Origin of the sequence: Pseudoalteromonas sp. SG44-17, from assembly GCF_014164235.1 — a bacterium.
GTDB classification, from domain to species: domain Bacteria; phylum Pseudomonadota; class Gammaproteobacteria; order Enterobacterales; family Alteromonadaceae; genus Pseudoalteromonas; species Pseudoalteromonas rhizosphaerae.
In genome coordinates, this window is record NZ_JACJEV010000004.1 from 115,344 (window position 1) to 230,686 (window position 115,343).

At 40.6% G+C, this 115,343-nt stretch carries 97 protein-coding genes and 1 pseudogene (2 of these 98 cut by a window edge); 52 read left to right on the top strand and 46 right to left on the bottom strand.

Features of this window, described 5'->3' with window-relative positions; translation table 11 throughout:
- Positions 1 to 616 carry the 5' portion of an NUDIX domain-containing protein gene (locus H5182_RS04650; RefSeq protein ID WP_182759607.1) on the bottom strand. It extends 14 nt beyond the left edge of the window, so the window shows 616 of its 630 coding nt (coding positions 1–616); it begins with the start codon at positions 614 to 616; its stop codon lies off the left edge, out of view.
- Between the two features lie 178 nt (positions 617 to 794).
- Here H5182_RS04650 and tolC point away from each other — a divergent pair, with 178 nt between their 5' ends.
- From tolC to H5182_RS04665, 3 genes are all read left to right on the top strand, one after another.
- Complete coding sequence (gene tolC / locus H5182_RS04655) at positions 795 to 2,138, top strand: outer membrane channel protein TolC (RefSeq protein WP_182731346.1); 1,344 nt, start codon at positions 795 to 797, stop codon at positions 2,136 to 2,138.
- A 106-nt stretch (positions 2,139 to 2,244) separates the two neighbouring features.
- A complete protein-coding gene (lpxL, locus tag H5182_RS04660) occupies positions 2,245 to 3,171 on the top strand; it encodes an LpxL/LpxP family Kdo(2)-lipid IV(A) lauroyl/palmitoleoyl acyltransferase (protein WP_145234954.1) in 927 nt (308 codons plus the stop codon).
- Positions 3,172 to 3,225: 54 nt separating this feature from the next.
- Complete coding sequence (locus tag H5182_RS04665) at positions 3,226 to 3,798, top strand: TcpQ domain-containing protein (protein WP_145234952.1); 573 nt, start codon at positions 3,226 to 3,228, stop codon at positions 3,796 to 3,798.
- On the opposite strand, the gene glnE is transcribed toward H5182_RS04665, so the two are convergent.
- Positions 3,795 to 6,593, bottom strand: coding sequence for a bifunctional [glutamate--ammonia ligase]-adenylyl-L-tyrosine phosphorylase/[glutamate--ammonia-ligase] adenylyltransferase (glnE, locus tag H5182_RS04670; RefSeq protein ID WP_145234950.1), 2,799 nt, complete (start codon positions 6,591 to 6,593; stop codon positions 3,795 to 3,797). The two genes, H5182_RS04665 and glnE, sit on opposite strands and share 4 nt — an antisense overlap.
- 73 nt (positions 6,594 to 6,666) lie before the next feature.
- Between glnE and H5182_RS04675 the strand changes: the two genes are divergently transcribed.
- From H5182_RS04675 to ruvX, 6 genes are all read left to right on the top strand, one after another.
- On the top strand, positions 6,667 to 7,560 hold the full coding sequence (locus H5182_RS04675) for a hypothetical protein (RefSeq protein ID WP_145234948.1): 894 nt from the start codon (positions 6,667 to 6,669) through the stop codon (positions 7,558 to 7,560).
- 30 nt (positions 7,561 to 7,590) lie between these two features.
- Positions 7,591 to 8,064, top strand: coding sequence for a hypothetical protein (locus tag H5182_RS04680; RefSeq protein ID WP_145234946.1), 474 nt, complete (start codon positions 7,591 to 7,593; stop codon positions 8,062 to 8,064).
- Between the two features lie 105 nt (positions 8,065 to 8,169).
- Positions 8,170 to 8,904 carry a 16S rRNA (uracil(1498)-N(3))-methyltransferase gene (rsmE, locus tag H5182_RS04685; protein WP_145234944.1) on the top strand — a complete coding sequence of 245 codons (735 nt, stop codon included), beginning with the start codon at positions 8,170 to 8,172 and terminating at the stop codon, positions 8,902 to 8,904.
- Positions 8,905 to 8,958: 54 nt separating this feature from the next.
- The gene (gene gshB, locus H5182_RS04690) at positions 8,959 to 9,912 is read left to right on the top strand and encodes a glutathione synthase (RefSeq protein WP_145234942.1); all 954 of its coding nucleotides are present in this window, start codon (positions 8,959 to 8,961) and stop codon (positions 9,910 to 9,912) included.
- 27 nt (positions 9,913 to 9,939) lie between these two features.
- The gene (locus H5182_RS04695; protein ID WP_145234940.1) at positions 9,940 to 10,497 is read left to right on the top strand and encodes a YqgE/AlgH family protein; all 558 of its coding nucleotides are present in this window, start codon (positions 9,940 to 9,942) and stop codon (positions 10,495 to 10,497) included.
- Positions 10,498 to 10,533: 36 nt separating this feature from the next.
- A complete protein-coding gene (gene ruvX, locus H5182_RS04700; RefSeq protein ID WP_145234938.1) occupies positions 10,534 to 10,980 on the top strand; it encodes a Holliday junction resolvase RuvX in 447 nt (148 codons plus the stop codon).
- Here the strand turns inward: ruvX and H5182_RS04705 are convergent.
- Genes H5182_RS04705 through H5182_RS04715 form a run of 3 tightly spaced genes read right to left on the bottom strand, consistent with a single transcriptional unit; the run spans position 10,943 to position 14,046 of the window.
- On the bottom strand, positions 10,943 to 11,854 hold the full coding sequence (locus tag H5182_RS04705) for a hypothetical protein (RefSeq protein ID WP_145234935.1): 912 nt from the start codon (positions 11,852 to 11,854) through the stop codon (positions 10,943 to 10,945). The two genes, ruvX and H5182_RS04705, sit on opposite strands and share 38 nt — an antisense overlap.
- A 1-nt stretch (position 11,855) precedes the next feature.
- Entirely contained in the window at positions 11,856 to 12,986 is a 1,131-nt protein-coding gene (locus tag H5182_RS04710; RefSeq protein ID WP_145234933.1) for a PilT/PilU family type 4a pilus ATPase, read from the bottom strand.
- Positions 12,987 to 13,005: 19 nt separating this feature from the next.
- Positions 13,006 to 14,046: a type IV pilus twitching motility protein PilT gene (locus H5182_RS04715; RefSeq protein WP_145234931.1), complete on the bottom strand. Its 1,041-nt coding sequence runs from the start codon at positions 14,044 to 14,046 to the stop codon at positions 13,006 to 13,008.
- A 2-nt stretch (positions 14,047 to 14,048) separates the two neighbouring features.
- Here H5182_RS04715 and H5182_RS04720 point away from each other — a divergent pair, with 2 nt between their 5' ends.
- The 8 genes from H5182_RS04720 (at position 14,049) to H5182_RS04755 (ending at position 21,172) form a co-directional block, all read left to right on the top strand.
- Entirely contained in the window at positions 14,049 to 14,762 is a 714-nt protein-coding gene (locus H5182_RS04720; protein WP_145234929.1) for a YggS family pyridoxal phosphate-dependent enzyme, read from the top strand.
- A 15-nt stretch (positions 14,763 to 14,777) separates the two neighbouring features.
- The gene (gene proC / locus H5182_RS04725; protein WP_182731342.1) at positions 14,778 to 15,599 is read left to right on the top strand and encodes a pyrroline-5-carboxylate reductase; all 822 of its coding nucleotides are present in this window, start codon (positions 14,778 to 14,780) and stop codon (positions 15,597 to 15,599) included.
- Between the two features lie 57 nt (positions 15,600 to 15,656).
- Positions 15,657 to 16,190, top strand: a complete 534-nt coding sequence (locus H5182_RS04730; protein ID WP_145234925.1) for a YggT family protein — start codon at positions 15,657 to 15,659, stop codon at positions 16,188 to 16,190.
- 51 nt (positions 16,191 to 16,241) lie between these two features.
- Positions 16,242 to 16,685 (top strand): DUF4426 domain-containing protein, encoded by a 444-nt coding sequence (locus H5182_RS04735; protein WP_145234922.1) that lies wholly within the window; start codon positions 16,242 to 16,244, stop codon positions 16,683 to 16,685.
- Between the two features lie 3 nt (positions 16,686 to 16,688).
- Positions 16,689 to 17,288 carry an XTP/dITP diphosphatase gene (locus H5182_RS04740; RefSeq protein WP_145234920.1) on the top strand — a complete coding sequence of 200 codons (600 nt, stop codon included), beginning with the start codon at positions 16,689 to 16,691 and terminating at the stop codon, positions 17,286 to 17,288.
- Positions 17,285 to 18,421, top strand: coding sequence for a radical SAM family heme chaperone HemW (gene hemW / locus H5182_RS04745; protein ID WP_182731341.1), 1,137 nt, complete (start codon positions 17,285 to 17,287; stop codon positions 18,419 to 18,421). The genes H5182_RS04740 and hemW overlap by 4 nt, the downstream gene beginning before the upstream one ends.
- An 81-nt stretch (positions 18,422 to 18,502) precedes the next feature.
- Positions 18,503 to 20,335, top strand: a complete 1,833-nt coding sequence (locus H5182_RS04750; RefSeq protein WP_182731340.1) for a DUF885 family protein — start codon at positions 18,503 to 18,505, stop codon at positions 20,333 to 20,335.
- A 138-nt stretch (positions 20,336 to 20,473) separates the two neighbouring features.
- On the top strand, positions 20,474 to 21,172 hold the full coding sequence (locus tag H5182_RS04755) for a hypothetical protein (RefSeq protein WP_182759608.1): 699 nt from the start codon (positions 20,474 to 20,476) through the stop codon (positions 21,170 to 21,172).
- 2 nt (positions 21,173 to 21,174) lie between these two features.
- On the opposite strand, the gene H5182_RS04760 is transcribed toward H5182_RS04755, so the two are convergent.
- The gene (locus H5182_RS04760) at positions 21,175 to 21,891 is read right to left on the bottom strand and encodes an SIMPL domain-containing protein (RefSeq protein WP_182731338.1); all 717 of its coding nucleotides are present in this window, start codon (positions 21,889 to 21,891) and stop codon (positions 21,175 to 21,177) included.
- Between the two features lie 170 nt (positions 21,892 to 22,061).
- Here H5182_RS04760 and H5182_RS04765 point away from each other — a divergent pair, with 170 nt between their 5' ends.
- From H5182_RS04765 to H5182_RS04785, 5 genes are all read left to right on the top strand, one after another.
- On the top strand, positions 22,062 to 24,716 hold the full coding sequence (locus H5182_RS04765; protein ID WP_182731337.1) for a bifunctional acetate--CoA ligase family protein/GNAT family N-acetyltransferase: 2,655 nt from the start codon (positions 22,062 to 22,064) through the stop codon (positions 24,714 to 24,716).
- A gap of 10 nt (positions 24,717 to 24,726) precedes the next feature.
- Positions 24,727 to 25,659: a uroporphyrinogen decarboxylase family protein gene (locus H5182_RS04770; protein WP_182758124.1), complete on the top strand. Its 933-nt coding sequence runs from the start codon at positions 24,727 to 24,729 to the stop codon at positions 25,657 to 25,659.
- A gap of 30 nt (positions 25,660 to 25,689) precedes the next feature.
- A complete protein-coding gene (locus H5182_RS04775; protein ID WP_145234906.1) occupies positions 25,690 to 26,730 on the top strand; it encodes a M48 family metallopeptidase in 1,041 nt (346 codons plus the stop codon).
- Positions 26,727 to 27,221 carry an adenylyltransferase/cytidyltransferase family protein gene (locus H5182_RS04780; RefSeq protein ID WP_182734555.1) on the top strand — a complete coding sequence of 165 codons (495 nt, stop codon included), beginning with the start codon at positions 26,727 to 26,729 and terminating at the stop codon, positions 27,219 to 27,221. The genes H5182_RS04775 and H5182_RS04780 overlap by 4 nt, the downstream gene beginning before the upstream one ends.
- 155 nt (positions 27,222 to 27,376) lie before the next feature.
- Positions 27,377 to 28,336, top strand: coding sequence for an ion transporter (locus H5182_RS04785; RefSeq protein ID WP_145234904.1), 960 nt, complete (start codon positions 27,377 to 27,379; stop codon positions 28,334 to 28,336).
- Between the two features lie 451 nt (positions 28,337 to 28,787).
- Here the strand turns inward: H5182_RS04785 and H5182_RS04790 are convergent, their stop codons facing one another.
- Genes H5182_RS04790 through H5182_RS04800 form a run of 3 tightly spaced genes read right to left on the bottom strand, consistent with a single transcriptional unit; the run spans position 28,788 to position 33,942 of the window.
- Positions 28,788 to 33,296: an EAL domain-containing protein gene (locus H5182_RS04790; protein ID WP_182759609.1), complete on the bottom strand. Its 4,509-nt coding sequence runs from the start codon at positions 33,294 to 33,296 to the stop codon at positions 28,788 to 28,790.
- Positions 33,297 to 33,334: 38 nt separating this feature from the next.
- The gene (locus H5182_RS04795; RefSeq protein WP_145234902.1) at positions 33,335 to 33,739 is read right to left on the bottom strand and encodes a GNAT family N-acetyltransferase; all 405 of its coding nucleotides are present in this window, start codon (positions 33,737 to 33,739) and stop codon (positions 33,335 to 33,337) included.
- Positions 33,739 to 33,942 (bottom strand): DUF3283 family protein, encoded by a 204-nt coding sequence (locus H5182_RS04800; RefSeq protein WP_064667173.1) that lies wholly within the window; start codon positions 33,940 to 33,942, stop codon positions 33,739 to 33,741. Before H5182_RS04800 ends, H5182_RS04795 begins: the two co-directional genes overlap by 1 nt.
- A 214-nt stretch (positions 33,943 to 34,156) precedes the next feature.
- Between H5182_RS04800 and H5182_RS04805 the strand changes: the two genes are divergently transcribed.
- Positions 34,157 to 34,774 (top strand): transporter substrate-binding domain-containing protein, encoded by a 618-nt coding sequence (locus H5182_RS04805; RefSeq protein ID WP_145234901.1) that lies wholly within the window; start codon positions 34,157 to 34,159, stop codon positions 34,772 to 34,774.
- Here H5182_RS04805 and H5182_RS04810 read toward each other — a convergent pair.
- From H5182_RS04810 to zntR, 4 genes are all read right to left on the bottom strand, one after another.
- Complete coding sequence (locus H5182_RS04810; RefSeq protein WP_145234900.1) at positions 34,771 to 35,016, bottom strand: DUF1289 domain-containing protein; 246 nt, start codon at positions 35,014 to 35,016, stop codon at positions 34,771 to 34,773. The two genes, H5182_RS04805 and H5182_RS04810, sit on opposite strands and share 4 nt — an antisense overlap.
- A 101-nt stretch (positions 35,017 to 35,117) precedes the next feature.
- Positions 35,118 to 36,251: a 1-acyl-sn-glycerol-3-phosphate acyltransferase gene (locus tag H5182_RS04815; protein ID WP_145234899.1), complete on the bottom strand. Its 1,134-nt coding sequence runs from the start codon at positions 36,249 to 36,251 to the stop codon at positions 35,118 to 35,120.
- Positions 36,252 to 36,409: 158 nt separating this feature from the next.
- Entirely contained in the window at positions 36,410 to 37,732 is a 1,323-nt protein-coding gene (locus H5182_RS04820) for an SO_0444 family Cu/Zn efflux transporter (RefSeq protein ID WP_182759610.1), read from the bottom strand.
- On the bottom strand, positions 37,716 to 38,129 hold the full coding sequence (gene zntR / locus H5182_RS04825; protein WP_145234897.1) for a Zn(2+)-responsive transcriptional regulator: 414 nt from the start codon (positions 38,127 to 38,129) through the stop codon (positions 37,716 to 37,718). The genes H5182_RS04820 and zntR overlap by 17 nt, the downstream gene beginning before the upstream one ends.
- Before the next feature lie 101 nt (positions 38,130 to 38,230).
- On the opposite strand from zntR, the gene H5182_RS04830 reads away from it, so the two are divergent.
- Positions 38,231 to 39,175: a D-2-hydroxyacid dehydrogenase gene (locus tag H5182_RS04830; protein ID WP_182759611.1), complete on the top strand. Its 945-nt coding sequence runs from the start codon at positions 38,231 to 38,233 to the stop codon at positions 39,173 to 39,175.
- Positions 39,176 to 39,338: 163 nt separating this feature from the next.
- The gene (locus tag H5182_RS04835) at positions 39,339 to 39,719 is read left to right on the top strand and encodes a DUF3192 domain-containing protein (protein WP_145234895.1); all 381 of its coding nucleotides are present in this window, start codon (positions 39,339 to 39,341) and stop codon (positions 39,717 to 39,719) included.
- A gap of 66 nt (positions 39,720 to 39,785) precedes the next feature.
- On the opposite strand, the gene H5182_RS04840 is transcribed toward H5182_RS04835, so the two are convergent.
- From H5182_RS04840 to H5182_RS04850, 3 genes are all read right to left on the bottom strand, one after another.
- Complete coding sequence (locus tag H5182_RS04840; protein WP_182759612.1) at positions 39,786 to 40,700, bottom strand: diguanylate cyclase; 915 nt, start codon at positions 40,698 to 40,700, stop codon at positions 39,786 to 39,788.
- On the bottom strand, positions 40,669 to 44,451 hold the full coding sequence (locus H5182_RS04845) for a PAS domain-containing hybrid sensor histidine kinase/response regulator (protein WP_182759613.1): 3,783 nt from the start codon (positions 44,449 to 44,451) through the stop codon (positions 40,669 to 40,671). Before H5182_RS04845 ends, H5182_RS04840 begins: the two co-directional genes overlap by 32 nt.
- 66 nt (positions 44,452 to 44,517) lie before the next feature.
- Complete coding sequence (locus H5182_RS04850; protein WP_182731327.1) at positions 44,518 to 45,915, bottom strand: PhoH family protein; 1,398 nt, start codon at positions 45,913 to 45,915, stop codon at positions 44,518 to 44,520.
- Positions 45,916 to 46,209: 294 nt separating this feature from the next.
- Between H5182_RS04850 and rapA the strand changes: the two genes are divergently transcribed.
- The gene (gene rapA, locus H5182_RS04855) at positions 46,210 to 49,104 is read left to right on the top strand and encodes an RNA polymerase-associated protein RapA (protein WP_182759614.1); all 2,895 of its coding nucleotides are present in this window, start codon (positions 46,210 to 46,212) and stop codon (positions 49,102 to 49,104) included.
- A 705-nt stretch (positions 49,105 to 49,809) separates the two neighbouring features.
- Here the strand turns inward: rapA and H5182_RS04860 are convergent.
- Both H5182_RS04860 and H5182_RS04865 read right to left on the bottom strand, forming a co-directional pair.
- Positions 49,810 to 50,499: a tRNA-uridine aminocarboxypropyltransferase gene (locus tag H5182_RS04860; protein ID WP_182759615.1), complete on the bottom strand. Its 690-nt coding sequence runs from the start codon at positions 50,497 to 50,499 to the stop codon at positions 49,810 to 49,812.
- Between the two features lie 177 nt (positions 50,500 to 50,676).
- Positions 50,677 to 51,246 carry a TetR/AcrR family transcriptional regulator gene (locus H5182_RS04865; RefSeq protein ID WP_145234818.1) on the bottom strand — a complete coding sequence of 190 codons (570 nt, stop codon included), beginning with the start codon at positions 51,244 to 51,246 and terminating at the stop codon, positions 50,677 to 50,679.
- A gap of 87 nt (positions 51,247 to 51,333) precedes the next feature.
- Between H5182_RS04865 and H5182_RS04870 the strand changes: the two genes are divergently transcribed.
- Positions 51,334 to 51,870: a dihydrofolate reductase family protein gene (locus H5182_RS04870; protein WP_182731324.1), complete on the top strand. Its 537-nt coding sequence runs from the start codon at positions 51,334 to 51,336 to the stop codon at positions 51,868 to 51,870.
- Between the two features lie 147 nt (positions 51,871 to 52,017).
- Here H5182_RS04870 and H5182_RS04875 read toward each other — a convergent pair whose 3' ends face one another.
- The 6 genes from H5182_RS04875 to ftsY all read right to left on the bottom strand — a co-directional run bounded on the left by H5182_RS04875 (position 52,018) and on the right by ftsY (position 59,545).
- Positions 52,018 to 53,889: a methyl-accepting chemotaxis protein gene (locus H5182_RS04875; protein WP_182759616.1), complete on the bottom strand. Its 1,872-nt coding sequence runs from the start codon at positions 53,887 to 53,889 to the stop codon at positions 52,018 to 52,020.
- Between the two features lie 294 nt (positions 53,890 to 54,183).
- On the bottom strand, positions 54,184 to 54,456 hold the full coding sequence (locus H5182_RS22165; RefSeq protein WP_220497072.1) for a hypothetical protein: 273 nt from the start codon (positions 54,454 to 54,456) through the stop codon (positions 54,184 to 54,186).
- Between the two features lie 32 nt (positions 54,457 to 54,488).
- Positions 54,489 to 55,352 carry an RNA polymerase sigma factor RpoH gene (rpoH, locus tag H5182_RS04880; protein WP_145234811.1) on the bottom strand — a complete coding sequence of 288 codons (864 nt, stop codon included), beginning with the start codon at positions 55,350 to 55,352 and terminating at the stop codon, positions 54,489 to 54,491.
- Positions 55,353 to 55,576: 224 nt separating this feature from the next.
- Entirely contained in the window at positions 55,577 to 56,563 is a 987-nt protein-coding gene (gene ftsX / locus H5182_RS04885; RefSeq protein WP_145234809.1) for a permease-like cell division protein FtsX, read from the bottom strand.
- Positions 56,560 to 57,237: a cell division ATP-binding protein FtsE gene (ftsE, locus tag H5182_RS04890; RefSeq protein ID WP_064665448.1), complete on the bottom strand. Its 678-nt coding sequence runs from the start codon at positions 57,235 to 57,237 to the stop codon at positions 56,560 to 56,562. The genes ftsX and ftsE overlap by 4 nt, the downstream gene beginning before the upstream one ends.
- A gap of 52 nt (positions 57,238 to 57,289) precedes the next feature.
- The gene (gene ftsY, locus H5182_RS04895; protein ID WP_182759617.1) at positions 57,290 to 59,545 is read right to left on the bottom strand and encodes a signal recognition particle-docking protein FtsY; all 2,256 of its coding nucleotides are present in this window, start codon (positions 59,543 to 59,545) and stop codon (positions 57,290 to 57,292) included.
- 212 nt (positions 59,546 to 59,757) lie between these two features.
- Between ftsY and rsmD the strand changes: the two genes are divergently transcribed.
- From rsmD to H5182_RS04960, 13 genes are all read left to right on the top strand, one after another.
- On the top strand, positions 59,758 to 60,357 hold the full coding sequence (gene rsmD / locus H5182_RS04900) for a 16S rRNA (guanine(966)-N(2))-methyltransferase RsmD (RefSeq protein ID WP_182759618.1): 600 nt from the start codon (positions 59,758 to 59,760) through the stop codon (positions 60,355 to 60,357).
- 163 nt (positions 60,358 to 60,520) lie between these two features.
- Complete coding sequence (rpsU, locus tag H5182_RS04905) at positions 60,521 to 60,736, top strand: 30S ribosomal protein S21 (protein WP_002957797.1); 216 nt, start codon at positions 60,521 to 60,523, stop codon at positions 60,734 to 60,736.
- Positions 60,737 to 60,756: 20 nt separating this feature from the next.
- Positions 60,757 to 61,203, top strand: coding sequence for a GatB/YqeY domain-containing protein (locus H5182_RS04910; protein WP_145234803.1), 447 nt, complete (start codon positions 60,757 to 60,759; stop codon positions 61,201 to 61,203).
- Positions 61,204 to 61,372: 169 nt separating this feature from the next.
- Positions 61,373 to 63,127, top strand: coding sequence for a DNA primase (gene dnaG, locus H5182_RS04915; RefSeq protein ID WP_145234801.1), 1,755 nt, complete (start codon positions 61,373 to 61,375; stop codon positions 63,125 to 63,127).
- 131 nt (positions 63,128 to 63,258) lie between these two features.
- Positions 63,259 to 65,100 (top strand): RNA polymerase sigma factor RpoD, encoded by a 1,842-nt coding sequence (gene rpoD, locus H5182_RS04920; RefSeq protein ID WP_145234798.1) that lies wholly within the window; start codon positions 63,259 to 63,261, stop codon positions 65,098 to 65,100.
- A 68-nt stretch (positions 65,101 to 65,168) separates the two neighbouring features.
- Positions 65,169 to 66,050, top strand: a complete 882-nt coding sequence (gene prmA / locus H5182_RS04925; RefSeq protein WP_145234796.1) for a 50S ribosomal protein L11 methyltransferase — start codon at positions 65,169 to 65,171, stop codon at positions 66,048 to 66,050.
- A gap of 281 nt (positions 66,051 to 66,331) precedes the next feature.
- Entirely contained in the window at positions 66,332 to 67,303 is a 972-nt protein-coding gene (gene dusB / locus H5182_RS04930) for a tRNA dihydrouridine synthase DusB (protein WP_182731350.1), read from the top strand.
- A gap of 20 nt (positions 67,304 to 67,323) precedes the next feature.
- On the top strand, positions 67,324 to 67,614 hold the full coding sequence (gene fis, locus H5182_RS04935; protein WP_002957804.1) for a DNA-binding transcriptional regulator Fis: 291 nt from the start codon (positions 67,324 to 67,326) through the stop codon (positions 67,612 to 67,614).
- A gap of 211 nt (positions 67,615 to 67,825) precedes the next feature.
- Positions 67,826 to 69,412 carry a bifunctional phosphoribosylaminoimidazolecarboxamide formyltransferase/IMP cyclohydrolase gene (gene purH / locus H5182_RS04940; RefSeq protein ID WP_182717208.1) on the top strand — a complete coding sequence of 529 codons (1,587 nt, stop codon included), beginning with the start codon at positions 67,826 to 67,828 and terminating at the stop codon, positions 69,410 to 69,412.
- 108 nt (positions 69,413 to 69,520) lie between these two features.
- Positions 69,521 to 70,339, top strand: a complete 819-nt coding sequence (locus H5182_RS04945; protein WP_145234789.1) for a class I SAM-dependent methyltransferase — start codon at positions 69,521 to 69,523, stop codon at positions 70,337 to 70,339.
- Positions 70,340 to 70,353: 14 nt separating this feature from the next.
- Positions 70,354 to 71,637, top strand: a complete 1,284-nt coding sequence (gene purD / locus H5182_RS04950) for a phosphoribosylamine--glycine ligase (RefSeq protein ID WP_182734541.1) — start codon at positions 70,354 to 70,356, stop codon at positions 71,635 to 71,637.
- A gap of 98 nt (positions 71,638 to 71,735) precedes the next feature.
- On the top strand, positions 71,736 to 74,255 hold the full coding sequence (locus H5182_RS04955) for an EAL domain-containing protein (RefSeq protein ID WP_145234785.1): 2,520 nt from the start codon (positions 71,736 to 71,738) through the stop codon (positions 74,253 to 74,255).
- Positions 74,256 to 74,322: 67 nt separating this feature from the next.
- Positions 74,323 to 75,132, top strand: coding sequence for a DUF2797 domain-containing protein (locus tag H5182_RS04960; protein WP_145234783.1), 810 nt, complete (start codon positions 74,323 to 74,325; stop codon positions 75,130 to 75,132).
- Here the strand turns inward: H5182_RS04960 and H5182_RS04965 are convergent.
- Entirely contained in the window at positions 75,111 to 77,627 is a 2,517-nt protein-coding gene (locus tag H5182_RS04965) for an EAL domain-containing protein (RefSeq protein WP_182759619.1), read from the bottom strand. The genes H5182_RS04960 and H5182_RS04965 overlap by 22 nt on opposite strands.
- 79 nt (positions 77,628 to 77,706) lie before the next feature.
- Between H5182_RS04965 and H5182_RS04970 the strand changes: the two genes are divergently transcribed.
- A complete protein-coding gene (locus H5182_RS04970) occupies positions 77,707 to 78,003 on the top strand; it encodes a DUF4144 family protein (RefSeq protein WP_145234779.1) in 297 nt (98 codons plus the stop codon).
- A 254-nt stretch (positions 78,004 to 78,257) separates the two neighbouring features.
- Complete coding sequence (hemB, locus tag H5182_RS04975; RefSeq protein ID WP_182759620.1) at positions 78,258 to 79,235, top strand: porphobilinogen synthase; 978 nt, start codon at positions 78,258 to 78,260, stop codon at positions 79,233 to 79,235.
- Between the two features lie 430 nt (positions 79,236 to 79,665).
- On the opposite strand, the gene H5182_RS04985 is transcribed toward hemB, so the two are convergent.
- From H5182_RS04985 to H5182_RS05015, 7 genes are all read right to left on the bottom strand, one after another.
- Positions 79,666 to 80,745, bottom strand: coding sequence for a DKNYY domain-containing protein (locus tag H5182_RS04985; RefSeq protein ID WP_182759621.1), 1,080 nt, complete (start codon positions 80,743 to 80,745; stop codon positions 79,666 to 79,668).
- 83 nt (positions 80,746 to 80,828) lie between these two features.
- The gene (locus H5182_RS04990) at positions 80,829 to 81,752 is read right to left on the bottom strand and encodes a histone deacetylase family protein (protein ID WP_182759622.1); all 924 of its coding nucleotides are present in this window, start codon (positions 81,750 to 81,752) and stop codon (positions 80,829 to 80,831) included.
- Between the two features lie 72 nt (positions 81,753 to 81,824).
- The gene (locus H5182_RS04995) at positions 81,825 to 83,369 is read right to left on the bottom strand and encodes a serine hydrolase (RefSeq protein ID WP_182759623.1); all 1,545 of its coding nucleotides are present in this window, start codon (positions 83,367 to 83,369) and stop codon (positions 81,825 to 81,827) included.
- Positions 83,370 to 83,398: 29 nt separating this feature from the next.
- On the bottom strand, positions 83,399 to 83,893 hold the full coding sequence (locus H5182_RS05000) for a gamma-glutamylcyclotransferase family protein (RefSeq protein WP_182759624.1): 495 nt from the start codon (positions 83,891 to 83,893) through the stop codon (positions 83,399 to 83,401).
- Positions 83,894 to 83,927: 34 nt separating this feature from the next.
- Positions 83,928 to 84,551, bottom strand: a complete 624-nt coding sequence (locus H5182_RS05005; protein WP_145234766.1) for a LysE family translocator — start codon at positions 84,549 to 84,551, stop codon at positions 83,928 to 83,930.
- Positions 84,552 to 84,553: 2 nt separating this feature from the next.
- Positions 84,554 to 85,336: a hypothetical protein gene (locus H5182_RS05010; RefSeq protein ID WP_145234763.1), complete on the bottom strand. Its 783-nt coding sequence runs from the start codon at positions 85,334 to 85,336 to the stop codon at positions 84,554 to 84,556.
- Positions 85,337 to 85,351: 15 nt separating this feature from the next.
- Entirely contained in the window at positions 85,352 to 85,822 is a 471-nt protein-coding gene (locus H5182_RS05015) for a CreA family protein (RefSeq protein WP_182717226.1), read from the bottom strand.
- A gap of 104 nt (positions 85,823 to 85,926) precedes the next feature.
- Between H5182_RS05015 and H5182_RS05020 the strand changes: the two genes are divergently transcribed.
- Both H5182_RS05020 and H5182_RS05025 read left to right on the top strand, forming a co-directional pair.
- Positions 85,927 to 86,514: an outer membrane beta-barrel protein gene (locus H5182_RS05020; protein WP_182731317.1), complete on the top strand. Its 588-nt coding sequence runs from the start codon at positions 85,927 to 85,929 to the stop codon at positions 86,512 to 86,514.
- A 17-nt stretch (positions 86,515 to 86,531) separates the two neighbouring features.
- Positions 86,532 to 86,861, top strand: coding sequence for a 5-carboxymethyl-2-hydroxymuconate Delta-isomerase (locus H5182_RS05025; RefSeq protein ID WP_145234757.1), 330 nt, complete (start codon positions 86,532 to 86,534; stop codon positions 86,859 to 86,861).
- A gap of 7 nt (positions 86,862 to 86,868) precedes the next feature.
- Here the strand turns inward: H5182_RS05025 and H5182_RS05030 are convergent, their stop codons facing one another.
- Positions 86,869 to 89,010 (bottom strand): winged helix-turn-helix domain-containing protein, encoded by a 2,142-nt coding sequence (locus tag H5182_RS05030; RefSeq protein ID WP_182759625.1) that lies wholly within the window; start codon positions 89,008 to 89,010, stop codon positions 86,869 to 86,871.
- Between the two features lie 571 nt (positions 89,011 to 89,581).
- Between H5182_RS05030 and H5182_RS05035 the strand changes: the two genes are divergently transcribed.
- Complete coding sequence (locus H5182_RS05035) at positions 89,582 to 92,608, top strand: TonB-dependent receptor domain-containing protein (protein ID WP_145234753.1); 3,027 nt, start codon at positions 89,582 to 89,584, stop codon at positions 92,606 to 92,608.
- Between the two features lie 113 nt (positions 92,609 to 92,721).
- Here the strand turns inward: H5182_RS05035 and zapE are convergent, their stop codons facing one another.
- Positions 92,722 to 93,834 carry a cell division protein ZapE gene (gene zapE, locus H5182_RS05040; RefSeq protein WP_182759626.1) on the bottom strand — a complete coding sequence of 371 codons (1,113 nt, stop codon included), beginning with the start codon at positions 93,832 to 93,834 and terminating at the stop codon, positions 92,722 to 92,724.
- 58 nt (positions 93,835 to 93,892) lie between these two features.
- Between zapE and rsuA the strand changes: the two genes are divergently transcribed.
- Positions 93,893 to 94,591 carry a 16S rRNA pseudouridine(516) synthase RsuA gene (gene rsuA, locus H5182_RS05045; RefSeq protein ID WP_145234749.1) on the top strand — a complete coding sequence of 233 codons (699 nt, stop codon included), beginning with the start codon at positions 93,893 to 93,895 and terminating at the stop codon, positions 94,589 to 94,591.
- An 83-nt stretch (positions 94,592 to 94,674) separates the two neighbouring features.
- Positions 94,675 to 96,345, top strand: coding sequence for a methyl-accepting chemotaxis protein (locus H5182_RS05050; protein ID WP_182731312.1), 1,671 nt, complete (start codon positions 94,675 to 94,677; stop codon positions 96,343 to 96,345).
- Positions 96,346 to 96,411: 66 nt separating this feature from the next.
- Here H5182_RS05050 and H5182_RS05055 read toward each other — a convergent pair whose 3' ends face one another.
- Both H5182_RS05055 and H5182_RS05060 read right to left on the bottom strand, forming a co-directional pair.
- Complete coding sequence (locus tag H5182_RS05055; RefSeq protein WP_149983146.1) at positions 96,412 to 97,185, bottom strand: YggN family protein; 774 nt, start codon at positions 97,183 to 97,185, stop codon at positions 96,412 to 96,414.
- A 104-nt stretch (positions 97,186 to 97,289) separates the two neighbouring features.
- Entirely contained in the window at positions 97,290 to 99,719 is a 2,430-nt protein-coding gene (locus H5182_RS05060; RefSeq protein ID WP_182759627.1) for a zinc-dependent metalloprotease, read from the bottom strand.
- A gap of 161 nt (positions 99,720 to 99,880) precedes the next feature.
- On the opposite strand from H5182_RS05060, the gene H5182_RS05065 reads away from it, so the two are divergent.
- Complete coding sequence (locus H5182_RS05065) at positions 99,881 to 100,849, top strand: class 1 fructose-bisphosphatase (RefSeq protein ID WP_182759628.1); 969 nt, start codon at positions 99,881 to 99,883, stop codon at positions 100,847 to 100,849.
- A 153-nt stretch (positions 100,850 to 101,002) separates the two neighbouring features.
- On the opposite strand, the gene H5182_RS05070 is transcribed toward H5182_RS05065, so the two are convergent.
- Positions 101,003 to 101,329 carry a hypothetical protein gene (locus H5182_RS05070; protein ID WP_145234738.1) on the bottom strand — a complete coding sequence of 109 codons (327 nt, stop codon included), beginning with the start codon at positions 101,327 to 101,329 and terminating at the stop codon, positions 101,003 to 101,005.
- A gap of 57 nt (positions 101,330 to 101,386) precedes the next feature.
- Here H5182_RS05070 and H5182_RS05075 point away from each other — a divergent pair, with 57 nt between their 5' ends.
- From H5182_RS05075 to H5182_RS05085, 3 genes are all read left to right on the top strand, one after another.
- Positions 101,387 to 101,764 (top strand): DUF5522 domain-containing protein, encoded by a 378-nt coding sequence (locus tag H5182_RS05075; RefSeq protein WP_145234736.1) that lies wholly within the window; start codon positions 101,387 to 101,389, stop codon positions 101,762 to 101,764.
- 208 nt (positions 101,765 to 101,972) lie between these two features.
- The gene (locus H5182_RS05080; RefSeq protein ID WP_145234734.1) at positions 101,973 to 104,405 is read left to right on the top strand and encodes a TonB-dependent receptor; all 2,433 of its coding nucleotides are present in this window, start codon (positions 101,973 to 101,975) and stop codon (positions 104,403 to 104,405) included.
- A gap of 64 nt (positions 104,406 to 104,469) precedes the next feature.
- A complete protein-coding gene (locus H5182_RS05085) occupies positions 104,470 to 106,014 on the top strand; it encodes a tetratricopeptide repeat-containing sulfotransferase family protein (RefSeq protein ID WP_259398200.1) in 1,545 nt (514 codons plus the stop codon).
- On the opposite strand, the gene H5182_RS05090 is transcribed toward H5182_RS05085, so the two are convergent.
- Both H5182_RS05090 and H5182_RS05095 read right to left on the bottom strand, forming a co-directional pair.
- Positions 105,983 to 106,837, bottom strand: coding sequence for a sulfurtransferase (locus tag H5182_RS05090; RefSeq protein ID WP_182759630.1), 855 nt, complete (start codon positions 106,835 to 106,837; stop codon positions 105,983 to 105,985). The genes H5182_RS05085 and H5182_RS05090 overlap by 32 nt on opposite strands.
- On the bottom strand, positions 106,770 to 108,005 hold the full coding sequence (locus H5182_RS05095) for a capsular biosynthesis protein (RefSeq protein WP_182759631.1): 1,236 nt from the start codon (positions 108,003 to 108,005) through the stop codon (positions 106,770 to 106,772). The genes H5182_RS05090 and H5182_RS05095 overlap by 68 nt, the downstream gene beginning before the upstream one ends.
- Positions 108,006 to 108,240: 235 nt before the next feature.
- Between H5182_RS05095 and H5182_RS05100 the strand changes: the two genes are divergently transcribed.
- Positions 108,241 to 109,257, top strand: coding sequence for a CDP-glycerol glycerophosphotransferase family protein (locus H5182_RS05100; RefSeq protein ID WP_182759632.1), 1,017 nt, complete (start codon positions 108,241 to 108,243; stop codon positions 109,255 to 109,257).
- A gap of 36 nt (positions 109,258 to 109,293) precedes the next feature.
- Here H5182_RS05100 and H5182_RS05105 read toward each other — a convergent pair.
- From H5182_RS05105 to H5182_RS05135, 7 genes and pseudogenes are all read right to left on the bottom strand, one after another.
- Positions 109,294 to 109,689: pseudogene (locus H5182_RS05105) on the bottom strand (adenylyltransferase/cytidyltransferase family protein).
- Positions 109,686 to 110,660, bottom strand: coding sequence for a CDP-glycerol glycerophosphotransferase family protein (locus H5182_RS05110; RefSeq protein ID WP_310736422.1), 975 nt, complete (start codon positions 110,658 to 110,660; stop codon positions 109,686 to 109,688). Before H5182_RS05110 ends, H5182_RS05105 begins: the two are co-directional and overlap by 4 nt.
- 185 nt (positions 110,661 to 110,845) lie before the next feature.
- Entirely contained in the window at positions 110,846 to 111,265 is a 420-nt protein-coding gene (locus tag H5182_RS05115) for a group 1 truncated hemoglobin (RefSeq protein WP_145234724.1), read from the bottom strand.
- Complete coding sequence (locus H5182_RS05120) at positions 111,265 to 112,098, bottom strand: DUF3034 family protein (protein WP_182759633.1); 834 nt, start codon at positions 112,096 to 112,098, stop codon at positions 111,265 to 111,267. The genes H5182_RS05115 and H5182_RS05120 overlap by 1 nt, the downstream gene beginning before the upstream one ends.
- Positions 112,085 to 114,397, bottom strand: a complete 2,313-nt coding sequence (locus tag H5182_RS05125; protein ID WP_182759634.1) for an EAL domain-containing protein — start codon at positions 114,395 to 114,397, stop codon at positions 112,085 to 112,087. The genes H5182_RS05120 and H5182_RS05125 overlap by 14 nt, the downstream gene beginning before the upstream one ends.
- Entirely contained in the window at positions 114,390 to 115,049 is a 660-nt protein-coding gene (locus H5182_RS05130) for a methylamine utilization protein (RefSeq protein WP_145234718.1), read from the bottom strand. The genes H5182_RS05125 and H5182_RS05130 overlap by 8 nt, the downstream gene beginning before the upstream one ends.
- A 163-nt stretch (positions 115,050 to 115,212) precedes the next feature.
- Positions 115,213 to 115,343: the 3' end of a phosphoribosylaminoimidazolesuccinocarboxamide synthase gene (locus tag H5182_RS05135; protein WP_182759635.1), read on the bottom strand. The gene runs 976 nt beyond the window's last position; only the last 131 of its 1,107 coding nucleotides appear in the window; its start codon lies off the right edge, out of view; the stop codon is at positions 115,213 to 115,215.

A 115,343-nucleotide genomic window follows, 5' to 3' on the forward strand; every position in this document is an offset into this window, starting at 1 on the left:
TATTAATTATACGTTCGCGATTAAGGGCTAACCACTGCAATGAAATTACCGAGGCAGCATTATCTATCTCACCGGTTGCTAAACGCGCCATTGCATCATCAAAACTGAGAATATGCGTTTTAATATCTTCACCTTCAGTTGCAAGTCCATACACGCCACTTTGCAGCTGGCTTAAATCAGTTTTTGCAAAGTAAAGATATAACCGCTCAGTAGTCCCACCAGGGCTTGACAGATACGATAGCATAAATTCTAATTCACTCAGTACTAAGCCCGCTTCTTCAAATGCTTCGCGCCTAACGACATCTTCATAATTAGTGCTGCCATCGGTCATGCCTGCTATACATTCTAATAACCAAGGTGACTGTTTACTTTTTATCGCGCCAATACGTATTTGTTCGATCAGCAAAATACAGTCTGTTACGGGATCATACGGTAAAACCGCAACAGCGTCACCGCGTTCAAGTATTTCACGGCGGATCGTCGCTGATTGGCCCCCCGCAAATAATGCATGTTCAAACTGATATAAGTTAATCTTAAAAAAACCGTTATAAAGTACCTTTATAGGAGCTATTATAACGTCTTGCTTGGTAAATTTTGTGAGTATTTCATCAGCCATGAAGTTTCCTATTACACATATTATTACTTGAGTTTCAACCTAGATACTTACTATCATGTCCGGGATATTATATTCTGTTACACTTGTTTACGCTGTTTTACGCAAATTTTTTTTTGTTCTTATGTAAAACAGGTTACCATGCTTTTAGAACGTAAATTGTCTAAGGACTGAACGAATAATGAAAAAGAACATTCTTGCTGCGCTGATTGGTATATCTTGCGCATTAACAGCTACAGCGTCAAATGCTGAAGACTTATTACAAGTTTATGAAATTGCCACTGCTAACGATCCTACAGTTTTAAAAGCAAAAGCCCAAGCAAATGCACAAGCTTATAACAGTGACCGTGCGATGAGCGCATTATTGCCACAAATCGGTTTTTCTATGGGGTATGAGAAAACCGATAGCACATCATTTAACGGAACTGATGCGGCAGGATATACCAAGATCGATAGCGATTCAGATACTTTCAGCCGTGGTCTTAGACTAAGCCAAACTCTGTTTGATTTAGGTGCATGGAATTCACTCGGTATTGCAGACAAACAAGCGTTGCAAGCAGCTGCTCAATATGATTTTGCCAAGCAAGACCTAATTGTTCGTGTTGCAGATGGCTATTTCAGCGTATTAAGTTCAATTGATAACTTAGAATTTGTACAATCTGAAAAACGCGCTATTGAACGTCAACTTGAGCAAACCAAACAGCGTTATGCTGTAGGCTTGACGGCAATTACCGATGTGCATGAAGCGCAAGCACAATTTGATAACTCGGTTGCCCGCGAAATCGTTGCCAGAAACGGCGTTGAAACTGCCCGTGAGCAGCTTCGTGAAATTACCGGTAAATATCATGCTAAGCTTGATGTATTAAATACCGAAACATTCTCTACGGTACAACCGACAAAAAAATCACCCGATTACATTAAGCTTGCAGAACAAAATAATTTAAACCTGCAGGTCTCCAAGGTAACGGTTGATATCGCTAAAGATCAAATTGATTTAGCACAAGCAGGCCATTATCCTAAGCTGACTTTAGATGCCAGCTACGGTGATACACTAACTGATAGCAATAGCAACACTGCCCGCCCACGTGGTGATAGTACAAATATTGGCATTAACTTTAGTGTGCCAATATATTCAGGCGGTGCTACTACTGCAGCGACTGAGCAGGCACGTGCTTTTTATGTTGCTGCAAGTGAAGATCTAGAAGCTAGTCTGCGTGGCGTAACCCGCTCGGTGATCACCTCTTATAATCAAGTAGTATCAGATATTGCGACCTTTAAAGCGCTTGAACAAGCCGTAGTTTCTGCTGAAAGTGCATTAAAAGCCACTGAAGCTGGTTTTGAAGTGGGTACTCGTACTATTGTTGACGTACTGGTCAGTACACAAAACTTATTTAACGCCAAACGTAACCTCGCTGATGTACGTTATCGCTACGTTGTATCAACGCTACGCTTAAAACAAGCAGCGGGCACGTTAACAAGTAATGATTTACAAGCCATCAACCAAGGTTTAAAAGAAATCCAATAAAGATAAGCTTAACATTACTCATTTAAAAGCCAGCAACTTGCTGGCTTTTTTGTATTTTTTTATTCATCCAGTTAAACTAGCTACTTTTCGTATGTGAGATATTTCCGTGGTCAACTCTTCTGAATTTAAATGGTCCTTTCTGGGGCCTCGCTATTGGCTTACTTGGCTTGGTGTGTTCATTTTATATACAATATCTTGGTTGCCTTCGAAACTACAACTTTGGCTAGGAAGGCAACTTGGCCGTTTGGTGTATCGCACTATGAAAAAACGCCGCCATATTGCCGAAGTAAATATTAAATTGTGCTTTCCTGAAATGCCCGCTGAGCAGCAACGCGCACTGGTCAAACAGAATATGGAAAACACCGGTATTGCGACTCTTGAAACCGGAATGGCATGGTGGTGGCCAAACTGGCGGATAAAACGCGTTTATGGCTCAGTGAAAGGACTTGAGCACTTTGACAGGATCCAACAATCAGGTAAAGGTGTACTGTTACTCGTGCCACACATTCTTCATCTTGAAATGACAAGCCGCATTATGGGGCTCAATCACCAAGGTATTGGCTTCTATCGTCCACATAACAACCCGCTAATGGAATTTTTTATGACTCGTGGCCGCTTACGTTCCAATGAGTATTTAATTGGCAAGCGCGATGTCAAAGGGTTACTAAAAGCACTTAAGGCTAAAAAGGTTTGTTACTATTTACCAGATCAGGACTACGGTCGTAAACGTTGTGAATTTGCACCATTTTTTGCAGTCAAAGATACAGCAAGTACCACTGGTACATTACTTTTTGCAGCCAGCAAAAATTGCGAAACAGTTAGTTTAACCAGCCGTCGCGATGAACATGGCAAGTATCATTTAGAAATACTGCCAACACTAGATAATTTTCCAAGTGGTGATGATCATGCTGATGTAACACGCGTCAACCAACGTATCGAACAAGCTGTAAACGTTGCACCAACGCAATATATGTGGCTTCATAGACGTTTTAAAACACGCCCTGATATTGATGCACCTTCTTATTACAAGTGACAACAGCATTGTAATATGCTTTTATTAGTAAATACAAATACAAGAGTATGAGCCATGTGGTTTTGGGTTAAGCATTTATCATTAGCTGCTATTTTAATTGCCGCAGCAATTTATTTTTTATTAGGCCATGGTCCAGTCATGGACATGAAAGATACCAAAAATGCGGCTGCGCAAGGTTTATCACGTTTTTATTCATCATTACGCAACCAAGTAAATAAAAGCAATGAACGCGATAAATACGTACTTAAATTAGCTAATCCGGATATAAATATAGATGCGGCGCTGACCGAGCGCGCTAAAGTTGTTGAACCATCCTCACCAAATTGGACTGGTGAATTAATGCCGAGACGCTTTGAAAATGGCTCGACTTTAAAAAAAGTGTTAACTGATTACGCACGCGATGAAGATATCGTTCTGTATTGGTATTTAAGTAAAGACTATGTGATCAAAGAACACTTTAGAGTGGATAGCAATTTTAATTCAACACTTTATCAAGTTGGCCGGGCGATCAATGATGACTTTGAAAACGAAGTTTATACCTTCTTTTGTTTTAAACAGCGAGCAGCCGTGATAACCGAGCTGCCCTCTGAATATGTGCGCGAAAACTGTAAGCGCCTAAGAAGTTAAGCGCTTAACTCAAATATCTGCTGCCATGCTTGTGTAACAAATGCGATGTCTTTCGCAAATTCAGCTTTTGTTACACAACGTCCCTGCTGATCTAGGCTCAACACATGATAACGCGAGCGATAATCAATATAGGCTGTAATAAGCCCTTGCTTGATCTCATCACTAATACAACCAAGCCTTGCTGCATCGGTTAAAATCCTTACGTTGTCTGAGTAAGTAGTTAGTTGCTCTAAGCTATAAGCGTTATCAAGCACTAAATATTGAGTCAGAAACTCAATATCAGCAATGCCGCCAGTATCTTGTTTTAAATCAAACTCAATATCGTTGCCTTTCGCTAAATGTGTGCGCATTTTTTCACGCATGATGATCACATCTTCTTTAAGCTTTTGCGGGTCGCGCTGCTGGCACAAAATGCCTAAGCGAATTTGCGCAAAGCGCTGCTGTAATTCGGGTTGCCCAAAAATCATCCGAGAACGCACTAGCGCTTGATGTTCCCATGTCCAAGCTTGCGTTTGCTGATAGTGGTTAAAGCTCTCAAGATTGATTGCCATTAACCCTGAGGCACCTTCTGGGCGTAACCGCGTATCTAGTTCATATAAAATGCCCGACGCCGTACGAGTATTAAATAAATGCATTAGTCGCTGTGCTAATTTTAAATAAAACTGCCGTGAATCAATCGCTTTAGTGCCATTAGTTTGCTCTGAGCCATCACTATTATGTACAAAGACTAAATCGAGATCAGAATCATAACCCACTTCAAAACCACCGGTTTTACCATAAGCTATTACGGCAAAGCCCTTGTGCTCTTCATCAGTATTGGGCGGAATACCAAAACGCTGCGCCATTTGCTGCCAAGCAAGGTTCACCGCTTGCTCAACTATCGCTTCGGCTAATGCTGTTAAATGATCGCTTACTTTCATTACATCTAACACACCGGTTGCATCAGCGGCAGCAATACGTAGTTGATGGGTTTGTTTAAACTGACGCAGTGCTTCCATTTGCTGTTCTAAGTCTGCGCTATCAATTCGTAAAAAATACTGTCGTATTTCGTCTTTATATGCAGTCAGTGGTGTAGGCTTATACAGCACCGCAGGATCGATAAGCTCATCAAGTAAAATCGGGTAACGCGAAATATGCTCACCAATCCATTTACTATGGCAACACAACGAAACAAGCTGTTTTAACGCGCCTTGGTTTTCAAACAGCAACTCTAAATAGGCTGTTCGTGAAATAACCTTGCTTAATACTTGGCAGATCATACTAAATACGTCACCACTTGCTTGACTGTCTGATAGTTGCTTTAGCATTAATGGCATGAGTTTATCGAGAATATCACGGCCACGATGACCAATTTTAGTTTTCGTTAAGCGGGCTTTAAAATCTTCTAATGGTATTTGCCATGCATCATTTGGGTCGGTTAAAACACTAATATCGGTGTGTTCCCAAGCACTTATAAAAGCACTTTCGCAAGGATCAACAGGCTCACTTTCATAACCAATAACTTGTTCAAATTCACTGTGTATGCCAGCCATAATATCATTTATTTGCGCTAAAGATGCGCTGAAGTCACTCTGCTCTAACAGGTAATTTAATCGTTGTTGGCTCAAGGCATCATCTGGCAATGTTTGCGTTTGTTGATCTGCAAAAATCTGTAAATATTGCTCAACTCGCCTTAAAAACAAATAATTGTGGCGTAATAATTTTGCTTCATCTGCGCCAATAACTTGAATATTTACTAATTCAGCTAACGCTTTTTGTAATGATTGTGTTTGTAAATTGGCTTCACGCCCACCTCGTACCATTTGCAATGCTTGCACCACAAACTCGACCTCACGAATTCCACCAGCGCCTAGTTTTATATTGTTGGTTAAGCGCTTACGGCGTACTTCTTGAGCTATCATTTGCTTCATTTTACGCAGCGATTCAATCACTGAAAAATCGATATAGCGACGATACACAAAAGGCTTTAATAACTGATAAAATTCATCACAATAGCCCGTTTGAGGGCCAATTAAACGTCCTTTGAGCATGGCATAGCGTTCCCACTCACGGCCTTGATCTTGGTAGTAATCTTCCATGGCATTAAAACTCATCACCAAGGGGCCACTTTCACCAAAAGGTCGCAGCCGCATATCGACCCTAAATACTTGTCCATCAACCGTTGTTTGATTAAGTGCGGCAATCAGCTTTTGTGCCACTTTAGTGTAAAACACTTGCGCTTCTAAAGAGCGCCGCCCACCTTGAGTTTTTACACTACGTGGATAAGAAAAAATTAAATCGATATCTGACGAATAGTTAAGTTCTTGGCCACCTAACTTACCCATTCCTAATACCAACATCGCCAGAGGCTGTTGTTGCTCATCGAATGGTTGCCCATTAATCTGAGCAACCTGAGCAAATGCCCAGTTATTGGCACTATCAATTAGCTGATCGGCTAAAGCCGAGATATAGCCAATACTATCGGCTATATCATTGCTGTAACATAAATCTAAACACGCTACTTTTAGCCAATAGCGTTCCCGGTAACGGCGTAAAATTTTATGGCACTGCGCTTCATCAACCTCGGTAAGATTTAAGTCTTGAAATGGGTTAGGACTATCTCGCAAACTCATTTGAGTATCACTGAGCAACATCTCAATTAACTGCGGCTGAGATTGCAGGCAACGCCAGGCGAAGTCACTCAAACCTAACAAATTAATAATTAATTCATTAGCAGGAAGCTCTGGATATAGCTGAAAAAAACGTTCGCTGCCTAAGCCATGCAGTGCTGTTGGGAGTTGTTCGCCTGGTGTCATCAAATACTCTCTTTTATATCAGTCGTAACCGTACTAGAATAGTTAACATAATAATAACCACCCTAGGTTCTCAATGTCATATTTATCTTTATCTAACACTAGTTTACTCGCGATTGCTATCTGTTTTATGGTTATTTGTTTAGCTGTTATTTGTTTGCGGGTAGTGAGTCAACTCAAGGCTAAACAAGCATTAAAAGAAGAACTTGCTCAACATGACAATTTTGCTCTAGGAATTAGTTTTGCGTCAGAAATTAGTGTAGTGATCGCGACTGTAGCATTTTTATTTGATGAAATTAGTATCAGTGCAGCCCAATCAAACCCGCTTAAGATGATTGTACTGATAGTTCTGTTGTTTACTTTTATTAAAGTAGGCCACTTGATCCACCGCAAGTGGATCTTGCACCGCTTTAATGAAGAAGCCGCCATACTAAAACAAAATGTCTGTGCCGCTTTGGTAGATTCAGGCATGTTGATCGCTAACTGTATTATTACATTAGGGCTATACAGCTGGTCTCATACCCAAGGGTTTAGCAGCTTACTAATTGCCTTTGTCAGCTTCTTTTTACTGCAAACTATTTTTGCCTTAGACAGTAAATTCCGTGAATATCGCTTTGCTCGCGCCAATCAAGGGGCGTCATTACAAAGTAACTTTAATTTAGAAAACACCTCTATTGGCATTCGTTATGCCGGTAAATCCATTGGCCTTGCATTAGCTATCTATGCGGGTCTTGCCAGTGCCACTTTTCACAGTGGTAAAATGGTTGAGAATTTATTCACATTAGCTTTACATTGCGGAACTATGTGGTTATTACTGTATCTATTAACGACTATAATCAAGTTCATCTCTCTGCCAAACATTGATACTGAGCTTGAAATTGATCATCAGGATAATATTGGAATAGCTTGCATTGAATTTGCTGTTTTCAGCGCTATAGGCTATTTACTAATAAGTATGTTTTCAATTTAATATTGAAAATGACGTAATACGTGGGGCCTTATGCCGTTTGAAGTAAATAACTATCTACTGATCGATAACGACAGTGAATTCAGCCGGCAATTCACTGAACATTATTTTGCTCAGCCACACGGCACCAGTCCAAGTACCCTTGTTGTTGCTGGTGCAAATACCCGTCACTTGGTTAAATTAATGTTTGACCAGTTGATCAAAGATTATTGCTACTGCGACTTTAGTAATGAAATTAGCGTGTCAGAACTGGCGAGTTATTTACATGAACACCATGATATTGCCGGTGTACTATACAATCAAACGGATTATTTATTAGCTGATGATAAACAACGATTTATATTCAATTCTTTACATTCTGTACGGTTTTTAATTAAAGAGATTGATGATGGATACCTGTTTGAACCAGTCACAGACTTAGCACAAAACAATCACTTATCATGTCAAACCGAAATAGCCGAAACACCGCAAAATTTAGACGCATTATGTGAAAAGCTTAATAATTAGTTAAAATAAAACTTAACTAATTATCACTGACTCACAATAAGTATTTGCACCGAAGAGATGACTTACATACCATAACGATATTAGCTATTTTTGTTGAAGGTCATCATGAGAGTTCCTCATATTTATCAAGCAAGTCCTATTGTAATTGCCACTGCACTTCAGTTAGAAGATGATGCAGCAGGCCACATAGGTCGCGTATTACGGATGAAAGTCGGTGAGCATATCTCGTTGTTTAATGGCCAAGGCGGCGAATATCTTTGCGAACTCATTGAAGTAGGAAAAAAATCAGTCGTTGCAATGCCGCTTGAATTTAATGAAAAAGATGTTGAATCACCGCTGAGCATTCACCTAGGCCAAGGGATTTCTCGCGGTGACAAAATGGACTTTACCATTCAAAAGTCTGTTGAATTAGGGATCACTGAAATCACCCCTATTTTCAGTCAACGCTGTGGCGTTAAATTAAGCGCCGAGCGACTTGCAAAAAAACACCAGCAATGGCAAAAAATAGCGATTGCTGCAGCAGAGCAATCTGGTCGTAACCGAATCACCACGATTCATCCACCGATAGACATCAGCCAGTGGCTTGCACAAAGCAGTGATGAAATTAAGCTTACCCTACACCCTCGTGCAGAGCACAGTATTAAAACAATCGAAGTACCTAGCGCTGGCGTGCGGTTTTTAGTTGGTCCTGAAGGTGGCTTCACTGATGATGAAATTGCCCAGACCAAACAACAAAATTTTGTTGATATCCGTATCGGTCCACGCGTGCTGCGCACTGAAACTGCCGCTTTGACAGTCTTAAGTGCACTACAGCTACAATTTGGCGATTTAGCTAATTGAAATTAGTAAAACCACCCTCATATCAATAGCAACAGATTCAGTAAGGCAACGAACATGGCAATTAAGTTAGGTATAATTTCAGATCCGATCAGCGGATTCAACATCAAAAAAGACACCGGTTTTGCAATGATGATGCAAGCCCAAAGCCGTGGCTATGAAATTTACTACATGGAAATGAATGATCTTTCATTGCGTAAAGGCAAAGCGTATGCCACAGCCGCAAAAGCAACCGTGTTCGACGATACAAACCATTGGTATGAGCTGGAAGAAAAAGCCAGTATCGCACTTGCTGATTTAGATGTTATTTTAATGCGTAAAGATCCACCGTTTGATACTGAGTACATTTACGCAACCTATATTTTAGAACGCGCCGAACTTGAAGGCACGCTTATTATTAATAAGCCACAAAGCCTGCGTGATGCGAACGAAAAGTTATTCACCGCATGGTTTAGTGAGCATACACCTGACACTTTAGTAACCCGTTGTAAGCACCAGATCCGCGCATTTTTGGCTGAACATAAAGACATCATTCTAAAACCTTTAGATGGTATGGGTGGCGCCTCTATTTTCCGTGTGACTGAAAATGATGCCAACATTGGGGTTATTTGCGAAACACTCACCGAACACGGTAGCCGTTTTGCCATGGCACAAAACTATATCCCAGAGATCAAACAAGGTGATAAACGCGTATTGGTGGTCGATGGCGAAGTGATCCCATATTGCCTAGCCCGCATTCCACAAAATGGTGAAACACGTGGTAATTTAGCTGTTGGCGGTCGTGGTGAAGCACGCCCAATCAGTGATTCAGATCGCAGAATTGCCGAAGCCGTTGCACCAACATTAAAAGCTAAAGGGCTTATTTTTGTAGGTCTTGATATCATTGGTGATAAGCTAACAGAAATTAATGTTACAGCACCTACTTGCGTAAAAGAAATCGAAGCTGCCTATGATATTTCAATTACTGGGCGCTTATTTGATGCCATAGAAAGAAAACTGAGCCATACTTAAATTTACTAACAATAAAGGGGTATCGTTATGCAATCATTAGAAAATCATTTTTTAATCGCAATGCCATCAATGCAAGACCCTTTTTTTAAACGTGCTGTCGCGTATATTTGTGAGCACAATGAAGACGGGGCTATGGGGCTGGTGATCAACCAGCCGATCAATATTACAGTCGGCGACTTGCTCGACAAAATAGAGATTGATAACGACAAATCCACCCACGCAGCAAGTGTTGCAGTATTTGCTGGAGGACCTGTAAAAACCGATCGTGGTTTTGTACTGCATTCTCCAAAAGCAGGTTATAGCGCAAGCCAAGAACTTAGCAGCGAAATCATGATAACCACATCCAAAGATGTGTTGGCAAGTTTAACCACAGCCCAAGCACCAGAACAGTTTATTATTACACTGGGCTATGCGGGTTGGGAGCAAGGCCAGCTCGAACAAGAGCTACTCGAAAATTCATGGCTAATTATAAAAGCCGATCCTGAGATTATTTTTAACACACCGATAGAGCAACGCTGGGAAAAAGCAGTCGCGACGCTCGGTTTTGATATTAGCCAACTAAGTTCGGAAGCTGGCCACGCATAAGCGTGGTCAACCACAATTTTAAAGCACAGAGATAGCATGACTAAAAAACAACTAAAGCCCAAAGGTGAACGCACCGTGATGGGCTTTGATTTTGGCACCACCAGCATTGGTGTTGCTATCGGCCAAGAACTAACAGGAACCGCATCGAGCCTAAGCGCTATCAAAGCCAAAGATGGTATTCCAAATTGGGATTTTATTAAAAAGCATGTCGATGAGTGGCAACCTGATTTACTGGTGGTTGGATTACCGCTTAATATGGATGGCACAAATCAAGAAGTCACCTTTAAAGCTAAAAAGTTTGCCAACCGCTTACATAATCACTATGGACTGCCTGTAGAGACCCAAGACGAACGTTTAACCACAGCAGATGCAAAAGCACGATTATTTGAGCAAGGCGGTTACCGTAGCTTAGGTAAAGGAAATGTGGATAATATGTCGGCTGTTATTATTTTGGAAAGCTTCTTTGAACAAGCTTACGGGTAAGCGGTAGGTTTATAATAAGCTGCTCACTCAGTTCAGGAATAAATCCAGCTTGGCGATAGGCTTTTTCTATCGCACCTTGTTCTCGTAATATCTTTAAGCCTTTTTGCAACGCTTTAAAAGCCTGAGCGCCATCAGGATGGCGTTTTGATATTACAAAATGACGACTATCATCTAATAATATCAGCACATTAGGTACCGCTTGCAAAACAATATCTTCAAGTACATATTGGTTACCCATCTGTGGCATCAGTGGCATTAACATAAAATCAATCCATTGCATCGATACCATACGCACTTGACTGAGCCATTCATCCTCTGCAACTAGATCTTTTAATGGTAATTGCGATAAAGTTTTCCAATCTGTACGCCAACGCGGCGTAGACACACTAGTTAGTTGATTAAAATCTGACAGGTGCTGCAGCTGAAATACTTTTTTATTGTTTGGAGAAGTAAAAATCCCCGCAAAATACTCGCCTTTACGGATCAGCTCATCGCTGATATACACTTTATCTGCTAGTGATTTGGCATCTTCATACCAATAACTATCAAAGCTGATCAGTAGCTCACCTTTTTCTAACAGTTTGGTATTACGAAAATTAATTTTACCAATTTGATAACTGAAAGTTTTATTAAAGCCCCCCAAGTACAAGGCTTGTTGGGCAATGATCATATCAACTACATCGCGACGTATAAATCGACCACTAAAATCAGTAATATCCTGCGGTGCTCTACCGGCTAAAAAATGTGTGTAATCATAATGCACGTCATCTCGGATAAAAATAGCAATCGATTGATCTGTCGCCATCGCAAAAAATGAGTTACTAACAACATAAAAACTAACTGTTACAAGTAACCATTTTATGCGTTTTTTCATACTACTGACCTTTAGGTTCTAACCCGTCAATTGTTACTCCCTGTAAAAAACCAGCCCCTTGCTGTTCATTATTTCGAAGCTTAATCATCAAACGTAAATCGTTAGGTGAGTCAGCGTGATGCAAAGCATCTGCATAGTTGATACGTTGCTGTTTATAGAGCTCAAATAACGCTTGATCAAAGGTTTGCATACCCATATCTTTCGCTTTAGCCATGGCTTCTTTAATGCCGCCAATGTCGCCTTTTTTGATAAGCTCGCCGATAATCGGGGTATTCAATAAAATTTCGATAGCAGCTACTCGACCATTGCCATCGGCTGTAGGCACTAGTTGTTGTGCTATGATAGCTCGTAAGTTTAAGGATAGATCATATTTTAGCTTATCGTGCTTTTCTTTAGGCACTAAATGCATAATACGGTCAATTGCTTGGTTAGCGTTATTGGCATGTAATGTAGCAACACATAAATGACCGGTTTCAGCAAAACTAAGTGCGTATTCCATGGTCTCTTGCGAACGTATTTCACCAATTAAAATGACATCGGGGGCTTGGCGTAATGAGCTTTTTAACGCCGCCTCAAAACTTTCCGTATCTAAGCCAACTTCACGCTGAGTAATAATACTTTTGCGATGTTCATGGACAAACTCAATCGGGTCTTCAATGGTCAAGATATGCCCACGTTGATTACGATTACGGTAACCTAATAATGCAGCCAACGACGTTGATTTACCGGTGCCAGTACCACCAACAAACAGCACTAAACCACGTTTAGCCATGATCACATCAGTCAATGTCGACGGTAGACCAAGCTCAGCAACATCAGGAATTTGCGTAACAATACGGCGAATAACCATACCCGCGCAATCTCGTTGCCAAAATGCCGAGATCCTAAAGCGCCCTTCATCGGTAGCTATGGCAAAGTTGCACTCTTTAGTATTATGAAACTCTGCTTTTTGTTTTTCACTCATCGCTGATTCAACTAATTGCAGCGACTCTTCGTCTGATATTTTTTCGTCGCCAAGTGCAATTAGCTCACCATTAATCTTTGCGCTGACTGGCAATTGGCTCGATACGAATAAATCCGAACCTTGCTTTTCAATCATCAAATGTAAAAAGTAATCAAGAGAATGTGTCATTACTGCTCCTTACTCGGGCCTAGCCGCCGAAATTATTTTTATCTTGTGCTTTAGCACGCGCTTCAGCATTGGTAACAACACCGTGATTCACTAAATTGATTAAACACTGATCCATGGTTTGCATACCATGCGATGCGCCAGTTTGAATGGACGAATACATTTGCGCAATTTTATCTTCGCGGATAAGGTTACGGATCGCAGGCACTGCAATCATGATTTCATGTGCTGCGACTCGCCCGCCACCAATTTTTTTCAACAGGGTTTGTGAAATAACTGCGCGTAATGACTCTGAAAGCATTGAGCGGATCATACTTTTTTCTTCACCAGGAAACACATCGATAATACGGTCAATGGTTTTCGGGGCTGACGTAGTATGCAATGTACCAAATACTAAATGGCCGGTTTCAGCAGCAGTCATGGCAAGGCGAATAGTTTCTAAATCACGTAGCTCACCAACCAAAATTACGTCTGGATCTTCACGTAAAGCACTGCGCAATGCATTAGAAAAACTATGCGTATCGCGATGCACTTCACGTTGATTAATCAACGACAGTTTATTGTCGTGCACAAACTCGATGGGATCTTCGATGGTTAAAATATGATGATGCTTGTGTTGATTTATATGATCCACCATCGCAGCCAATGTGGTCGATTTACCAGAGCCTGTAGGTCCTGTTACCAACACTAAACCACGCGGCGTATCTGAGATTGTTTTAAATATATCTGGCGCACCTAAATCATCAAGCGTCAGCACTTCACTGGGAATGGTACGAAATACAGCTGCGGGGCCTCGATTTGAGTTGAAGGCATTAACACGAAAACGTGCTAAGTTTGGCACTTCAAACGAAAAATCCACTTCAAGGTTTTGTTCATAGTCCTTGCGTTGATTATCGTTCATAATATCGTAAACTAGGCTGTTAACATCTTTGTTTTCCAGCGCTGGTATATTAATACGTCGCACATCACCATCAACACGGATCATTGGCGCAACCCCTGATGATAAGTGTAAATCTGATGCTTTGTGCTGCACACTAAAGGCCAACAATTCGGTAATATCCATTTATGACTCCACAACTAACTGATAATTATATGGTTACAATAGCAGAACGACTTAAGTCCGCCTATGCTAGAATTGCCTTAGCGGCAAAAAAATATCATCGTAATGAGCACGATGTCTGCTTGTTGGCAGTATCAAAAACCAAACCTGCTGATTTCATTCTAGCGGCTTATCAACAAGGTCACCGAGAATTTGGTGAATCATACGTTCAAGAAGCTGTTGATAAAATAACCCAATTAGCAAATTATAGCGATATTGTTTGGCATTTCATTGGCCCTATTCAATCAAATAAAACCGCCCTTGTTGCCAGCCACTTTGATTGGGTGCAAAGTATTGAACGTGAAAAAATAGCGCAACGTTTAAACGATCAAAGGCCCGCAGATAAAGCCCCTTTAAAAGTACTGATCCAAGTAAATATCAGCTTAGAGGACTCAAAATCAGGCTGCCACCCCGATAAACTTGCAAGCCTCGCTGAATTTATTCACCATTGCCCGCATTTAGAATTGCGTGGTGTCATGGCAATCCCAGCAAAAACTGACGATCCACAGCAACAAATACAATATTTTGAGCAATTACGTGCTTGCTTTGATAGACTTAAAGCCCAATATCCTCAAATAGACACCCTGTCGATGGGGATGAGTGGTGATGTCGAAGCTGCGATTGCAGCAGGCTCAACCATGGTACGCATCGGCACGGATATTTTTGGCCAACGAAGCTAAGGTGATAACTAAGATATGTCAGATAAAACAATTGCATTCATAGGCACAGGTAATATGAGCTACGCCATTATTGGCGGCATGGTAAAAAAAGGATTTGCTGCATCGAGTATTATTGCAACAAATCGTAACCAAGAAAAACTCGCTAAGGTAGCAGCGGATTTCGGGGTTAAAACCACCGCAGATAATAACCAAGCACTGCGCGATGCCGATGTTATTGTGTTGTCTGTAAAGCCGCAAATGATGGGTGATTTATGTCAATCATTTCAAGATTCGGGTATCGACTTTAGCGATAAGCTATTTATTTCTGTCGCCGCAGGCTTAACGGTTAAGCGGTTACGTGAAATGCTCGGACAAGACGTTAAGATGGTACGTTGTATGCCAAATACCCCGTCTTTATTAGGGCGCGGTGTATCAGGTTTATTTGGTGCTGGCGAAACCGAGCAAGAACACACTTTTGTGCAACAAGTATTTGAATGTACAGGTATTGCGGTATGGGTTGAGCAAGAGTCACAAATTAACGATGTTATTGCTGTTACGGGGTCATCACCGGCTTACTTTTTCTTATTTATGGAAGCCATAGAAGAAAAAGCCAAAGCACTTGGCTTTAGCGGTGAAGACGCACGTCGCTTAGTACAGCAAACAGCATTAGGTGCAGCTGAAATGGCACTATCTCAGCCTGAGATTAGTATTTCACAATTGCGTGCTAATGTGACATCAAAAGGTGGCACCACGCATGCAGCCGTTGAACATTTAAAAGCACACGGTCTGACTAACACTGTCGCCGATGCAATGGATGCCTGTATTGCTCGCGCAGAGCAAATGGAACAAGAACTTTAAAAGCACTTTGCTGCTTTTAGCCCTATTTATGTTTAAGGTTTTTAATTAAGGTACGTTATGAACGCCATGCAATTTTTAATAAGCACACTATTCGATCTATTTTTAATGGTCGTATTAATGCGCTTTTGGCTACAAGCCGCCAAGGCTGATTTTTACAATCCGTTGAGTCAGTTTGTGGTCAAAGCTACTTCATTTGCTGTTAATCCACTGCGTAAAATTATTCCAGGGTTAGGTGGTCTAGACTTAGCTTCGTTATTACTGGCGTTCATTGTCGCTGCTGCAAAAACTACTGCGCTGATATTTTTAGTAGGCGCGACATGGGAAGTTGGATTTGTACTGTTAGATGCGCTAGAAACGGTGATTAAAGAAGGCTTAAACTTGTTGTTTTGGGTATTAGTTATTCGCGCGTTATTAAGCTGGGTAAGCCAAGGCAACAATCCAGTAGAAGCGGTATTTCAGCAGCTAACTGAACCAATGTTAAGACCTATTCGTAAAGTGTTACCGCCACTGGGCGGCTTAGATCTATCAATTTTAGTGTTGATTATCGCGCTGCAATTTGCCCAGTTTCTGTTTATGGATTTAGTCGGCTAACCTTATCATTAACACAGAGGCCTACTAGGCCTCTTTTTTTAAGAGTCATTTATGAAAAAGCTCGCAAGTATTTTATTTTTTGCACTGGCAGGCATTACCTTTAGTGCTCACAGTGAACAAATGCAAGGCGCACAATACAAAGAACTCGGTCCATGGCAAGTACATTACATTGCATTTCCGTCAACCTTTATTCAACCACAAATAGCTAAAACCTATGGCCTAGAACGTAGTGGTTATAAGGGCATTGTAAATATTTCAATCCTTAAAAAAGATACCGATGCCACAGCGCAAACCGCCATTCTTAAAGGCACTGCTAAAAACCTACTTGGTAATAAACAAACCTTAGATTTCAAAGAAGTCATCGAAGGCGATGCAATTTATTACCTCGCGCAAGTTGATTTTACTAACGAAGAAATTCTGCGCTTTGAAATTGAAATACAACAAGGTAATCAATTTCAAAAGCTGCAGTTCCAGCAAAAATTTTACGTAGATTAATTCATGAAAAAAACTTTAGTGTTAGCCACTGGCAATCCGGGTAAGGTCAACGAGTTGGCGCAAATGCTAAACCCGCTTGAAATAAACGTTGTGCCACAAAGCGATTTTAATGTGCCAGAAGTAGCAGAAACAGGCACCACCTTTGTTGAAAACGCTATTATCAAAGCTCGCCATGCTGCAAAAATAACTGGGCTACCAGCTATTGCTGACGACTCAGGATTGGAGGTTGATGGCCTTAACGGCGCCCCTGGCGTTTACTCAGCTCGCTATGCAGGAGAAGGCGCTAGCGATCAAGATAATATTGATAAATTATTAAGCGAACTTGCTGACAACCCAAACCGCAGTGCGCGCTTTTGGTGTGTGCTGGTATTAATGCGTCATGCTGATGACCCTACCCCACTGATTTGCAGTGCGAGCTGGGAAGGTCAAATTACCTTAGCCCAAAACGGCCAAGGTGGTTTTGGTTACGACCCTATTTTTTATGTGCCAGAACTTGAATGCACCAGTGCGCAACTGACTAAACAGCAAAAAAATGCAGTTAGCCATCGTGGTCAGGCGTTACAACGTTTATTGTCTGAGCTTAAGCTCAAAGGCGGCCTGTGAATTTACCACCATTAAGTTTATATGTGCACGTCCCTTGGTGTGTGCAAAAGTGCCCGTATTGTGATTTTAATAGTCACGGTCAAAAAGGTGAGCTCCCTGAAAAGGAATATGTGCAGCATTTAATTGATGATTTAAAAACCGATCTGCACTTAGTGCAAGGACGTAAAATTCATTCAATCTTTATCGGTGGTGGCACGCCTAGCTTATTAACCGGTGAGGCCTACGTTAATTTATTAACGGCGGTGGATTCATTAATTGGCCTAAGTGAAAACTGCGAGATCACCTTAGAAGCCAACCCCGGTACGGTTGAAACAGGCCGCTTTAAAGACTATGTGGCAGCTGGCATTAATCGTATTTCGATTGGTGTGCAAAGCATGCAAGACGACAAGCTCAAAGCGTTGGGGCGTATTCACGGTGCCGATGAAGCCATATATGCCGCAGAGCAAGCTCATGAAGCAGGTTTAAATAGCTTTAATCTTGATTTAATGCATGGCTTACCGGGGCAATCTGTTGCTGATGCGCTGAGCGACTTGAAAAAAGTCATCGCCCTTAATCCGCCACATATTTCGTGGTATCAGTTAACGATTGAGGCCAATACCCAATTTGCCTCTAAACCGCCAACGTTACCGGCCGATGACACCTTATGGGATATTCAAGAGCAAGGCCAAGCCTTACTTACTGAGGCAGGTTATCAGCAATATGAAATTTCCGGCTATGCAAAACCTGGCTACCAATGTCAACACAACCTAAATTATTGGCGCTTTGGCGATTATTTAGGCATTGGTTGTGGTGCCCATGGTAAGGTAACCGATGCTAAAACAGGCATCATTACCCGCACTGAGAAAGTAAAACATCCTCGCGGTTATATGGATTTAGCTAAGCCCTATTTATTTAAACAGTGGCCAGTTGAACAGCACGACTTACCGTTTGAATTCTTTATGAATCGCTTACGGTTATTTGAAGCCTGCCCAATTAGTGACTTTACAGCCTTAACTCAGTTACCGCTGCAAAGCCAAGCTGATGCGCTGCAACAAGCCATTGCCAAGGGTTTGCTTAAGCAAACGGATAGTCACTGGCAGGTAAGCCAAAAAGGTCATCGTTTTTTAAATGACCTGCTAGAATTGTTTGTGTAATAACGACCCAAACTTTACTAACAAATACACACTAATAATAATTAATAACCTTCAATGGTTTCTAACAACAAAAGGGAAAACATGCGTAAACTAACCTTTATCGCCGCCGCAGTGAGTATTGCACTGCTAGGTGGTTGCCAGCAAACACCAGAGCAACAAAGCACGCCAACTGTACAAGCACAACCTGTACAAAGCGAAATAGACAAAGCGAATGCGTTCTTCGAAGATACTTTTAACCGTGATGTGATGAGCAGCCCTGTTTATCAAACATACATGGGTATCAAACAAGACTACGACAAATGGGATGACGGTAGCGAAGCGCGCGTACTGAAAGATCATCAACAAACAAAAGATGATTTAGTGGTATTAAACGCTATTAACCGCGAACTCCTAGATGACACCACAAAAGTTAGTTATGACCTTAAAAAGCAAGACCTTGAAAACAGCATTGCTGATTTTAAATGGCGCTATCATAACTACCCAGTGAACCAAATGTTTGGTACTCACTCGATGATCCCGGCCTTTTTAATCAACCAACACCAGATTTCTGATGTTACCGATGCCAAAGCCTATATCTCGCGTTTAAATGGCGTAACCACGGTTATTGATCAACTGATCACCGATTTAGAAGTACGTGCTGATAAAGGCATTATCGCTCCTAAATTTGTATTCCCACATGTGATTGATTCAAGCAAAAATATCATTCACGGTGCGCCATTTGAACAAGGTGATGATTCCACCTTACTTGCCGACTTTAAACGTAAAGTTGCTAAGCTTGAAATTGCTCAAGCTGATAAAGACGCATTGATCAGCGATGCTGAGAAAGCCCTTAAAGCGGCTGTAAAACCTTCTTACTCTAAGTTGATTAATTATTTAGCACAGCTTGAAAAACGTGCTGATGATCGTGATGGTGCTTGGAAATTTCCTGATGGCGAAGCGTTTTACAACAACGCATTAGCGCGCACTACTACTACTGATTTAACGGCTAAAGAAATCCACACCATCGGTTTAGCTGAAGTATCTCGTATTCATGACGAAATGCGCCAAATCAAAGAAAAAGTTGGCTTTAAAGGCGATTTAAAAGCCTTTATGCAGTTTATGAAAACCGATAAGCAATTTTACTTACCTAATACTGAAGCAGGTAAGCAGCAATACCTTGACGAAGCCACGGCACTTATTAACACCATGAAATCACGCTTGGATGAGCTATTCATTGTTAAGCCTAAAGCCGACATGATTGTTAAGCGTGTTGAAGCATTCCGTGAAAAAGCGGCTGGTAAAGCATTCTACCAACAGCCTGCACCAGATGGTTCACGCCCGGGTGTTTACTACGCTAACCTTTACGACATGGAAGCAATGCCAACGTATCAAATGGAAGCGCTGGCTTATCACGAGGGTATTCCAGGTCACCACATGCAAATTGCAATTTCGCAAGAGCTTGAAGGCGTGCCTAAGTTCCGTAAATTCGGTGGCTACACAGCCTATATCGAAGGTTGGGGCTTGTACTCAGAGTTATTACCAAAAGAAATGGGCATGTATGCAGACCCTTATTCTGACTTTGGCCGTCTATCGATGGAACTATGGCGTGCATGTCGCTTAGTGGTTGATACTGGTATCCACGAAATGAAGTGGACTCGCCAACAGGGTATTGATTACTACGTAAATAACACGCCAAACGCGACGTCTGACGGCGTTAAAATGGTTGAACGTCACATTGTAATGCCTTCGCAAGCAACTGCTTACAAAGTAGGTATGCTGAAGATTTTAGAACTTCGTGAAGCTGCCAAGGTTAAACTAGGCGATAAGTTTGATATTCGCCAATTCCACGATGTAGTACTTAAAAATGGCGCAGTGCCACTAAACGTACTTGAAAACTTTGTTGATGAATGGGTTGCAAGCAAACTAGCAGCTTAAGCATCCTTACTTTATAACATATACAAAGGCCGTATCTACGGCCTTTTTTATTGCCTGAAAGATAGATAAACACTTGACCAACAAGTGCTTTACGCTAGGATAAAGCAATTGATATACACGTAACGTATAGGATTAACAATGGATACATGTATCAGTCAACTAAATCAACAGATGCAGCAGCATCAGTTGCAAGCCATTGTTGATAGCTTTGCCAGTTTATCTTCAATACAACAAGCCATGCAGTTACAGCACTTATATAGCAGTGCGCAACGCATGAGTGTAAAATATACTTATCTGCAAAATATCGCCACACGCATATTAACTCAACACTCTCTACCAACAGCCATCATCAGTCAGCTAAATAATACCGAACAATTAAGTTTTTTTACCCCTGGTCTCAAGTTCAATCATGGTTTTACACAACAAAACCAACAGCAGCAAAATGTATTGCACCGCTTATTTACCGAGTGTAGTGAGGCTAATTTACCGTTTAATTATGTACGTTCACTGATGCTATTTGAAAGTAACGAAAACTTGCTGCAAGCATTAGCGCAAGTTAATGATATCGGGCTGACCCCAGTTGCTAGTTACATTGCAAACAACCCAGCTCAACACAGCTTACCAAAGCATGAATTTTCGGCCTTGCTGGCATTAATGGAAGTTGAGTTTAAACAAAATCAGGGCAATATAAACACTGCCGCATTCTTAAAAGCCTTACTCACGTTATCTCAAACAAGCCCAGAAAAGCCACTCAGTGACTATAAAATACTGCTCAGTGGCGCTTACTTACGCTGTAAAACAGAACAAGTTGAGCGCTACCTTGTACAACATAAATAAAATTAATCAGATAAATAATATTCAACGCTGGTTACAACTCGCACTTTTTTTATCTGCGGAGTGTTTGAATCTCGGTCGATTATACTAAACTGCCCTTGTCTTGCGGTGCGAATTTTACCTAGTTTTGACTGTGAGTCCTTGGCAAATTTTAATGCCACTTCGCGAGCTTTTTCGGTTGCTTCTTGCACCATTGCTGGTTTTATATCGTTTAGCCCAGAGAACAAATATTCAATGCGGGTTTCATAGTTATCTTGCACAATCGCAATACCTTGTTTGGCTAGCTGGCCCACCTTAGTTAAGGCGTTTTGCACTTTATCAGGCTGCTGCGAATACACGGTAATATTTGCGCGGGCAATATAGCGAAACTGTTGATTATCAGCGCCATATTCGCGCGCTTGTTTATCAACAATTGATTGCCTACCTTGGCTGATCTCTTGTTCATCAAAGCCATGCAGTTTTAAAAAAGCGATCACTGCGGCATTTTTCTGCTCAACTCGTTCAACTAACTTTTCGAGGTTATTGTCCGCATCACTAAATTGTACCGGCCAGATCACTGTATCAGCAGTTACTTCACGCTCTGCTAATCCTTTAACCTCAACCGTGCGTTCCATATTTTTTACATCAAGCGCTGCTGATTTTAAAATCCATCCGCAGCCAAGTATAGCGACACTCAATACAGCTGCGCCAAGCAACTGGTAATATCCATTTGGCTTATTCATTTAGGTTCCTTTGATAATTATCAATGTTAAGTTGGTTTGATGCTCGAAAAATCAACTTAAACAGGTTACATTGAGCATATACCCAAACCACCTCAAGATGCGAGCGTCGTTAGCAAAAAGATTCTATTGCATCGTCGTGCTAAAAAACAAATAACCCGCAAGGAAAGACCATGAGTGTAAAACGCATTAGTCAGTTTTTCAATCCGACTTCGGTTGCCGTGATTGGTGCATCGAATAACGTTTCCCGAGCAGGATTTGTAGTAATGCGCAACTTATTACAAGGCGGATTTAACGGCCCTATCATGCCAGTAAGCCCGACTAATAGCGCCGTACATGGCGTGTTGGCCTACCCGTCTATTGCGGCGCTACCGAAAATACCGGACCTTGCAGTTATTTGTACGAACAAACACACTCTACTTAATATCATTGCAGAGCTGGGAGAGTTTGGCTGTAAAAATGCGATTGTGATCGCAGCCGGACTCAATCATGAACAAAAAACAGCACTGCAAGAAGCCGCTAAACATGCCAAAGTATCGTTACTTGGCCCTAATTGTTTGGGTTTATTGATCCCCCATATTGGCCTCAATGCGAGTTTTTCTCACACTATCGCAAGCCCTGGTAAATTAGCGTTTATTTCACAGTCAGCTGCTGTGTGCTCCACTATTTTAGATTGGGCAAAACATAAAGAAATTGGCTTTTCATACTTTGTCTCTGTGGGAGATTGTTTAGATATCGACTTTGCTGAACTACTCGACTTTTTAGGTCGCGATGCAAAAACGAAGGCTATTTTGCTGTACATTGACAACATTGAGAATATCCGCAGCTTTATTTCAGCTGCTCGTGCCGCTGCGTTTAGTAAACCGGTGATCGCCATTAAAACCGGTAAAACAGCGGCAGGAGCACTTGCTGCCGAAATTCACACTGGCGGCAAGCAAAGTTCAGATGCGGTGTATGACGCCCTCTTCCAACGCGCAGGTATGTTACGGGTAAATGATTTAACTGAACTGTTTGCTGCTACACAAACACTGGCCATGCATCCTAAATTATTAAAGGTGGAACAACTCACCATTTTAACCAATGGCGGCGGCCCCGGCGTAATGGCCGTTGATAGCTTATTACAAAGTTCTGGTAAGCTGACACAATTAAGTGAAGAAACCCGTGCGGCGCTCAATAAAGTGATCCCACAATCGGATATGACCTCTAATCCGGTGGACATTTTTGGTGACTCAGTTCCGGCACGCTACCAACAAGCACTGGAAATTTTATTGCATGCTAAGGAAGTAAAAAATCTACTGATCATTCACACGCCATCGGCCCTTGCGCCAAGTGAAGACTATGCATTAATTATCGCTGAAACGTTGAATAAACTACCGAAAATGGCGCGTCCTTATGTGATCACAAATTTTATGGGCGAAGATGCCGCCTATGCCGCCCGTCGTGTATGTAGCAACTACGGCATTCCTACTTATCGCACCCCAGAGGGCGCAGTTCGTGCCTTTATGCACTTAGTAAGTTATCGCCGTAATCAAAAACATTTAACCCAAACTCCAGAGTCAAACACAGATGACGCTAAAATCAATAAACACGCAGCAAAAGCGCTCGTGAATGAGTTTTTAGCAGAGCAGCAAAGCTATCTATCCACCCATCAAGCCAGCCAAATACTCGCTCACTATGGCGTTGAATGTATTCAAACCGAGGTCGCATACACGCCGACAGAAGCAAAAGAGCAAGCCATAGAGCTAGGCTTTCCTGTGGCACTGAAACTGATCAGCCCTAGCATTCCATCTAAATCAGAAGTCGGTGGTGTAGTACTTAATCTCAATGACGCACAAGAAGTTGAGCAAACCGCTTTTGCAATGTTATTAAGAATAAGAAACACCTACCCTGATGCGATTATTGAAGGTTTTTCGCTACAAAAAATGGCTCCCAGAGCGGGGGCCAATGAACTACGCATTGCCGTAAAAACTGAGTCTAATTTTGGTCCTGTAATACTTCTAGGAGAAGCCGGCACAGGTCTAGAGTTTGCTCAAGCAGCGGTTGCTTTACCACCTTTGAATATGAACTTAGCAAAATATTTAATTGCTGCGGCGCATGATAAAGGCGTGCTTAAAGATCGCATTTTGCCTGAGAAAGTTGATAAGTATCGCCTGTGTGCATTGCTTACGCGAATTTCACAACTGGTAATTGATCAACCCGATATAACTTCGCTTGAGTTAAATCCTATTTTAGCCAGTAATGGCCAGTTTTTGGTGCTTGATGCCACCATGACCCTGAGTCACTACCAAGTACAATCACATCGTAAACGCTTATCTATTCGCCCTTACCCAATTGAGCTGGTTAAACAAGTGACGCTTAAAAATAATACCCTTGCGACACTCAGACCAATAAAGCCAGAAGATGAACAAGCGCACCAAGAGTTTGATCAATCTCTCAGCAAAGAAGATCGCTACAAGCGCTTTTTTGGTGAGCTGCCGCAATTTAACCACGATCAACTCGCTAAAATGACGCAAATTGACTACGATCGTGAAATGGCGTTTATTATCACTCAAGACAACGCCACGCTTGGCGTCTCTCGGGTGTTAATGGACCCAGATAAAGTGCATGCCGAATTTGCTATAGTAGTACGCTCAAACTGCCAAGGCCTTGGCTTAGGTGGCTTATTAATGCGCGCCGCTATTGAGTATTGTCAAAGCCAAGGCGTACAATTTATTGAGGGTATCACCCTGCCGGAAAATACCGGAATGATTGAATTAGCCCGAAAACTAGGCTTTAAGATCAGCCGCGACTTTGAAGAAGGCAGTATAAACATGGTACTGAAGTTATAAGGGACTATAGTTGAAAGTAACGAGCTGGAAGCACTGGCCTAATATCGACTTAGATGCTGACTTACTAGCAAAGTCAGTTATTAGATACCAAGATATTCATGATCATTGCTTTATAAAACTGAGCTGTAATAGTAATAGTGTATGTAGCGCATTTGGCATTAAACGGCACTTCAAACATAACCCATTAGGAACAGTTGAAAAAAACAGCTATCCCCATAGTTTATCAGCTTTGTTAGATGATAAAAAAAGCCCTAAAGAATTAAACGATTGTCCGCAACTACTCATAAATATTGAAGCACATAAACGTGTTAGCGAGCACTTTAGCAATGAGAATAAACTGTGTTTTGCAACGGTTTACTCTCCGCTTTATCATTTAAATTCAATGCTTGCGGGTACATTAACTGCAGCCGAGTTAGAGCGCGCACCTTACAAAAAGATGTTATCTTTATTAAGTGATATAACAGCACAATATATTGAAGCTTTACTATTAATTAAAAATGTTAGAATTTACTACTGCAGCTTTCATGCTTGTGGTGCATTTTGCAGTTATCAGCAATTTAAAACACTTGTAGCGCCTTATGATGAACAATGCATAGCGCAGTTAACACATCAAAACCACCTTCTTCACTATCATTGCAGTTCTTCCATTTATTTTGATTACCTAGATAGTAACAGGTTCTCTTTACTATCAATTGATGACTGCCACGATGTGGTATCTATAAAAGCTTTGCTCACTAGCTTCCCTGATATTACATTTGTAGGGCTATTGGATAAATTATTATTACCGCGCCCACTTAAAACGGAAGAAATTGAACAATTTTTATTATACTGCCGCCGCAACTTAGACCTTAATAGAGTCATTATTGCCCCAAGCTGCACTCTACCTGTAAGCATTAAAAACAATACATTATTAAGAACATGTTCTATTGTGAAAGAACTGTGATTTTTATTTATATCTACGGAAAATAATCAATTGAGCATAATACATACAGAGTTAATAAAAGGCATTGAGTTATACCAAAAAAACCAATACCAATTAGCGCAGGCAAAATTTAAATATGTACTGAGCAAAGACCACTCATCTTTGATTGCACATCGTTATTTGACCGAAATAGCACTGATAGAGGGCACAGCAAAAAATCACATAGCGCCATTAATAGCTTGCATGGCAGCACACCCAGCTTCAAGTGAGCTTAGTTATACCTTAGGTATGTGCTACCAACAAGCACGTGAGCTTCCCTTAGCGGTTGCACAATATCGCCATGCATTAGAGATGTTTTTAGACACTCCACCCATCCATAGCTACAAACAACAACCAAAAGTTGAATTCGATACCAAAATACATGAGGCCTTGCTATGGAAAACCCTTGCCCTTTTACGCCAAGAAAACATTAAATCCTTTGCCACAGCAGGTAGCTTATTGGGCATCATACGCGAAGGTGCAATTCTCCCTTTTGATAAAGATATTGATATTGGAGTTGATTGGGGGCAAATGGAGCAGGCTATTACACTTTTAAAAAGCCAAGGCTGGCATGAACATATGCGCTCTTATGACTTAATTAACCCACGATGCTTTGCTCACCCAGATGGAGTGACCTTGGACATTTGTGGCTTTGGTGTTGATACCGCCAACCAACAAACTATTTGTGGGCTTTGGATGAGTGATATTCCCTTTGAGTGGAATAGAATTACACAATATCCAACCTTAAATTTAGTAGAAAAAACAACTCCCTTTGGCAACGTATGGCATCTAGCACAACCTGAACTGATATTAAGTGCGCTTTATGGAGATTGGCAAACACCCGACCCTCTTTTTGATACTATTTTATGCGCAAAAAATATTCGCTCATTCTCGTTATTAACACAGTGCTTTGTGTATTCAAGGCTTTATAAGTTATGCTTAATGAGTGAATGGGGGAAATTAAAACACATATTAAACCAACTTACTTTTTTTGATAATAACGACGAATTAATAAAAAAATTAACCGATAAAGCCGAAAGTATGCCTACATGACTCTAAACTCACAAATACATAGCTTAAATTCAGATAATAAAAGCAGTCATAATACGCGCTGTTTGGCTCTTGGTGTATTTGACTTATTTCATATTGGTCATTTAAATTATTTAAAATTTGCTAAAGCACAAGGAAGCGAACTGTTTGTTGCGGTTGCGTCAGATGACTTATGCTTTGAAAATAAAAATACGTTTCCGATCATTAATCAGCATGAAAGAATGGCGATTATAAGCGCACTGGCGATCGTGGATCACGTTGCCTTAGTGCCAAGTCCAATAGTAAAGACTCAGAGCACTTGTAAATGGATACAAGCATGGGGAGTAAATAAGGTGGTTGTTGGCGGGCAATGGCAAAATAGTGAGCGCTGGAATGAAGCCGCTGATGCATTACAAGCGTACGATATTGATGTCATGTTTGCACCACAAACACCTAATATTTCGAGCTCGGGTATTAAGAAAAAAATAATCACATCTTATTCCGATAGTTTGTAATGCACGTTTTAATTCTACATTACAAGTTTTCACCGCTTATATGCACACTCAATACGACAATGTACAATCTGACATAACCATATTTATAGCCTTTGAATAGTCGCTATAAGCTAAACTCTAAACCAGTATTATTTTTAAAAGAACACGGATTTAATTTGAATAATTTACGTAAACGCACAGCGCTATTTTTTGAAGGTAATGGGGAGTACCGTAAGACTGGTCATTACATCGATATATTTCTAATATCGCTGATAATGATTAATGTGATTGCAATTGTGCTTGAATCCGTGGTCAGTTTGGCTCAGCAATATAAGTATGAATTTTTAATACTTGAGCTTGTCTCGGTTAGTATTTTTGCCATCGAGTATTTACTTCGCCTTTGGTCATGCGTAGAACGTGCCGAGTACAAAAGTCTAGACTGTGGTAATTTTCAACGCCGTTTAAAATATTTACTCTCTCCTTTAGCCTTAATTGATCTCATGGCAATCCTGCCCACGCTCTTAATGATGTTTATCACCTTTGATTTACGTTTTTTAAGAGTGCTCAGACTCCTACGTGTTTTTAAGCTCACTCGTTACTCACGAGCAATGCAGCTACTTTTACAATCATTTCGTGATGAAAGCAGTTCGCTTTTGGCCGCATTCTTTATAATGGCAGTGGTGCTAATTTTAGCTTCCTGCGGAATTTATTTAATTGAACACGATATACAACCGGATAAATTTGGCTCCATTCCTGCGGCAATGTGGTGGGCAATGGCAACGCTGACCACTGTAGGTTATGGTGACGTTGTGCCAGTAACACCGCTAGGGCGTTTTTTTGGCGGCGTGATCACGTTACTGAGTATGGGAATGGTAGCAATACCCACCGGCTTATTAGCTTCGAGTTTCTCTGAACAGCTACGTAAGCGTAGGATCATGTTTAGTGATGCGGTGCATGAATGTCTGCATGATGGCGAGCTAGATGGCAAACTAGATGATGCGCAACTGGAGCATCTAGAGAATTTGCGCTGTAAGCTTGGTTTAAGTAAGCAAGAAGCAAACAAAGCAATTAAGTCTCAACTTAGTGCACGCACTAAAAACCTTTATTGTCGTCACTGCGGTGAACGCCAAGACTAGATATAGCTTCTAGTTAAAATTTCAACTGTTTAGGGCATCAACACCGCGATTGGTTTAATTGTAGTGTTGAGTCTCAAAAACGTTATGACTCAGCAAATAAAACCCAAGCTATAAAAAAGAAGAAAGCAAAGAAGACCATACCTTTTATATAGCCAGTATTTCGAACTTTAAGCCAAAATTCTCTTTGAGTTTTTTGCTCCGTATGACTGAGCAAATAATCACAATGCGGGCACCTGTTTCCTAAGTACATAATCAAATTACAATTAGGACATCTCGCTGATGGCTTAAATTCGGACATATCCATAATAGTAGGCTTCTCAGGCTTCATAACTTCCTTGATTCATAATAGTTATTTTTTTGCTAAAACAAGTTAAGCTTAAAAATTCAAAAAAGTAACCATTTATAAACTCGGCACTGATATTTTCACCATTTAATAAAACTCTAGCTAGCATTAGTCTTCATTCAACAACGACTGCCAGTCTTTATTTAATAATGCGCTTACATCATCACCTGGGATTGGTTTACTGAATAAATAGCCCTGAAATAAATTACAGCCTAAGTTGCGCAAAAAGGTAAGCTGCTGCTTAGTTTCAACGCCTTCTGCGACGCATTCTTTACCTAAGCTTTTCGCCAATGCAAGCGTTGACTGAATAATCGCTTCATCGTCACTATCTATACCAATATCTGTTACAAAACTGCGATCAATTTTCAGTACATCGATCGGAAAGCGCTTTAAATAAGTGAGTGAAGCATAACCTGTACCAAAGTCATCCATATATAAGCGACAACCTAGTTGCTTCAACTTTGACATGCTATTTAACGCTTGCGGTGAATCATGCATCAGCACTGATTCTGTAATTTCAAACACCACAGAGCTGGCTGATACATCAGCATTAATTAGCGCACTGCGAATTTCATCAACTAAATTTTTATACTCAAAATCCAGTGCAGACAGGTTAATAGACACATACAAGTCAGGCTTTTGAAACTGCCATTGTTTAAGTTCAATCAACGCTCTAGCTAAGGTTTGCAACATAATTTTTGTTATCAAACCGATACTCTCAGCAGCAAGCGCAAACTCTTGTGTTTCATAGCTGTTATTTTCTGGCCAACGCAGCAATACTTCCAGCCCTTCGGCCTGATGGGTTTTAGCATTAACAATTACTTGGTAATGATTACAAAACGCATGATTTTGGTAGGCTTGAGTTAATTGTGATTCTAAATGCAGAGAGCGTTGTACATGCTGGTTCATTTCTTGTTTATAAAATTGATAACAACCTTCCAAGCTCTTTTTCGAATGATACAGTGCAATATCAGCCGCTTTAATTAAACTTTTAGCACTGAGTGCATCATCAGGCGAAATCGCCACGCCAATACTTAAACTGACACTAATCGCTTGGTTGTTAATAATGATGTTGTCATTCAAGCTGGCCATCAACTTAACGCACAGTAAAACAACCTCTTCGATTTGTTGAATGCCCTCGACTAACAACATAAATTCATCACCGCTAAAACGGGCAACACTATCTTTGGCCTGTACACGCGATTTGATCCGCAATGCCACCGCCTTTATTATCTCATCGGCAGCTTCATGCCCTAGCGAGTCATTAAAATACTTAAAACGTTTGATATTAATATTGAGTAACGCTACTTTTGAATTTTGGCCTTTTGCCTGTTCAAGTGCGTGTTCAACCCGGTCATTAAATAAAGTACGATTTGGTAACCCCGTTAAACTGTCGTAATTTGCTAATAAAAACAATTCATTTTCAGCTAACTTTTGCGCATTAATATCAGTGAGGATAACCACATAGCTTTCTAAGCGTTGTTCAGTATCTGCCACAGCACTGACTTTAATTAATACATGGCGAGATTCACCATTAGCTAAATAAACGGTATCTTCTGCAGAAAAATGTTCACCAGCTTGCAATTCCTTCATTACACGTAAATAGTTAACCCTTACAACACGACTTAACCCTAAGTGTAATGAGCAGCTAGAACGATAATCAACAGGAAAGTTAAATGCGCTCTGCAGTGCTTTGTTGGTAGCTAAAATACGTAAACTTTTATCCAGAATAAAGACCCAATCGCGGGTTTGCTCAAATGCTGCGCCAAATAAACGGGCATGTTCTTCAAACACTAATTCACGAGTCATATTAGTGTAAGTGCCGGCCACTTTCTCGGGTGTACTTCCTTGCCAAGCAACCACTTTGCCAAAGTCTTTATACCAGCGCCAATAGCCTAATTTATGGCGTAAACGATAGGTACAGTTAAAATAGCCTTTCTCGGTGGATAAAAATTCTAACCATTCGATACGAAAATGTTGTTTATCTTTAGGATGTATTTTTGCTAAATAATCATCCAAATTAACCGATTCAACATCATAACCCAGCTCATTTTTAAGTCGTGGTTGATAAATGATTGGACTTGAAGATTGCCAATCCCACACCCCTGAACGACTGCCCTCTAATGCTAACTTTAAGCGCGCTTCACTTTCTTGGCTTTCTCTATGGGCTGCTAATAATAATTGCTGAATTCGATTACGACGCATAATCCAAGCCGCAACTAATCCAAAAAAAACCAGTGCGTAAAGCACTATAAACTGAGGCGCGCGCCATAGCGGGTATTTTACCACAATGTCCAATACTGCCGGTTGTGTGTAGTCGCCAGTAAGCGGATCTTTAGCCCAAATTTTTAGTTGGTATTTGCCGGGGTTAAGTTTTGGAAATAGCACTCGGTTATTATTACGGGTATAAGACTTTTGCCCATCAGAGAGTTGATACTCATAAATAATACGTTCTTGGTAGTTAAATGCCATTGCCGAAAAAGCCACTTCAAGACCTATATCGTCGTGCTCTAAGGTGATTGTTTTTATTGGTTGCTTAAGATCCGTAGATAATTCACGAGACATCAAATCAATGCTGGTTATATTTACATGATCAATTAAACCATGCCTAGGTTGATTATCATTTGGGTAAAAATAACTAAATCCCTTTAACGTACCATAGACTATTTGGCCGGTTTTTAAACGCGTAAATGCACCACTATTAAACTCGGTAGAGACCAGTCCTTCTGATGTCGTAAATTGCTGAAAATGTTTGTTTTCTGGATTTAATCGCCAGATCCCTTTATGACTACTCATCCAGATCATTCCAGCATCATCTAACACCATATCGTACAATAAGGTGCCGAGCTTATTTTTATCTAAATCTATGGTATACAACAGCTTGTAATTCGATGCATCAAGACCAATTAAGCCAAAATTCGATAACGTGATCCACAGCACATTATTATTATCAACAATATAAGACATTACATTAACGGCTACATTTTCGTGTTGCTGTGGCACGGTATAGATTTTTGTTAAAGCAAATGAGTTTGGATCAACCTGATAAAGCACCCCTGCATTATAAAATAACGGGGAGTCAGGTTTGGTAGATAAAGGCGGTAAGAAACCATAAGCTAAAAACGGTTCAAACTTTTCAAATTCACCACCTAAAGGAGTGATCTTTTGGCTGTCGATATTATAAACAAACATGCCATGATCAGAATGAACATAAAATAATTCACCATTTGGCATCAATACTGAGCCATGTATCCACCCTGTGATCAGGTGTTGCTGGCTTGGGTCGGCTGTTGTTGCAGGAAAAATTTCATAGCTATGCGGATCAAAACTAAAAATCCCGCGATTAGTACGCAGCCACAATTTATCTTTATAAGGAGAAATAGCGTAGATATTAAATTCAGTGGTAAACAAATCAGCTTGATAATCTTTTAAAAACACTTGCCCTTGATTAGTTTTTAAATCAACCGCAGTTAAACCATTATGAGTTGCTAGCCAGAGTTTATCTTCATACTCGGTTATGCCCCAAATAGAAGGGTGCGATAAACCATCACCGGAGAGCATGCTGGCATTAACATTTTCAAAATGATAATTATCATAAGGTAAATAAAATGCCCCATCACTTTTAGTAGCTGTCCACATAGCGCCGTTACTATCTTTGACAATATCGATAACACTTGGATCTGCCAGTGAGTATTTACTTTCTTTTACTCTATTATTTTTAGTCAGCTCACCGCTATTCAAATCGAGACTAAATAAACCTTTATCGGTGCCTAAATCAAGCACCCCATGGTCATTTATTATTTTCCAAATATTAAGATCGTTCAATATGGTTTTATTTTTAAAAGGCACATCTGGGCGCTCAAACATACTCGGTAAATCACTAATATCAACTTGATATAAACCACGTACGGCCCCCACTAACAGTTGCTCATTTTCGCCTATTGCAAACGACTTTATATAATTTTGATACACATGGTCTGGCTCGGTGCTTAAATGCTCTAATTTTCGGTATTGCCCAGTTGCTATATGATAGACATATGCGCCAGTACTGGCGGCAATGAAGATATAACCTTTGTAATGTAATAAATCGCGGATCACGGTATTACGAGTGCGCTCTGGTAATTCAAAAATAGTCTCAATTTGGCCCGTCGCTAAATCAAGGCGAGCAAAGTCCCAACCACGGCCAATCCATAATGACTTATTATCGGTGGCAACCATACTAAATACAGACTGACTTAAGACTTGTTCTTCACTGGTGGGTTTTGATAAAAATTGTTGATAACTATCGGTACTTGGATCATAGCGAAACAGCCCTGCAACTAACGATGCAATCCAAATATAACCATCCGGGTCTTGATATATAAGGTCAATAATTGCTTCATCTAATTCCCCGTTTGGCCCTGCAATATGTACTACCTGATAGCCATCGTAACGATTTAAGCCTCCTTCAGTCGCCAACCAAAGATAGCCGCTTTTATCTATCAACATGGTATTGACATAGCTTTGTGATAAACCTTCACTTGGCGATAAGCGTTTTACCTGCGCCATAGTAGCTTGGCTAGCAACAACAAAGGCGGCTAACAAAAAGAACACACTAGCCTTAAACCATTGACCCATCTAAATTTCCACGTGGTTGTTTTAACAAATTATTTTTACTAGCACTGCATAGCTACGATATTTCGTTGCTTATAGACAGTAAAGAGTGTATCTAAAGGTGGTGGCAATGTTAACACAAAGTTAAAGCCAATTGATTGATAAAAATCAGCTAAATAGTTATAAGCAAATGTATAAACGAGTGAATTTTGATTAGACAAGGTATGAATTAGTAGTTTTTTTGCAATTCCTTGACCGCGCCAAGCAGGTGCAACCAGCAAGGTAGACAAAAACAAATAATCACTGCGATTTTGAATTCTGCATGCCGCGACAATAACTAAGTCATTATAAACAACCCACACTTGATCTTGTCTGGTTGCCCGACCTCGGGCTTTATATTGATCGTAAAACTTATTCACTAAAGGGGTTTTAATTGGCTCTAGGCATTCAAAACGCAATGCCGTCATTAACTTTGCATCGTCGCTAAATATTGTTCAAATTGCTGCTTCAAAAACATCTGCTCTGCCACTGGCCGACTATGAATTGTATTGTATATTTGCTCACGAGTACTCTTACCACGCTTTATTTGATAAGCCCAAAACGATGCCTCGTAATCCAATTGAATTTGATATTTTTGTTCACGAGGTAGTAAGCATAAGTTAAACGACATAAATTACCAGTTATTACTAATCATATTAATGCCCAGAGTATAACAAACATTTGCCTAAAAGAGTCACGGCTAAACTTGCGCTTTTTAGCTTTTAAACGTAGATTGGTGGCGTTTTTAGTCCTAATATGGAAACGCTGTGATTAAGTGCTTTTTTTATCTCATATTGCTCTGTTATTCACTAACGCCACTGAGCACTATAGCGAACACGCAACATATGCTGTTTAATCGCCCAGCCGATACCCCACAGGCTCGCTATGTGATTGAGCTGATGACCCTTGCATATAAGGAACTTGGCTATGATGTACATATTATTGACTTTAATCACCAAAGCGCTTTATCTGCAGCGAACAATGGCACGCTTGATGGCCAATTAGGGCGAGTGGCCAGTATCAGTCAACAATATCAAAACTTGCATCCGGTTAACTTTGCGCTATTTGAGTTTAACCTTGTGCTATTAAAAAACTGCCAACAATGTACATTTGAGCAGCTAGACAATATCGCCATTCAAGTTGGTTATCCTGCAGCGCAGAGTTACCTTAACGAACACCCTTTTATTGGTGACATTATTAAGGTGAAAAGCGTCACTGCTCAACTTAATTTACTCACTCAAGGTAAAGTACAAGGTGTGATTTTACTCGACTTTTTATTGTCTACTAAACACCCTCAGTTTAATGTTAAGCAATTTCAAACTGAAATACTGGCACCAATAAAAAGCTATCACTTTTTGCATTCACGCCATAGCGCATTAATTCCTAAGCTTGAAAAAGAACTGCATAAACTCAATGAAAATGGCACAGTTCGTTTACTCAGGGCTAAACATAATCTTGATTAAAAACCAAAATCCCCCTGCTCCGATGGTGCTGACTTAGCGATAAGTGCTTGGCGCTTTTGCAAGTAACGTTTATAACGCTGTTGACACAAACTAATGACTTGCTTTTTTTCTACGTTTGAAAATGAATTCCAACCAAAGCGTTCCTCCCGACTTCGATAGCAGCCTTTGCAATAGCCTCGGTTATTTACCTCGCAAATGCCTTTGCAAGGACTTGGAATTTCAAAAATTTCAATTTGTTGCATAACAAACATCGGCCAATAAACACAACTTTAGTATAGCCCGTTTTTTAAACGAAAAAAAACCGTAACTTAATTACGGTTTTTTTGAAGATGTTTTACATTAGTTATTGGCCGCTTTCGCTACTATTAAACTCAACCTTACGATGAAATGGCTTAGCGTACATAGCTAACACCAGAGGTTTTAATTCATCTGGAACACGCGCCATACGCATCTCAAATGCCTGAGCATCGGCTTTATTAATCACCGCCTGTTTACAGCCACCAGCGATATAATTTCCTGGGTGTAAAAAGAACGAATCAATAATTTGCTCATCGATGGTTTTTGCCAGCTGCTCTGGTGATTCACACCCGTCTTCAATTGGTTGCCCAAATGCTAAATGAACATGCCCTTTGGCGGTACTAAAACCTTCAACAATACTGGCAATATCTTCACCCGCTGACTTTACATATTTACCATGATGCTGCTTATGATAAAGCTCTCTGGCTTTGGCTGTTGCACAAGGTTCATATTGATATGAAATTGATACTGGTACAATTTTTAGCTCACGTACATACTCAGCAAACTCTTTCTTTTGCTTACGACCATTAAGCTGCAACATTTTAAGTAGCGCAGGATCTGTTTGATCAAAGCCATCTTTAGCGCGGCCTTCTTTTTGTGCAATCCAAATTGAATCACCACCAGCAAGCGAATCGTAAATATAAGCTGAAAGCTGCGATAGTGCTCTAAGCATTTCTTTTGGCGCTTTAACTGAGCGCTTAACAATAAAGCTTTTATTTAAACGCATCAGTTCGGTGATATAAGGGATTTGCAGTAAGTTATCACCGATGGCGATACGGACTGTCTTCATTTTGTGACTGAATAAGCCCCAATTAATTAAAGCAGGATCAAGTACGATATCGCGATGATTTGAGATAAACAAATACGCTTGCTTTGGATCGAGTTGATCCAAACCAGAAAAGGTCACCTCAGTTGTGGTGCGTTTTACCAGCTGTGCTAAATACTTAGCAACGATTTGTTGAACTTGCTCAACACTGTTGATAGCGCCCCACTTTTTACGTAACTGATACTTTACCAATGTTCTAGATAAAAAGGGTACAGCTGATAAAAAACGCGGTAAGTTATATTTTGCAACTACATCAATAAACGCATTATCATCAATCAAGCGTGCAACCGAAGCGGCTACTTCATCATCATTGTAAGGTCTTATATCTGCGTACTTGTCCACTGGTTCACTCATTACTGCATCTTTAAAGTTAAAAAAACGGTGCGCTCGTGCGCACCGTTTATATTCTATAGGCGATTATAACTCAGACAACCTAAAATGCGAACTAAGTCATTAATTTGGTCCATTGTTTATATTTTATAACAGCTAAAAATCTTTTTAATAACATTCAATTATGCAATGCTCTTACCAGTGCTGCGGTATTTACTAAACGCTCCTTTAAGAACTAAACGCGCCATTAACAGTGCTAAAATAGTACCACAGAGAAGGGTTAACCAATGTGGTAGCACTTGATGTTCATCACCTAATAATGGTGTAACAACAAAGCCAAATTCAGCCACTAAATAATCGGTTAAAAAACCAAATATCAAAGCGACACCTATTACACCAACTAAATAAGCAACCACTGCACGCTTACCAAGCTCATTGGCAACCACGCCAAGCGTCGCGACATTAGTGGCAGGACCTGCCAACATAAAGACTAAAACAGCGCCAGGTGCTACGCCACTTAATAACAAACCAGCTGCAATCGGCGTTGATGCGGTCGCACAAATATACATGGGAATACTAATCACGATCACCACCAGCATAGCCAAAATACCACTGCCCCATTGGGTTAAAAATGATTCTGGTACATAAGTTTGCACTAAGGCTGCAAAGAACAAACCAATCATTAACCACTTCATAGTGTCTGATAGCAATTTGTTACAGCTAAAACTCACTGCCTGTTTCATCTTTTGCCATTGGCTGGCTGGTGCTGCACTTGATGTATCGCAACAACTAGCCTTCTCTTCAACCGCTGCTGGTTTCGTTGAACAGCAACTAACCTTCTCTTCGACCACAGCTGATTTCGTTGAGCAACAACTTATCTTCTCTTCAACTGCTGCTGGTTTAGTTGAACAACAACTAACCTTCTCTTCGACCGCTGCTGATTTCGTTGAGCAACAACTTATCTTCTCTTCGACCACTGCTGATTTCGTTGAACAACAACTTATCTTCTCTTCGACCGTAGCTAGTTTAGTTGAGCTGCAACTTATTGTCGTTGCTCGCTTTTGCTCATTATTAACTTCACTGATGTGATCTGTAGTTTGCGTTTTTTCAGCATCACGCCCCACTAAGACACCAGCGACAATAGCACTGCAAATCGCCGCTATTGGACGAATTATTGCCATAAAAGGACCTAGTAACACATACGATACCGACACCGAATCAACCCCTGTTTCTGGCGTCGATACTAAAAACGCAGTGGTAGCACTTTTTGAAGCGCCTGCACGTCTTAAACCAATTGCAGCAGGTATTACACCGCACGAACATAATGGCATTGGTGCGCCAATTAAAGCAGCTTTAACAGTCGTCCAAAAACCTTCTTTTCCCAAGTGTTTATTTAAGAAATCAGCCGGTAAGTACACATTTAATAACCCAGCTATTAATAAACCGAGCATTAACCAAGGTGCAGATAATAAAAATAACTGCCAAAAATTATTGATTAAGTCCATCAATGTCCTCCAAAGTGGTTAATATCGAACAGTTATCTGCGGGCTCTTTGCCTCCGCAGCACTTATCAGCTAACACGGATAATGATTGATGAAAACGTGTTAATTCAGCAATACGCTCTGCGACTAAGTCACGCTTTTGTATTGTTAAGTTTTTAACTTCATGGCAAGAATGCTGATGTTTTTTAAATTTAATTTGTAATAGTTCTTTGATCTCAGCCAAGCTAAAGCCAACATTTTTAGCGCGCAAAATAAACATCATTTGCTTAAGATCGGTTTGGCTATAATCTCGATAACCTGCTTGCGTTCGCGCTGAAGGCGTTAACAAAGCATGCTTTTCATAGTACCTTAGGGTATCTGTAGAGACACCTAATTGACTGGCAAATTCGCCTATTTTCATCACCGTCTCCAATTAACATATTATCAACTGATGCTGAGTATAAACCTTAGAGTACACACCAAGGTCAAGCATTTATAAATTTTTATTATGAAGGAAAGCTCATGAATATTACTCTTCTCGATACTGCTACGCTTGCAGGCACATCCCTTGAACCTCTTCAAAAACTTGGCAACTTCACTAGTTATTCACTAACCAGTCCAGCACAAGTATTAGCGCATAGTGCAGGCGCTGATGTCTTGATCACCAATAAAGTGGTACTTAATCGCGAAACACTGGCAAAACTCCCTGAATTAAAGCTCATATGTGTAGCCGCAACTGGCACTAACAATGTTGATTTAGTCGCCGCTAAAGAGTTTGGCATTGCCGTTACCAATGTGGCCGGGTATTCAACACCTTCGGTTGTACAACATACCTTTGCACTGATCACCAATTTACTGGGTAATACTCACCGCTACATTGCTGATTGCCAACAAGGGTTATGGCAACAAAGCGAGATGTTCTGCCGCCTTGATTACCGTTTTAATGATATAGGAGGTAAAACTCTGGCAATTATCGGTTATGGTTCGCTTGGTAAAGCTGTTGCGGATGTTGCACGTGCTTTTGGTGCCAATATAGTTATCAGTGAGCGTAAAAACCAAGTAACTAGAGAGGGCCGAACAGAATTTTACCAAGCAATAAAAACAGCTGATATTATTAGTGTACACTGTCCTTTAACCGATGAAAGTCGTGATCTGATTGGTGCTGCTGAACTTGCTATGATGAAACCCAATGCCATTTTAATTAACACCGCGCGCGGTGGTATCGTTAATGAAGCTGATTTAGCCAACGCACTGAGCAATAACCAAATTGCAGGAGCGGGATTTGACGTATTGAGTAAAGAACCAGCTGCGAAGGATAATCCATTGGCCGCTTATCGTGGTGATAATTTAATACTGACTCCACATATTGCATGGGCCAGTGAAGAGTCAATCATTCGCTTAGTAAAGCAAGTCAGCTTAAATATTAGCGCATTTAGCCAAGGTGAAAGTTTAAATAGACTGGTCTAATCAACTAACTTTTAGTTAGTCACGCTATAAAAGGTGGTTAAATATAATGCACCACCTTACAAAAAAATCTAATTCATTGATTTTAAATAACATAAAATATTGGCTAGTTCTTTGCTAGCTAATAGATAAATTAAAATCAATATTTAGTATCCAGGATAAAATAATGAAAAAAGTACTTTTAATTGCCGCGCTTGCAGCCCCTCTTCTTACTGGTTGTGTAATTGCAGTATCCGATGGTGAAGCACAAACACACTGGGCTGGTAATAGTTCAAGCTGGGAAGAACATCATCAATTTAATCGTGAAAGCATCTCAGGGCTCACTTTAGATACCAGCTATCAAAATGTATTAAATAAATTAAAAACTCCCGACTTTACAGAATTATTAAAAAAAGACGGTGATGTATACCAAGTACTATTTTATGCCACCCACAGTATTCACTCTGACGGAAAAATGACAAAAGATGAATGTACTCCACTGGTCTTTAAAAACGAGAAACTGATTGGTGTGGGTGATAGTATTTATAATTCACTTAGCGCCATTTAGACACAAAACTAAAGCAGTAAAGAGTGGAGCATATTCACTCTTTATTTGCTGTAGTAACTGACTTTACTAACTTGCGTCAATAACTCGAGCGATAATTTTATCGCGGCCACTATCTTTAGCTTGATATAAACCTAAATCGGCTTCTTCAAGTAATATATGCTCAGAATAAACTTGACCAAACTCAGTTGTAGCAACCCCAATACTTATCGTAATGTGAGCGGCATTGAGTGATGCTTTATGCGGGATAGCTAGCGTATTAACAGCATCTCTGAGTTTATTAGCAAATTTTAATGCCTCGTGTTGGTTGGTATCGGGTAACACTGCGGCAAATTCTTCTCCACCGTAGCGCGCAACAAAGTCAGTGCCACGCTCACACGCTACAACTAATGCATGTGCAACACGTTTAAGGCAGTCATCCCCGGCACGGTGACCGTAACAATCGTTATAACGCTTAAAATGGTCTATATCTATTAATAGCACCGATAACGGTGTACCAGCTCGACGGCTGCGACGCCATTCTCGCGATAAGCTTTCATCTAAATAACGCCGATTGGGTATTTCTGTCAGCCCATCAATGGAGGCGAGCATTTCTAACAAATCATTTTTTTGCTTAATCAATAATTGATTTCGCACTCGTGCACGTACTATTGCGGGACTAAATGGCTTAGCAATATAGTCCATTGCGCCTAATTCAAACCCTTTTGCTTCATCATCATGGCTTGTATTAGCTGAAATAAAGATAACTGGAATAGCGTGCGTAGTTGAATTTTCTTTTAACTGAATTAATACCTCATAGCCATTAATGCCAGGCATTACAATATCGAGTATAATTAAGTCAACCGCAGTTGATTTAACAAATGTCAGGGCTTTTTCACCACTTTCAACTAAAAATATTTCGTGATCATTCACTAATGTTTTTTCCAACACCAATCGATTTAATGGGTCATCATCAACGATCAGTATTTTGGCTTTCTTCAACATTTACTGAGCCTTGTATTTGAATATATCTATTTACTTGTGCTAGTTCGAACTCTAACTGACTCAGGGATATTTGCCCTACGTCTGGTGTCTTGCGTAGTCTACTTTCTAATTGCTGAGCGGTAGCACTTAGGCGATTAAAGCCAAGATTTCCTGACACACCTTTAATACTATGCACTAACCGTTCCAAAGCTTTTGCTTGCATCGGTACTTTTAATTGCTGCAGATGACTTACACACAACTTAGCAAGTTTATCCAGCATAATCTGCAATAAATCATTATTACCCGAGAATTGTTCTAATGCAAAAGAATGATTATAAAAAACAGCGCCGGTAATTTGTAGTTCATTGATCGCCGCTAATAACGTTGCTGCAACCACTGGTTTTGTTAAATGTTTATTCATACCTACGGCAAGTGAGCGTTGCTCGTCAGCTGCTTCACAATGCGCAGTTAGCGCAAAAATAGGTAATTGCTGTTGTTCATAACTTTGTCGCAATAAAGCGGTTGCTTGTAACCCATCGACTTCTGGCATTTGAATATCCATTAAGATCAGATCAGGCATGACTTGTGCAACCAAATCTATCCCTGCCATCGCCGAAGTTGCTGTCATTACATTAATATGTGCTTGACTTAAAATATTACTAATAATATCTAAATTAAGCTGATTATCATCAATAACTAACACTAGTAAGCCCGCAACGTTGAGTTTACTCTCTGCCGTTGTCAGATTTACATCAGGGCGTTTAGATATCGGCTCAACTTGCTGTATTCGTTGTACTAATGCAGAACTTTTCACGCTGCACATTTGCATACCTTTAAGAGTAGGCAGCGGAGTATTTGGAGCATTTTTAACAACATAAAGCTGCGTGTTATTACTCATCAATGCTGTTTTTATATTGTCTCGCGTTATTACTCTCGGTAGATCAACGTCATTAATGATGATCCGCTGATAATCTGCTAATACAGCGTGGTCTGTTAATTCAGCTAACTCAGAAAATTCTAGCTGTTTTAATGGCGCTAATGCGGTAGGTAAATTAATTCCCCGCTCAGAATGAATCACTAAAGTATTGTGCCAGACGATAGGATCGATTTGAGCGGCAACATTAAAGGTTATAGTAAAGAAAAACTCACTGCCTTGGCCTTTATTGCTGACAACTTTAATTTCAGCTCCCATTAATGCCACTTCGTGTTTGACTATAGCAAGCCCTAAACCAACGCCTTGGTGGGTACGAGTGAGTGATTCGTCGCCTTGCGTAAATGCGTCAAATAATCGACTCTGATCAGCTTTATCAATACCGATCCCGGTGTCGATCACTTTAAAACACAGGGTTTGTTGTGTTGGCGTCAATTCAACGGCTGTTATTTTCAAAGTGATACTGCCATGTTCAGTAAATTTCACGGCATTGGTTAGTAAATTACCGAGCACTTGCTGTAAGCGAATGTAATCGCCGACTAACTGCGGAGCAATTAGCGGATCAATATCGATATTAAAAGCCAACTCTTTTTGCTGGCAGAGCCCTATTAATACACTCTCGCAGCTGTCAACAAGTGCAACTACAGCAAAATCAACTAAATCTAATTGCACTTGGTTATTTTCGATTCGCGCAAAATCAAGCATTCGATTAAGCATGGTTAATAAACTTTGCGCAGCATTTTTTGCTTGAACTGCATGCTGTTGCTGCTGCGCTGTTAAGCCTTGCTGAGTTACCATATCAATAAGGCCTGTCACAGCATGCAGTGGCGTGCGTATTTCATGGCTTAAGTTAGCAATAAATCGGCTTTTGGCCTCGGTTGCCCGCTCGGCATCTTGTTTGGCCTGAGTCAATGCACTGACATCTTGAATATGAATAACATAATAGTAAGGTGCTTGTTGCTCATCCCATACTAAAGAGACACTCAGCTGCCACCAGCAATTTAGCTCTTCTTGTCCTAAAGTAAGATGGTAAACTTTCTTTTTCTCACTCAGCAATAAAGCTAAAAGCGTTGCTATTTCTTGCCACTGTTGCCGTGGAAATAAATCCACTAATAATAAATCCTGCTCAGTTTTATCAATCTTAAAAATCTTTCGCGCAGTTCGATTAAGTTGTAATACTGTCTGTTCAAGTGAAAGTAAAATCACCCCATTAGCTGCATACTCTATGGCGCTGCGAAACTTAGACTCTGACGCTTTTAATGCCAAAAGAGCTTGTTGTTGGGCGGTTATATCCCGGCCAATTCCCATTGAACCTAGTAACTGATTTTGATCGTTATAAAATGGCGCGATGGTTAATTGAAAGGTTTGTAGCTGGGTTTCAAGTCGTTGCTCAGCCTTCATTTTGGTTGTTAAAACTTGTTGCTCTAATTCACTGATCTGGCCATTATCATCACTAATATCACATAACTGCTGACCAACTAACTGCCCTTGCTCAATACCTATGTATTGTTCATAAGCACGATTACATCCTAAGAATGAGCCATCAATGTTTTTAAAATAAATAAGATCTGGCACACTATTGAGCATAGTATTCAATAATGCTAAATGGCGTTCTTTAGCCTCATAACTGCGTGCGAGTTCACGGGTCTTTATTTTTACTTGGTCATCAAGTTCACTATTTGCCTGCTGCAATGAGTTTACCAACTGCTGATTTTTGTTAAGTACCCACTTGATTCGGCTAAACCACGGCTGCCAGTTTGCTGGTATATGATAATTTGAATAATCTTTATAGTGCTCCTCATTTTGTTCAAGATACGCCATTAAATATGTCATGGGTTTCACAAAAATACGCTGGCTTAACCATAACAAGGTACTGAACATCATCACTAAAAACATACTCAAAAAAGTAAGTTCAATTAATACATCAGTTACAATCGGTGAGGCTAATTCATCATGCGATGCAAAATAACCCGCATAAATTGGTAGCTGCTTTTGCGCTTGTAAAAGAGTGAGATTACCCTGATTATCTAATTCTGATGGCGCTTTAGCTGAAGGCCAATACTCCGCTAATGGCGTGTCTTCTTCAATATCGTAAAGTGAGCTGATAATGACGTGCTGCGCACTATTTAAAAATATATATTCGCCACTGCGCGGCGATATTTTTTTTAGCCATTGCGATACTGCCGATAAGTCATAAATCAAAATAATATAATCTTCACCGCCCTGCTCACGCGCACGCCCTATTGATAAGTAGTTTTTACCTGCCACCTCTACTATAGCACTTGATGTCAGTGAATTGTCAGCCAGTGCTGGGCGCAACTGGCCATCCAATACTTGAGTTAACATTAGGCTATCTTCGTCACGACGACGTTTTATATAAACAAAGCCTTGCTCATTAACATAAGCAACTGCCGATAAGGATTGAATTAACGATAATGAGGTATTAAAAGCAGGCCCCAAGGCGATCACTTGCTGCCATTGAGCTATCGCATTAGGAGTGGTCGAAAACTTACCTTGCCCGACAATTTCACCGCCTCCATCAGGGATTTTTCGGTAATAATAATTCTCTTGCTGATTAATATCTTCAAGCCATTGCGGCTCAAATTGATACGACAAAGGTTGCTCGTATAAAGAGAACAGTGTGTTGATCAAGCCATCAGCACCATTCATAGCATGCTCAACTTGCGCTGCTATATTAGCAAAATCCGCTTCACGTTTAGCAACGGCGCGATCTAATTTAATATTATATAAGTGTAAACATAATAGAAAAGCCACCAGCAGCGGCACAATAAGTGCCACAGCCAGTGAACGATAGTAATGTTTTAAAGGTAGAAAATTCAATCTACAATCCGATGCTTGGCGCTAAATTTGTCAACAAGGTTAGCGAGCCAAGTGGGACTGCGCAAGTTATAAATTTTCTTCCGCAAACGATGCTAAACGGCTTCTCACCACACCATTTAAGTTAACCGTGGCGCTGCCTTCAAAATCTTTAAAGCGCTCCACAATATAAGTTAAACCAGAAGTAACTGGAGTTAAGTAGTTACTATCTATTTGCGCAAGGTTACCAGAGCAAATTAACTTAGTACCTTCACCACAACGGGTAATAATAGTTTTCAGCTGTGAGGCGGTAAGGTTTTGGCTTTCATCTAAAATGACCACGGCATTTTGAATGCTGCGACCACGCATAAAGTTAACTGATTTAAACTGTATGTTGGCCTTTTCCATAATATAGTTACGGCTTGAAATAGGATTTTCGTCACCTTTGTGTAATACCTCTAAGGTATCGGTGATCGCAGCTAACCATGGTGCCATTTTTTCCTCTTCGGTACCTGGTAAAAAACCGATCGACTCAGCAATTTCAGGAGTATTTCGGGTGACAATTACCTTATCGTAAATACCTTTTTCAACCACCATTTCCAAAGCACAGGCAAGCGCTAGTAATGTTTTTCCGCATCCTGCAGGACCTGTTAAAATAACTAATTCAATACCGGTATCGAGTAACGCATCCATTGCCATGCCTTGATAAATATTTTTTGGCTTTACTCCCCATGCCGACTGATGCATTAAACGCTCAACACCGATATCTTTGAGCATAATATGCTGCTCATCATAAGATTTGACTCGTGCGGCAAACTGACCGCTGTCATCAAGTAAATATTCATTGCAAAATACATCGGGGATCAAACTTTTTGCCACTTTATGAAACGCATCACGACCATGTTGTTGTGTTTCACATTCGCCCACATGCTGCCAAAAATCGCCAGCAATTTTTTTATAACCACTGGAGAGCAAAGCAATATCATCAATCAGCTGATCGGTACGATAATCTTCAACAAATTTAAGCCCTGCGCCTTTGGCCTTCAAACGCATATTAATATCTTTGGTAACTAACACCACTTTGCTATTAGGATGTTGTTTTTGTAGGTGCACGGCACAATTGATAATACGGTGGTCATTTTCGTTGCCAGGTAAACCTGAGATAGAATCGGCAAATAAATGATCATTAACAATAATAAGTGTGCCAGCCGAAGATGCTTTGGCCTTTTTATTACTAGGTAGAGCGACACCTTTGAGCATTTGTTCTGGTGTGGCATCTTTGAGTACTTCATCCAAACCACGAATGGCCACACGGGCATCACGGCTGACATCATGCTTACGATCTTTTATATGATCCAGTTCCTCTAAAACTGTCATGGGAATTACAACATCGTGTTCTTGGAATGATAAATACGCGAGGGGTTCGTGAAGTAATACATTGGTATCTAGCACATACATTTTACTATCAAGGTTCGAAGCTTTTTCCATAGCACTTTCCTTACGTTTTATGATTTTTATGCTATACACAACTAATCAAGTAAAACGGGTGAACGCTCACCCTGAAAAACTTAATTGCTAGGTATATTCTAAGTTTAGCTTAGATGTCATAAAAGTCTGTTTTATGACAAACCTTTTTTTGTTTTGAATTAATCCTTATTGCAGCAGCTTTAATAGGAATAATTCACAGTTATTAAATTAATTAAAAGTCAGCTGGTTCGTGCCTTGCAGTGGTGTTAGGTAACAGGTAACATAGCCGCCTTTTTCTTCATAGACGAGACATACATGAATTTTTCCTTAGGTCAGCGTTGGATCAGTGATACAGAGTCAGATTTAGGATTAGGCACAGTGGTTGCCCTTGAGGGCCGTCAGGTCAGCATTTTATTTCCCGCCAGTGGCGAAAACCGTGTTTACTCAATGCTAGAAGCACCGGTTACCCGTGTGGCATTTAATCCTGGTGATGTGATCAAAAGCGTTGAAGAATGGGAACTTGAAGTCGAGTCAATTGAACCTATCGGTGATTTACTTTGTTATCACGGCACTCGTATTGATAACGGTGAAAAAGCAAAATTAAAAGAAACGTTTTTAGATCACTTCATCAAATTTAATAAACCACAAGACCGCTTATTTGCCGGTCAAGTTGACCGTTTTGATCGCTATACATTGCGCTATCAAACATGGCAACACCAGTTTGAACGCCAACAATCACCTATTAAGGGTTTGATTGGTCAGCGCGCAAGCTTAATTCCGCATCAGCTTTATATTGCACAAGAGGTCGGTAAACGGTTTGCTCCTCGAGTATTATTGTCTGATGAAGTAGGCCTTGGTAAAACCATTGAAGCAGGGATGATTTTACATCAACAAATTATCAGTGGTCGCGCAAGCCGAGTGCTCATCGTAGTGCCGGAGAACTTGCAGCATCAGTGGTTAGTTGAAATGCTGCGTCGCTTTAATTTACACTTTTCAATTTTTGATGAAGAGCGTTGCGATGAAGCATTTGCCGACTCACCAAATGTATTCGACACTGAACAGTTAGTACTAACTAGCCTTGAGTTTTTAACCAAGAAAAAACGCTGGTTTGAACAAGCAACAATGGCTGATTGGGATTTACTGATTGTTGATGAAGCGCATCATTTAAGTATTACCAACGGTAAACCAAGCACTGAATATCAACGTATGGCTGAGCTTAGCCAAGATATTCCAGGGCTGATACTATTAACAGCAACACCGGATCAACTTGGTCACCGCAGCCACTTTGCGCGCCTACAGTTACTCGATCCTGATCGCTTTTATGACTACGATGCCTTTGTTGCTGAAGAAAGTAACTATAAGCATGTGGCAGAGGCTGCTAATCAATTATTACAACAGCAAGCCCTTGATGACAACGCCAAAGCCACGCTAATTGAGCTGTTAAAAGAAACCGACATCAGTAAGGTGCTTGAACAAGCGCAAAATGGCGATGCAGCGGCCCGTAAAGAGATTTTGGCGATGTTATTAGATCGCCATGGCACAGGCCGTATTTTGTTTAGAAATAGCCGTAGCGGCATTGACGGCTACCCTAGTCGCAAACTACACGCCTACCCGATGGCGATGCCGAAACAATATAAAACGGCAATTTCAGTATTGGGCAATATGAGCGGCATTAAAAATGCAGAGCTTAGCGCGCAACGCGCCCTATTCCCTGAAAAAATATTCCAAGAGTTTGAAGGCGAAAGCGCTAGCTGGGGACAATTTGATCCTCGAGTAGAATGGTTGATCGACACCCTAAAAACCCTTAAACGGGAAAAAGTCCTGCTTATTTGTGCTAAAGCCGAAACCGCTATCAGCCTTGAGCAAATCCTGCGTGAACGCGAAGCGATTAAAGCCTCAGTGTTCCATGAAGGCATGACAATTATTGAGCGAGATCGCGCCGCCGCATTCTTTGCTGATGAATACGACAATGCACAAATATTATTGTGCTCTGAAATTGGTTCAGAAGGTCGTAACTTCCAATTTGCTCATCACTTAGTGTTATTTGATTTACCACTGAACCCAGATTTACTTGAGCAACGTATTGGTCGCCTTGACCGTATTGGCCAAACTCAAGATATCAACATCCATGTACCGTACTTTGAAAACAGCGCACAAGAAGTATTACTGCGTTGGTATAACGAAGGCTTAGATGCCTTTGAAACCACCTCAAGCACCGGGCAACTTTTGTATAAAGAGTTTAAAGATGAGCTACTTGAGTTTATTGCCGCCCATAACTGTGATGAAGAAGAGCTAGAGCCATTACTAGGGCAAGTAGCCGGTCAAAACGCAGTCCTGCGTAAACAAATGGAAAGCGGGCGTGACCGTTTGCTTGAGTTACACTCATCAGGCCAAGGTGCAGCAGACTCGCTGGTTGTTGATATTGAAAAACTAGACAACCAGTTTGAACTACCAAGTTATATGATCAACGTGTTTGATACCTTTGGCGTTAGCCAAGAAGACAAAGGTGAAAATACTATTATCTTAAAGCCAACTGAGCATATGCTAAATCCGTCATTCCCAAGTTTAAAAGATGACGGCATGACAGTCACATTTGACCGTGACACTGCACTTGCACAAGAAGATGTGCATTTCATCAGCTGGGATCACCCTATGGTGCAAGGCACCTTAGACATGATCTGTGATGATGACTTTGGTACTGCGTCAGTCGCATTACTTAAAAACAAAAAATTACCACCAGGCACCTTTTTTGTTGAGCTAATTTACGTAGCAGCAGCCATGGCACCAAAAGCGCTGCAAGTTGGCCGCTTTTTACCGCCGACGCCGATTCGTATTTTGCTCGACAAAGCCAGTAATAACCTAGGCGATAATGTAGGTTTTGATGGCTTTAATCAGCAGCTTTCTGCGGTAGGCCGTCAAACAGCCAGTAAACTTGCTGGAGCACTACAAAGTGCGATTCACCCAATGCTTAAAACAGCACAAGAAATGGCGCAAACTAAGTTAGAAGTCATTCGCACTGCGGCGCTTGAGCAAATGCAACAATCGCTCAGTGAAGAGCAGGCGCGTTTAGCTGCTTTAAAACAGATAAACCCAAATATTCGTGAAGAAGAGCTTACCTTCTACGACAAGCAACGCACTGAACTAACAACTTATATTGGCAAAGCCCAGCTGCAACTAGATGCCATTCGCTTAATTGTGGTATCACATTGATTTGAGAGCTGAGCTTTAAGTTATAAGCTGTAAGTTTTAAGTTTAAAAAAGCGCGGTGTATTAAGTTACAGCGCGCTTTTTTATTACATGTTACGCTGAAAACCCACGCCAACAAGATATTGCCTATTCGTAGCAGCGATTTTATATCACGACAGAGGTTGTTTCGAGGCTGAATGTTATCCCGTACTTACACTTTGCATTTGCGCGGGGTAAACCCGCGCCTACAAAATACTGCCCATTCGTAGCAGCGATTTTATATCACGACAGAGGTTGTTTCGAGGCTGAATGTTATCCCGTACTTACACTTTGCATTTGCGCGGGATAAACCCGCGCCTACAAGATATTACAAATTTGTAGCAGCGATTTTATATCGCGACAGGAGTTGTTTCGCGGCTAATTTTACCCCGAGCTTACACTTTTCATTTGCGCGCGGTAAACCACCCACGCCTACATATTGGTAGCAGCGAGTTTACCTCGCGATAAAGCCCATTATTTACCACTGAGGGCACAAAGGCGCTTCGCGCTACACAGAGAAACCAAAGTAAAAAATCACTTATTTCTTCTCTGTGTTCTCGGTGGTGAATTAATCACTGAACGAACTTTAATCTAATTGCGCGGGGTAAACCCGCGCCTACGAGATATTGCACATCCCGTAGCAGCGATTTTATATCGCGATTTTTCGAGGTACAACATGGGGAAAACAAATTACTCAGGTCTGCCTTTATTGCGCTTACCTAATAAATACGCGTCGCGAAACTTCATAAAATGCTGTTCAAGCTTAGTTGCTGCATCAACCTCCCCAGCTAGTGCTAAAACCATAATGGCCACTTCAGCGGTGCCAAGTTGGTGTGCGTGAGGGGCTACACGTAAGCGATAATCTGACAGTTTTTCTGCGGTAATTGAGAGGACTGGCAACTCGTCTAAATACGGGCTTTTGCGGATCATTTTTTTCGCTTCACGCCATGTGCCATCTAAAAAGATAAACAAGGGACGTTTATTAGACTGGTGTTGTACATCAGTAATAACGCGTGCGGTATCTTCAACATCTGTAGCAGGAAAGATCACCATAGGTTGATATTGCGGGTCATTTAATAAGGCTAATAGTTTATCGTCAGGATCAGTTCTGTCCCAACGAAAAGCATGATTATCAGGAATAATTTCAGCAATTAATCGCCCTGTATTAGAGGGTTTAAAACTCTCGTTGTGATACATAAGTAAGCATACCGCCGCATGACTATCAGCCTGCTCTACACCATCACAAATACAGTAATGTTTCGCGATTAAGCATCGTTCACAGCGATCCATTTTACCGCCACGGGCATTAAACTCACGACGAGACTCACTAATTTGTTGAGCGCGTAAAACCAGTACTGAATTACTTGAGGTATTAGTCACTACGATTACCTATAAATTGATCGGCGCGTATTGTAGCTAAAATCAAAATGAATTGATATCTGCTATCAAAACGTTGCACCTCTGTTTTAAGCGTCAAGTAAAAGTACTTACTAACTAAATATTATGGCAGTTAAACAATTAAAGGGCTCCAATCAAAAATAAACTGTTATCAATAAATTACTGGTTACTCATGCTCAATGAAGCATTGATTCCAGCAAATATAATATCAAGCGATCCATCAACATCATCAACTGTTAATTGAGCTGTACTATCACAACTCATCGACATAGAAAAACCATGTAAATAATCAGCAAGTAAATTTAGTGAAGCCTTTTCTGCTGATACTTCCAGATTTAAATCCTTTGTAATTATTTTAAATCTATCAATAAAAACGTTAGCTGGGCTTGTAGAATTCATAGACAACAATGTTTGCAGCAAACCATCATATTTACTTAAAAGTGCAACATAGCTTTTTGAGAGCTTTCGTAACTCTACCTCCCACTCTAAATCATTCTTAGGTATATACATCTCAAAAATTAGAGATGTTGTTAGCTCTTCTAACAGCACGTTTTTATTTTTAAAATAATAATATATTGCCATTGCATCTACATGAAGCTCTGCCGACAAAGATCGAATACTCGGTATCTTACCGCTTGTTAACATCAGTTTTTTAGCCGTTTTTATTATTTCCTCACCGCTTAATACCTTTGATTCTTTTTGCGGCCGGCCTCTTTTTTTAACCGTCATAACCCTGCCTAATTTATTGAAGTTTACAAAAATATTCTACAGTGTAGAATATTCGATATTAATATAGAGTCAACATAAGAGACAACTATGGCTAATTTAGCATTTATAGCAACAAGTTTGGATGGCTACATTGCAGATAAAAATAATGAAATTGATTGGTTATATTCAATCCCCAACCCTAATAATTTAGATATGGGATTTGTTAAGCATATGCAAAGTATTGATGCCTTAGTTATGGGCCGCAACACATTTGAATTAGTGTTAACGCTAGAATGTGAATGGCCATATTCAAAGCCTGTATTTGTTTTAAGTAATACCCTAAGCAGTGTGCCAGCAAGCTGTGAAGGTAAATTTTCTATAGTAAAAGGTGATTTACGAGAGTTAACTACAAAACTTCAAGATGATGGCTATAAAAATTTATATATAGATGGCGGTGTGACAATTCAAAACTTCCTAAAAGATGATCTGATAGACGAAATGATAATTACCACAATTCCTGTTTTATTAGGTGCTGGTATTTCGTTATTTGGTCAGCTGAAAGATACTCTCGAATTTCGATGCATAAAGTCTGAAGTATTCCCTCATGGTATTAGTCAAAGTCATTTTAAAAGACACAGAATATAATTTAAAACAGTTAAAATTCCTTTCCTCCTCCCCTCTCAAGTTAATATTTTAATTTACGATTGAGTAAGTCTGTAGGGAGAAACCCCCTCATACAAACTTACTCAATTTTGATTAGCTGGTATTCAGCCTCAAAGCAAAAATGTCACATTACAGAATAAAGGTAGCAACTTTTTCGTTTAAGTCAGTTGCGCGATCTTTAAGCATTTTGGCTTGACTTAAATGAGTCATCGCCGACGAAGTGATTTCATCAGTGACATCTTTTATCGCGACCGTGTTTCTGGTTATCTCATTTGTTACTTGAGTTTGCTCCTCGGCTGCAACGGCAATTTGTCCCGCCATATCGGAGATCTCATTCACTGCTTGAGTAATCTCTTCTAAAGCTTGTGCTGCGGCGTTGACATCGTGAACACTATTATTAGCTAAACTTTTACTGCTATCCATCAAGCTAACCGCTTTTTTAGTGGTATTTTGCAACGTTTCAATCGTGGTATAAATCTCTGCAGTAGAGTTTTGAGTTCGATGTGATAACACCCGAACTTCGTCTGCGACAACTGCAAAACCACGGCCTTGCTCGCCGGCACGCGCCGCTTCAATCGCAGCATTTAATGCTAGTAAATTAGTTTGCTCTGCAATCTCCTGAATCGTCGTTAAAATACTTGAGATTGCTTGTGCATGCAGGCTCAGCTCACTGATCACTACTGTGGTTTCATCAATTTCTGATGCCAATGAGTTAATCGTGGTTCTGGTTTTATCAACTAAGCTTTTCCCCTGAATACTGCTTTGCGCCGACTGCTGGGATGCGGCAGCGGTATTTTCAGCGTTAGCTGCAATTTCATGAGTAGCACTGGACATCTCTGTAACTGCGGTAGCAACCATTGTAACTTCTTGCTGTTGGCGCTGTAGTTCATTAACGCTTGATTGATTGGTTAACAGACTTTTCTCTGCATCTGAGTCTAGATCAGTCGCTAGTTGACGAATATGACCGATCAGCTGATGTTGACTACTTACAAAACTATTAAAGCTATCAGCTAACATGCCGACTTCGTCTTGGCTGTCGACTGTAATACGCTGAGTTAAATCACCATTGCCTGCAGCAATACGAGATAACGCTTGCGACACGCGACTTAGTGGCCCTAGTAGCAAACTTAACAACCAAGAAATAGATAATACACTAATGATCAGTGCTAACGTTGCCAGTCCTAACTGGGTGACCATCAAGCTTACTAATGGTGCCTCTAACGTTTGTTTGTCGAGTACAAAAACTAGCTGCCAATCTGTATTTTGGATTTTTTCCCCCCAAAGTAGCTTATCCCGAGCTTCAGTTTCAAAATAAACAGGCGTAAGTTGGCCTGTTTGGCTACTTGATTCGATTAGTCGGCTGCTTAATTTAGTCTCAATATTGGTAATTTTACCCATCAATTTACTTGAGTCTTTATAGGCGATCACAGTACCGTCTTCATGCATCATGATGGCATAACCGTTTGCCGGTAGAGACATATTGCTAACGCTATCGACAATACTCGCAATTGACACATCACCGCCAACCACACCATTGCGCACTGGATGAGCTATGGTAACGACCAATAGATTAAAGGCCACATCCAAATAAGGCTTGGTAATTATGCTGCTACGAGCTTGTTGTGACTGCTGATACCAAGGACGTGTTCTAGGATCATAACCTGAGCGGTCAATACTGGGATCAGAGTCCACCATCAGCCCGTCGCGGTTACCAAAATAGGTTAATTGAAAATCGCCAGATACCTGTGCTTGCTGCAATGCATTAAGCGTATCACCTTCGACTTTAGTGGCGACAGAAGCGATCACTCGCTGACGATCGGTTAACCATGCTTCGATACGCGCGGCTTGCTGTTTACCTGCTTGCCTCACACTATCAACACTGTTTTGCAGTAACAACGCTTTTTGCGTGGAGTAGCTATACCATGACAATAATACAACAACAATTACGAGGGCGAGAACAACCGATAATAATATTTTTTTCTTTAGTGAATATGAATTCATATTGAGTGCTAATACTGACTTTAATTAAATTGAAATACGGATATAAATACAGCTTGGGGTTAGCTTAATTTAGAGTATGAATTGAGAGACAATTCTCAATCTTGTTCTATTTTCGCATACAAGATTTAAATAATAAATTAAAATCAAAGATTTAAGAGAATATAAAAAGAAGCATTATTAATTCAATGTAAAACTTAAATTAATAACCTAACGAGTGTAAATAAATAGCACGGTATAAATACTGCACGTATATTATTATTTAAAATAATTGTAACGCCTAGTCATTATATTAAATTAAGCAAAAGTAATAAGCCGTGACGACGGAGCAGTCACCCTGTATGAAATCCATATTATAGCTCTACTTTTCTGATCATCATCTGTGAAAGGGTTTAACAGGGTTTTTCTAGTCAACGGTTTATCTTCTTCATTAATTTTTAGTAGTAACGCTTTTCCATCAATCTCAGCGCTTGTAATACTAGTATCAAAGTAGATTGGTTGTCTTGCTTTTTGCCACTTATGACTTAAAACTTGTAACTTCCCTAAACGCAAAAAGCCCCGCATTTTCATGCAGGGCTTTTAATAATTTTGTAAAACTGTGATTAACTCATTGCAGCTTGTAACTTTTTCATTGCTGTTTTTTCAAGTTGACGAACACGCTCTGCAGATACGCTGTATTTTTCAGCCAGTTCTTGCAGTGTTGCTTTATCGTCTGATAACCAACGAGCACTAACAATGTCTTGTGAACGTTCATCTAGGGTTTTTAACGCACTAAATAAACGTGTATGAGATTGCTCTTGATATTGTTGCTGTTCAACTTCTTCAGCTAAATCATTACTGCCATCAGTTAAGTATTGCACAGGCGAATAGGTACTAGTTGGTGCGTCATCGCTGTCGTCACCGGTTAAATCAAAGCCCATGTCTTGGCCGCTCATGCGCGATTCCATTTCACGAACTTCTTTTTCACTCACACCTAGCTCACTCGCTACGGTAGCAACTTCAGCTTGGTTAAACCAACCTAAACGTTTTTTGTTTTTACGAAGATTAAAAAACAATTTGCGTTGCGCTTTAGTGGTCGCAACTTTAACAATGCGCCAGTTTTTAAGTACAAATTCGTGTATTTCGGCTTTGATCCAATGCACTGCAAATGAAACCAAACGTACGCCCACTGATGGGTCAAAACGTTTTACTGCTTTCATCAGGCCGATATTGCCTTCTTGGATCAAATCAGCTTGCGGTAGACCGTAACCTGAGTAACCTTTAGCTATATGTGCAACAAAACGAAGGTGAGACATGATGAGTTGCTTTGCAGCGTTAAGATCGCCATCTTCCTGTAAGCGAGTCGCTAACTCTTTTTCTTGCTCAGCACCTAGCATAGGTATAGTGCTTACCGCTTGAAGGTAACCGTCCATACTTGCGCTTTGCTGTCCAACTGTGAGTGCCATTGCGTATAAATCTTTACTCATTTTTCACCTCAGTGATAAACATTTGAAACCATCTTAGCACTCTTTCACTTAGAGTGCTAACTTCAATGTAAAACTTTTTTTCGATTGAAGCAAGTGGTTTTTTCAGTGTTTTTTATTCTACTTTAAACGCCTGAATAAGCGATGAATTCTAGCTTTGCGGTGAGTTGGTTATGATAAAGCAATTCACCACAACCAACTTAATCAATGATTATAAAAAATAATTGTTACACTTTATCGGGTTCGATTTCTTTTATATATCGATTAACAGATAAGTAGGAGCCAACAAACCCTAAGCTGGTTGCAAGCAGCACTAACGCACCAAACTCGCCTAAGCTTAAGCCGATTAAATTAAAGTTAGTTTGATACACTCCAGCGACTTGGGTGACTGCAGATCCAAGCCACCACATCATGAGGGCCACACATATAAAAGCAAACAAACCACCAACAATGCCATACCAAATGCCGGTCCATAAAAATGGCGCATGAATAAAGGTATTGGTTGCACCGACTAGCTTCATCACTTGGATCTCTTCTTTCTTATCCATAATTGATAAGCGAATAGTGTTGCCTATGATCAAAGTTACCGAAGTCAGTAATAACAACGCGATGGTGATCACGCTTTCTTTTAACAGGCTTAATAATGCATTTAAACGTTCAAGCCAGGCAATATCTAATTTACCAAAATCGACTTCACGCTCTGCTTCAAGCTTTTTTAATAATGCTTGCGCGGCGTTTGGTTGACGATGGCGAGAAGTCGGCGTGACGATAACAACATCTGGCAGAGGATTGCTATCTAAATATTCAAGTGCTTGGCCAAACCCTGATACTTCTTTAAATTCAATGAGCGCATTTTGTTTAGAAATAAAAGTGACATTATCAATTTCAGGGTAGAGTGCTAAGCGTTTAACAAGCGTTTGTGTTTCTTGTTCACTCATAGATTCTTTTACAAATAATGAAATCTCTGCAGCTTCTTCAAAGCCACTGCTGACCTGCTGCACATTTTTAACCACTAAATACAAGGTCGCTGGTAAGGTTAAACTTAAACCCAACACCGCAATGGTCATCATTGACGCCATCGGTGTGCGCCACATTTCGCCTAGGCTATATACACCTTGGCGAAATATATTCAGCACAAAGAAATATCCGGCTGCAAAAACTGATTTTTTTACTCGTTCATTTTGGCTTTTTCGGCCTTTGAATAACAAACTCATAGTGTTGCCTCTGCCAATGGATCTTGACTCATGCGACCATCTTTTAAGGTTAAGCTACGGTATTTCATTCGCGAGATCAGCCCTAAATCATGGGTGGCAATTAAGACTGTAGTGCCATGATTATTAAATTCTTCAAACAAACGCAAGATATCCATGGAAAGCTCAGGATCTAGGTTACCTGTTGGTTCATCTGCAAGTAATAATGGCGGAGAGTTTACAATTGCCCGGGCAATCCCAACTCGCTGTTGTTCACCACCAGAGAGTGTTGAAGGGTGGCATTTTACTTTATCTAGCAAGCCAACTTTATCAAGTGCGCCATGCACACGCTTTTCAATTTGCTTATGATGCGTACCTTCGATAATTAGCGGCAAGGCAACATTATCAAAAATAGTGTGGCGCTCTAATAAACGGTGGTTTTGAAATATGATACCAATATCACGGCGGACATAAGGAATTTGCCGCGATTTTACTGCATTTAAATCAACGCCATTAATAAAAACATGACCCGCCGACGGGCGTTCCATTAAACTAATGAGTTTAAGTAAGGTACTTTTACCAGCACCACTGTGACCAGTTAAAAAAGCCAATTCACCCGGTTTAACATGAAAATTAACTTTTTCCAGTGCTCGGTGACCACCGGGATATGTTTTGCTGACTTGCTGAAAATTTATCATTTTAGTTATCAATCATCCACAGCTGAAAAGGGAGCAAGCTCCCCTTTGAAATTTAAACTTCGTCCTCATCTTGGCTAAATAGCGCATCAATGAAGTCATTACTATTAAATGCACGTAAATCATCAATGCCTTCACCAACACCAATATAGCGGATCGGAATATTAAATTTATCGGCGACGGCAAAAATAACCCCACCTTTGGCTGTACCATCTAACTTAGACAATGTAATACCGGTAAGGCCAACACACTGATTAAATAAGTTCACTTGGCTAATTGCATTTTGCCCTGTGCCAGCATCGATGGTTAGCATCACTTCATGCGGTGCATCGGGATCAATTTTCTTCATCACTCGGGCTATTTTTTCAAGCTCTTGCATCAAGTTGTCTTTATTTTGCAAGCGACCAGCTGTATCTGCAATTAACACATCAACGTTACGCGCTTTGGCAGCTTGAAATGCATCAAATATCACTGAGGCACTATCAGCACCGGTGTGCTGTGCAATTACTGGGATTTTATTACGCTCACCCCATACTTGTAATTGCTCAACCGCAGCTGCACGGAAAGTATCACCTGCAGCTAACATGACTGATTTACCTTGATCCTGAAATTGCTTAGCAAGTTTACCAATGGTCGTTGTTTTACCAACTCCATTAACACCCACCATTAAAATAACAAATGGTTTTTTATCAGCAGGAATTTCTAATGGCTGTTCTGCCGTTTTAAGCATCGCCGCCATTTCTTGCTTCATTAGCTCATATAATGCATCACCATCTTTTAACTGTTTGCGGTTAGCCGCATCAGTCAAACGATCGATCAGCTTCATGGTGGTATCAACACCTAAGTCGGCTGTTAATAGCTGAGTTTCAAGATCTTCAAATAATTCATCATCAATTTTCTTACCAGTGAAAATCGATGCAAAGCCAGAACCTAAGTTTACTTTGGTTTTTAATAAGCCTTTTTTAAGACGAGCAAAAAAACCTTCTTTCTTAGGTTTTTCAGCTGTTTTTGCTTCCTCGATAGCAAGCTCTGCCGTTAATCGCTCTTGCTCTAAACGCTCAGCTTCCGCCTCTTCTGCAGCAATACGTTGTTGCTCTACACGTTCGGCTTCAGCTTGCTCTGCGGCAATACGTTGTTGCTCTACACGCTCAGCTTCGGCCTGCTCTGTGGCAATGCGTTGTTGCTCTGCACGTTCAGCTTCGGCTTGCTCGGCAGCAATACGCTCTCGCTCTACACGTTCAGCTTCGGCTTGCTCTGCAGCAATACGCTCGCGTTCAACACGTTCAGCTTCCGCCTGTTCTGCGGCAATGCGTTGTTGCTCTACACGCTCAGCTTCGGCTTGCTCGGCAGCAATACGCTCTTGCTCTACACGTTCAGCTTCGGCTTGCTCTGCAGCAATACGCTCTTGCTCTTCACGTTCAGCTTCGGCTTGCTCTGCAGCAATACGCTCTTGCTCTACACGTTCAGCTTCGGCTTGCTCTGCAGCAATACGCTCTTGCTCTACACGTTCAGCTTCGGCTTGCTCCGCGGCAATACGCTCTTGCTCTAAACGCTCAGCTTCGGCTTGCTCTGCTGCGATACGCACTTGTTCTACACGTTCAGCTTCAGCTTGCTCGGCAGCAATACGCTCTTGCTCTAAACGCTCAGCTTCAGCCTGCTCAGTAACAATACGCTCTTGCTCTAAACGCTCAGCTTCGGCTTGTTCTGCTGCAATACGTTCTTGCTCTAAAAGCATTGCTTCTTCTTGCTGTACTAAACGAGCGGCTTCATCGCGGCGTTGTTGTTCTGCTTGTTCTGTTGCTGCTAATTCAGCATCTGTGATAGCTTGGCGTTCAGCATCACGTGCCTCAGCTTGCTCTACAGCAATACGCTGTTGTTCTAAGCGCTCTGCTTCAGCTTGCTCTGCAACAATGCGCTGTTGTTCTAAGCGCTCTGCTCCTGCCTGCTCTGCAGCAATGCGCTGTTGTTCTAAACGCTCAGCTTCAGCTTGCTCTGCAGCAATGCGCTGTTGTTCTAAGCGCTCTGCTTCTGCCTGCTCTGCAGCAATGCGCTGTTGTTCTAAACGCTCAGCTTCCGCTTGCTCTGCAGCAATGCGCTGTTGCTCTGCGCGCTCAGCTTCCGCCTCTTCTGCAGCAATTCGTTGTTGCTCTAAACGCTCAGCTTCAGCTTGCTCTGCCGCAATACGCTGTTGTTCTAAGCGCTCAACTTCCGCTTGTTGGTTATCGGCCTCTTGGGCGGTCTGCTCTACTTGTTGGTTTTTATCTGACTTACCAAAACCAAACCAAGACAGGAATTTATTTTTTTTTGCCATACTTGCTAATAACCACTTATAAAAATCTGATAAACTAACGGTAATACTTTGTGTATTCGCTGCATTGCTTTAAAACAAAGCCGCTAATAACCACAACATATTGTCTAAGATGCTCATAGTAACACTTTTAGCGCAGTTGAAAAATGACACGCTACTATATGATTGCAATATTATCTGAGCTGGATTCTAGATACCATTTTTTAGTGAGCTAAATGAGAAATAAATCACCACAAAAACAAGTGAGTAATAAAGCCAGCGATGGTGTTATTAGGATCATCAGCGGGCAATTTCGTGGCCGTAAATTACCAGTAAAAGATGTACAAGGTCTTCGTCCAACCACAGATCGTATCAAAGAAACGGTATTTAACTGGTTAATGCAAGATACTCGCGATACTAGAGTACTCGATTGTTTTGCAGGTTCCGGTGGATTAGGTTTTGAAGCACTCTCTCGTTTTGCTCTCAGTGCACGCTTTTTAGAGATGGATAAACTAGCCGCCAACCAATTACAAACTAATATTGACACGTTAAAACTCACTAATGCTGAAGTAATTTGCACCGACAGTTTGCTTTATTTAAGTAACAATACTCAGCAACAACAGTTTAACTTAGTGTTTATTGATCCACCTTTTCGCCAAGGTTTAGCCCAAAAATGCTGTGATTTACTCACTGAAAATGACTGGTTAAGTAAAAACGCCCTCATTTATGTTGAAGTTGAAAGCGAGATGAGTGCGTTACAAACACCCAGCAATTGGCTGTTATTGAAAGAAAAAGCGGCGGGACAAGTATTTTGCCGCCTCTATGAACTACAGTAAAATTAGTAACATAGAAATATTTTTTGTTTCCACTTGGAGCAGACAATATTTATCCTTTACATGTGGTGCGGCTTCGGATTACAATACTGCACCATTTTTGAACCACTTGATCATTGTTTGATCAACTTGAGCAACGCTCATTATTTAGGTAGGTGAATTTTTAATGCCAGTAATTAAAGTAAGAGAGAACGAACCGTTTGACGTAGCACTTCGTCGCTTCAAGCGTTCATGTGAAAAAGCAGGTATCCTTTCAGAAGTTCGTCGTCGCGAGCACTATGAAAAGCCAACAGCTGAGCGTAAGCGTAAAAAAGCTGCAGCGGTTAAGCGTCACATGAAGAAGCTTTCTCGCGATAACGCACGTCGCGTTAAATTATATTGATCAGTATTGGTCTTGTATAAATGAGCCTTTTAATAAAGCTAAAAGATGCGCAAAAAGATGCGATGCGAGCGAAAGACAAATCTCGTCTTAACCCAATTCGTATGGTGCTTGCTGCAATCAAGCAGCGTGAAATTGACGAGCAAATAACACTTGATGATGACGGTATTACCGCAGTATTAGTGAAGCTTGTTAAACAACGCCGTGATTCTTACACTCAGTATACTGATGCTGGCCGTGAAGATTTAGCCGAAATTGAAGCCAATGAGATTACAGCTCTTGAAGAATTCTTACCTCAACAATTGAGTGAAGAAGAAATCATAGCTCTTATTGATGCGGCTATTGCTGATACTAACGCAGCAGGTATGCAAGATATGGGTAAAGTAATGGGTATAATCAAAAGCAAAGCTGAAGGTCGCGCCGATTTAGGTAAGATCTCTGGTTTAATTAAGCAACGATTAACTGCCTAATACTCCCACATACAGATGTATGATTTAAGCAAACCGAGCCATGTGCTCGGTTTCTTCGTTTTTCGCTTTAATAAAAATAGCATTTGTGTTCAAATCTAAATTGTAGAACTAAATTATCTGATATTTCGTTCACCTTATTTTCTATTTATCTCAGGACTACACTTTACTAATGGCTGGAAAGATCCCACGTAATTTTATAGATGATTTACTTGCCAGAACCGATATTGTTGAGCTAATTGACTCCAAAGTTGGCTTAAAAAAAGCGGGCAAAGATTACCAAGCCTGTTGCCCTTTTCATAACGAAAAATCCCCATCATTTACTGTATCTCAAGACAAACAGTTTTATCATTGCTTTGGTTGTGGTGCGAACGGCAACGCTATTTCATTTGTTATGGAATACGACAAGCTTGAATTTGTTGATGCCATTGAAGAACTTGCAAGCATCCTAAATCTCGATGTTCCCCGCGAGCAAGGCACCAGTAATGGTCCAGAGCGTACCGCAGAACAAAAACGCTCAGATTACGATTTAATGCTCCATAGTGCGCGCTTTTATCAACACCAGTTAAAACATCATGCTAATTCAGCAACCGTAATAGACTATGTAAAAGGCCGAGGCCTAAGTGGCGAAACAGTTAAAAAGTTTATGATTGGTTATGCCCCCAGTGAATGGGAAGGCCTTTGCCAACAACTTGGCCGCAATAAAGAACAAAAAGAGCAATTAGTTGAGCTAAAGCTGGCCTCAGAGAAAACCCCTGGCCGCCAATTTGACTTCTTTCGTGATCGCTTAATGTTCCCTATTCGCGATAAACGTGGTCGTGTTATTGCCTTTGGTGGCCGTGTGATGCAAGCGGATCAAGGGCCTAAATATTTAAACTCGCCAGAAACCCGTATCTTCCATAAAGGCTTTGAACTATATGGATTATATGAAGCAAAACAAGCGCATAAAAAACTTGAACATGTGCTCATAGTTGAAGGCTATATGGATGTAGTAGCACTGAGCGAGCAAGGTATTGAATATGCAGTAGCTGCGCTTGGTACCGCCACCACCGCTGAGCACATGCATACATTGTTTAGAACCACAGACCGAGTAATTTGTTGTTATGATGGTGACCGCGCTGGCCGAGATGCCGCTTGGCGTGCACTCGAAAATGCCCTGCCCTATTTAAATGATGGCAAAGCGCTACTGTTTGTATTTTTACCAGACGGTGAAGATCCCGATTCATTAGTACAAAAAGAAGGCAAAGAAGCGTTTGAACTACGTTTATCTCAAGCCGATGATTTTACCAAAGTGCTGTTTAATAAACTCAGCCAAGAGATTGATTTAACTACCGATGCAGGTAAAGCTAAGCTTCTTAGTGCTGTGCTTCCGTTGATTGAAAAAATCCCTAGTCAGTTTTATCAAGAAAACTTATTAGAGCACTTAGGTCGATTAATAGGCCGCACTAAAGAGCAGTTAAACAATCGCTTAAAAACACCTAAACAGCAGCATGCGATTGAGCGAAAATTTAAAATTACGCCAATGCGTCGCGCAATTGGGTTACTAATTCAGCATCCTAAGTTAGCCAATACAGTGCCCTATTTAGCTGATTTAGCACAAATGAATATTGCTGGTATCGCCTTACTTATTAAGCTACAACATTGCGCCTTACAAAATAGTGACATTACTACAGCGCAATTAATTGAATCATTTCGAGAAACACCCGAGTATGAAGCGCTCATTAAGCTCGCTACTTGGCGTCATGAGATCAATGACGACCGTTTAGAGGACGAATTTAAAAATACTTTCAGATTTATTGAAGATCAGTGTTTAAATTATCGACTCGAGACCTTATTAATAAAAGACAAGACCCAAGGGCTTACGAGTGAAGAAAGGCTAGAATGTTTAGCCCTTACTCAAGCGTTAAAAGGGTCGAAAAGACACTAACAGCTAGTCAAAAATGAATTATGCTGTTATACTGTGCTATTCACTGCGTCAAATAATACTTAGCTTGGCTTAATAAATAAGCGAGCTGGCGCCTGTTGTATCAACTTATCAGAGTGGAAGAAACAATCTCTATGGATCCAACTCCTCAGTCACAATTAAAACTTCTGATTCAAAAAGGTAAAGAGCAAGGTTATTTAACTTTTGCAGAAGTTAATGATCACCTTCCACAAGATATTATCGATTCAGATCAAGTAGAAGATATCATTAGTATGATCAATGATATGGGTATCAAGGTTAGCGAAAACGCGCCTGATGCCGATGAATTGATGATGCAAGAAACAACAACAGATGAAGACGCAGCAGAAGCTGCAGCCGCTGCGCTTGCTACTGTAGATAAAGAAATCGGCCGTACAACGGATCCGGTTCGTATGTACATGCGTGAAATGGGTACTGTTGAACTGCTTACCCGTGAAGGCGAAATCGTTATCGCTAAGCGTATTGAAGAAGGGATCAACCAAGTACAAATCTCGGTTGCAGAATACCCTGAAGCAATTACATACCTGCTTGAGCAATGGGATAAGTTTGAAGCAGAAGAAATGCGCTTAAGCGACATTATCTCTGGTTTTTTCGATCCTAATGAAGATGCTGCGCCAATCTCTGCTACCCATATCGGTTCTGAATTAAGCGAAAAAGAACTTGATGATGAAGATGACGATGATACTGATAGCGATGATGAAGACGAAGAAGAAGTAGATACTGGCCCAGATCCTGAAGAGGCTCGTGTACACTTTGAAAACCTTCGTGATCTTTACAATAAAGCACGCGACACGTTTGATAGTAAAGGCCGTTCACATCCAGAATCGCAAGCTGCGATTTTTGAGATTGGTGAGCTGTTTAAAACCTTTAAACTAGTGCCGAAACAGTTTGATCGTATGGTTAACAACATGCGTGAAATGATGGACAGAGTTCGTGTTCAAGAACGTATCGTCATGAAACAAGCTGTACAAATCGCTAAGCTACCGAAGAAAACTTTTGTTAAGCACTTTGCTAATAATGAAACTGATGCTGCATGGATTGATCTTGAGATTGCTGCGAATGAAAAACATTCTGCAAAATTAGAAGAAATCAAACCAGAAATCATCCGCTGTATTAATAAACTATGTGTAATCGAAGAAAGCACAGGTTTAAGCATTGAGCGTATTAAAGACATCAACCGTCGTATGAGCATTGGTGAAGCAAAAGCGCGCCGTGCGAAGAAAGAGATGGTTGAAGCGAACTTACGTCTTGTAATCTCAATTGCTAAAAAATATACCAACCGTGGTTTACAATTCTTGGATTTAATCCAAGAAGGTAACATTGGTTTGATGAAAGCTGTTGATAAGTTTGAATATCGCCGTGGTTATAAGTTCTCAACTTATGCTACGTGGTGGATCCGTCAAGCAATCACACGCTCTATCGCCGACCAAGCGCGTACAATCCGTATTCCGGTGCATATGATTGAAACGATTAATAAACTTAATCGTATTTCTCGTCAAATGCTGCAAGAAATGGGTCGTGAGCCAAATCCAGAAGAATTAGCAGAACGCATGATGATGCCTGAGGATAAAATCCGTAAGGTACTTAAGATTGCTAAAGAGCCAATTTCTATGGAAACGCCAATCGGTGATGATGAAGATTCGCACTTAGGCGACTTTATCGAAGACACTACTATTGATTCGCCAATCGACTCGGCAACAATGGAATCTCTTCGCGGTGCTACCAACGATGTGCTTGCAGGCCTAACAGCCCGAGAAGCAAAAGTATTGCGTATGCGTTTTGGTATCGATATGAATACCGACCATACCTTAGAAGAAGTAGGTAAACAGTTTGATGTAACGCGTGAGCGTATTCGTCAAATCGAAGCGAAGGCACTACGTAAATTACGCCACCCTTCACGCTCTGACTTATTGAAAAGCTTCTTAGATGCTAAGTAATTAGCAAATACAGATTTAAATTTAAAAGGCCGCTGTAGCGGCCTTTTTTCTATTTACAGGAAATAATTATGGCTTGGATCCAAATCCGTATCAATGCTAATGCTGCAACCGCAGATGCAGTAAGTGATCTATTAATGGCAGCAGGCAGTGCGTCTGTTACCTTTATTGATGCTAAAGACACCCCTATTTACGAACCAAAAATCGGCACTGTGGTGTTTTGGGCTGACACGACTGTGATTGGTTTATTCGAAGCTAACCACGATATGAATGCGGTGATAGCTCTATTACAGCGCCACGACGAGTTAAAAGACACCTTAGTGTACAAAATAGAGCAACTTGAAGACAAAGACTGGGAACGCGAATGGATGGATAACTTCCACCCAATTCAGTTTGGTGAAAAACTATGGATCTGCCCAAGCTGGCGTGATATTCCCGATCCTGATGCCGTCAATGTACTGCTTGACCCTGGCCTTGCTTTTGGCACTGGCACCCATGCCACCACCGCTTTGTGCTTAAAATGGCTAGAAAGCCAAGATTTGACCGGTAAAACTGTGGTCGACTTTGGTTGTGGCTCTGGAATTCTAGGTATCGCAGCTATCAAACTTGGCGCTGAGCGCATGATCGGCATCGATATAGACCCTCAAGCCCTTGAAGCAAGCTTAGATAATGCACAGCGAAACGGCGTTGCAGATAAACTCGAAGTATACTTGCCAGAAAATCAGCCTGAGTTTAGCGCCGATATCGTGGTGGCCAATATTTTAGCTGCGCCACTGCGTGAATTACACAGCGTGATTTTAGGCTTGTTAAAACCAGGTGGTAAAATTGCTATGTCGGGAATTTTAGAAGAACAAGCGCAGTCGGTAGCAGATGTTTATGCCCCTTTTTTAGCGCTTGATGATATCGCTGTTGAAGGTGAATGGACACGTGTAAGTGGTATGAAAAAAGCTTAACTTGCTGGGTTCGGCAATTTAGAGTATTAACGCAAAACCTTCATGTAAAGCCTGTAATTAACAGGCTTTACCTATTATTTACACGCCAAAAAACTGAATGATTTCTTATCACAAATTAGTTCTGTATAAAATTCACACAAATAGAGCCGTTCGTCAAACTGTTATCAAATGTCAATATGCAAAAGTCAAAAAAAAGTCACTTTTGTTCAATTTATAGCCTTTGATTTTCGACAAAAAAACCGTAAACTTAGCGCCCCTTGAAAAGAGGCCTATTGAATACAGTGCGTATCGGAACATATCAATTAGAAAACAATGTAATTGTGGCGCCAATGGCGGGAATTACAGATAGACCATTTAGACAACTTTGTCGCCGCTTAGGTGCGGGGCTAGCTGTATCTGAAATGCTATCGTCAAATCCTTTGGTATGGAAAACCGAGAAATCGATGAACCGTATGGATCACAGTGGTGAATCGGGAATACGCGCGGTGCAAATCGCAGGAGCTGATCCTGAGCTTATGGCGCAGGCTGCACAATTCAATGTAAGTAATGGTGCACAGATCATAGATATTAATATGGGGTGCCCAGCTAAGAAAGTGAACAAGAAACTCGCAGGCTCCGCCCTTTTGCAGTTTCCTGGTTTAGTGGAAGAGATTATAGATGCGGTGGTTAGCGCTGTTGATGTACCTGTAACACTGAAAATCCGCACAGGATGGGATCAGGATAACCGTAACGGTGTTGAGATTGCGAGAATAGCTGAACGTTATGGCATAGCTTCATTGGCCGTACATGGGCGTACACGCGCATGTATGTACAAAGGTGAAGCTGAATACGCCACAATTAGGGATATAAAACGTTCAGTGTCGATACCTGTGGTTGCTAATGGTGATATTACATCTCCTGAAAAAGCAAAACAGGTTTTGGACTATACGGGTGCAGATGCCATTATGATTGGTCGAGCCGCCCAAGGTCGCCCTTGGATATTTAGGGAGATAGACCACTATTTGCGAACCGGTGAACATTTACCTGTGCCTCCAATTACGGAAGTACGTGGTATTTTGATGGAACACTTAGTGAACCTTCATGCGTTTTACGGCGAACCAATGGGAGCGCGCATCGCTCGCAAACATGTATCTTGGTATTTGCAAACCCATGACAGTGACGGTCAGTTTAGGCGAGTATTTAATGCTCTCGATAATCCACAGGCACAAATCGAGACATTAGAGCAATACTTTAAAACACTAGCAGCTAACTAAGAAAGAAAGAGATATAAACAATGTTCGAACAAAACGTGACTTCTCCATTTATCACTAACCCTCATGTTCAGTCACACGAGAAACCGCAGCCATTACGCGATGCAGTGAAGAAAGCTGTTCATCACTATTTAAAACAGCTTAACGGTCAAGATGTGCAAGACGTTTACGACCTTGTTCTTTCAGAGCTAGAAGCACCATTACTTGAAGAAGTAATGACTTACACACGTGGCAACCAAACACGTGCGGCAATCTTACTAGGTATCAACCGCGGTACTTTACGTAAGAAACTAAAGAAATACGGCATGAACTAATACCGAGTTGTGATTTATCACAACATTCGTTTGAAAAAGCACCTTCGGGTGCTTTTTTTATATCTTTAAAAATCCTCAAAAAAGCGTCTAATTGCAAAATCCTCACTCTGTATACCCAAATGACTTGTGTATAAATATCGTTTTTTAAGCGATATTCAGTTAAAATAGCGCCTTTCTAAGCTAGCTCAAACACTGAGGTAATCAAACTACAATGGATACACATCGTCCAATTCGTCGCGCACTACTAAGTGTGTCAGATAAAACCGGTATTGTTGAATTTGCTCGCGCTCTTGAATCACAAGGCGTAGACATCTTATCAACTGGCGGTACTTGTAAATTACTTGCCGATAACGGTATTAAAGTCACTGAAGTATCTGACCACACAGGTCACCCTGAGATCATGGATGGTCGCGTAAAAACTCTTCACCCAAAAATTCATGGCGGCATTTTAGCGCGTCGTGGTCAAGATGAAGATGTAATGGACGCTCATAACATCTCAGCTATCGATATCGTTGTAGTTAACTTATACCCCTTTGCGAATACAGTCGCTCAAGAAAACTGCAGCCTTGAAGATGCCATTGAGAACATTGATATCGGCGGCCCAACGATGGTACGTGCCGCGGCTAAAAACCACAAAGACGTGACTATTGTAGTAAACGCCAAAGATTACGACCGCGTGATCAGCGAAATGCAAAGCAACAATGGTTCAACTACATACAAAACACGTTTTGATCTTGCCATTGCAGCTTACGAGCACACCGCGCAGTACGATGGTATGATTGCTAACTACTTCGGTAAGATGGTTGCTGATTACACTGATGAAGCAGCTGAGGAAACTAAATTCCCACGCACTATCAATATGCAGTTTACTAAAAAACAAGACATGCGCTACGGTGAAAATTCACACCAAGATGCGGCTTTTTATGTTGAAAACGACGTTCAAGAAGCGTCTGTTGCAACTGCCATACAACTGCAAGGTAAAGCACTTTCTTTCAATAATATTGCTGATACAGATGCAGCTCTTGAATGTGTGAAAGAATTTGATGTACCAGCCTGTGTTATTGTTAAACATGCTAACCCTTGTGGCGTTTCAATCGGTGACAACATCCTTGAAGCCTATGATCGCGCATTCAAAACCGATCCTACGTCAGCATTTGGTGGCATCATTGCCTTTAACCAAGAGCTTGATGCTGATACCGCTGAAGCAATTGTGTCTCGTCAATTCGTTGAAGTGATCATTGCGCCTAAAGTATCAGAAGCTGCGGCACAAATTATTTCGGCTAAGCAAAATGTACGCTTACTAGAGTGTGGCCAATGGTCAGGCAAAGCGACAGGTCATGACATCAAACGCGTTAATGGCGGTGTACTCATCCAAGACCGTGATTTAGGTATGGTAACGCAAGGCGACTTAACGGTTGTGTCTAAGCGCCAGCCTACTGAGCAAGAACTTAAAGACTTATTATTCTGCTGGAAAGTAGCTAAATTTGTTAAGTCAAACGCCATTGTTTATGCCCGTGACGGTATGACCATTGGTGTAGGCGCAGGCCAAATGAGCCGCGTTTACTCAGCTAAAATTGCCGGAATTAAAGCCGCTGATGAAAACCTTGAAGTTAAAGGTTCAGTAATGGCATCTGATGCGTTCTTCCCATTCCGTGATGGTATTGATGCAGCTGCAGAGGCTGGTATTACAGCTGTGATCCAACCTGGTGGTTCAATGCGCGATGAAGAAGTTATCGCTGCCGCTGACGAAGCTGGTATGGCAATGGTGTTTACTGGCATGCGTCACTTCCGCCATTAATCACACAAAGAGCTAACTGCATCAGTTAGCTCTTTTTGTTTGCACCAAATTCACGTATTCTGCTTATTCTATAACCTATTCTAAAAATATAATGTGAAGGAACAGACGATGAAATTTGCACTAAAATCTCTACTTGTTGCCACCCTTGCGATGACATCAACTATGGCTATTAGCCATGAGCATGGCCATGATTCAGCATTAAATAATGCAGTTAAATCAAGCGAGCGCAGCAGTGATCGCGATCAATACCGCCACCCTGTCGAAACATTAGAGTTTTTTGGTTTTAAACCAACTATGACTGTTGTTGAGATTGCGCCTGGCGGCGGCTGGTACAGTGAAATTTTAGCGCCAGCACTGAAAGAGCAAGGCACTTATTATGCCGCGCATTTCCCTGCTGACTCATCGGTGGGTTATTACCAACGAGCTCTAGCTGGCTTTAAAAAGAAAATTGCTGAAGATGAGCGATTCAATAAAGTAAAGCTGACTGAATTCGCTCCTTCAACACATTTAGACATTGCCCCGGCGAGCAGCGCAGACATGGTGTTAACCTTCCGCAACGTACATAATTGGTATATGAGCAAAGATAAAGATGCCGCAGCTAATGCCTTTAAGTCTTTTTACAAAGCACTTAAACCAGGTGGTACTTTAGGTGTGGTTGAACATCGCCTACCTGAAGCGCAAGCTGATGAAATGCAAAAGTCATCAGGTTATATGAAACAAAGCGTGGTAATCGAACTTGCTAAACAAGCAGGCTTTGAACTGGCAGCAAGCAGTGACATAAATGCAAACTCTCTTGATACAGCCGATCACCCTAAAGGGGTATGGACCCTTCCACCAAGCCTTAGACTTGGCGAGCAAGATGCCGCTAAATATAAAGCAATTGGTGAAAGCGACCGCATGACGCTGAAATTTAAAAAACCGCTTTAAATAGGATATTCGCCATGAATGTATTAGTCATTGGCAGCGGCGGCCGCGAACACGCACTTGCGTTCAAAGCCGCTCAAAATACAAAAGTAAACACTGTTTATGTTGCACCAGGTAATGCCGGTACAGCGCTTGAACCCAAGCTTGAGAATGTTGCCATTAACGTTGAAGATCTCGATGGCCTACTTAGCTTTGCACAAAACAATAATGTTGAGCTAACCATTGTTGGACCTGAAGTACCATTAGTACTTGGCGTGGTAGATAAATTCCGTGAGCACGGTTTAGCTATCTTTGGCCCAACAGCAGGCGCTGCGCAACTAGAAGGCTCTAAGTCATTCACTAAAGACTTTTTAGCTCGTCATGCTATCCCAACTGCGGATTATCAAACGTTTGAACAAATCGACCCTGCACTTGCTTATTTAAAAGAAAAAGGCGCGCCGATTGTAATCAAAGCTGATGGTCTTGCCGCAGGTAAAGGCGTCATTGTTGCCATGACCGAAGTTGAGGCTGAAGATGCTATTCGCGATATGCTAGCCGGTAACGCTTTTGGTGACGCTGGCAGCCGCGTGGTAATCGAAGAGTTCTTAGAAGGTGAAGAAGCCTCATTTATCGTGATGGTTGATGGTAAAAACGTATTACCTTTTGCTACCAGCCAAGATCACAAACGCGCTTATAATGGCGATCAAGGTCCGAATACTGGCGGTATGGGTGCATACTCACCAGCGCCGGTGGTAACTGATGAAATCCACCTGCGTATTATGAACGAAGTGATCTACCCAACAGTAGAAGGTATGGCAAGCGAAGGCCATCCTTACACTGGCTTCCTCTATGCTGGTTTGATGATCGATGACTCTGGGACCCCTAAAGTAATCGAATACAACTGTCGTTTTGGTGATCCTGAAACACAACCTATGATGCTTCGTTTACAGTCTGACTTAGTTGAACTGATTGAAGCAGCTAATCGTGTTGAACTTGATAAAACGACGATTGAGTTTGACTCACGCGCAGCAGTGGGTGTGGTACTTGCAGCTCAAGGCTACCCTGATAACTACCCAAAAGGTGATGCAATCAGTGGTCTAAAAGTAACCTACCCAGAAGGCGAAAAAGTCTTCCATGCGGGTACTAAGCAAGACGGCGATAACGTAGTGACTGCCGGTGGCCGAGTATTATGTGCAACGGCACTAGGTAACACAGTGACCGAAGCGCAGCAACGTGCCTACCAACTAGTTGATGAAATTAGCTGGCAAGGTATGGAATACCGTACAGATATTGCTTATCGCGCTATCGCTCGGGAAAAATAGCGCATTGGTATAACCAGTTACTATTTAATAAAAGCGCAGTTTATCTGCGCTTTTTAGTGCTACACTAATTTCAAGGACTAAAAAAAGAACGCTGACAATTGAAAAATAACCATCTTCGCTATCGCTTTATTGCCGTTTTAATACTACTTTTCTTGTTCTATGTAATTGCTAATTTCGCAAGTCATTTAGTCACGCCCACTAGATATACAATCGACAAAACAACTCCCATATATTTATCCCAAAGTTATCTCATTGATGATACAAAAAATCTGCATACTCAGCAGATTTTAGACAACCTAAATAGCTTTACAGCAAAACCTTTTGAGCATATCGATTGGAACTTCACGCCACGTAATTACTGGTTACTAGTAGATCTAGATAATCGTAGCCAACAAAATGAAAAAATTGTCGCTCATTTTGATAATCCAATGGTTGATCATTTAACTGTCTATCACCTAGATAGTCACAATAATATTATAACGACCACTCGACTTGGTGATTTGGAATCTGAACTCTCTCTTTTTCAATACAGCGTGCCGCATATTCGGCTAACAATTACTGCGCAGAGTAAACAAAAGCTACTACTGAAAGTTGATACAACCGGCATAAGTAAAACCCCTGTCAATTTATATGGCGAAGCAGAGTTTCAGGATTTAACCCGCTCACAAACCGCTATTTGGGGAATATTTGTGGGTGTACTTATTATGGCGGCACTTTATAACTTAGTGCTGTTTTTTGGTATTAAAGATCGCGTGTACTTAATCTATATTGGTTACATTATTAGTGCCATCATTTTAATGGGGGGTGTACTTGGTTTTGGTTTTTATCTTTGGCCACTAAGTTGGCAGCTATTTTTTCAAAAATATATTGTTGTTAGCAACTATGCAATTGCTTTATTTACCTTAGCATTCTGCACTATGTTTTTGCGTTACCATAAAGAGCAATGCTGGCGTTATAAACTCAGTATATATTTAATGCTTTTAATGTTTTGTCTAGGTATAAGTTGTTTTTTCATAGCTGAAAATATTGCTGCACCGATATTTTTTGCTGTGTTGGTATTGTTGTACATCGTCTGTATTATTATGATTTACAGAAAATTACGTAGTGGCTTCCGATGGGCTAAGTTCTATGTTGTTTCATGGATACCTCTTATTATTGGTGCAGCCATTCAACCGCTTGAATTAACTGGCGTATTACCTTATAGCTTTGCTATACGCCACGCATTTTTAGTTGCAATACTATGTGAGGTGGTATTAATGGCTATGGCACTTGCGGATAGAGTGCGCTATCAACGAGAAAAGGCGCTGTATCACGCCACTCATACAGAGCAAACCAAACTATTAAATAGTGCCATGCTAAAACAAGCCTATATGAGTTTACAACTCAAGCAGCGCAGAGCAAGCTTATGCTTAATTAGAATTACTGATTTTCATTCACTCAGTCATATTTTAAATCAAACTCAAAGTAGTCAACTTGTTGTTGCTATTGCTAAATCTCTTGAGCTGCAACTGAGTAAAGAGCGTGAATTTATCAATTTAGAGAGCAATCTAGATACCTGTCCGCGGATAGCCGATTTGAGCAACGGTGTGCTGGCATTCATTTCAATTAAAACTCAAAGTGCACAATCACTGCATGATAAGTTAACCAAAATTCGTAAAAGCTTACCTAAACATCATCCGGTGCAAGGGTTTGATTTACAATTAAGCTACGCAATGGGATATTGTATTCTCGACGGTGAAAGTGGCTTTGATACATGGTTGCAAAATGGCTATTTTTCACTAACCGAAGCGCCACAAACAAGCTATCCAAATAATCAGTCAAAATTAATACCTGTCACTATGAACATTAGCTTAGCGGCTGCATTTCAAAATGCCTTAAAAACGAACCAGTTAACTATTTATCATCAGCCGCAAATAGATTTACGCACCGGCCAAACGATTGGCAGTGAAGCCTTATTGCGCTGGCCTAATGCACCTTATGAGCAAATCAATATAGAGGCTTTAATCCTATTAGCCGAACGTACTGGTCTTATCAATAAACTCACACTGTGGGTGCTAGAGCAAGCCTGCCAAGATATCGCTAAGTTTAATCACGCAGGTTTTTTTAAGCATAAAGTAAGCGTTAATTTAAGTGCTAAAAACTTAATGATCCATAATTTAATTGAAAAAATTGAAAACACCTTACTCAAACACAATGTTCCTGCCAAACAACTTAAGTTTGAACTTACTGAGTCAGCTTTAATTGCAAACCAACAGCAAATGATTCACTTAGTTGAACAATTAACCCGCCTTGGTATTGAAGTGATTTTAGATGATTTTGGTACTGGCTATTCGTCACTAAATTGTTTTGTTAGCTACAACTTTTCAACCTTAAAAATAGATAAATCATTTATTATAGGTCTCCCTACTCACAGTGCTAATAGAGTAATTGTTAAGGCTGCGATAGAAATGGCTCATAGCCTAGGTTTAAAAGTCACTGCCGAGGGAGTTGAAGATGTAACAACACAACAACTTTTAAAGGCCATGGAGGCAGACTACGGGCAAGGGTACTATTACTCCAAAGCCATCGCTGTGGATGACTATTTGTTGTGGTTAGCTGAAAATAAACAAGCGAATTAAGTAAAATTGCCACATGTTTAAGGATTACTGATAGAATCCTCTTTTTCACATCTTTAGGGGCGTAAAGATGCAAGGCACTATCAAAAAATTAAAATCATCGCTAACACAACCGATTCAGTATCATTTGCCTGTGGGTGATGAGTTGGTCGATCTTAATGCCTATATTGGCAAGCAGCTTACACTGACTTTTAATGGCGCTATTGTATGTTCTAGCTGCGGTAAAAAAACCAAAAAAAGTTACTCGCAAGGTCATTGTTTTGTATGTATGCGTAAGCTTGCTAGCTGCGATATGTGTATTATGAAACCTGAAACATGTCACTTTGACCAAGGTACTTGCCGTGAACCACAGTGGGGCGAAGAAAACTGTATGATCCCACATTATGTCTATCTTGCGAACACGTCAGGGCTGAAAGTGGGGATCACCCGTCATACACAAATTCCAACCCGCTGGATTGACCAAGGTGCAACGCAAGCACTGCCAATATTCAAAGTACAAACGCGCTTACAATCTGGATTAGTTGAAGTTGCCTTAGCACAATTTATTGCCGATAAAACCAATTGGCGTAATATGCTCAAAGGACAAAGCGATGTCCTTGATTTAAAAGCTGCTGCGGCAGAACTTATTCCACAAATTGCCGATAAACTAAATGAACTTGCAGAGCTCTTTGGTGCTACTGCGATAGAACAACTTGATGAAGAAGTGGTTGATTTAGAGTTCCCTGTTACCGCCTACCCAACTAAAATTAGCTCTTTTAATTTTGATAAAGAGCCAGTTGTGAGTGGTATTCTAAACGGTATTAAAGGCCAGTACTTGATCTTTGATACTGGCGTTATCAACATTCGTAAATTTACCTCTTACGATATCACCGTAGGTTGATTTTGCAGCTGATAAAACTCTAACCATTGCCGCTGCGTTAACGGGCGGCAATAGTAATAGCCTTGGATCACATCGCAGCCTAGCTCCAATAAGTAACTATACTGAGCAAGCTTTTCAACCCCTTCAGCGATAACTTTTAAATTAAGACTATTCGCCATTGCCACTATCGCGGCAACAATCTCACTATTACCGTATTCATCGGGTACTTTAGCAATAAAGCTGGCATCTATTTTTAGTGTATCTATGGGTAATTTTGTAAGGTAACTCAGTGCCGAATAGCCGGTACCAAAATCATCTAGCGCAATCTGTACGCCGATTTTTTTAAGTTGCCACAATTCTCTTTTCGCCTGACTAAATGAGCTAATAAAACTACTTTCTGTTAACTCTATTTCAAGACAATTTCCCGATAAATTATAGCGCTGGAGCATTTTCTCAACGCTACTTGATAAACTCCCCTGACTAAGATGGCAAGCTGAGATATTAATTGCCAACCGACCAGCCGTTATTCCTTGTTGTTGCCATAACGCCAATTGCATGCCAGCGTTATTGAGCACCCAGAGATCCAGCTTTACAATTAGACCTAGTTCTTCCGCCAATGGGATAAACTGTGCAGGCGATATTATGCCAAGCGCGGGATCTTGCCAACGTAAGAGTGCTTCAACACCTTTGATAGCTTTACTTCTTAAACACTGTTTAGGCTGAAAATACAGTTCAAACTCATCATTTTCGAGCGCATATTGAAACCGGCTCATCATCGCAAAGCGCTCTAAAGAGCGTGCATTCATCGATGGCTTAAATAACTGAAATGAGTTTCTACCCACTTCTTTAGAGCGATACATGGCAATATCAGCGTGTTTTAGTAAAGTTTCACTATCGAGACCATCATCAGGATAGACCGCAGCACCGATTGATGCCGTCGCGCCTACCTCAAGACCTTCGAGCTGAAAAGGAGTGTTTAAGTTATTTAAAATTTGATCGGCTAAACTAATCACTGCGCTAATATCATCAATCTCGCATAGCACCACAAATTCGTCGCCACCTAATCGCGCTAAAGTATCACCTTCACACAATACGTTTTGCAGCCGTATTGCCACCATTTTTAATAACTCATCCCCCGCACTATGCCCTAAGCTATCATTGATTTCTTTAAACCGATCTAGGTCAATAAACATCACTGCTAACATGTCGTTATTTCGATGTGCAGCAGCTAATGCCATGGTTAATCTGTCATTAAATAAGCGTCTATTAGGTAAGCCTGTTAGCTCATCAAAATAAGCTAACTGAACAATTTTGTCTTCTGCAGTTTTACGTTCAGTGATATCGCTAAAAATCGCCGCATACACTAGCTCATCATCATTTGGCTCGCGGATAGCAATAATAGTTAGCCATTCAACATACAAATCACCATTTTTTTTACGATTGCATATTTCCCCTTGCCACACACCAGTTTGGGTAATTGATTGCCACATTTTTACGTAGAAATTTTTACCGTGCTTTCCGGAGCTTAGAATTCTAGGGTGTTTGCCGACCACTTCATATTCTTGATAGCCGGTAAGCGCGGTAAAAGCAGGATTAACCTGCATGATCACACCATTTTGTTGGGTGATCATAATACCATCTAGCGAGGCATCGATTATTTTATTCGCGAGATACAAATTACGCTGTGAATGCTGAAGGTCTATATCACGTTGTTCAAGTACTTTTTCAAGCTCACTGTAATAGGCGCTTTCTATTTCATTAACAAGATGCTCAATGGCGAGCACTCCCTTAATCTCCAAATCATCAGTGACCACTAAATGACGCACATTGTTGGTAGACATTAATCGATACGCATCGAATAAACTGCTTTTTGAGCTTACCCGATACAAGGGCCAACTTGCAAAACTCCAACATGACGCATTACTATCGGGTTCGACGATCAAATGCAGTAAATCTCGCTGGGTGATAATGCCATGTTCGTCTTGCTGCTGGTTATACACTAAAATAACTTGGGCGGTTCGCTCGCGCATCATTTCAACGCCTTCACTGAGCATCAAATAACTAGGTACCACTAACACATTTTTATGATATTGCTCTTTGATTGGTCTAAATTGTAAATAGTGATCAAGCCCTTGATTACGTACAATATCACTGATACTAATAACGCCGCATGGTAGATCATTGTTATCAATAACTAATAAATGGCGAACATTGTGTTGATAAAAAATAAGCGCGGCATCACACAATAATTGCTGACAGGAGATTTTCAATACCGGACTGCTCATTACGCTTTGAATTTCAATATGTTTAAGGTTGCTGTCAGTAAAGTCTAGTTTAATGCAATCGGCTTCTGTCCAAATACCAACGATTGCTTGCTGTCGTTTTACAAAAATTGCGCTTATATTATGAACCTGCATCAACCGTACAGCATCAACTAAAGAGGTATCGGTGGAACAACATACTAATTTCCTAGAAAAAATATCTGATACCTGTTGAGGGTGGCGAGTTTGTTTCATAATATTCGTCCTTAGTATAATACGAACTATAATTATATTATTATATTGCTCGCGCTATTTGATACAGGACAATAAATGCATGCATACTTACTTCCCTTACTTGATATGTAGTGACAACGAGCTAGAAATTATTAATGAACAACGAGATTTAAATGACTATCTACACAGTTTAACCGCTGAACAACAGCAACACTGTGTGATATTGAATAAACAAGGCGAATATTTTGATTTAGCATTTAACCTTGCAACACCGCTGACTAACATAGAGTTAGCTCGCAGAGTAACGCAGCACTTAGCACAAGAAGGACACTGCTGCTTAACTAAAATAACGAGCCTAACAGCTCCACAAGCATTTGATCTATTAGGAATAAAATAGCACGTTTAGTTGCATCAGCCGTTTTATCCATGAGTTTAGTCGCGTGTGGTGGCAGCGATAACAATAAAGATCAGCAAACCCCACTAGCGACTTCTACACCGGTAACCTAGTATTTACAGTTTATTTATTACAAATAAAGAAAAAGGTTACTACCATGAACACGCCTTTAATATTGATTTAACGCATATCGTTTACAGTGATAAAAATGATATTATAAACATCTCGTTATACTCAGCTCAGTAAGGCAGATAGCAATGAGTACACCTAATTTATCAAGACGCATGCGCAGGCTTCGCCACAGTGATGCAATGCGACAGCTAGTACGCGAATTTGATTTTAATATTGGCGATCTTATCCATCCTATTTTTATCGAAGAGTCGTTAACTGAAAGTCTAGAAATATCCACTATGCCTGGTATACAGCGCATTCCTGAACATGCATTAGCCCAAGAGATTACTGAACTGCATAGATTAGGAATTCAGTATGTTATGCCTTTTGGCATATCGCATCATAAAGACAGTGTTGGCAGTGATACATGGCACGATGATGGTTTACTGGCACGTATGATTAAAACAATCAAACAAACATGCCCCGAGATGATGGTAATACCCGACATTTGTTTTTGTGAATATACAGATCATGGACACTGTGGCGTTGTTGAAGATAATCAAGTTTGTAACGACCAAACTGTTGCTAACCTTGTAAAGCAGAGTGTATGCGCAGCAAAAGCAGGTGCCGATATGCTAGCCCCATCTGCGATGATGGATGGTCAAGTTAAAGCTATTCGAGCAGGCCTTGACAATGCAGGGTTTGAACATGTTGCCATTTTAGCTCACGCCATTAAATTTGCTTCATCTTTCTATGGTCCATTTAGAGCTGCTGTTGATTGTGAATTAAGTGGTGATCGCAAAGGCTATCAAATGGATTACGCAAATATTCGTCAAGCGCTTCAAGAAGCCCTTCTTGATGAACAAGAAGGCGCTGATATTCTAATGGTGAAACCAGGCACGCCCTATCTTGATGTCCTTAGCAGCTTGAGAGAGAAAACAAACTTACCTTTAGCTGCCTACCAAGTTGGTGGTGAGTATGCCGCTATTAAATTTGCAGCATTAGCAGGTGCCCTTGATGAAAAGAAAGTGGTATTTGAAACACTGACCGGCTTCAAACGTGCAGGCGCTGATTTAATAGTGAGTTATTATACAAAACAAGTTGCACAGTGGTTAAAAGAATAACCGTGGTAATTTTTAGGGCATGTAACATTTTAGAACACGCTAACCCTATATTGGCTTAGTTTAAACCTACGTAAATATCTTAACGTGTTACATGCGCAAAAATTAAAAAACAAAACTTGATCTCGTAAATCATAATTTGTCTTGTTTTATAGAGTGAGGATAAGTAATGTTTGCTGTGTTTTTACAAATATTGCTCATAGATAACCGATAAAAAGAGTCAATAATCACCACAACTTTGCAGAATCAAGGAAGTACACCATTAAAACTGAGTAATGGTAAGCAGATCATAGCAAATGGGCAACTTGACTTTATCGATATAAACCAAGTTGATGCAACGCAAACCAACGTAGGCAAGTTACCCGAGAGTATGAATAAACTTCCTTCTGTTTAATCATTTTCAACAGCAAATTACCTCGTTTATCGCAACGCCTTAGCGCGTTACAACAACCTCACCACGAAGATAGTAATTATTTTTATCGTAAGCATCCGAATTCGTTTGTTCATCATATTGAGTGACCGTAAAGCTGGCTGCATGTATCTGTGGCATCGGCTTTGCTGACTCATATTGTGTAACGTAATAAACAATCTCACCACTTCTGTAGTAGTTGCGCTCAAACACCTCAAAATTAACAGGTTCAGCGCCTATCAATATATGGCTATCTTCCCCATTTAAGTAAAAAATATGCTGATTATCGCTGGCAAAATTTTCATCTAATCGTGAAAACCTGGCGGTATCAATATCAACATCCGCTAAAATAGCGAGACCTTGATAAAAGATATGTTGCCCGTCTTTCCCATAACTATCATCAATAGGGACAAATGACTGCGCATCTATGTTATGCATGGGTTCATCGTGATGGTAAATGACCTGATTTCCCTCATGCCCTGAGATATTCCAAAAACTATAATAATCATATGCTGAATAAGTGCTAGGATCTGCGCCCTCAACAATACGCTCGCCTTTAATCACCTGAGTATCGTTAAGCCAATAAAGATCACTGCCAATTATCTTAGCGTGCAAGTTTTCAAGGTTAACACCACTCACAGCTTGACCGCTGTAGTAAAGATGCTGTTTATCTTTAGCGTACAGTTGAGCATCATAGGTATTTAAATCAGCTTGACTGTAACTGATAAAGCTTTCAGCATCAGCGTGTTCCATTAACTTAGCATTATAGTAAACACGCTGTTCGACCACACAGTAGCCACCATTGGCAATACCTTGAAGCAGATTCTTAACCATACTGGTATAGCCAAATATCGTAAATAAAAATCCGATAACAACGGCACTTATCAGCGCCATCTTGTAACTGTTAATGCCAAAATAACTACCACCAAATAAACCAATCAACAAAAATAACGGTACCGGATAGCTTAAAAATAATAAGGCTGTTAATACCGCTTGCTTGTTATTCGTCGCGTCGGGAGCGCCAAACATCATCGGCGACATCATCATCATACTCCCCCAAAAGCACAGTGCCAACGTGACTAAGATATTAATTACTAAAGACATTATCTTCCTTGTTTAATTAGTGGTATTGGTATCATACAACAATGTTAGACCTATATTTACTTAATTGTAGAATGACAATAAAGCTACTCTTTTGCTTGTGTAAACACTCTAATATGCTCTACGGCGCTTCGCCCTAGCGCAGATAAATTATATCCTCCTTCCAAATAAGAGATAATCCCTTTGCAGCCAGTACTTTCTACCATGTCACACAACTGCTGTGTCAACCAAGCATAATCGGCCTCAACAAATTTGAGACTTGCCATATCATCTTCAAGGTGGGCATCAAACCCTGCGCTGATAAATAATAAATCAGGCTTAAATTCAGTTAATTTAGGTAACCACTGTTGGTTATACACCGATTTTAAATCATTGCCATCGCTGGCTATGGGCAACGGTGAATTAACCAATGTATCGTTATTTTCAACGGCGGTATTAGGGTAAAAAGGATGCTGAAATAATGAGCAAAGCAACACATTGTCATCATCGATAAAAATGTCTTGCGTGCCATTACCGTGGTGAACATCAAAATCGACAATCGCAATGCGCTTAATCCCTTTACTTTGCGCGTACTTCACCGAAATTGCTAAGTTATTAAACACACAAAAGCCGGCAGAGGTTGTACGGTTTGCATGATGACCCGGTGGCCGTACGGAGCAAAATGCGGCATCGAGGTTATCCGCTAATATTTCATCGACGGCTAATAGCCCTGCCCCTACCGCCCGCTCAATTGCCAAAAATGACTCTGGGCATAACCAAGTGTCGCCATCAAGTGATACTAAACCTTGTTCCGGGAGGGTGTTTTCCACCAGCGATACAAGGGCCTCATCATGGGCTAATAAGTAATGCTCACGTAATGCTTTAGGCGCTTGCTTTTGCTGCACGGCAATATCCAAGCCACTGGCCAAAAGACGATCGGTAATAGCATCTAAGCGCTCAGGACACTCTGGATGATCCGCGATCATTTTGTGTTTACGGCAAAAAGGATGAGAAATAATCGCAGTACGCATAAATGCTCCAAATGAGTTAACGACTGTAACTATAACAAAGCCACCCTTTGGTGGCTTTGCGACTTTGGTTTACTATTTAGCTTGCAAATGAAGATTTCTAAAATCAAAACTGAAATCAGTCACCGCTGTTGATACTGCACGCATTGTCGCTTCATTCACACGATTTTTAGTGCTCATATCAAAGCTAATATACGCATCAGCTTCGAGTAGCTTTTCATCCCACTTGACGATAAATGTGTTGCCCGTGTAATGCTCAAGCTGCCCTTTTAAACGTTTGGTATGCGTGAAATCAATACGTAGCTTACCGTCCAGCTCTTCAATAATAACATCACCATACCAATCATCATGCAAAGTGCCGGTGTAGCTAATATTTGGTAACTGTGGTTGATAGTCTGCAGGAGCGTCCGGCTTTGCATTTGCGTACGCTTCTTGTTTACCTTCAAAGTGCTTTTTAGCTAAATCTTCAACCCAATCTTTATCTTCCAAGTCGAGTGCATCTTCAAGCACTTCATGGGTAATAGCTGATAGCGCACTAAATGCTTGTTGATTACTAAGAATAACGATACCCAAGTTTTTTTCAGGAAGCAGTGTAACTTGCGATACCATTCCTAAAATACCACCACCATGGCCTAATTTTTTAATACCGTGGTAGTCTTCAATGCTCCAACCTAAACCATAACCTCTAAATTGCTGATGATAAGCCTCATAAGCGCTTTTTGACGCCAGTGAGGTAATATGTGGATGCCACATTTGCTCTTGTTGTTTTTCACTAAACAACTGCTCGCCATTTGGCATTTTACCATGGGCTAATTGTGTACGTAGCCATTGGCTCATATCATTCACACTGGATGCAATCGCGCCGGCACCACGAAAATCCTCTAAGTAATTAACGAAAAATGGATGTAATTGACCATCCATTGGAATATGACCCGTTGCCCAGTTCTTATTACTTTTTGGAATACGCGAAAAACCGGCGCGTGAGTTATCCATGTGCAAAGGCTGGAGAATATTCTTTTCAATATAATCATTCCAGCTCATACCTGAGACCCGCGCGACTACCTCGCCAGCGGTCACAAACATCAAGTTGTTATAAGCGTATGTGCTGCGAAAGCTACTAGCTGGTTTTAAATATTTAAGGCCTGCGAGAATTTCTTCGATTGATTTATCGGTGTCAGGCCAAATCATTAAATCCCCTTGGCCTAACCCTAAACCACTACGGTGACTTAATAAATCACGGATCGTCATTTCGCGGGTTACATAAGGGTCGTATAAACGAAATTCAGGAAGGTGATCAATTACCTTGTCATCCCAACTGAGCTTTTCTTCATCAACTAATTTTGCCAATGCCGCAACCGTAAATGCTTTAGTATTTGATGCAATACCAAATAAGGTGTCTTTATTCACCTTGCTACCAGTATCTAAGTTACTAACACCAAAGCCTTTAGCAAAAATAACCTTATCGTTTTCAACAATCGCCACGGCCATACCCGGCACATCAAAGCGCGCCATTGAATTTTCAATCACTTGATTAATGTGCTTGGTATCAATATCGGCGTAGCTATTAAATGCACAGCCCGCTAATAAGGTGGCCGCAATCGCTAGTTTAGTTAATTTCATAACAATCCTTGGAGTTATCATTTTAGTTTTTATTTTTGATGTACAGCAAACTCAATGGCTGCACGCGCACTGTCGCTATCTTGGCAGGTTGGCCGAGACTTTATGGCATCACTGTACGCATTTGGCACACCAGCTTCAAGCGCACCGCGATGAACGTGCTGCATATACCAATCGTAAGGCAGTATCTGCGCATCAGTGGTGTTGGCAATATAACAATGCGCCGCGACTTGTTGCCCATCAAGTAATGTTACTTGAATATCCACGCAGTCATAACGGGGCCCTTCGATGGCGTCTAACATCGTTTTTTCTGCGTCATTGAGTTGATATACCACGCCATATATTTGCGCGTTCTTATCATTTGATGGGCGTACATTGCCTTTTCCTGAGCCATCAGTACTTACCATATCAAAGGTTAACTCGTAACCGGCTAGTATTGCCGTACCAATACGAGTAGCGTTTGGTAAACGCGCCAACAAACGACTCGACGACATATTTGAACCAAACGAAAAATTATATACAGCCATATTCACCTACTACAGATTTCTGTTAAAACAATACTTACACTACAATTCTTATTGCTAGAGCAATCAAAATCACGCCAATACCACGGTCAAACCAATAGCCACTTTTTTGAAAAAAACCGCGAACACTAGGCTTTGATAGCACCAAGGATAGAAACGAAAACCACGCCCACGTTGCCAATGCCATATACAGCCCATAACCTGCTTGCACAATTAATGGCGTTGATTGACTGATCACTAAAGTAAACAACGACATAAAAAATAACGTGGCTTTTGGGTTTAACGCATTGGTTAAAAAGCCGCGACGAAATGCAATCCAACTGGATTCAACACCTTGAGATTGAAAAACAGTTTCTTGCTGCGCTGGCGCCGGTCTAGCACTTCTAAGCGCTTGCACACCAATGTAGGCCAAGTATGCACCCGCTAAATATTTTAATGCCATAAATACATTTGGCGATTGCGTTAATAAAACCGCAACCCCGAGTAAGCAGTAACTAACATGTAATAAAATAGCCAGGCCTACCCCAAAGCTGGTCCACAATGCATTACGACGCCCCTGCTGAACACTTTGTTTAAGCACAATGGCAAAATCTGGGCCGGGGCTTGCTACAGCAAAAAAGTGCGCCAGTGCAATCAATAAAAACTCATCTAAATAAGCCACGATTACCCCGCTTTTTTATCATCAAGCGCTAACAGCAACGGATTAGCAGTACTATTAACTAAGGCTTTTATTTCTTTTTGCGCCTTTTTGAATTGGCTGCGTAAGTGCGGCTTTAAATGCTTTTTAGAATCTTTATAGCCTTTAAAGTGGCAAATAAGGGCATGCATAAATAAGGTTTGCGGTTCACTAAGTGCAGCTTGCCTGTTCGCATAGGGGTTGTAACACGAGCCACAGCCCCCTTTAAACTGATACACCGTATTGCTCATCATTACCCCAAAACCTAAAAAACATGCCACGGCATCGGCGGCTTGTGGTAAAAACTCTTTACCGCCTGGTGGTAACACGCCCACATGGTGGATCATAATTGTCGCTAAAGTACCGGCAAAGCTGGCCACTAAATCTTGTGGCTGATTAATTTGATTTGGATTAAATGACACATTAACCGTATGGCTTGGCGGCACAATTAATTGGCTATTATCACCACGTAACTGATTACTAAAAGCAAAATGAGGAAATACTTGCGGCTGCAATTGCTGTGGAGCCACCAGCGTAATTGGCCAAGCTTGCAGCCCCGCATAGCCAACCACTCGCTCAAACACTTTACTGGCCATTTCTTCAATGCTTGAAACCGCATCGGGAAAGCATTGGTGGTTTGGCAAAACTAATTGCGAGTTATTAATGAAATAGTCGCTGTCAAAATTTTCCACCGCCCACACAAAAGTATCAATCAGCCATTGCTGCTCTTGTTCATCTAATAAAGGTTTGCTTTTAAATAACGCTAACATAGTTTGCTCTTTTGCTTATTCTTGCTCTTGTGCCCATGCCCATGCTTGGGTGTTATACAATGGCACAGTGGATAACGCATGATGATGACTGCCGGTTGACTCTTTAGTTGAATACGACAGATATAACAGAGTTCGCGTTTGCGCATCATAAATTCGACGCACTTTTAATGATTTAAATAAAATACTTTTTGATGATTTAAATACCACCTCACCCGACTTACTACGGTCAATCGCTTGTAATTGGTCGGCAGTAATTGGTCCAGTTTGGCGACACGAAATAGACATATCAGAAGGATCAGCAAAATCTAAGTTTGCTTCGATATGGCTAATATGACAGGTTACGCCTTTTACTAGAGGGTCTTGTTGCGAGTTAACTTTAATATCTTTAGTGGTAAATAATCCCAAACTAACTGATGCAACATCATCAGAGCAGCCCGCTAAGGTGATCAATAAACCTGTCAATACGCCTATCATTATAGGTTTCATATATTACTTGCTCCATGTAGGGGTAAACGATTCGTGGCTTACATTTAATATTCAGCTATGTTTCAATACTAACTTAAATTAATCACAACAACGAGCACGACACCATGAAAAAAGTATTTGTTTTACTGTGCTTACTGTTAGTAAGTCAGAGTGCGTTAGCTGGTTACTCACTGAGTATTTATACTGGTAAAAGCTTTAATCAATCATTAGAAACTAAAAACGGTTTAGCAATAGAGCTCAAAGATAGTAACCATCTTGCTTTTAGTATTGATAGAACAATTGACTCAGCTCGTTATGGTTTTTACTTTTCAAACACCGAAAGTGACTTTCAATCCTCCCCTGATAAAAACGTTGAAATGCAGTATTTTATGTTTCAAAGTGCTGTTGAAGTCCCTTTAAGTAACCACATTAATAGTTATGTCGGCGCACAAATTGGTGCAAATTACATAAGCCCTAACTTCGCCAGCTCTGATACTTTCTTTGCCAGCGGCCTGTATGGCGGTTTAGAATACTTATTTAGCGATCAAGCTCGCATCTTATTTGAAACTCGCTGGCTTGCAACAATCGTCAATAATGCCAGTAACGTTTCATGTACATTACCAACAGACGAAAACAAGCAATGCTTGTGGCATTTTGATGGTGATGTACTCAATCAGTTTCAAACCAGCTTAGGTTTCACATATCGTTTTTAGGGGAGCAAATAGATAACATGCCACATATCATCATTGAACATTCTGAAGATTTACCGGTATTACCGCAGGTATTGGTTGAAAAAATTCATCAAGCAACGTTTAACAGTGGCTTGTTTGAATTAGCAACGATTAAAACTCGCGCTATAGCCTATACACATTATCAATTGGGCGATGGTAAGGAAGGTTTTATCCATATTGGCGCACACATTATGCAAGGACGTACGATTAAACAAAAGCAACAACTCAGCGAGCAGTTGTTAGACTGTTTAAAAATATACTGCCGAGAATCAGACAGCTTAAGCGTTAACGTTCACGATATGGAACACGAAATTTACCGAAAGTGTTAAACAGCCTCTAGGGTAAATATTCAGCTTTAATACGCTTAATATCAATTTGTGGTGATTTATACGAGGTATACACTAACCAGCCTATATTTTCGATATAGGTCAAACCTGAGCTGCGGCTAAATGCACGCTCAGGTAAACGCATCAAATCATGCTGACTTTGCGTAGAAAAATCATAATAACTCAAACGGTAATCGTCCCGTTCTACATTGAAGTAATATACTCTTGATAACGCCTGAGTTGCTCCCTCAACATAGTACCAAGATGAATGATTAGACAAATTAATAGATTCAACAAGTAATTGCGCATGGCCACTATCAGGCTGTTTTATCCATAATTGTTTGGCTGCAATATCTGCAAAAATTAACGCTCCATGCTTATCCTCATACGCATACATTGTTGATTGCTCAATCGCTTTACCTAAATTATCGCCTTTGAGATTAAACCGGTATAACTCATTATTATTTGAGGTCAATATACTCTTACTATCCGGCGCCCAGCTTGGTTTGCCATGATAATTAAGGCCTGTATTTATTTGGCTGCTACTTTGTGAATTAAAATCATAAATTCGAAGGCTATTCACTTCATTTTTAGATACGACAAATGCTATATAACGTCCATCAGGTGACCAAACAGGACTATAAATAGTGGCATTTAACTGAGTTAGTTTCTTGCGTTGCGTGCCATCCTTATTGGCAATCCACAACTCTGTCGTGCCTGATTCATTTGACACAAATACCAATTTATTTTTAGTAGCACTGTAATCAGGAAAACGCGTATTAAAATGTGTAGATAAAACAGGAAATGGAGAGCTCGCCACCACATTATTTGTTTCAACTCGCATCAGCGTAGAGTCGATATCCCATTGGTGAAAATACAAACTGCCGTCTTGGCTATATTCTGGATAACTTAATCCGTCAATGTGCGCATCAACTAAGCGCCCAGTTGCTAATTCATAAAAATAACCATGCCGCTTACCTTGATCAACCCCAGAAAAAACCAACAAATCTTTACTCGGGTGCCAATCCACACCACGAATATCAACAAATCCCGAGGTCAATTGCTTAGCATTGCCAGTAGCAATTTCAACTAAAAATAGCTCTTCGTAGCCGGAGGCTAAATTTCGCGATACCACGAGCTGCTTACCATCCGGCGAAAATACCACTGATTCATCGTTAAAATCACAGTTCCCAGAGCAAGGCACTCGTGTTATTGCTAACTCATTTGATTGAAGATCAACAATATTTAGCTGTGTTTGTGCGTGATCATTTTTATCATCACTGATAAATACCAGCTGATTACCTGCGGCGTTAATATCAAGATCGGTGCTTCGGCCTTGACCGCATGTTGCCAACACCCTTGTTACTGCTGTCGTTAAATTTTGTTTAACTATTTCACACTGCCTTTGCTCATCTCGCCGATAATAAAATATATTATTTAAATCATGACTAAATACAGCACGTCCCTCAAGAAATGAGCTCTCAGTTAAGGCTATAGCCGCTTGTTCAGGTGAAAATAAATCTCGAAGATAAAGGTTTGCTTGCTGTCCAGGGCGACGCCAAGAATAAACAATAAAATGGCTGTCGTTTGAAATTGCCGGAAATAACTCCCGACCTGGGCTCGTGGTAATGGTTTCAACATGTTCAGATAAAGATGTGAACTTTAACGGCTCAAGACTCGGAATTTGCCGCTTAAAATAAAAAAACGCAAGACATACCATAACGGTAGCCACCATGACTGCAATTTTAACACTACTAAAAAGTACTTGTTTACTCTTTTTTATTTGCGTTAACTGCGGCTTTACTTCTGATTTTAGCTTTTGAGTATCTAAAAATACTGGTTGCTGTGCCAAGCGATAGCCTGTTTTGCGAACTGTAGCAATATAATCATGAGCAGGGTCTAGTTCTTTAAAGGTTTTACGCAAATGCCAGATTGCATTGGTCAGCGCTTTTTCACCGACAAATTGATTACCATCCCAGACACCATCGATTAGATCTTCACGAGTAACAAGTTCTGGATAACGCATAACAAGAAAACACAGCAACTCGACAAATTTAGGTTGCAATACACATTCACTCTCACCACATAACAGCTTATTTTCAATTGTATTAACTTCGCACTGCCCTAAGGAAAATGACTGGTTAGTTTTCATAAATAACGTATTTACACCTTATATTTAGAAGTCTAGAAGGTTAACCTTTTATTGGCACAAAAAGCAAAATAACGCGATAGACAGCATAATTACAATTTACCAACCATTCGATTGAATAAACTCAACCATATGATAATAAAGGAATAGATATAAAATAGATGTAAAATAGGGATATAAACGAGATACCTTTCATTGTGTTTTTGTTCACGATTATTTAAAACAACTCACGAATATACCCAAATCACCTCAAGATGCAGAATTCAGCGTTTTACAGGAGCTTAATATCAAGGCATTACTTTGCAACAATGACAGTCCCTTTTAACAAGAGAGTAAGTGTCTGTGAAACGCCCAAAGGGTTGGTTTAAAAGCGGATTTATACTTCGTTATTGATTTTAACAATAGAGCCAATCAATGCCTTGCCTAAATCGCTTTTAATTCTAACTGAAACTCACATCTGAGCTGGTTTGGGTATAAACCCATTCGCTAATGCATTAGTTGCTGTACTTTGAACTGCCCTTCAAAGATTACTAATACATTAGTTTTATCAAGATTCAATATGTAAGGGAAATCTGTGAGCAGTATATTAACAAAAAAATGCGCATTAGCACTGGCGATCACAGCAAGCTTTTCAGGCCAATTAATTGCAAATGATAAACAAATTGAACATCAATTAACGCCAAATAAAACAACGATAAAAGAAGAGAAACAAGAAGCCCCTGAAAAAATAGTGGTGACTGGCTCTCGCTTAAAGCGTGATAGTTTTTCTGTTGCCACACCACTAGTGACTATGGATCGCGCGGCGATTCAAGACACTGGTTTAGGTAACTTATCTGATGTTCTTGTTGATAACATGCCTGCACTTAGCCAAAGTATAGGCAACAATACAAGTCAATCGAGTATTTCTGGCACTGGCCTTTCAACCGTTCAATTACGTGACTTAGGCGCTAATCGTACCCTTACTCTTATTGATGGTCGCCGTGTAGTGTCAAATAGCTATGGCGGTAACTATGTAAGCTTAAATACCATTCCAAGTGGCATGGTTGAACGTGTTGAAATAATCAGTGGTGGCGCATCTGCAACTTATGGAGCCGATGCAGTCGCTGGGGTCGTCAATATAATTACCCAATCAAAAAAAGAAGGCTTTGATTTTCAGGCTCGTGGTGGCCAAACCACTGAAGGTGGCGGCAAAGAGTTTACTCTTGATTTAAACTACGGCGATTCATTTGCTAATAATAAAGGGTATGTGTTTTTTAGTGCTAACTGGGACCGCGATTTTGGCATTAGTTACTATGATCGCGATCGTGCAAAAATAGAAGCCGCACATAGCTATAATAACACTCTTATGTGCAATCAAATGATGACCGAAAGTGGCTCTAAATGTATGCGTGACATTACTCAAGCTGATTGGGTAAGTAAAAGTGATGGCACCTTAGGCGGCGTTTTTCTAGAAAACAATAACAACGAAACGCAATTTTGGTATGACGGTCAAACACTGCGTGATGACTGGAAAGGCAATGAAGAAATATACGGTATTAACTCAAATCAGTACGTAATGCTGGATGTACCAAGTGATAACCTGTCAACAGCTGTAAAAATCGATTTTGATATCAGCGACGACATCATGAGTTACTTCCAACTGCAATATAGTAAAAGTGGCTCGTTCAACAGTAAGTCACCTGAAGATGAATATGAGGGTGCATTCGTACCGCGTTATGATGCTGTAACAGGCGATCCAATCGCAGATATCGCACCGGGCTACATTCCAATTAATAACCCGTATGTGCCACAACAAATCTTAGACGCAAATCCATACAAAGACCGCATTTATTGGGATCGTCGCTTTGGCGAAGTCGGTAATATCAGTACTGATAATGACCGTACCACTATCCGGACATGGGCAGGCCTACAAGGTACTATGTTTAATCACCAATGGGATTGGGATGTATCAGCCGGATATGGGCAATTTAAACAGCATCAAATCCGTAATAATGAACTGAATGTAATAAATTTAAATCAAGCATTACAAGCGGAGAAACTTGCTGATGGCTCTATTCAATGTATAGATGAAGCAGCCCGTGCAGCAGGCTGTGTACCAATCAATCTATTTGGTGAAGGTTCAATTACTCCAGATATGGCCGACTGGATCCGTAGCAACCCGATTATTGATACAAAGATTCAGCAATATACAGTGATGGGTTACATCACAGGTGATTTATTTGAATTACCAGCAGGGAGTGTTTCTGCGGTATTTGGTGGCGAATATCGTAAAGATAGCCAAAGCTTAGATACCAGTGAGGACATGAAAGTTGGCGGTATTACGTTTAACGTTGTTCCTTCGTTTTATGGTGAAGTTGAAGTCTATGAAGCCTTTGCAGAATTGGCGATTCCACTACTAAAAGATGCCCCTCTTGCAAAAAGCTTATCCGCTGAAACCTCGTTACGCTTAGCTAATTACAGCATGGAAAACGTCAATACTGTAGCCAGCTATAAACTAGGTTTACTATGGCAGCCAGTTGATGGCTACATGGTACGCGCAAATTATGCTCGCGCACAGCGCGCTCCAACGATTACCGAATTGATGTCTCCACCGCGTGGCGATTTCGACTCATATGATGATATTTGTGATGGCTTAACGGCGACCTCAACTAAGCCAGGTCATGATAATTGTCGTTTAGAGCCAACTCTTGCTAAACAGCTAGCTGAGGATCCTAACTTTAAATTCGACAGCGAAGATAACAATTATTCTCCAGGTACAGGTAACCCTAACCTTAAAGAAGAAACGGCCGATACCTATACCTTTGGTGTAACACTATCACCGGAGTTTTTCCGTGGTTTTAATCTCGCCATCGATTACTACGATATTGCCATTATTGATGCGATTGATGAGATCAGTAACGAAAATATTATGAATGAATGTTACGATTCTGAAGCAGCTTGGGGTAGCAATAATGAGTTCTGTAATGATATCACCCGAAATAACGAAGGTAACATTATCAAAATTCTACAGCGTGAATATAATTTAGATGAGCTGACAGCCCGTGGTTATGATGTAGTCGCGACTTATGATTTTGATATTGGTAGTTATGGCGAAGTATCTTTAAAGCTTGACTACAATCACGTTATTGAAAACTCACAAACCTATGAAGGTTTAGATGGCAATAACGTAGTTACTCATTATGCTGGATATGGTCGCAGTAAAGACAAAGCCGCGATGTCAATTGCATGGAGTTTGGATGACTTGCGTATTCGTTGGCGTACCAACTTCTTGGGCTCTTTTAAAGCCGATCAACAAGATGAAAAAGATTACCTAACGGCCGTGTTAGAAAACAATGAAAACTGTGCCGCTGCAAGTGCAGACTGTATTTCCAACCCAGAGCCTCTTGCTTATCAAGACTACGGCTCATATATAAAGCATAGTTTATCAGCTTCTTACACTATGGCCTTAACTTCAAACAGCGACTTACGCGTGTTTGGTGGAATTAATAATATATTTGATAATAAAGGCGCATTCTACCCAAGTGGCAACGGTAATTATTACAGTGGATATGGCGGTGGTACTGGTCGTTATATGTACTTAGGTGCGCAATATAGTTTTTAAATGATAGCGTCTAAAATTTATTGCTAACGAAGTGTTAATGATTCGTTAGTTTTATAACTACTAGGTTGTTGTCAAAGGTACGTATCGCAAGAACGTACCTTTTTTATTTAAACCTAGAACCAGTTTTGCATTTCTATTAATCTTGACTCGGTGCGTGCGTATTCAAATGCCAGCTTTTTACCTTGATATAAATCAGCAATGCCAACCTCGCTACTCAGTATCAATAACTTGCCACGGTCGTAAAATTCATCCACTAAAGCAATAAAGCGTCGCGCTTCATCGTCTAGTGTATGTTCTTGTAAATCTTGTTTTTCACGCTGATAGCTATCTTCAATACCATGCACTATTTGCTTACCTGTTGCCGCAGCGCCCATTACTGGCACATTACAGATATACACACGCTGATAGTACTTTGCTAAATGAATATAATCAGCGGTACTACGCGGGCCTGAGCACAACGCCATAAAATCAAACATAATGGCATTATTGCTGAGCCTTAAACACGCCAGTTTACGCCCGTAAATAGAAATATCAGTTGCTGTTTGTAAGTTATCTGCAAAAGCCAAAAAATCAGCATCCAGTTCAGAGTTAGCCGAGCTGTTAAAATAATGAGTTGCGTGCTTACCAAAACGAAATCGGTGGTCAACAGAGCCTGTGACATTAATAATATGACAATGCGCTTTAATTAACGCTATGGTGGGTAAAAAGCGCGCTCGCTGCAAGCCGTTATAATAAAGCTGCTCAGGTTGACAATTTGACGTAGCAACCAAAATGATGCCTTTGGCAAACAAGGCTTTAAATAGGCCGGCCATGATCATAGCATCGCCAATATCAGAGACAAAAAACTCATCAAAACAAATTAATTTAAGCGTTTCTGACCACTCATTTGCTATTTTATCCAGCGGGTTTTTAACCCCTTGCAACTGTCCTAGACGAGTATGTACTTGAGCAATAAAATGATGGAAGTGTAAACGTGTTTTTTGTTTAATTGCTACAGTCTCAAAAAACACATCCATTAGCATCGATTTACCCCGTCCAACAGGTCCATACAAATAAATGCCTTGCAAAGATACCGATTTTTGCCACCAATGATGCGGTTTATCAATGGCAATTGCGAGATTGTCTAGTGCATTCACCGCTGCTAATTGGGCATCATCAAATTGCAATTTACCGGTGGCTATTTGCTGTTGATAATATGCTAATATTTGTCCTCTGTGTACTGTCATGCGTTATCACGATCCGTTATACTCGCCGCCATTGTAGTCGACTAGAAGTGTGAACCCAATGAAATTCCCTTGCCGCCTAGATAAATTTATTAGCCATCTAGCAGAAACGCCACGCACCAAAGCGAGAGCAGGAATAAAGCGTAAAGATGCCAGCGTAAATGGCGAGGTGATCAGCGCTTATGATCATCCAATCACAGCGACAGATAACGTATTATGGCAAGGTAAGCCGCTAGTTTTTCTAGGTAAACGCTATTATATGCTGAATAAACCGGTCGGTTATGTATGCGCCAACAGTGACGAGTTACACCCAACGGTATTTGATTTACTCGATGAACCTAACATGAGTGATTTTCATGTTGCAGGTCGGCTTGATCTCGATACAACTGGGCTTGTGATCATTACCAATGATGGCGATTGGTCACATAAAATCACCTCCCCAAAACATAACAAATTTAAGACTTACCTGATTGAAACACAAGAACCTCTAACGGATGATGCGCTGGAAAAACTTCGCCAAGGAGTGCAATTACACAACGAAAAAGAACTAACCAGACCCGCAATTGCAGAGCAACTTGCCACATATCGTATGCGTCTGTCGATCTGCGAAGGTAAATATCATCAGGTTAAACGCATGCTCGCTGCAGTAGGCAATAAGGTCGTTGAATTACATAGAGAAAAAGTAGCAAATATCGAGCTTGATGAGGCTCTTGCTAGCGGAGAATATCGACTCTTAAGCGCAGCAGAAATCACGCTTTAATTTACCCGTAATGGAAACTTGAGTAAAAGTCACGTCTAATTCCCATATTATTGTTAATTAAAGCTAACATCTGGCCGACAAACATGGTAGAAAATCATGGTCATAAAAATAATAAGGGGCGCGATGTGCTGTCAGGTTTAGCATTAAGAACTAAAATAATTTTGTTCGCTGGAGCGATGTTTGTAGCACTCAATGCTATTGCATTACTGGGCTTACAATCTCTTCGCCACGCAAGTGAAAGCGATAATATTGCCCGTATCAATCAACTCATGAAAAGCACGACAAATATTGTCGAGCAATTTGAGTTACTTGCTAAAAATGGGCAACTAACCGAGCAACAGGCGCGTGAATTTGCCACGCAAATGTTGCGTGAAAACAAATACCACGACAGTGAATATGTGTACGTAGTGAATGATAAACTCGACTTTATTGCTACACCTCACGATCCGCAGCTACACAACACCAGTTTTAATGATTTCAAAGATGCCAGCGGTAACAGTATTGGTCGTATGGTTGAACAATTAGTCGGTAATCAAACCAACAAAATTATTACCTATCATTGGGATTCTGTCCGTGATGGTGAAACCGTTGACCTAACCTCTGTGGTGCAAAAAACCCCTTACTTTGGTTGGTATGTTGGTACCGGGATCAGCGAAAAAGAAGTTGATGAGCGTTACTGGAATACCGCTAAGTGGTTACTAGGCTTGTCACTACTTATTGCCCTTGCTTTAACTGCTGCAATTGCTCGCTTTGGTATTTCTTTAAGCAACGCGTTAGGCGGTGAAGTCACTGAGGTAATTGGTATTGTTAAGCAAGTTTCTCGTGGCAACTTAAATTCGCATATTCGTACTGACGCCCAACCTGAAAGCATTATTGCTGCCATGCACTATATGCAACAAGGGCTACGGGGTGTAGTTGGCAGTATTAAAGATGTTACTGATAGTCTAAAAAATCAGAGTTTAGATAACGAATCCCGCTCAACTGAGCTTGATAAACTGACCCGCAGCCTAAACGAAGAAACCCATATGGTCGCATCAGCTATCACTGAGCTAACAGCCTCTGCGCAAACAGTGGTTGAGCATGCCGAGCAAGCCGCCTTTTCAGTACAAGAAGCCGAAAGCCAAGGACAAAATGCCAGTCATTTAACTGCTGAGGCAGCAAATACCATAGCTCTTTTAGAGCAACAAATTGACAGCGCTGGTAATAACATCCAACTCCTTGATGATGAAGTAAATAATATTGCAAATGTGCTTACTGTTATTCAAAGTATTGCCGAGCAAACTAACCTGTTAGCACTCAATGCAGCCATTGAAGCTGCCCGTGCCGGTGAACAAGGAAGAGGCTTTGCGGTCGTTGCGGATGAAGTACGTCAACTAGCGCAGCGCACGCAAACTAGCACAGAAGAAATTCGTACTATGATCGGTAAATTACAATCCGCCACTAAAGATGCAAAAACTTCAGTTAACTTAAGTATTGCCACCAGTGAACAAACCGTAGCGAAATCTAAAGATGCCAGTGAAGAGTTGCAGCGTGTTGCTGCATCTTTGAGTGCCATAGCACAAATGAGCCATCAAATAGCCATTGCAGCTAAAGAGCAGCTCGATGCAGGGGAAGACACAGCAAGACGCATTGTGACCATCTCTGACACCGCCTCACAGACCGCAGACCTATCGCATCAAGCCCATGCCGCAACGGACTTGATAAAAGGGCTGACTAGCGATTTAGAAGCTGAAACCGGCAAGTTTAGATCCTAGTAATTGGTTACCTAAAACTAAAAAGCCCGCGTTAATTACGCGGGCTTTTTAATTGAATTGATTAAGTTAAGATTTAATTTGTACTAAATCAAAATCAGCCATACTTGGTACTATCATTTGTAATCGTGATTCGGTGACATCAAGCGAGTTTAAACATTCACAGTATTCTGAGGCTTTTAACTCTAACTGTTGAGCTTTTTTCTGCAATGACTTATCGATTTCTTTTGAAATAATATCCATGCGCTGTCCCATGTCATTGATACGATCTTCAATATTACCTTCGCGGGACTTAAATGCATCACCTAGAGAAACTAAAATAGCGCCGAGAGAGCCATGAACTGCAGAGTGAATTTTTTGACTGATCTCTTCGGTAAAAAAATCATCAATTTTGGATAGTGATTGTGGGGCAATAAAAAAGAAATCATCGCCGCGTTTAAATTTATCCATTAAAGCGCGCTCAACATATTGCAGTTGCGTTTTTAGCACTTCCGACTCTTTGTCCGACATACCTTCAACAACTTGCTCTATCGCACTTAAGCCAAGATTAACACCGTCAGTTGCCAACTCTACCAACTCAGGCACCGTATCGCGAATACCCGCGCTAAACTGTTTTAACACTAGGGTTTCATCTGACGTTAGATCAATCCAATAGCCACGGATAAAGAGTTGATTATCATTATTTATTTGTACGCGGGTTTGGCCCTTATCAACAATACGAATGACATCATCAGTGATGATCAAACCATGCCTTAGCTCTACTTCGCACACGGCTTTAGCGCTGACATTAAGACTTGATAGTGCTATGGACATCGCCAATATCGAACGAGATAAAAACGCCATAAACACCTCAAAAAGACTAAAAATGGAAGGCGGCTAGGTTAACAAAAAACCAGTTTTATGCAAGAGAAACTAGGCCCTAGCTTCTAGGGCCTTATAGATAACATTTAAATTGGTGATCCTGGTGGGATTGGTAATGCAGTAAAATTTGTAGGCCAATTGCCGGTAGCCAGAAACTGTTTAATTTGATCGGCTAAGTATTGCTTAAACGCACTTTCACCAACATCAGCACTGCTAAGTAAAGACTCTTGCTGATACGCCTTACTCAGTTTTACTAAGTAATAACGCAACTGAGCTTGCACCTCTGGAGCAACTTTATCACTGGCGACTAAATCAGCAAACTGCTTTGCTGTTAATAACTGCACCCGCTGAGTGATTTTGCCTGCCATGCCTTTTTTACTCTGAATCAAAAACACCTGCTGATAAACCTTTGCAAGCAGTTCATCTAAGCTAAAAAATGCATCACTGCGCGCTTGTTGCTGTGCTAAACGATTTAATCGTTGGCTATTTAGCAATAACGCTAAACTATGTTGTGCAGCCACTTCGGGTAGCGCCATTGCATCTAAGGTTAAGCCAGTGCGGCCAACAATGCTTTCTCGGCTTTTAGATTCGCCATAGGCCTTGGGTGGAATTAGCGCTAACACTGATTCTGGTAATACTAAATTGTCAGCATTTAGGGTAGTTAAGATGGCCTTTAAAGCGAGCTGTTGAGTTGCCTTTGCAACAACTTGTGCACCTTTTACCATACCTTGACCACGTACTTCGTAATCATAATCAACACCTGCAATCAGTTTTACAGCAGACTCGACCTGATAACGATGGAATAAATACAGCGGCACCAGCATCTCTTCTAGCTGAGATAGTGAGGTTCCTTCTTTGATATTGTTAATACCAAATTTAGCGAGTGCTTGTTGTCTTACGTCAAGCACTCTTAATAGCTCTTCACTTGGCGAACTGCCGTTATCCCATAAATGTGCTGTTGGATGCGCGCCACCTTGCGCTCGTGCATCACTATCAGAAATAAACTCCAGCCCTTTAGCCTGGTTATCCGCTAAAATTGCACTTAGTTCTGCATCTTCATCAAGGTTACGAAAATCACTGTAACCGTACTTTATAACTTGCGTATCCCACTGCCCCATACCTTGTGCATAACCTCGGCTCACATCGAGTTCACCTTGGTCATTAAAGCCCACTAGTGGGTGCGGATAATCCATCACCGAAGCACGATCAGCCACTGACGCAGAGAAATTATGCGCTATACCAAGTGTGTGACCAATTTCGTGAGCACTGAGCTGGCGAATACGATCAAGTGCCATTGCTTGTAACGTTTTTGCCACTTCATTACCTTCTAAATAAGGCGCTGCAAGTGCTTCAGCTATTAAAATATCTTGGCGCACACGCAGTGAGCCTAATGTAACGTGACCTTTTAAAATCTCACCTGTACGCGGATCGATCACCGAGCTGCCATAAGACCAACCGCGCGTTGCACGATGCACCCACTGGATCACGTTATAACGCACATCCATAGGATCCGCGTTATCTGGTAACACTTTAACAATAAATGCATTTTTATAACCCGCTTGAGAAAACGCATCATCCCACCATTTTGCGCCATCGAGTAACGCTGTTTTTACCGGCTCTGGTACGCCAGGATCTAAATAATAAATAATCGGCTCAACGGGTTCGCTAATAGGTAAGCTTGGGTCTTTTTTCGCTAGACGATGACGCGGAATATAACGTACCAACATTGATTCACTTAATGGCGCGGCATAATCTTTATGTTCAATACTCCAATAACCTGATTGCGGATGAAACGCACGTGGCGTGTAATTATCATCAGGTAACTGTATTAAAGAGTGATGCATATGCACGGTTAATGCGTAAGGGTCAGCACTGACCTGACGAATATACTCACCCGGTTGAGTGCCATTAAATGTCAGTACAGCTTCAAGTTCAGTATTTTTCATAAACGCTTTTGAGCGATCCATATTTACTGCACTGCGACTTTCATCAAGGCTAAAATTGCCTTGTTTACGTGCAGCAAGCGTTCGACCCACACCATGTACATCGCTCAGTAAATAGGGCGTATAATCAATCAAGACAGCTTGCGGGCTTTGTGCAACCACTTTAAAACCCGCTAAAATACTTGATGCAAAGGCTTCTTGAATACTTTTTTGTTCGGCTTTATTGCTGGTATTTGCACGGTAGTAGGTATTAATAGCCCGTAACATCACTTTATCGCCAAAGCGCTCAAACTGTACTAGATGCGTATTGCCTAACTGGCCGCGATCAAGGCCAATATCGTTAGAGCCGACACCATAAGGCAAGCTTTGCTGTAATAAAAATTGCTGCTTGAGTTTATCAACTTTTAAATAAATTTTACCGTTTTGAGTGTCGTAATAAAAAGAGAAGTAGCCCGGAAAATGATTCATTTGTTCAGTAAAATCATTAATAGACTTAATTGCTGCGTGCGCTTGGGTTATCATAGTTAGCAACACAGTAAAGAGTATGTAACGTATCAATGGTATTTTTTGCATAATCTTATCTTTGTTATTCGCGTTTTAAATACGGTTAAGGTGTGTCCAGTATAGGATGTTGCACCTAAAATACAGTTATTTAAGACGAAATTCAGCGCTTGCTGTGATGATCCCTCTCACCCTATGATTATCATGGCCCATAACGTTATCAGGAAAATAGAATGCGTAGACTACCTCCGGTATTACTTGAAGACGGTTGCCCTAGAGAGTTAATCTCATTGATCAGAACGATTTTAGCGGCCTGTAAAGAAATTTCATTCCGCGTCGGCCAAGGTGCCCTGTCCGGTGTACTAGGTTCAACGCTTGATGAAAACATTCAAGGCGAAACACAAAAGAAACTCGATGTTCTGACCAACCAACTACTTAAAGATATTTTACTGGAGTCAGGCTACGTAAAAGCGATAGCCTCAGAAGAAGAAGACTACACAGTAGCTGGTAACCCGAATGCAGAATATATCGTTGCGTTTGACCCACTTGATGGCTCATCAAATACCGATATCAATTCACTGGTTGGTACTATTTTCTCAGTAATGAAAGCGCCTGAAGGCTCAGATCCTGCAGATCAAAGTATCTTTATGCAACCGGGTAAAAGCCAAGTCGCTGCGGGATATGTATTATATGGCCCATCTACAGTGCTTGCATTAACGACTGGCAAAGGTACTCGTTTCTTCACGCTAGATAAAACACACGGCAGCTTCTTATTAACTCAAGATTTTGCCCGAGTACCAGAAGAGACCAACGAATACGCCATCAATGCGTCAAATCAACGCCATTGGCAGCCTGCGATGCAAAACTACATAAATGACTTAATGGCTGGCGAAACAGGCCCACGAGCGCGTAACTTTAACATGCGCTGGATTGCCGCCATGGTCGGTGATGTTCATCGCGTGTTATGTCGCGGTGGTATTTTTACCTACCCAACCGACACTAAAGATCCAAACAAACCAAATAAGCTACGCCTACTTTACGAAGCAAACCCAATGGCTATGCTGATCGAGCAAGCCGGCGGCATCGCCTCAACTGGCACAGAACGCATTATGGATATTCAACCCGACGCCATCCACCAACGCGTAGCGGTGATTTTAGGTTCGAAAAACGAAGTAGAAACCTGCTTGGGATATCATAAGTAATAGACTTTAGGATAGAGGAGCTAGGTAAAAGGCTCTAGGAAAGTGATTTCCTCAGATAACAATCACATCGTAGGCGCGGCTTTATGCCGCGTTTTTTATTTTCAGCCATATCAAGGCGAAGTTAGCCGCAATATCCCTAGCACCTAGCCCCTACTAACTTGCTAATAATTCAACCAACTTCGCAACTTTACTCTTATCAAGCTCGCCCATTTGTTCGCTGTTGCTGAGGGCATAGATAACCCCTTCGACGCCGCTGTAGTCGATGTCGGTTCTAGATTCTATAACATTCGCCCACAACTCCAGATCGTCTAAATCAATCTCATCTGCTTGGCAGCGAGTGAGCACATCCAAAACAGTTGCGAGCGTCAATATGTAAATTGGGCCTTGGTTATCTATTGTTGATGCAACAATAATACTTATTGCCTCGTCTTTGTATTTACCAAAAGTGACAAATTCTGCTAACGCTTGTGCTCTGTTCATTTTTAATTATCTGTTATCCTGTAACTGACTATTTCATTAAAGATTAAAATATATCTAATGACTATTTTAGCCTGCTCGCAATGCCAAGCGACTCTTAACTGCAATGTTGATGATATCAATGCCTGTTGGTGCAATGAGCTGCCTGCTATTTTACCGCTTGATAGCACAACCACCAGCTGTTTATGCAGAGATTGTACGTTGACTAAAATCAATCTATTTTTAAATGCCCTCTATCAGCAACCACTTAAAAACCAGCTTAGTTTTGCAGCCTCTTTCTCTAGCCATAATCCCCTAATAGAAAATCTCGATTATACAATGCAGAACAACTATATGGTGTTCTCACGCTGGTTCTTTTTAAAACGTGGTACATGTTGTAAAAACAATTGTAAAAACTGCCCATTCAAAAACACAAAATTAACAAGTGATGCAAAATAGCAAAAAAACCATAAAGAGAAAAAAATTCATACAAATATTAATATGCAATAAAAACTCTTTAAAGCACTAAAAAACGTTTTTTGATGAATATTTTATCTATATAATTGCATATTAATTTCCGTACCCTTTCAGCCATCTTGTTTATCTTTTTATAACATGCTTTCTTATTAGAAAATGACAACCAGATAAACAAAAAACAGGATAATCAATGAAACAGTTCAAGCCTAATATTGTCGCTTGCGCAATAGCCGCCCAATTTTTTACTGCCGGTCATGCTGTTGCAGCGGAGCAACAAGTTGCAACAGAAAAAGCAATTGAAACAATTCAAATAACCGCGACTCGTCGTGCGGGCTCAGTGCAAGAAGCACCACTTAATATTACCGCCCTTGATGGTGATGTGATCAAAGATCAAAACATTGGTGATCTTGAAGATGTGGCACGCTGGGTGCCAGGTTTAACTATTTCTGATCAAGGTGGCCGTGAAGGTTCACCAATTATTGTCCGTGGCTTAAATACCAATACTTCTGATCGTATTTCTGATGGTGGTACAGTAGCGACTTACGTGGGTGAAATTCCACTAAATATTGATTTACGCTTAACAGACGTAGACCGTGTTGAAGTGCTTATTGGTCCACAAGGTACATTATACGGAGCGGGAACATTAGGTGGTGCAATTCGTTACTTATTAAAACAACCTCAGCTCGATATTACCGAAGGGCAAGTCACTGGTGATGTGTTTAGCTTAAACGAAAGTGACGGCACTGGCGGTGAGTTTGGTTTAGTATTTAATACGCCGTTAATTGACGATGTATTGGCAATCCGCGCTAGCGTCAATTACTACACCAACCCAGGTTATATCGATTATAACTTCGTAGTACAAAACCCAGGCGTATCAAACCCAAATCCTGATTTTACCAACCCACAGGATGTTAGTGCTAACTTGCGCAGTGTCAGTGATGTAAATGATGAGCAAATTACCACAGGTCGTGTGTCCTTGCGTTGGCAAGCCAACGAAGCAGTAGAAGCAACGCTAAACTATTTTTATCAAAAACAAGAAAATGGCGGTAATTCTACATCGCAATATAATTCATTAAGTGACAGCAGTGCCTTACAAGGTATGGTGGGTCAATACGAAAATGCCGCCCGCATACTTGAGCCTGGTGAAGAAGAAAACGACTTATTAAGCTTGGAAATTAAAGCGGATCTAGGCTTTGCTGAACTTGTATCAGCATCTGGTTGGTCAAGCTATGAGCAATCTGGGCAACGCGACCAAACAGACTTGCTTTACGACATATGGACTGGTTATGCAGAATTTCCAGCGTTTGTTGCGCAAACCTTGGATACATCAAAACGTGATAGTTTCACTCAAGAAATTCGTTTAGTGTCTAACTCTGATAGCGCTTTTAACTGGATTGTCGGTGGTTACTACAACAAGCTTGAAACTCACTCAGATGATCGCGAATACACACCCGGTTTAACTGAGTTTGGGGGCGATGATATTCCTAATCTACAACAAGATCTCGAGTATATTTTAGTCAGTGACTCTGAAACCACTGAAAAAGCGCTATTTGGTGAAGTAGGTTATGCGTTTACCGATCAATTCAATGTAACCCTTGGTGCGCGTTTTTACGAATATGATGTATCAACCACGGCGGGTTCTGCAACACCGTTATTTTCGCTTAACTTTGACTCTCTTGACGATTTAGCGATGGAGAACGTAAGCGCTAGCGACAACGGTAATCTATTTAAATTTAATGCCAGCTACACCTTTGATTCAGGAGTGCTTGCTTATTTTACCGTAAGTGAAGGCTTTAGAATCGGCGGTGGTAACGGTATTGCACCTTGCCCAGATGTATTGCCAGATCAACAAATTGTTTGTGCATACCCAGATGAAGAAGATTATAAACCAGATACAACAGTAAACTATGAACTGGGTTTTAAATCGAGCTGGTTTAAAAATCGTCTACACTTTAACGCGGCATTGTTTAATGTTGATTGGAAAGATGCGCAAGTTGGTACTGCAACTGTGAATGGTCAAGAGCTGATCACCTCTAATGCAGGTGCTGCCAATTCAAAAGGCGTGGAAATTTCTTCTCGCGCTATAATTGCTGATAACTGGACGGCCTACGCAACTTACGCCTATGCAAAAGCTGAGCTAACCGAGGATGCACCAGGTTTATTAGGTACATTAGATAAAAAATATACACAGTATCAAGCATACTACGATGGTACTGATGGAGACCGCCTACCAGGCGCACCTGAGCATCAGCTTTCATTCGGCCTGCGTTATGAACAAGATGTACTAGACGATAAACTACTGAGCATTAACTACGGTATGACCGCGCAAAGTGACGTGATCACTAAAGTTGGTTTAAAAGCCGATGGTGAAACACTTGCAGGTTATGCGCTTAGTAATTTATCTGCCAAGCTAACGGGTGATATGTGGTCCGCCACTATTTATGTTGATAATTTATTCGATAAGTATGCCTTTACTTCGGTACGCCGTGATAAATCATGGGCAGGTATGGCAAAATATGAAGAGCTAAATAAAGAGCTCCCTGAACTACAACGTGTGTATGGTCACTACACTACAGCGCCGCGCACTATCGGCATGAAGTTTACGTATAACTTTGAACTGTAATAACGGTTATCTATAAATTAAAAAAGCCTTGGTGTTTTACGCCAAGGCTTTTATGCTTATTGCCATGTTGACATCGATACAAAAAAACCTACAACAACAAATTGAGCACGCTATTAATCATAGCAAGCTTAATGACGCGCACTTATTACTGATCAATAATATTAAAAACACACCAGATGATCACTTTAGCTATTTTTTGCTAGCGCAAGTAAATGTTGCAGCAAATGATATTAGCAAGGCACATAAACTCTTAAGCAAAGCGATTAGTATTGCGCCCCTACCTTTATATTTTGCTCACTCAGCCAAATTTGCCGTACTGCGCGGGCAGCTGTTAGATGCGCAGCAATATATAACTGAAGCAATAAAACATCCATATTATGAAGTTATTGAATGCGATTTAATTGCTAATGTACTGACTCGTTTAGGCCATTATCCACTGGCGCTCGAGTGGCAATTTCGGGCCTATCAACATGCTCCTGAAAATCCACAAATCTGTTATAACTTAGCAGTGGCATATAAAATAATGGGGCAATTTAGTGATGCAATACTGCTACTACAAATGCTTGTTAAACAGTATCCGCAACATTTTCAAGCTCACTATTCGCTAGCTGAACTTAACAATAACAAGCAGGCCAAGCAGCATTTACAACAGCTGTTAACTTTAACCGAATACGCTAAAACGCCGATGCAGCAACAATTTCTGCACCATGCGATTGCACTCAATTACGAGCACTGCGCTGATTATAAGCAAGCCTTTGCCCACTTTACTACAAGTAAGCAAGCGATCTGTCAGCATGTAAAATATGATGCGCAAGCTCACAAAGCATTTAGCCAGCAACTGATAACCTTAAGTCACAGTTATACGCCGTCCTTAAGCGACAACGATTTTACTCCGATATTTATTGTTGGTATGCCGCGCTCAGGGACTACTTTGCTAGAAAAAATAATGAATCAATCAGATTTGGTGCAAGGTGTTGGTGAACTCAATGATATTGCCCAGGTTTGCCAAGGTAATAATGCTCAGGCATTAAATAGCGTGGTGCTCAATGACGCATATAAAAATGCTGCGTTAATGGCGAAGTTGAGTCAGTATAAACAGCGTATTAGTCAACTAGTAGCAGCACAGCTACGCAGCTGCGACAAACAGCCATTTAATTTTTACTATATCGATTTAATTTTAGCGGCTTTCCCGAAGGCTAAAATCATTTGCATGCAACGAGGCCGAAAAGCTAGCTGTATAGCTAATTACCGCCAACTGTACAGCCCAGCCAGTGCGTTTCATCACTATAGCTATAACCTGCAAGACATCGATAGTTTTTATCAAGATTACAGCTCTTTGATAAATCATTTTGCAGCAAAACACCCGGATAATGTGATGATTATGCAATACGAAACATTAGTATCAGAGCCAATCACAAGCACGCAGCTGCTCTATGATTTTTGTGATTTACCTTGGCAAGTTAAGTGTCTGGATTTTCATAAGCAACATAGCCCGTCGGCAACAGCAAGCAAAGTACAAGTACGCCAGCCTCTCAATAATAAAGCCATTGATTACTGGCAGCACTACGGATTTGCGTTTAACGCGAAGGACAAGGACCCGTTTCGATAGGTAGTTCGTCTCGGCCGCCCCACTCACTCCATGAGCCGTCATAAACATGCAGATTTTCATATCCGCACTCATCGGCAAATAACGCCAAGATGCATGCAGTAACGCCGGAGCCACAACTAAATTGCAAGGTAGTTTGCAGATCTGCTTGATCGCCAAGTACAGCCTCGAAAGCAGCTTTAATATCAGCGAATGGTTTTGCTTCGCCATCATCCAATAATTCAACAAAAGGTAAAGCGCGGCTATTTGGAATATGGCCGCTGCGCATCCCAGCTCTCGGCTCTGCCATTTCACCTAAATAACGCTGATAACCTCGTGCATCAAGTAGTACGGTATGTTCATCATCTATGCCCTGAAAGACTGCAGCAGCATCAATAAAGTAACCAACTCGCGGTTTGGCAACAAAGTTACCTTTATGATAATGGCGGCTATATTCAATTTGAGTTAAATAACCCAACGACTGCCACTTAGCAAGGCCACCACCGAGTACTTTGACATTATCAAAGCCCATGGCTTTAAACATCCACCAACCTCTTGCAGCACTAAATAAGCCTTGGTCTTCGTAAATGATAACTAAGGAATCTTTATCAACCCCAATTAACTGCATCTGCTGAGTAAATTGCTCCGCACTGCACATGGTATGCGGTAGCGGATTGTCTTGATCGGCTAATTGCTTTTTAAAGTCAAAACGCTGCGCATTAGGTAACTTAGCTTCTGGTTTATACTCTCCCAGCTTACCTGGACGCACCATACCGGCATCAAAAATAATCAGCTTGGGGTCGTTTAAGTGCTCGTTCAACCACTGGCAAGTTACGATGTTTTTCATTGTTATCCTTTACTTCATTAATTTGCTGAGAAAAAACATCCAATCCTAACAAACGTTTTTCAACAGCATCAGCATGTTCTTTTGAGCAATCTTGCCACCTTCCTTGGACACTGTAAACATGCTTTAAATAATTGAAAAATTGATTTCTAAGTTGAGCATTGAATTGCCAACCTTGGTTCATTTGCGATATTTTTTCACTTAACTCCTCATTATTGCGCGCATGTAAAACCAATTCATCAATGTTATAGCAAGCCTGCCCAAGCGTAATAACACGGCACCCTAACAATAACGCCTCTAGTCCGACGGTAGAATTAATCGTGATCACGGCCTGTGCATTTTCTATTAAATCAGCCGTCACATTGCCGTTGGCAAATACTGCCTGAGGGTGCTTTTTATATAAATGAGAATAGTGTTTATGCCAAGAGGGGTGTTCTTTAAATACCACTTTTAACTCTGGATCATTTAGTTTTTCAATCGCTGTCATTACTTCTGTAAATAACATCTCCATTGAATTAATCCAGGGCGAATAACAAACGATTTGCGTATCATGGGGAACCTGAAAAGGCACGAAAATATACCTTGGCGGTAACTTACTCTGTAAAAATGCTTTACGTTTTTTGTGATTTGATCGAGGCATTAACGCTAAAGCGCTTAAATCAGATGCATATGATGATTCAAAATTAAGGTAAAAATTTCGATCACGCTTAATTGCAGATGCAAAGTTAACACCTTTAGGATCTAAACAGCTAGTATTTGGCAGCAAGCCATTTTCATAATAAAAAACGTTAATTTCTAGCTTTTTCGCCGCTTTTACTACTGTGATATTAGGCAGTTTATGACCATTCCAAATAACCAGATGTGTTGGTTTTTCCCGAGTAAGTAACGCCAAATACTTAGCGTAGCGACAACGCTCGACAAAATTGAGTAGAAGGTAATAAGGTAAGATTAACAAGTAACTATGCCAAATAGCATGCTTTGCTTGTTTACGCTTTATCTGAGTAGCTATTATATCGTCAAAAGACGCTTTAAATGCCTCCGGTAAGTACTTTAATGCACGCAGTATTGGCTTACCAAAAATATGTAAACTAGCACTTAAATTTAGTTGAGTGATTAACTTTTTATAGTAGCGAGCATGTACATTGCGACGAGATACGAATAAAAAGTGCATAGGGTGCTTATACCAATTTTAATATTTGATATAAATACTAAGCCGTAATAATGACTTATTTATGAATGAAGCGTTACAATACTTTATTAGCTACTTAAAAGACGCAGATCACATAGATTTATTTTACTGTAGTAAAATTGTATTATAGGCGGTAAAACTTAATAAATAAGATGGCGTTATCTAATTCTTCTGCCACATATTGAATTACCAATTAAAAGTCTAAAAGCGACCCATTATGCCTAAACATTACCTGCTTTATGTAGAACAACCTTACAGCTTTGCTATTTTACGCCCAATTCAAGATGCAATTAGAGCAAATGGAGATAAAGCCTGCTGGTTTATTACAAAAAGAAGTGGAATTGCCAACGGCTTGTTAGAAGGAGAGCAACAACTTAAAAATATTGAAGATGTCAAAAACTTTAATCCCTGCGCAGTGTTCGTACCTGGAAATGTAGTCCCAGATTTTTTCCCCGGTGTGAAAGTGCAAGTTTTTCATGGCTTAGAATATAAAAAGAAAGGTCATTTTGCGATTCGAGGTTTTTTTGATTTGTACTGTACTCACGGTCCTCTTACAACGGAACCATTTACACGCTTAGCAGAAAAACACCGTTATTTTAGAGTGATAGAAACTGGCTGGCCGAAACTTGATCCTTATTTTAATTACGAAAAAAGACAAAATGAGAAGCCCGTTATCTTATATGCGCCAACATTTTCGCCAAATTTATCTTCTCTCGAGATTTTATTTGAGCAAATAAAATCACTTGCAAGTAGTGGTGATTACGATATAAAACTGAAGTTTCATCCAAAAACTAAACCTCAGTGGCAAAAGCTTTATCTGACTCTGGCTGAAATGGAACATTTTGAAATTTGCCAAAACGATAACTTAATCCCATTAATTCAACACGCTGATGTGGTTATTTCAGATACATCAAGTGCCGTCGATGAATCATTATTATTAGGCAAACCCGTTATCACCTTTAACAATAGCCAACCTCAAGATGCTTTAATTAATATCACAGCTGCAGAGCAATTAACTAACGCGCTAGAGCAAGCATTATCTTTCAGCGATGAGCAGCAACTGAAAATTAACCAGTATATAACTCAAGTACATCCTTTTACTGATGGAAACAGCGCTCAACGCATACTAGCAGCAACTGCACAGATTATTGAGACCGGAGTTATGCAAAAGCCGCTTAATCTACTGCGCAGATACAAAATCCGTAAAGCGCTAAACTATATGAAATTAAAGTAATTAAATCGAAGGTGGGCAAGCCCCACCTTACAACATTTATTGCGATAATGGATTACGTACCACTTCAATAATTTCAGTGGTTGAAATTGATGGGGTTCGAATAAGGTATTTAACATCACACAAGCTTTTAAATTCATCAAAACGTCCAGCCCAATCATCCCCCATTACTAATAAGTCAGCATTATGTTCAGTAATGTACTCACCTTTAAGCTCTAATTATTGCTCAATAAACATCTCATCAACGCAATGAACTGATTATTCTCACTCTATCTGCTTCACTGTAAACTGGATTACGACCTTTTTTGACATATTAAGAGCACCTGAAAGCACACCTGCAATTAAGTAATCAGCCGGTGCTTTCGCTCGCTCTAATATATTAATATTGCCAACATGGAAAATATCAAACGTCCCAAAAGTTATTACTCGCCTCATTTATTCTCTTCTAAATAGTTAGCAATGCGCTCAGCAGATAAGCCATCCATTTTACCAGCGAGCAACTTAATAAGCCTCGCCCTATTTTCTTTGAAAACGTCACTCTCGTAACTAGATTGATTAATCATATTGGCGAGATCTTGATAATGCTTAGCAGGGTAACAAATTTCATTAAAATAATGAATATCATCATCCAAACGCCCTTTCAAACGAAATGAAAAAATACCACGGTAACTCCAGCGTAATTTATAGAAGTCACACCATATAACGGGTTTATCTAGTGCAGCAAATTCAAAAATAGCTGACGATGCGTCTGAAAGCATAATATCGGCAACCGCAATAAATGGTGTTAAATCAAATTGATTTTCATCCGCAATATAAACATTTGTGTGTTTTTTCCAATTAGCTAATTTAAAGCGTTGTTTTTTATAACGTGGTTTTGTAAGCGTAAAAAAGTGTGGTTTTATAATTATATTATAATCTGCAAAGTCATCCGCAAAATGGTCGCTCATACACTCAATTGAACTTGGATAAAATGTAGGCGCATATAGCAATGTTCTTTTATTAGGATCCAGACCGAGCTTTTCCAGTGATATTTTTTCAACACTGTAGTCAAATAGAGGATCTAACTTCGCATAACCTGAGTCAATAAAAGTACCGTTAGGATAAAGGCTTTGTAATCGATTTTTCCGATGTACCCCTTCAACAAACCTTACAGTCATTCCTGCATTTGATACATCGTAGTAGCACTGTTTGGGGCCAATTCCGTGTTGCATCAGTGCTGTTTTTTTATTTAACTTTTCGCTTTGTGGAAATGCATTACCAAATATAATCCAATCAACTTCACTTTTTTGGTAAAAAGCAAAAGCCTGACTGGTATCATTTAGCCAAACTGCTGATAGCCGATTGTCTGCAATAAACTTATTGCAAACAGAAATTAGTTTCGCATCCTGCGATTTATAAAAAATCAATACACATTTATGCCCTTTTTTGGTCAGCTTTTTTATAACTGGTAAGTATTGAGGGATATAATAAATATGCAAAACATCAAAATACACGAACATAATTTACATTAATTTAACCAAAAACAAATGCCATTGTACAGAAACCATAATTTTATTTCAGCCTAAACTATCATAACAACGACTATTTTTGCTTAAATCTTAATAATCTCGGTTCTCAGTGGTGCCATTTTCGCGAGTATTTTATTTTGCACTGTATGACTAATATTTTGTTCATTCATGGCATTGATTAACAAATCAACCACATGATTAAAGTCACCCTCCGTGATGTGCATGCCAGTATGAATATCAACCATACTATCACGCGTGTACTCACAGGGCCCATCAGTTAGTACACACAAATGATTAATAAAGCCTTCACGGAAATGGCTAATATTTGCATGCTCAAAGTAATGAATAATTTGTTCGTCATTACCGATTTGATTAATGAAACTATCAACCAGTCTTTGTAGCCCGGCTTGACCACCAAGTTGCTGATACAACGTTAGATTTGAAGCCGATGAACAACCTGCTAAGCTGGCTATTAACACTATCGTTGTTAGTATTTTTCCCATTACCAATATCCTGTTACCGATAAGTACCAACCGGTTTGGTCTTTTGCCCCAGCAATTCTACCTAAATCAAGGTATGCTGCAGTGACACTTACGTATTTATTTGGTATCCAAGCAACAAACACATCTTGCCAATCTTGCTCACCCAATCCGAGATTATTTGATTTTTGACGATACTCTATTCCAACAGCAACTTCTCGACTAAGAAAAATGGCAGTACTACCTTCAAATAAGAGTTTTTCATTGCTATTCGCCCCACCGTATCCGAGTAAGCCAAGCTGATTTGCTTCACTATAACGCGTGGTAACATTCCAAAACCAATTATAACCTGCAATGGCCCCTAAATGTAGCTTGCTTGCAGCAAGGTAAATATCCGTACCGGAGGTATCCTTAGCCCCGACTAACATAGCGACTGCGCCATCATCAAGTGATTTATGTTGTACTCCCAAGGTAACTTGAGGCCAGTCACTATAAACAATATCACCATAGAGCCTAATCTTAACACCGCTGATTTCTTGTTCTATCTCGGTATTTAGCGCCGGCACAGCAAAGTTTTGCTGTGCATAGCTAAGCTCAACGCGATTAAATAAGTTAACTTGTGCACCGCATACATCTAAGCTGTAATCGGTAACATCGGCCCGACTACAAAAGCCATTAATAGAAAACTCATCCTCGCTGGCATAACCCGCAAGCTGCGCCCAAGGCACGATACCACCACCACCACTACCTTCTACTTGCGATACTCCTGGCGTTGCTAGCAGCTTGCCTTTTGAGGCAAAAGTATTAAATGCAGATAATGCGATAACAGTTAAACATAATAATTTAAGCTTTTTCATTATACTGCTCCAACCATTGCTCAAACACGTCTGCTTTGAGTGGACGACTTAGATAATACCCTTGCACATGATCACACTGCATTTTTTGTAGCAGCTCTAGCGACTCTAATGTTTCAACCCCTTCGGCTACCACAGAGAAGCCAAGCTGATGACCTAAGGTAATCGTAGATTCAACAATAAACTGATCTTTTTCAGATTTATCTAGTTTAAGAATGAAACACTTATCTAACTTCAGCTCGTCAATAGGTAACATTTTCAGGCGCCCTAGCGATGTTTGCCCAACCCCATAATCATCAAGAGAAATTTTGACACCGATTGCTTTCAAGTTTTCCAACGCTTGAATACCTTTTTCTTCATTTTCAATCATATCGCGCTCTGTTAATTCAATCGTGATAAGCGCAGGTGCAACTGAAAACTGTTTTAATGTACGAATTAAATTGGAGTGAAAGCCGGGATAAGCGATATCTTGGGCTGAAACATTAATTGCAGCTTGCATATAAATGCCTTGCTGTTGCCAAAGTCCGACCTGTGCTATTACTGTTTTTACCACCCAACCGGTAAGGTCAACAATTAATCCCGATTGTTCAGCTAGGTCAATAAATAGCTCCGGCGATACCCAACTACCATCCTTGCGTTGCCAACGAATAAGCGATTCCACTTTATTGATTTGTTGTGTAGCGATATGTAATTTAGGCTGATAGGTCATAAACAATTGACCATCGTCATCATTAATCGCTTGCTTGAGCTCATCGATCATAATGAGCCTATCAAGATGCGCTTCATCCTCTCCAGGCAGGTAATAATGAATATTTTCATGAGCACTTGCGGCACTATCCACAGCAATCAAGACCCGACGCATTAAATCATCCGCTTGTAACCCTTGTGAAGGGTACTCCACCACACCAGCACTAAAACGTAAATTGATTTTAAGCTTTTGAATAGTATAACCAGCTTGTAACTGCGCCATTAACCCGACTATGCCACTTTTAAGATTACGCCCTGCACCACTAGGAAAAGCGGTTAAAAATTCATCACCACCAATACGTGCATGTAAACCACCAAACTCATCTGAAAACTCAGCAATACGTAAAGCCACAGCTTTTAAGCAGTCATCGCCAATACGAGCTCCTAGCTTATCGTTAATATGCCTAAGACCACGAATATCGATTGCCACTAAGGTGTATTCTTGGTTTTGTTCAAGATTTTCGCTCAACACTTCCAGCATTGCAGAACGATTATAAAAACCAGTTAAAGAATCATGCTTTGCGGCAAAGCTAATTTGTTGTTCACGCTCTTGGATATCATTACCCATGTTCTTAAAAGCATCAATTAATGTAGCTATTTCATTGCTTTGGTTTTTACTCATCGCATCAACACTGTAGTTTCCTCGCGCAAACTGCCGCGCTAAACTCGCCAACTGTGATAACGGCATGGTTAAGTTTTTGGCCAATAAACTACTGGTAATAACGCCGATAAAAATCGTTAAAGACGCAAGAATGACTAACGTGTAAAACAATCTCTCAAATTCACTGTAACTCTGCGTTAGATCAGCACTAAGCAATACATTAACGGGATGATCGTCAAGTGAAGGCAAATGTACATCGCGATTGCGATATACCAATTGTTCACCAAAAATACGTTTTGTGGTGGAATTATGAAAATACTCGTTTGGAATAAATGGGCTTGGACGCTCTAACAAAGAGCTTTTAACCAAATTATCGCTTTTAGCTATAAAGCTTACATCCATACCTGTTAAGTTTTTTAGTTCAACCGCAACCTCATCATCAATTTTAAAACCGACTAAACTGTAGGCGATAGTACGCGGGGCTTTAACTGGTAGTAAAATGACTTGATACAATTGTTCGTGTAGCACTACAAAACTAGATTGCTCGGTATTATTGAGCAACTCATTCATTAATTCTTGTAAGTTATTATTAAAATCTTGCTGTTTATTAGTAGAAATTAACTTTCCTGACAGATCTAGAAGCAGCATTAAATCAGCATTGATTCGCTGACTATGATTATACAATGCGCTACTAATGGTATTTGCATCTTTGGTAGCAACCGCTTGTTTAAAGCCAAAATCAGCAGTCAGTACTTTTGCAGCTGTGAGCAATAAACTTTCTTTTGACGCTAGGTACTGCTTATAGACATTTTCAGCCACATTAATATCTTGGGTGACCTTTTTTTCATTAAATTGACTCGTCGACCACCAAAAACTAAATAAGCTCACAACAGTAGTTAATAACACTAAGCCTACACATAAAACAGTTATGCGATTTTTTAAACTATTAGTCATTCCCACCCTTAAACTTACTACCAAAAGTATTACGTGGCTTAGGCTCAGTTGTTTGCAGTGTCACTTGTAAACTATGAGGTGAATTTACAGCTAACGTTAAAGGCTGTTTTGCTTCGAGTGCGTTCTTTTGTAAAGCATGCCAAATAGTTAGCTGTACTGGCAAATTTAGGCCACTTAGTTGCACATTCCCATGCTCATCACTTTGATAAACATCAGCGCTTTTCGCAACATAAATATACCCTAGCATAGAATCATGGATATTACAGCCAAGCACCACAACCCCTTGATTTTCAAATGTAATCGGAGCTTCTGGTTGTCCAGAATATAACTTTAACTGAAATGGTTTAGCTTCCGAGAAAGAATATACATGGTGGCGAATATTATCGCTATTAGGAAAGTTCACTTGCTGCCCTTGGTGAGCAATCAAAAGCGTTGGTGAAAACTGCTTATCTACTTGATCCATTATCAGTACAGGTAACTGTTGCGATAATGTTTTATTGCTTTCGCTAGCAATTTCTATCACTGCATTGGTGAGAGGCTGCCCATATTGATCAACGATGTTGAGCGTAACATCTTGCGCATAAACATCGCATGCAAGCACCATAGCGAAAACTGTCATGATGCTTTTTGTTGCCATTACTTGCAGTCTCATTTGGTCATCCCCTGTTGTGCGAACACTAACATATGAGTATCTCTAATTAATCTTAGGTTAAGTTAATTAGAGACTGACTCTAAATGCAAGAATAAAAGCCCAGTAACTATAAATAATAGCAAAACTCTAAGCTTTTAAAATGGTGCAAGTTGATTACTAGTAATTAAGCATTAGAGATTAAACCATATTGCCCGTCTAAAATGGCAATTACTTCACTACGCGGATCTGTTGGAATTAAAATATCACGACCCACAATTTTGCTAGCGATACCTACATAAGTATCAGAAACAGCTA

Coding starts and splice junctions, on each gene's coding strand:
- tolC (WP_182731346.1), top strand. CDS start 795: ATGAAAAAGAACATTCTTGCTGCGCTGATTGGTATATCTTGCGCATTA.
- H5182_RS04665 (WP_145234952.1), top strand. CDS start 3,226: ATGTGGTTTTGGGTTAAGCATTTATCATTAGCTGCTATTTTAATTGCC.
- glnE (WP_145234950.1), bottom strand. CDS start 6,593: ATGACACCAGGCGAACAACTCCCAACAGCACTGCATGGCTTAGGCAGC.
- H5182_RS04675 (WP_145234948.1), top strand. CDS start 6,667: ATGTCATATTTATCTTTATCTAACACTAGTTTACTCGCGATTGCTATC.
- H5182_RS04680 (WP_145234946.1), top strand. CDS start 7,591: ATGCCGTTTGAAGTAAATAACTATCTACTGATCGATAACGACAGTGAA.
- rsmE (WP_145234944.1), top strand. CDS start 8,170: ATGAGAGTTCCTCATATTTATCAAGCAAGTCCTATTGTAATTGCCACT.
- gshB (WP_145234942.1), top strand. CDS start 8,959: ATGGCAATTAAGTTAGGTATAATTTCAGATCCGATCAGCGGATTCAAC.
- H5182_RS04695 (WP_145234940.1), top strand. CDS start 9,940: ATGCAATCATTAGAAAATCATTTTTTAATCGCAATGCCATCAATGCAA.
- ruvX (WP_145234938.1), top strand. CDS start 10,534: ATGACTAAAAAACAACTAAAGCCCAAAGGTGAACGCACCGTGATGGGC.
- H5182_RS04705 (WP_145234935.1), bottom strand. CDS start 11,854: ATGAAAAAACGCATAAAATGGTTACTTGTAACAGTTAGTTTTTATGTT.
- H5182_RS04710 (WP_145234933.1), bottom strand. CDS start 12,986: ATGACACATTCTCTTGATTACTTTTTACATTTGATGATTGAAAAGCAA.
- H5182_RS04715 (WP_145234931.1), bottom strand. CDS start 14,046: ATGGATATTACCGAATTGTTGGCCTTTAGTGTGCAGCACAAAGCATCA.
- H5182_RS04720 (WP_145234929.1), top strand. CDS start 14,049: ATGACTCCACAACTAACTGATAATTATATGGTTACAATAGCAGAACGA.
- proC (WP_182731342.1), top strand. CDS start 14,778: ATGTCAGATAAAACAATTGCATTCATAGGCACAGGTAATATGAGCTAC.
- H5182_RS04730 (WP_145234925.1), top strand. CDS start 15,657: ATGAACGCCATGCAATTTTTAATAAGCACACTATTCGATCTATTTTTA.
- H5182_RS04735 (WP_145234922.1), top strand. CDS start 16,242: ATGAAAAAGCTCGCAAGTATTTTATTTTTTGCACTGGCAGGCATTACC.
- H5182_RS04740 (WP_145234920.1), top strand. CDS start 16,689: ATGAAAAAAACTTTAGTGTTAGCCACTGGCAATCCGGGTAAGGTCAAC.
- H5182_RS04750 (WP_182731340.1), top strand. CDS start 18,503: ATGCGTAAACTAACCTTTATCGCCGCCGCAGTGAGTATTGCACTGCTA.
- H5182_RS04755 (WP_182759608.1), top strand. CDS start 20,474: ATGGATACATGTATCAGTCAACTAAATCAACAGATGCAGCAGCATCAG.
- H5182_RS04760 (WP_182731338.1), bottom strand. CDS start 21,891: ATGAATAAGCCAAATGGATATTACCAGTTGCTTGGCGCAGCTGTATTG.
- H5182_RS04765 (WP_182731337.1), top strand. CDS start 22,062: ATGAGTGTAAAACGCATTAGTCAGTTTTTCAATCCGACTTCGGTTGCC.
- H5182_RS04780 (WP_182734555.1), top strand. CDS start 26,727: ATGACTCTAAACTCACAAATACATAGCTTAAATTCAGATAATAAAAGC.
- H5182_RS04790 (WP_182759609.1), bottom strand. CDS start 33,296: ATGGGTCAATGGTTTAAGGCTAGTGTGTTCTTTTTGTTAGCCGCCTTT.
- H5182_RS04795 (WP_145234902.1), bottom strand. CDS start 33,739: ATGACGGCATTGCGTTTTGAATGCCTAGAGCCAATTAAAACCCCTTTA.
- H5182_RS04800 (WP_064667173.1), bottom strand. CDS start 33,942: ATGTCGTTTAACTTATGCTTACTACCTCGTGAACAAAAATATCAAATT.
- H5182_RS04805 (WP_145234901.1), top strand. CDS start 34,157: ATGCTGTTTAATCGCCCAGCCGATACCCCACAGGCTCGCTATGTGATT.
- H5182_RS04810 (WP_145234900.1), bottom strand. CDS start 35,016: ATGCAACAAATTGAAATTTTTGAAATTCCAAGTCCTTGCAAAGGCATT.
- H5182_RS04815 (WP_145234899.1), bottom strand. CDS start 36,251: ATGAGTGAACCAGTGGACAAGTACGCAGATATAAGACCTTACAATGAT.
- H5182_RS04820 (WP_182759610.1), bottom strand. CDS start 37,732: ATGGACTTAATCAATAATTTTTGGCAGTTATTTTTATTATCTGCACCT.
- zntR (WP_145234897.1), bottom strand. CDS start 38,129: ATGAAAATAGGCGAATTTGCCAGTCAATTAGGTGTCTCTACAGATACC.
- H5182_RS04830 (WP_182759611.1), top strand. CDS start 38,231: ATGAATATTACTCTTCTCGATACTGCTACGCTTGCAGGCACATCCCTT.
- H5182_RS04835 (WP_145234895.1), top strand. CDS start 39,339: ATGAAAAAAGTACTTTTAATTGCCGCGCTTGCAGCCCCTCTTCTTACT.
- H5182_RS04840 (WP_182759612.1), bottom strand. CDS start 40,700: ATGTTGAAGAAAGCCAAAATACTGATCGTTGATGATGACCCATTAAAT.
- H5182_RS04850 (WP_182731327.1), bottom strand. CDS start 45,915: ATGGAAAAAGCTTCGAACCTTGATAGTAAAATGTATGTGCTAGATACC.
- rapA (WP_182759614.1), top strand. CDS start 46,210: ATGAATTTTTCCTTAGGTCAGCGTTGGATCAGTGATACAGAGTCAGAT.
- H5182_RS04865 (WP_145234818.1), bottom strand. CDS start 51,246: ATGACGGTTAAAAAAAGAGGCCGGCCGCAAAAAGAATCAAAGGTATTA.
- H5182_RS04870 (WP_182731324.1), top strand. CDS start 51,334: ATGGCTAATTTAGCATTTATAGCAACAAGTTTGGATGGCTACATTGCA.
- H5182_RS04875 (WP_182759616.1), bottom strand. CDS start 53,889: ATGAATTCATATTCACTAAAGAAAAAAATATTATTATCGGTTGTTCTC.
- H5182_RS22165 (WP_220497072.1), bottom strand. CDS start 54,456: ATGAAAATGCGGGGCTTTTTGCGTTTAGGGAAGTTACAAGTTTTAAGT.
- rpoH (WP_145234811.1), bottom strand. CDS start 55,352: ATGAGTAAAGATTTATACGCAATGGCACTCACAGTTGGACAGCAAAGC.
- ftsX (WP_145234809.1), bottom strand. CDS start 56,563: ATGAGTTTGTTATTCAAAGGCCGAAAAAGCCAAAATGAACGAGTAAAA.
- ftsE (WP_064665448.1), bottom strand. CDS start 57,237: ATGATAAATTTTCAGCAAGTCAGCAAAACATATCCCGGTGGTCACCGA.
- ftsY (WP_182759617.1), bottom strand. CDS start 59,545: ATGGCAAAAAAAAATAAATTCCTGTCTTGGTTTGGTTTTGGTAAGTCA.
- rsmD (WP_182759618.1), top strand. CDS start 59,758: ATGAGAAATAAATCACCACAAAAACAAGTGAGTAATAAAGCCAGCGAT.
- rpsU (WP_002957797.1), top strand. CDS start 60,521: ATGCCAGTAATTAAAGTAAGAGAGAACGAACCGTTTGACGTAGCACTT.
- H5182_RS04910 (WP_145234803.1), top strand. CDS start 60,757: ATGAGCCTTTTAATAAAGCTAAAAGATGCGCAAAAAGATGCGATGCGA.
- dnaG (WP_145234801.1), top strand. CDS start 61,373: ATGGCTGGAAAGATCCCACGTAATTTTATAGATGATTTACTTGCCAGA.
- rpoD (WP_145234798.1), top strand. CDS start 63,259: ATGGATCCAACTCCTCAGTCACAATTAAAACTTCTGATTCAAAAAGGT.
- prmA (WP_145234796.1), top strand. CDS start 65,169: ATGGCTTGGATCCAAATCCGTATCAATGCTAATGCTGCAACCGCAGAT.
- fis (WP_002957804.1), top strand. CDS start 67,324: ATGTTCGAACAAAACGTGACTTCTCCATTTATCACTAACCCTCATGTT.
- purH (WP_182717208.1), top strand. CDS start 67,826: ATGGATACACATCGTCCAATTCGTCGCGCACTACTAAGTGTGTCAGAT.
- H5182_RS04945 (WP_145234789.1), top strand. CDS start 69,521: ATGAAATTTGCACTAAAATCTCTACTTGTTGCCACCCTTGCGATGACA.
- purD (WP_182734541.1), top strand. CDS start 70,354: ATGAATGTATTAGTCATTGGCAGCGGCGGCCGCGAACACGCACTTGCG.
- H5182_RS04960 (WP_145234783.1), top strand. CDS start 74,323: ATGCAAGGCACTATCAAAAAATTAAAATCATCGCTAACACAACCGATT.
- H5182_RS04965 (WP_182759619.1), bottom strand. CDS start 77,627: ATGAAACAAACTCGCCACCCTCAACAGGTATCAGATATTTTTTCTAGG.
- H5182_RS04970 (WP_145234779.1), top strand. CDS start 77,707: ATGCATACTTACTTCCCTTACTTGATATGTAGTGACAACGAGCTAGAA.
- hemB (WP_182759620.1), top strand. CDS start 78,258: ATGAGTACACCTAATTTATCAAGACGCATGCGCAGGCTTCGCCACAGT.
- H5182_RS04985 (WP_182759621.1), bottom strand. CDS start 80,745: ATGTCTTTAGTAATTAATATCTTAGTCACGTTGGCACTGTGCTTTTGG.
- H5182_RS04990 (WP_182759622.1), bottom strand. CDS start 81,752: ATGCGTACTGCGATTATTTCTCATCCTTTTTGCCGTAAACACAAAATG.
- H5182_RS04995 (WP_182759623.1), bottom strand. CDS start 83,369: ATGAAATTAACTAAACTAGCGATTGCGGCCACCTTATTAGCGGGCTGT.
- H5182_RS05000 (WP_182759624.1), bottom strand. CDS start 83,893: ATGGCTGTATATAATTTTTCGTTTGGTTCAAATATGTCGTCGAGTCGT.
- H5182_RS05010 (WP_145234763.1), bottom strand. CDS start 85,336: ATGTTAGCGTTATTTAAAAGCAAACCTTTATTAGATGAACAAGAGCAG.
- H5182_RS05015 (WP_182717226.1), bottom strand. CDS start 85,822: ATGAAACCTATAATGATAGGCGTATTGACAGGTTTATTGATCACCTTA.
- H5182_RS05020 (WP_182731317.1), top strand. CDS start 85,927: ATGAAAAAAGTATTTGTTTTACTGTGCTTACTGTTAGTAAGTCAGAGT.
- H5182_RS05025 (WP_145234757.1), top strand. CDS start 86,532: ATGCCACATATCATCATTGAACATTCTGAAGATTTACCGGTATTACCG.
- H5182_RS05030 (WP_182759625.1), bottom strand. CDS start 89,010: ATGAAAACTAACCAGTCATTTTCCTTAGGGCAGTGCGAAGTTAATACA.
- zapE (WP_182759626.1), bottom strand. CDS start 93,834: ATGACAGTACACAGAGGACAAATATTAGCATATTATCAACAGCAAATA.
- rsuA (WP_145234749.1), top strand. CDS start 93,893: ATGAAATTCCCTTGCCGCCTAGATAAATTTATTAGCCATCTAGCAGAA.
- H5182_RS05050 (WP_182731312.1), top strand. CDS start 94,675: ATGGTAGAAAATCATGGTCATAAAAATAATAAGGGGCGCGATGTGCTG.
- H5182_RS05055 (WP_149983146.1), bottom strand. CDS start 97,185: ATGGCGTTTTTATCTCGTTCGATATTGGCGATGTCCATAGCACTATCA.
- H5182_RS05060 (WP_182759627.1), bottom strand. CDS start 99,719: ATGCAAAAAATACCATTGATACGTTACATACTCTTTACTGTGTTGCTA.
- H5182_RS05065 (WP_182759628.1), top strand. CDS start 99,881: ATGCGTAGACTACCTCCGGTATTACTTGAAGACGGTTGCCCTAGAGAG.
- H5182_RS05070 (WP_145234738.1), bottom strand. CDS start 101,329: ATGAACAGAGCACAAGCGTTAGCAGAATTTGTCACTTTTGGTAAATAC.
- H5182_RS05075 (WP_145234736.1), top strand. CDS start 101,387: ATGACTATTTTAGCCTGCTCGCAATGCCAAGCGACTCTTAACTGCAAT.
- H5182_RS05080 (WP_145234734.1), top strand. CDS start 101,973: ATGAAACAGTTCAAGCCTAATATTGTCGCTTGCGCAATAGCCGCCCAA.
- H5182_RS05085 (WP_259398200.1), top strand. CDS start 104,470: ATGTTGACATCGATACAAAAAAACCTACAACAACAAATTGAGCACGCT.
- H5182_RS05090 (WP_182759630.1), bottom strand. CDS start 106,837: ATGAAAAACATCGTAACTTGCCAGTGGTTGAACGAGCACTTAAACGAC.
- H5182_RS05095 (WP_182759631.1), bottom strand. CDS start 108,005: ATGCACTTTTTATTCGTATCTCGTCGCAATGTACATGCTCGCTACTAT.
- H5182_RS05100 (WP_182759632.1), top strand. CDS start 108,241: ATGCCTAAACATTACCTGCTTTATGTAGAACAACCTTACAGCTTTGCT.
- H5182_RS05115 (WP_145234724.1), bottom strand. CDS start 111,265: ATGGGAAAAATACTAACAACGATAGTGTTAATAGCCAGCTTAGCAGGT.
- H5182_RS05120 (WP_182759633.1), bottom strand. CDS start 112,098: ATGAAAAAGCTTAAATTATTATGTTTAACTGTTATCGCATTATCTGCA.
- H5182_RS05125 (WP_182759634.1), bottom strand. CDS start 114,397: ATGACTAATAGTTTAAAAAATCGCATAACTGTTTTATGTGTAGGCTTA.
- H5182_RS05130 (WP_145234718.1), bottom strand. CDS start 115,049: ATGAGACTGCAAGTAATGGCAACAAAAAGCATCATGACAGTTTTCGCT.